Below are 97699 nucleotides of genomic sequence, written 5' to 3'. Positions count from 1 at the left end.
CTGCCGTAATGCGGGTGCAAAAGTACACCAACATTCCGCTTTTCCAAACTTTTTAAAGGGTTATTTTTAGCCTTTTTGCAAAGCCACCCTTAACTATTTGATAACAAAACAAATGGAAACGAAAGTTTTTTCCGGTTATTTGCAAAAAAAATGTTTTTTGCCAGTTATAGCATCTTTCTACTGAAAATTATTCAAATCGTATCGCACGGACAGGAGAAATTTTAGTGATTATGCATAGAAGCCAGCTTAAAACCGGCCCAACCGCAATAAAAGAGGGAAATTCACCTGCTTATCTGATGCCTGCCATACGCTATACAGTTCATCTTTAATGATATCTATCGGATTTTGCCCCTTCTCCTTTATATAATGATGTACTGCCGACCATGTGTTAAGGTAGCCTATGAGCTGTTCAAACGTCCATGTAAAAGAATTCATAAACTTTTTCACCTCGATTTCCTTTAGCGGAAATGGTATGGTTTCATAATTTTCATCTATATAATGCCGTTCCGCATCCCAATAATCACCCAACACTTCCTTATATAAGGAGTGTATTATCTTGTCGGCCTCCCAATTAGTATATAATAGCCCATAACCTAACACAGCGAATACGCCATCAGGCTTAAGTATCCGCCGCACTTCGGTGTAAAAAGCACCAAAGTCAAACCAATGTATTGCCTGGGCAACGGTAACCAGGTCAAAAGTACCAGTTGCAAAACCGGTTACTTCTGCCCTGCCTACACTATAATATATATTAGGAGCGGTTTTAGCGTTTTGAAGCTGGTTTACACTGATGTCAGTCGCATATACTTCCTTAAAAAAAGATGCCATCGCGACCGCTACCTGCCCGTTACCCGTAGCCACATCAAGCGCTTTACTCTTGTCTTTAACAAATGAGGCGATATATTGTATCATTTCGGCCGGATAGTAAGGGCGGTAATTTGCATAATCAGCCGCGTGACCAGAAAAATTGTCTTTAGTAGTATTCATAATAGCAAAGTTAAAAACATTATCGTTAAGAAATGTGATTTAACTGCGTATCAAATAGGATATTTATCGCAAACGCATTTATAATTTAATCAGATTGCTATCTTTGCCGAAATGGAATGCACTACAATGAACAACACACAAACTATTATAGAGCAGGCATGGGAAGACCGCAGCCTGCTGCAAAACGAAACTACAACTGCTGCCATACGCAAAGTTATTGAACTTCTTGATACCGGCAAACTAAGGGTTGCAGAACCTCTTGACGGCGGATGGCAGGTAAACGAGTGGGTTAAGAAAGCCGTGGTTATGTATTTTCCTATACAGAAAATGGAAACGCTTGAAGCAGGGATATTTGAATACCACGACAAAATGCTGCTGAAACGCGATTATGCCCAAAAAGGTATACGGGTAGTGCCAAATGCCGTGGCAAGGTATGGGGCTTTTATAGCTTCGGGTGTTATATTAATGCCGAGTTATGTAAACATAGGCGCTTATGTAGACGAAGGTACCATGGTAGATACGTGGGCAACCGTAGGCAGCTGCGCCCAGATAGGCAAACATGTACACCTGAGTGGTGGTGTAGGCATAGGCGGAGTACTTGAGCCTTTGCAGGCTGCACCCGTAATTATAGAAGACGGCGCTTTTATAGGCTCCCGGTGCATAGTAGTGGAAGGAGTACGCGTAGAAAAAGAGGCTGTACTGGGTGCGAATGTTTGCCTTACCGCATCTACAAAAATTATAGATGTAACAGGAGGGACACCGATAGAAATGAAAGGTATAGTTCCGGCACGAAGTGTGGTAATACCCGGAAGTTATACTAAAAAATTTGCTGCCGGAGAATACCAGGTACCCTGTGCGCTTATAATAGGGAAACGTAAAGAAAGTACCGACCTGAAAACATCGCTTAATAATGCCCTTAGGGAATATGATGTAGCGGTTTAAAACTTGCGAATGAAAAGCAAAGCAGTAAAATTAACGGCTCTCGCGATAGTATATAACGAGGAGCACAATATAAGAGAATACCTCAATAACATTTCGTTTGCAGATGAAATTATTGTAGTAGACTCTTATAGTACCGATGCTACCCCCGAAATAATACAAAAAGAATACCCGCACGTAAAATTTTACCAGCGGGTATTTGACGATTTTTCGTCACAACGCAATTATACTATAGACCTTGCTACTAACGACTGGGTATTATTTTTTGATGCCGATGAACGCATTACTCCAAAAGGCATCCAGGAAATAAAGGCTATTTTTAAGGAAGCACCAAAGGAAACCGCGTTTTGGGTAAAGCGTATTTTTTATTACCAGGACAAACCCTTAGTAAATAACAATTTTAATGAAGACCGCACAGCACGCATATTCCGTAAGTCTAAGTGCAGGTATAGCGATAAATTAGTACACGAACAGCTGAACATTACCGGCAAAAGCCGTGTGCTAAAGAATGCCATTGAACATTACTCGTTTAAAAACCGGGAAGACTTTCTGCAAAAAAGGCTGCAATACAGCCGCCTTAAGGCTAAAGAATTTTACCAGGAAGGCATACAAACTAATATACTACACTTTACTGTACGGCCTGCATTCAGGTTTTTTAAATACTATGTACTAAAGTTAGGTTTTATAAACGGCCAACGAGGATACGAAGTGGCACGTATACTGGGTTACCATGTATATATGCGCTATGTATACCTGCGGGAAATGAACAGGGCGTCTAAAAAAATACTTGTCATTCAGCAAAAGATGATAGGCGATGTATTGGCCAGCAGCATAATATGCGACGCTTTACGCGCTGAGTATCCTGACGCGCAGATAGACTACCTGATATACGACTTTACAAGGCCCGTAGTGCAAAACAATCCTAACATAGACCATCTTATATTGTTTAGCCAGCAGCAGCGCAAAAGCAGGTTTGCTCTTTTAAAATTTGCGCTTACCATACGCAAAAAGCGTTATACTGCCATTATTGATGCTTACAGTAAATGGGAGAGCGGCATTATATCATTAATATCCGGCGCTAATACAACCATTGGATTTAAAAAGTGGTATACCTCATTTTTTTATGATAAAACCGTAGAGCCGGACTGGCGCATAAAAAACTCTGCGCTCGTGCACCGCGTGCAGCTTGCCGAGGCTTTTACCCACACCACACTTCCGGTAAACTTTCCTAAAATATACCTTGAACCGCAGGAAATTCAAAACGCAAAACACCTACTTGGAGAAAAGCTTAATATGGCCCTGCCCGTTATTATGCTAAGTGTAATGGGGAGTGACGATATAAAAAGCCTTCCGGCAATAGAAATGGCTAAAATAGCCGATGCCGCAGCACAGCATACAAACGCGCAGCTGCTGTTTAATTATATGCCGAAACAGGCCGAAAAAGCACTGGAAATATACAACCTATGCAAGCCTGAGACACAAAGTAAGATTATTTTTGATTTTTATACTAACGACCTCAGGCAGATGCTCGCTATACTATCGCAATGCAACGCGCTGATAGGCAATGAAGGCGGTGCAGTAAATATGGCAAAAGCGCTTGATGTACCTACATTTACGGTATTTTCGCCATGGATAAACAAAAGTTCATGGAACATGCTTACCGATACCCACAGGCATAGTGCTGTGCATTTGCAGGATTTTTATCCTGAACTATATGGTAACAGGCACCCAAAAGAGTTTAAAGAAGAAGCGACAGAACTTTACAAAAAACTACGATATGAACTTTTTGAAGACACGCTTCTCGATTTTTTGAAAACAAATATAATTACCCAACCCGTACACCAGGCTATTTAATATATAGTATACCTCTTAAACGTTTATTGTAAAGAATTTAGAAATCTTTTAGGGAACCTGTATCGTTTCTATACCTGTTAGTGTACGAATTACTTTATGTTTACGGGTATATTCCCTTATTTCATTATTATTTTTCCAGGCCTCATCGCTTATATAACCACGTGCATGGTCAAGGTGTATGCAAATAGCGCTGTAGCGAATTTGTTTGCTTTTTAAGCCCTTATTAAAAAGCCTTTCGCCCAGCTCGCGGTCTTCGCCGCCATACTGCATCCTGGTATTAAAACCATTTACAGCAATCAGTTCCTTTTTATAGGCAGATGCGTTATGCCCGTTCCACGATGCCGTTGTAGGGGTTATAAAATTCAAAAATTTCGCCTTAAAACCTTTTGCCGTAAGCTTTCCTGTTTTTTTTGTGTTGAGCCCATGCTTCTTTAACCATATTACATCAAAGCAGCGCTGCAAAAGTATATCATCCCTTCTTATTGCTATTGATGTTTGCATAGGTAGCTTAAAATATCCCCCCGATAAAAAATACCCTTCTCTCCTATTCTCAAGGTGCGTTGCTACAAAATCGGCCCGCGGAATACAATCGCCATCGGTAAAAATAAGGTAATCGCTTCGAGAAGCCATTATGGCCTTGTTAAGTATTTGTGTTTTCTGGAACCCGTTGTCTTCCTGCCACACATGGGTAAGAGGTACAGGCAACTGTTTTACAAGGTTATCTAAAAGTTGTTTTGTAGCAGGGCCACTACCATCATCGGCAATAATTATTTCAAAGTCTTTTTCGGTTTGCACACTAAAGCCCCACAGCACTTTTTCAAGCCATGCCTCAGCATTATAGGTGCTCATTATTACAGATGCCTTCATCAATTATTGTTTACTTTGTGCTTACGCTAATATTCCTGCAATTATTTCTTCCAAAATTTCAGCCTTTTTTTAATCATACGCTTCCTCCAGAATTTTCGCTGGAATTCGCAGGTTTTTTGCCAAAGGCTTTCAAATAACTCGTCTTCGGGCCTGCCATAAAGTTTAGCGTATTCGTTACTCATTACCCTTACCATTTCTTCTTTTGGTGTAAGCCGCTTAAGGTTATCCATCCGTAAATCAAAATCCAGCCGGTCATAAAAATCCATACGGTTAAGGTCAACCAGGTAAAAAGCATAGTGCCCGTTACCTTTATTTACAATAAGCGTGTTGCCGGGTGAGTGATCTTTAAACAGTACACCCTTTTCATGCAGTTCAAAACAAAAGCGTGTAAACTGCCGCAATATATTTTCATGCCCGGGCCAGTCAGGCACCTCAACCAGTTCCCTAAAAGTAAGGTCAGGCACCAGGTGTTCGCTAATATAGTAACTGTCTTTAAGCCCCAGTGTGCCCAGGTTTTCGTAATAACCAAAAGGCTGCGGTGTGCCTATCCCCTTTTGCAATAAGGCGTTAGCATACTCATAAGAACGCCGCGCTTTAGACTTCCTTATAAAGCGGTAAGCCATTGCATTAATAATATTAGGCTTCCTAAACGATTTAATATTAAGGATACTGTTGCCCAGCGGAAATGTTTTAATAGTATTTCGCCTACCTGCCACAAACATAGTACCTGTGGTAGAAAAATTTTTAACCATGCTTTCTATGGCGGCAGAATCCTGTATAAATTGCGGAGCTATAACTTTGTGCATAGTTGAGGCGCTGTGATTGCAGCAAAAATTTATTTCGGCAAAAATAGGCAATTTTATGGCACTTATTAATCAGTTCCGTAATCTACTTTTACGGAGTGCTTTTAACGTAATTATTTAAAGGCCCGGCTACGTTTATGAGTTATAAAAAAATAAAGTTTATATTTGGCTGCCGCAAAGAAAAGCTATGAAGATAAATGTTGGAATATTAGTATCGTATGATTATGAGCTCTTAAAAAATGCTATCCCGCCGATTTATGAGCACGCAGATACTATTACCCTTGCGATTGATGAAGGCCTGCGCACCTGGAAGGGTGGTACCTTTACGATAGACCCGTCTATATTTACATGGATTGAAACTTTTGACACACAAAATAAAATAACCATCTACAGGGACGATTTTTACACTCCGGAACTTAGCCCTTTAGAAAATGAAACAAGGGAACGAAATATGCTCGCTGCCCGTATGGGCGAGGGATGGACTATTCAGCTTGATGCAGATGAGTATTTTATAAATTTTAAAGGTTTAGTAGATTTTTTAAAGAAAAACCGCTCATTTAAAGGGAGACCCACGCAGGTTTCGGCATTATGGATCACACTATTTAAGCAGGTTGAAGACGGTATTTTGTATATAAAAAACCCCGAGCCTTTTCCGCTCGCGACTAACAATCCTGATTATAAAAAGGGCCGTAATACCAGGCAGTACAGGGTGATAGTCCCTTTTTTAGTATTACACCAGTCCTGGGCACGTACCGAAGAAGAAATTGCAAAAAAACTTGCTAACTGGGGACATGCGAACGACTTTAATACCAATGAGTATGTTGCATTTTGGAAAGGCCTTAATAAAGACAATTACGCCGCCGCGCGCAACTTCCATCCGATGAACCCAAAGTGGTGGACAAAACTTGAATTTGCAGAAGGCGGAGGCATTCAGGAGGTCTTAGCTAATCTTAAAAATAATTTGCCAAAAATTAACCATTTCCGGATATTTACAAAAAACCTGGGGCAGAAGTTTAAGTTTAAACGGTTTTTTTAAGCATAAAATTTTCCAATCAAAAACCATATTATGTCCTACCCTACGTGCACTCTTGTAACCCCTACCTATAACTGGCCACAGGCGCTGGAACTACTGTTGCTTAGTGTAACCCGCCAAACCGTGTTGCCTAACGAGGTCATTGTAGCTGATGATGGCTCACGCGACGATACCCGCGCACTTATTGCGGAGCTTCAAAAAACCTTTCCGGTGCCGCTGATACATGTGTGGCACGAAGATATTAAAAACCGTAAGCCCGCCATAATGAATAAGGCCATTGCAAAGGCAAAATACGATTATATTATAGAAGTTGATGGCGACATTATTATGAACCGCTACTTTGTGCAGGACCACCTTACTTATTCCCGGCCGGGGCAGTACCTTTTTGGATCGCGCGTAACGCTGCTCAAGGAGAAATTGAACGAGTTGTATGAGAAGAAGCTTACCCACTTCGGGTTCTTCGATGCGAACATTACTAAACGTATGCGTACACTAAGAATGCCCTTTTTTATGTTGTTTGAAAAGCAGATTAATAAACGGTCGCATAAACTGCGCGGCTGCAACATGAGTTTTTGGCGTAGCGACTTTTTAGCAGTAAACGGTTTTAACGAGAGCCTTACCGGATGGGGGCAGGACGACAGCGAGCTTATAGAGCGCCTGCACAACCTGGGTATTAAAGGACGCAGGCTTAAGCATACAGGTATTGCCTACCACATTTACCACCCCGAACAAAGCAAAACCCATGTGGCCCACAACTTTGCCATTGAAGATGAAACCCGTGCAAAAAAACTCACCTATATAGAAAAAGGCATTGACCAATACCTGTAACCATATGTTTGACGTAGCAGTAATTTTAATAAACTACAATTCATCGGCCCATACGTTGCAGTGTGTACAGTCTGTACTGCAAAAAACCGCGCCAGGATTAAGCTACCAGATTATTGTTACTGATAACAATTCGGGGTATGAAGATTATCTATTGCTAAAAAGCGGGCTTGAAGCCCTGGCACTGCCTAACGTGCAGTTACACCGCAGCCGTATTAATACGGGTTTTGGCGGCGGAAATATGTTTGGGGTGCAGTATGCAAATGCTACCTACCTTGCCTTTTTAAACAACGATACCGTTTTAAAAAACGACTGCTTAAGTATACTAAAAACAGCCCTTGAAGAGAACCCGCACATGGGTATTGCCGGAGCCCAGGCTTTTAAGGAAGATGGCAGCTTTATGGTATCGCTAGATCATTTTGCATCGCCTGCGCGCGAAATTTTTGGCCGCAGCCTGCTCGAAAACATAAACCCCAAGCGGTACCCAAAACGCAAAAAGCAATATACAAATCCTGTAAAGATTAACTTTGTTCCCGGCAGCTTTATGTTTGTGCGCGCCGCTGATTTTTATGCCGTGGGTGGTTTTGACAATAATATATTTTTATATTATGAAGAAACCGATCTTTGCAAGCGCCTTAAAGCCAATGGTAAAGATGCATACCTTGTTCCCGCCGCAGAATTTATACATTACCACGGGGTTAGCACCGGCAAATCAGAAGGCATAAAAAAGGAACTTAAAATATCATTGCTCTATGTATTACGCAAGCATTATGGAAACAGCGGATGGTTTAGCGTATGGCTTTTCCTCCTGCTAAAATATATGGTGAGCGGCCTTATAAAGCCAAAGAACTGGCCTTATCTGGTGCTGTTGCTAAAAGGCGCGCCACTATCGGCATCTTTAAAGCAAAAACAGGCCATTGCTGAAAAATAAATCCTGAAATTTGTACGATGATAAAATTTCTCGACCTAAAAAAGATAAACCTATTGCATCAGGAGGCTATTGAGCAGCGGCTCATAAGCACGTTCCGTAGCGGGTGGTATCTTTTGGGTGAAGAAGTAAAGCAGTTTGAGGGCCACCTTTCTGCCTACATTGGTGCAGGCCACTCCATAGGCGTTGCAAACGGGTTGGACGCGCTGCGGCTTATCTGCAGGGCATATATCGAGTTGGGCATTTTTTCTGAAGGTGATGAAATCATAGTCCCCGCCAATACCTACATAGCGTCTGTTTTAGCAATAACCGACTGTAACCTTGTACCTGTTTTTGTAGAGCCTGATAACGCGACTTTCAATATTGATATTGCCAAAATTGAAGCCGCTATTACTCCCAAAACAACGGCTATAATGATTGTCCACTTGTACGGCAGGGCTGTTTTTAGTAAAGAACTAAAAGCATTGGCACAAAAGCACGACCTTAAGATAATTGAAGATAACGCGCAGGCCATAGGTGCGGAAATTAACAGCATTAAAACCGGTAACCTGGGCGACGCAGCGGGCTTTAGCTTTTATCCCGGTAAAAACCTGGGTGCGCTGGGCGACGGAGGAGCGGTTACCACTAACGACTCTGATTTGGCGAAAGCCATACGGGCGTTGGCAAATTATGGCTCTGAAACTAAATACGTGAACATCTATAAAGGGCTTAACTCCCGCCTTGACGAGATACAGGCTGCTGTGCTGGATGAAAAATTAAAGCACCTCGATGCCGAGAATAGCCGCCGCAGGGAGATTGCGAAATATTATGTACAAAATATTAGTAATCCGCTGATAACATTGCCGGAATATCCAAATGACGAAAAAGAGCACGTGTGGCACTTGTTCGTAATCCGTATTGCAGAGCGCGACAGGCTGCAAAAATATCTTATCAAAAATAGCATCCAGACCCTCATACACTACCCTATCCCGCTGTACAAGCAGGAAGCCTATAAAGAGTTTGCCCACCTAGACTTCCCGGTAACGGAGGCGATACACCATGAGGTGCTGAGCCTGCCTATAAGCCCGGTGCTTATGGATGAGGAAGTAAAAACTATTGTTGAAGTATTGAACGATTTTAAATAGTAGTAGTCTTCAAGGCCATACTATGCGCCTTGTGCTATTTTAAAAATAAGTAATTTTGCTTTAAAATTGTAACGTCATGCATCCATTAGACAGAATGAACATGAGTGAGCAAGAGCTCATAAACATCGAAGTACACAACGCTTTTGAAGCCATAAAGGCGGGCGGTATCATCCTCTACCCAACCGATACCGTTTGGGGCATAGGTTGCGATGCCACTAATCCTGAAGCCGTAAAAAAGATATACGACCTTAAAATGCGGTCTGAGGCCAAAAGTATGATTGTGCTTATGAACAGTGACCGAATGATGTATAATGTGTTTAAAGAAGTACCCGAAACGGCCTGGCAAATACTTGACCTTAGCGAAAAACCTACTACACTGGTACTCGATAACCCGAAGAATGTAGCACCAAACCTCATCGCCGCGGATAATACTTTGGGCGTGCGCCTGGTAAAAGAACCGTTTTGCTACAAGCTGATGGAGCGCATGAAAAAACCTCTTGTATCAACCTCGGCAAACATAAGCGGGCAGCCTACGCCAACATCGTATAAAGAAATTGACCATCATATTTTGGACGGCGTAGACTATATCGTAAATTTGCATCGTGAAAAAACAGCCGCAAAGCCTTCAGCAATAATAAAGCTGGGGAACGACATGACGGTAAAAGTGATACGACCCTAAATGGAACAGACTATATATAAAGAGGCGCTTACCAATAAAATTTTTGATATAACATCTCAGGCAGCCGCAGAGCTTAAAGTAGAAAGCTATGTAATAGGCGGTTTTGTGCGTGATTTTTTATTGCAGCGAGACTTTAAAAAAGATATTGATATTGTAGCCGTGGGCAGCGGCATTGAGTTGGCGAAGAAAGTTTCGTCGCTCATAAAGCACAAGCCCAAGGTACAGGTATTTAAAACCTACGGCACGGCTATGCTGCGCTATGAGGATATCGACGTGGAGTTTGTAGGCGCCCGCAAGGAGAGCTATAACCAAGACAGCCGCAACCCGCTGGTGGAAACTGGTACACTGGAAGACGACCAGAACCGCCGTGATTTTACTATAAATGCCCTGGCGCTTTCATTAGATAAAGACAACTTTGGCGCATTGGTAGACCCATTTAACGGCGTGGAAGACCTTAACAATAAAATAATCCGTACGCCGCTTGACCCGGACATTACTTATAGTGATGACCCACTGCGCATGATGCGTGCCATACGCTTTGCGTCGCAACTTAATTTTACCATTGAAGCTGAATCGCTTAGCGCGATAACCCGCAACAAAGAGCGTATCAGGATAATTACCGGCGAGCGCATTGTAGACGAGCTTAACAAGATACTGGCTTCGGCGGTACCGTCGGTTGGGTTTAAATTATTGCACCAAACCGGCTTACTACACATCATTCTTCCGGAGCTTATTGCCCTGCAAGGTGTTGAGGAAGTGGAAGGGCAAACCCATAAAGATAACTTTTTCCATACGCTCGAAGTGGTAGATAACATCGCACAAAATACTGATGATGTATGGCTACGCTGGGCGGCATTGCTACACGACATTGGCAAAGCGCCTACCAAAAAGTTTGTGAAAAAAATAGGCTGGACGTTCCATGGGCATGAGTTTGTGGGGGGTAAAATGGTTAAGAAACTGTTTGAGCGCCTGCACATGCCACTGAACCACAAGATGAAATTTGTGGCGAAAATGGTAATGTTAAGTTCCCGCCCTATCGTACTGGCAGAAGATATAGTAACGGATAGCGCGGTGCGCCGTCTTATATTTGATGCCGGCGAGGATATTGACAGCCTGATGACGCTTTGTGAAGCCGACATCACTACCAAGAACCCAAACAAGTTCAAGAAATACCATAATAACTTTAAAATTGTACGCCAAAAGATTGTAGAGGTTGAGGAGCGCGACCACGTGCGTAACTTTCAGCCGCCCATTACCGGCGAGGAAATCATGGCAATATTCAACATACCCCCATCTAAAGAAATTGGCATACTGAAAGAAGCTATTAAAGAAGCAATACTGGAAGGCGAAATCCCTAATGAATACCAGGCTGCGCATGATTTTATGATGGAGCAGGCGGGGAAGCTGGGGTTGCAGGCGGTTTAGTTTATTTTTTTGGAATGCGGATGACACGGATGCTCCGCAGGCGCAGATTAAAATCCTCACCCCAGCCCCTCTCCGAAGGAGAGGGGAGCCGAGAACGGGTACAGTATGCAAATATTTTACAAACCTAAGCCGCAAGAGTGAAGCTACTCCCTCCCCTCGGGGAGGGCTGGGGAGGGAAAAAAAATGATTTTAATCATATAACACCTGCAATGCCTTTACAACCTTGCAGCAAAATTTAACCACTATGAAACGATTGTTTCCTAAAATAACAAAAACCGCTTTAATACTGGTTTACTTAGTAATTGTTGCCGGCGCTTTAGTTCGCATGACCGGTAGCGGCATGGGTTGCCCGGACTGGCCACGCTGTTTTGGCTACTACATTCCCCCCACTGATATAAAGGAACTGCAGTTTATCCCCAACCATGAATTTAAGCGCGGGCAGGTAATCATTAAAGATGAAAAACTCTGGGTAGCGCGCGAAACATTTACCACAACTGCCAACTATAACGAAGCTGACTGGGAGCATTATACCAAACACGACTATGCCGAATTTAACCCGCTGCATACCTGGGTAGAATATGTAAACAGACTTGTGGGCGCTCTTGCCGGGCTTGCCGTATTGTTTATGGCAGTGGCTTCGTTTTCCTTTGGCAGGACAAAATCATCCGTAATCCTGCTCTCGTGGTTGAGTGTGTTTTTAATGGGATTCCAGGCGTGGCTGGGTGCTACGGTAGTATATAGCGTGCTGAACCCGGTAAAAATAACGCTGCACATGTTGGTTGCCCTACTTATAGTAGCGCTGATACTATTAATATTAGACAAGGCTAAGGAACTGACCCATAATGAAAAAATATTTAAATACGACGGCTTCTTTAAAAAATTACTTTGGTTTACTTTGCTGTTAACTATTATACAGGTTATTTTAGGTACCGAAGTACGCCAGTTTGTAGACGGCCAAGTTAAACTCTTGGGCCATGAAAACATTCACCTGGTAATGCAGGATCCTATTATTAACTTTTACATTCACCGTTCGTTCTCTATCGTGGTGATGGCTACCAACATCTGGCTGTTTATCATGAACAAGCAAAAAGGCCTTGGCTTTGCCAAAACAAGCTGGGTACTGGTGCTTATCCTTATCGAAATATGCAGTGGCATTGCGATGTATAACTTTGATTTCCCGTTTGCGTCGCAAAGCATACACATAGTAACCGCATCAATATTATTCGGGATACAGTTTTATATGATACTTGAGAGCAGGAGGAATAAGGCTGTAATTTTGTAATAATTGGCAAAACCTTATCATTCCTTTATTATCAATTTGGCAAAACGTGTTGTAGTTTTACAATGTAATCAAAACACAACATACGATGCCAAATTCAACAGAAATTCAAGGAGGATGGGACGAGTTTAAAGGTAAACTCAAACAAAAATATGCCGAACTTACCGACGACGATTTAACATACGAAGAAGGTAAAGACGATGAAATGTGGGGACGCCTTGAGCAGAAACTGGGTAAAGCGAAAAAAGAAATTTTATCTCTTTTTCAATAAGCCCTTTCCCTCAAAGCACATAACCACATCCCGAAACTGTTCTGTAAACACAATGTTGTTTGCCGAACAGTTTTTTTTATATCCCTCAGCGCAGGAAAAGTTGCAGCTTTAATCAGCCTTGAAAACATTACTTAGCTATTTCTCCACGTTTTTGTTAAATATAATACCACAAGCCCAAATCGGCCAAATGATAAGCAGGGGGTGCAAAAAGAGGCGCGCAAGACGCAGCCCGTCGGTATTAAGGCCAAAGGCATCGGTATGGTTTGCCCACTGTGTATAATTACCCGGGAAAATAGCAATAAAAAACGCGGTTACCACCCAGCCTACGGGTATACGGTATTTCTTGAGGAATATAAGTGCCAGGCCCAGCACTATCTCTACTACACCGGATAGTAAAACCACGACGTCAATGTCAAGCAAAACCCAATCCGGAACCTGGGCCTGGAAATCATCCCTTAAAAAAGTAAGGTGCCCTGTGCCTGTAAACAGCAACAGGCATCCCAGCATAATCCTGAATGTATTTTGTGTGACGGTATATTTTTTATTTGTATTCATAATGACCGCTTATTTATTAACATAAATGTAATAAATTTTACCTTACAAAAAAATAAAGTATGATTAAAATTTACTGATATTCAAGCATCTATATACTAATAATATTTGTAAAAAGACATACAATGGCGATTAACACCATATTGTAAAAAAATCTTATAGAATTCTTATTTTTTGATACCTTTGATATGCGCGCACAATAGCGGCTTTTACAGTATATGAGTTTTGAGTTCAGTGAAATAGAACGTGTAGACAAGCTTACCGAAAAAGAGTTTATAGAGAATTACTACAAATCGCAAAAGCCTGTTGTTATAACAAACCAAATTGAAGACTGGCCGGCTTACAGTAAATGGAACTTTACATTTTTAAAACAAGTTGCCGGAAATAAGCAGGTACCACTATATGATAACCGTAAAACAGATTACACCAAAAAAGTAAACGAGCCTGATTTTACCATGAAGATGGCAGAATATATCTCGATACTAGAAAAAGGCCCTACGCAGCTGCGGATATTTTTATTTAACCTGCTTAAGGAGGTGCCCGCGATGAAAGCCGATATAAAATGGCCAAAGCTGGGCCTTCGCCTTATTAAAAGCCTTCCTCTGGTGTTTTTTGGTGGCGAAGGTGCCAAAGTATTTATGCACTACGATATTGATTTGCCTAATATACTTCACATTCATTTCCAGGGGCGTAAAAAGTGTGTGTTAGTATCGCCGGAAGATACTAAATATATGTACCGCCTGCCCTACTCATGGATATGCAACGAGGATATTGATTTTGACAACCCGGACTTTGAGAAATTTCCAGCGCTAAAAAAAGTAAAACCCTATATAACCCACCTGGAGCATGGTGAAATGCTCTATATGCCCGAAGGCTGGTGGCACTATATGCAGTATGAAACGCCAGGGTTTTCAATGAGCCTGCGCTCTCTTTCGGGACGGCCGAAGAACTTATTTAAAGCGCTGGCTAATGTTACTTTTAACCGCCTATACGATAACTGGATGCGCAAGCGTAAAGGACAGGCGTGGCTGGATTATAAAGCCGAGGAATCGATAAGGAGGACGAATGCGTTGTTGAGGAAGTAACTGAGCTTCTGAGGCGCTTAGCGACTTAGCAGCTTCACTCATACCACGAGAGGCTAAGGAGCTTAGAATCTAAGGCTTTTCAATATTCAGCTTGCTGTTCTTCCTGCTAAAGCCAAAATAAATACATAAGCCTATCAACAGCCAGGCAGTAAAATACAGCCAGTTCCATACGCTAAGCTGTGCCATCATATACAGGCATGATATAAGGCCTAGGAGTGGTATGAGTGACAGGTTCTGGCGATACGTCCATACGGCAATAAATATAAGTGCTATAAGAAATATCCACATGGGTATTTTATGTTTAAAGAGGCTAAACCCACTTTCGTATTTTAATGAATCGTCTATTGGCAATTCACTTACAATACGCGGATAATCAGTCTCGTCAAACTGGCTTAAAATCTTTGCGATATCATTATTTGCAGTTTCATTATCAACAGATTCACCTTTAATAAGCGAATTATGCACCGCCGCAGTCTCACTTTTGTTTAATGAAGTTACAATTGTCGTCGGGTCGTTTACAACTCTTTTATTGGTAATAAAAGCTTCAACACCCTCTTTATTATAAGTATATGACAATGCAAGGCCTGCAACAAGCCCTATGCTCATTATATACTTTGCATTAACATAAGGTATCTTAAATTTTCCACGCGGCACTTCGGGTTTGTTTTGCAGCACCAATACACCCGCGCAAACCAGCACAAATGCAAATAGCGTTCCTATACTGCAAAGGTCGGTTACCATAGTAAGGTTAAGGAACAGTGCCGGGACTGCCACCACAAAACCGGTAACTATAGTAGCATAAGACGGGGTCAGAAATTTAGGGTGCACCCTGCTGTAGCGCTTAGGGAGCAGGCCGTCGCGGCTCATGCTCATCCATATACGTGGCTGTCCCATCTGGAATACAAGCAATACGCTCGCCATAGCAATAACGGCGCTCACCGCAATAATACCACTCATCCATTTAAGGTTAAGCTTTTCAAACACAAACGCCAGTGGGTCACCCACATTAAGTTCGCTGTAACTAACCATACCGGTAAGCACGAGTGCGATGATAATGTAGAGCACCGTACATATTATAATAGCCCACATCATGCCACGCGGTAAGTCGCGTTGAGGGTTTTTACATTCCTCGGCCGTGGTAGATATAGCATCAAACCCTATATAAGCAAAGAACACTGCCGACACGCCTTTTAAAACACCAGATGCCCCGTTTGGTGCGAATGGGCTCCAGTTATCTGTATCTACATAAAACACGCCTACGGCAATAACAAGCAGTATAATGCATAGTTTTACCACCACCATAAGGTTACTGGCATTTTTACTCTCTTTCATGCCACGGTATACTAGCGCGGTAATTATAATAATAATAAGCAGCGCGGGAAGGTCCGCCACGAAGTGAAAGCCCCCTAATGTGGGCGCTGTAGTCCAGGCTGTATACGCCGCCTGAAGTCCGGCATCAAGATTGTCAAATGTTTTGCCGCCCTGCATAAGCGCGGTAGCGTCGGTAAACCCATTGCTCGCGGTAAGATAATCCATCTGTACCCATTGAGGCAGGTGCATACCCCCGCTATCAAGCAGCCCGGTAAAATAATCGCTCCAAGATATGGCTACGGTAATATTGCCTATGGCATATTCCATTATCAGGGCCCAGCCTATAATCCAGGCTATAATTTCGCCAAAAGCCACATAACTATAGGTATATGCACTACCCGATACCGGTACCATACTGGCAAACTCGGCATAGGCAAAGGCTGCAAAGCCACACGCAATCGCAGTAAACAGAAACAAGAATATTACTGCAGGGCCACCATCGGCGCTGGCTTTGCCTATAGTACTAAAAATACCCGCGCCTATAATGGCGGCGATACCAAAAGCCGCTAAATCTTTTACTCCTAAATGCCTGCCTAACGAGCTATGTCCGTCTGCGCTGTCCATTTGGTTCAATATGTCTTGTACATTCTTTTTACGGAAAAGATCTTTAAATGCCATATACGTGTGTTCTGCTTTTTTAGTGACAGCTAACAAATATAGAAAAACTTAAAATATTAGTGTCTCATAGCAATATATTTCTTAAAGATTTCACAAAGCCCTCAGGATAAGTTTTCTCTATCAAAACATAGGTAAATGTGATAAATATCATGGGTTGGCATTCCAGTAAAGCTTTACTTTTGCAATATTAAAAACCACTTAGTAATAACTTAAACAAAATAAAATTATGTCATTAGTTGGAAAAAAATTCCCAAGCATTGCAGTAGACGCTATCGACCAGATGGGTGACTATCTTTCAATAAATATTTTTGAAAAAGCTGTAAACGAAAAGAAGAAAGTGCTTTTATTCTGGTACCCTAAAGATTTTACGTTTGTGTGCCCTACAGAGCTTCACGCGTTTCAGGCTGCCCTTGGCGAATTTGAAAAAAGAAATACACTTGTAATAGGCGCTTCATGCGATACTAACGAAGTACACTTTGCATGGCTTAACACTCCAAAAGACAATGGTGGTATAGAAGGCGTTACATACCCAATACTTGCCGACACTAACCGTAACCTGGCGAACATTCTTGGCATCCTGGATATTACAGGTTCTGAATATAATGACGAAACTGATACTGTAATCCTAACAGGTTCTAACGTTACCTACCGTGCTACCTACCTTGTAGACGAGGATGGGAAAATTTTCCACGAAAGCGTAAATGATATGCCATTGGGACGTAATGTAAACGAGTACCTGCGCCTTGTAGACGCTTATACACACGTACAGGAAAAAGGAGAAGTATGCCCCGCAAACTGGGAAGAAGGTAAAGAAGCCATGACTGCAGACCGTAATGGTGTAGCCTCATACCTTGCTTCTAACTAATTTATAAACCTTAAAGTAAAACCGTCATGTTACAGGAATTAGATAAAGACAACCTTGCAGAGATTGTTGCAGCCGAACCGGTTGTTGTTGTACAATACTCGGCAGGATGGTGCGGCAACTGCAAGATAATGAAGCCAAAGTTTAAAAAAATGGCTACGGATAATGAAAATATCACCTTTGTGATAGCAGATGCCGAAAACTACCCTGAGTCGCGCAAGCTGGCTAAGGTAGATAACCTGCCTACGTTTGCCGCCTTTAAAAACGGAGTGCTGGTAAACCAGGTACAAACTAATAAATTAGAAATTTTAACCAATCTTGTAAATGAAGTTACCAGTAATTAAGCACCTTACGGAGTTTATAGAGCAAAACGACCAGGACTATATTATAGAAACCCTGGAAGTGCTCGAAGCGCTTACCGAAGTGCCGTCGCTTAAAGACGAAGAGCTTGATGTGGTGGGAGAACTTATCTCTAACATGTATGGGGCGCTTGAGGTACACAAAATGATAAAAGACGGCATGAGCAAAAAGGAAGCGCTTAATGGTTTTATGATGCGCGTGCTTGGAGCCATAGACAAGAATTAATATTGTTAATCACACGTTTATAGTTAAGCGCTCCGGAAACGGGGCGCTTTTTTTTGTATATGTAAGACCGGAATTACGCGCTATTATTTAAAATAAATCCTAATAACAATATAAAATAACAAGTACTAAAAAACCGCACTTTAGCGTTAAAGGATTATCTTTGAATTAGAAATTCTAATGTAACCGCATTCATTATGAAACTGCTGCTTTCCTTACTATTAATTGCTTCTTTTACAGCCATAAAATGGGAGCCTGATTTTGAAAATGCTAAAAAAATAGCAAAAGAAAACCACAAACTTATATTACTTAATTTTTCTGGTTCAGACTGGTGTGGTCCATGCATACAATTTCGTAAAGAATACCTTGAAAGCGAAGCGTTTGGCAAAATGGCTGATGAGAGCCTTGTATTAGTAAACGCCGATTTTCCGCGCAAGAAGAAAAACCAGCCGGCCGATGATGTTATCAAACGCAATGAAGCGCTGGCGGAAAAGTATAACAAGGAAGGTAATTTTCCCTTCACACTACTTTTAGATGCTAACGGAAAGGTGATAAAGACATGGAAAGGGAAACCTGAAGAATCTGTTGACAAGTATATAGAGGAAGTGCAGGCCATCTGTGCAAACAACAAGTAAGCAGTTGTGAAAAAGTTTTCAGAAACGTTAAAACTCATGGGTAATATGTTTACAATTACCGTGGTTGCCGACGATGAAACTTTTGCCCTTAAAAATATAACTGCTGCAATTGCCGAAATAAGGAGGATAGAGCAACTTTTTACTACCTATAAGCCCGATAGCCAGACGAACCTGATTAATGATAATGCCGGCATACAACCAGTGGTTGTGGATGCCGAAGTATTTGAACTGATAGAACGAAGCATTGGCATTTCTAAAATTACACAGGGAGCGTTTGATATTACCTACGGCAGCCTCGACAAAAGCCTGTGGAACTTTGACCGGCAGATGACATCCCTTCCCAAACCTGAAGTAGCGCTTAAGATGGTACATCTTATTAACTATCGAAACGTTTTACTGGATAAAGAACAAAGTACCGTTTTTTTAAAGGAGAAAGGTATGCGCATTGGCTTTGGCGGTATCGGCAAGGGGTATGCTGCCGAAATGGCAAAGAAAATACTTGTTGCCAATGATGTAAAGAGCGGGATTATAAATGCCAGCGGCGACCTTACCACCTGGGGACTACAGCCAGACGGAAAACCCTGGACGCTGGGCATATCAGACCCTGACCAGCCTGCAAAGGCTTTCTCGTATATGGAGATATCTGATATGGCGGTGGCTACATCGGGCAACTATGAAAAATATGCAATAATTGGTGGCAAAAAATATTCGCACACTATAAACCCTAAAACTGGGTTTCCGGTTACGGGTATTAAGAGTGTTACCATAATAAGCGCCAATGCAGAGTTTGCCGACGCCATGGCAACGCCCGTAAGCATTATGGGCATAGAAGCCGGGCTGTACCTTATTAACCAGATACCGGGCCTGTACTGTATAATAATTGATGACTACAATAAAATTTATACTTCTAATAACATTAACCTTAAATGAAAACATGGCATAATAACAACAGGGCGCCTCTATGCGCAATGTTGCTTGTTTCAGGGTTGTTATTTGCTTCCTGCAAGCCTGTAAAGGAATACCAGAAAAGTAAAATAAACGACTCTGAAATGGTACTTTTTAATAGAAAGATAGAAAAAACAGAACTGAGCTTTCAGTCGTACAGAGAAGGTGCCTCGGGGGCTAACTCTGGTAAAAGTGGCGGTGGCTGCGGTTGTAATTAACCAAATTAGACCCTTACATACATGAAAAAAATGGTTATAACAGGCATGGCCTTAATGGCAATGCTGCAACTTCGTGCCCAGGATACCACAACGGACTCAACCGGATACAAAAGCCAGAAGCTAAGTATTGATGAAATTAACCTCGTTTCGAGCTACTATAAGCAGGACGGCAATAATTCTGCCGTAACAGGCGGTATTGGTACTGAAAAGCTTACGGATGTTTCTAACAATATTGACGTAACACTTATTAAATATGGCAAGTCAGGAAAAAAACATACTTATGATGTAGCCCTTGGGGTTGATTTTTACACCTCAGCCTCATCAGATATGGTAGACCTTGCTGCTAATTCATCAGCTTCAATGTCAGACATCCGCATTTACCCGTCATTAAACTACACTGTAGAAAATGAGCAAAAAGGCAATTCCTTTGGCGTAGGGGTTTCCTCGTCTACCGAGTTTGACTACCAGTCGTTTGGCGGCAACATCAGCTACGGCAAAAAAACCAATGACCGCAACGGAGAATTTACGGCAAAGCTACAGGCCTACCTTGACCAGGTTAAGATTATAAAGCCGGTAGAATTAAGAACCGGGGGCGAAAGCTACCCTACATCGTCACGAAACAGTTTTTCTGCATCGCTAGCGTATTCGCAGATAATAAATAAGGATTTCCAGGTTATATTCCTTGCCGATGTTATCCAGCAGCAGGGCTACCTCAGCCTGCCGTTTCACAGGGTTTATTTTACTGACGGCTCTGTACACCAGGAACTGCTGCCCGATAACCGCTTAAAAATACCTATAGCGGCAAGGGCAAGCTATTTTTTTGGCGATGCGGTTATCCTCCGGGCCTACTACAGGTACTATACCGACAGCTGGGACATCAAGGCACATACTGTAGATTTAGAAACCCCCGTTAAACTCTCACCTTTTGTATCGGTAAGTCCTTTTTACAGGTACTATACACAAACGGCTGCTAAATATTTTAACGGTTACAGAGCCGAGGCGGGTGATGCCGACTATTACACCAGCAACTACGACTTGTCGCGCTTTAACAGCAGTTTCTATGGCGTAGGGGTAAAATTTACCCCGGTAAAGGGCGTGCTGGGCATAAAGCACTTCCACACCCTTGAGCTACGCTACGGGCATTACAGCCGCACTACACAATTATCATCGGATATTGTAAGCATAAATATAAAGTATAAATAGGCATGCATGAAGAAAGACACCTTAAGAATTCTGATTTTATTACCGATATAGTTATAGGCATGAGCGATGGCCTTACAGTACCCTTTGCCCTGGCAGCGGGGCTTAGCGGGGCGGTATCAAGTAATGCCATTATAATTACCGCAGGTATTGCAGAAATTGTTGCCGGATGTATTGCTATGGGCCTGGGCGGGTACCTGGCGGGTAAAACAGAACAGGAGCATTATGAGAGTGAACTTAGGCGTGAGTATGAAGAAGTAGATATAGTACCTGAAAAAGAAAGGCAGGAAGTAAAAGATGTTTTCGCTACCTATGGACTTGACGAAGCAGCACAAAACCTGATAGCTGACCAATTGTGTAACGACAAACATAAGTGGGTAGATTTTATGATGAAATTTGAGATTGGACTTGAAAAACCAGACAGCAACCGTGCCGTTAAAAGCGCTTTTACTATAGGAATATCTTATTGCCTAGGCGGGCTTATACCGCTTTCGGCATATTTTTATACCAGCCACCCTCATGATGGCCTGTTAGTATCGGCAGTGCTTACCACAATATGCCTGTTTATTTTTGGTTATTTTAAAAGTAAGGTTACCGGCCAGCCACCTGTTACTGGTGCACTTAAAGTTACACTAATTGGCGTGCTTGCCGCCACCGCAGCCTTTGGCGTGGCAAAATTACTTGGTTAACATAGGTACAATATGGAACTTTCATTCAGGCAGGCTAATACAGCTGATATATCACAAATATGGGAAATACTACAGGGCGCCATACAGCGCAGGAAGGAAGCGGGCAGCCGGCAGTGGCAGGATGGCTACCCTAACTCTGAAATAGTTGCGGCCGATATAGCGAGGAAAGCAGGTTTTGTATTAACGGTTAACCATAGTGTTGCAGGCTACTGTGCTATCTTTATAAATGATGAACCCGTTTATGCAAGTATAGCAGGGGCATGGCTTACTGACGGTAGTTTTGTTGCCTACCACAGGGTGGCAATTTCAAATGAATACCTGGGTAAAGGGCTGGGCCTTGTATTGCTAAAAAACATTGAAGATTTTGCATTAGCCAATAACATAATCAGCGTGCGTGCAGACACTAATTTTGACAATCCTATTATGCTGAGGCTGTTTGAAAAGCTGGGCTACCAATACTGTGGTGAAGTAATATTTCGTGGAGGAACGAGAAAAGCATTTGAAAAAGTAATAACTGTTTAATTCGGCCAATGTATTTTGTAATATTTCATAACTGTATAATATATAACGCCTAAACTTCACAAATTTACTTTGCACTTCAAAAAATAGTTTTATATTTGCACCCTCAATTAGGTCAACCTCTGGCGAAAATCGTGGTATGTTGGTCTGAAGTAAACATTTAAAACAAATAATCATGTCTGATTTATTAAAATTCGTTCAGGACGAATTCGTTACTAAAAAAGATTTCCCTGAGTTTGGTTCAGGAGACACAATAACTGTGTACTATGAAATTAAAGAGGGTGAAAAAACAAGGACCCAGTTCTTTAAAGGTGTTGTAATCCAGAAAAGGGGCGCAGGCATCACTCAAACCTTCACAATCCGTAAAATGTCAGGCGCTGTAGGTGTAGAGCGTATTTTCCCGCTTAACATGCCTGCACTTCAAAAAATAGAAGTTAACCAGAGAGGTAAAGTTAGAAGGGCACGTATATTCTACTTCCGCGATCTTACAGGTAAAAAAGCCAAGATTAAAGAAAAAAGAAGGCGCTAATCTTCAGCAATCATATAAAAAGATCCCTGCACACTATGCGGGGATTTTTTTTACCCTGATTTTATACAAATCTGTTTACTATTTTTATTTTCTTCAAGAAATAAACCATTGCCCAACTGCTGCACAGGCTTACAATAAATATAATTAAAAACTTTAACACCACGGGCAATGTGGTGTCAAGGAGTGCAAACTGCAGCCAGCTTACCGGTATATAATGCAGCAGGTAAATACCGTATGCATTTTTACACAAGCTATCCATGGCAGGATTACTCTTTTTTAGGTAAGCCCTGAAAAGGGCAAGGCATGCAAATGATATACATATACTGCACAGTACAAATAACAAGCTAAAAACCATCGATTGTATAATGCCATGCCATTTCACGCCTATACCACAATAGGTATACAGCATAAAAAGCACAAAAGCACAAAGGCTTTTTAAAGCCCAGCCGCTCCACGGTAAGCCCAGGAGCATTTTACCTTTAAAAAAATAGTTTCCCCATTTGGTGCAACCAAGCACCACACCAACCATAAAAAAGGTAAAATAGAACAAAAAGCGGTTAACCTGAAAATCAAAAGGCCCAAAGCCTGTCCATGCATAATGGCCCAACACAATGCTTACCGGGGCATAACTAAGCAACACAATAAAAAACAGCACTACAAAAAACTGTATTGGTTTTAGTTTAGCAGCACGGGTAATCTTTTCACCTATGGCTGAATAAATATGCATGGGTATAAGGGCGGCAATGCAATTAAACACAAGCAGTACCCATATAAACCAGGGTGGGCCTACAGGCCACTGCTGTACAAAAAGGTAATCGCTTACAAAATCAAAAAAATTGAATTGATTATGGCTTATGTAATAGGACGGTGTGTAGGCGAAGGGTATAATAAACGTTACCGCCACCATAAAGGGTAGCCCCAAACGCAGCAACCTTTCTTTTGTAAAGGCTGAGGCACCTTTTTTTTGTAACGCAGGAAACACAAAAAGCCCGCTTATAAAAAACATGAGCGCCATAAAGAACGTGTCGTTAAACGCCATAAACACATCCAGGCCTATCCACCTGTTGGCATCAACAACCGGTGAAGTGGACCTTATGTAGACTTCCGTGTCAAAAAAGGCAAAAGTTGTATATGCCATTGCTGCATGGTGCGCCACTACTAAAACTGTTATTACGGTGCGTAAATAATCAATCCAAAGGTTTCTTTCCATACTAATGCTTTAATAATAAAGACTGATAGTATATACTTTACGTTACAGTAAAAATTTTTGTTATTGAAACTGAATGAATATTTATTTCGCTAAACACAATTTTACCAATGTATTCTACAAATAACCTCAACCTGACAACAGTAATTGTGACAATATCATCAATTTATATATCTTTATCCTTATAAAACATCTAATCAAATAAATAAATCCAAAAACATGACAACCAATACAAATTCACGCTGGGAAAGCCTCGATATCCTAAGAGGCTTATCCATCATAGGGATGTTGTTAAACCTTAACCCCGGCGCGTGGGAGCATGAATACAGCTGGCTGGTGCACGCAAAGTGGGAAGGAGGTACGCTGATAGACATGGTAGCCCCTTCGTTCCTATTCTGCATCGGCGCATCCATACCCTTATCTTCTCAAAACCGTATCAAAAAAGGGTTCAGCAAGGCCGCAATCGCAAAGCACATACTGCTGCGTAGTCTTTTACTGGTGGTTATAGGGGTTTTCTTAAATGCCTATCCCGTGTTCGACTGGGCACATGTTCGCGGCCCCGGAGTTTTGCAGCGCATCGGCTTATGTTTTGGTTTGGTGGGCCTGTTCACACTATTTACTTCCCGCCAAAACGGAAACAGCTTAAGCTTTTCGCCAAAATTAATAACGGCAACTGCATTGTTTATCTTAATTTCTTACTGGATACTGCTATACTTTATACCGGTACCTGGCTTTGGTGCACCACGTTTCGATCCGGTAGGGAGTTGGCCATCATATATAGACCGCGCTGTTTTTGGCATCGACCACATGTTCACTTACTGGCCTGTAGATGGCAAGGTGGTCTTTGACCCTGACGGTTTGGTGTCGGTATATCCAGTATGCGCTACTGTGCTACTGGGTGTGCTCACAGGTGTGGCCTATCATCAAAACAGGTTAAAGCGCCCTGCCCTTACTGCTTTTTTAACCGGTGTGGCGTTTATTGTAGCTGCCCTGCTCCTGCATGGTATATGCCCTATTATAAAAAATATATGGACAAGCACTTTTGTATTATTCAGCGGAGGCTTTTCACTGGTAGTACTTTCGGGAATCACGGTGCTGCTAAAACGTGCAAATGCGGGCCCTGTGTTTTTTCCGGCGAAGGTGTATGGTGCTAACCCCATGCTGGCGTACCTGTTGTGCTGGTTACTAATGCCTTTGCTCGACTGGGCCTGGATACCTACCGCTAATGGCTTTACAAACATCCGCTACGGAAGCCACGCATTTTTACGCACGTTTACCAACGATCGGTTTGCATCTTTTTTATTCAGCATCGTATACCTCTCATTGATTTTTGGAATTCTCCTGATATGTTACCGTAAGCGGTGGATACTGAAACTTTGATAATATCTCAATCAATTTAACGCTCACATAATACTGTGCTTAATCGTACATTGGGTTATTGTTTTTATCTTTGGCGAAATACTTCTAAAAATGGACAGGAGAAAATTTTTCAGGAACGGTTCGCTCTTCACATTGGGCGCAACCCTCATCAACCCGTTTAAAAGTATCGCATCGGTATTTGATGCCGGTACACTCAATAAAAATAAGAAGGCCAAAAATATCATTTTTATGGTAAGCGACGGTATGAGCACCGGCACCCTAAACATGGCCGACCTGTACCTGAACCGCAAAACCGGCAAAGGCAGCAACTGGATTCAGCTAATGAAAGACCAGCGTGTGGCCAACGCACTTATGGATACGGCTTCGGCCAGTTCTATAGTAACCGACTCGTCTGCAGGTAGTTCTTCGTGGGGTGGCGGTATGCGCGTAAAAAACGGCGTATTGAACATAGGCCCTAACGGCGAAAAATATATGCCCATCTGGCAAAAATTCAAAAAAACAGGCAAGATGGCCGGCTGTGTTACTACCGTGCCAATTACCCATGCCACGCCCGCAGGCTTTTGCGTGAACAACGACAGCCGCAATGCCATGGAAGATATTGCCGAAGATTATCTTGCACTGGGTTTTGACATTATGATGGGCGGCGGTAACGACTATTTTAGCGCGGACCATCGTAAGGATAAAAAAGATATGTATGCAGCCTATAAGGCTAAAGGCTGGCAGGTAGCCCGCACCCGTCAGGAGATGCTGGCTGCAAAACCGGGAACATCAGTATTGGGCGTATTTGGCGATAATGGCCTGCCTTACACAATAGACCGGCAGAGCAGTAAAGAGCTAACTGCCACTTTACCTACTCTTTCCGAAATGACACAAAAAGCCATAGACCACATGAAAGGCAATAAAAACGGCTTTGTATTACAGGTAGAAGGCGGTAAGGTGGACTGGGGCGCGCATGCCAATGATATTGCCGCGTTACTGCATGACCAGGTCGCTTTTGACGATGCTGTAAAAACCGCCATTGACTTCGCCGAAAAAGACGGCGAAACCCTGGTGATAATTACTACCGACCATGGTAATGCAAATCCCGGTATAACCTACGGTAAAGATGCTAATGCCAACTTTGATAACCTGCAAAAGTTTACTAATACCAATGAGTGGCTTCTAAATGAAATTAAACCCGACTTTACCGCTGCAAAGGTTAGGGAATTAGTAAAATATGCCAACAACCACACCATTAAAGAAGAAGAAGCCAAAACGATACTTAGCTACTATACCGGCATAGAAAAGGAAGATGGCGGGCTGTATAACTACAAAAAGGTTCCGTTTAAAGCGTTTAGTGAAATGCAAAAAGAATATACCAATGTAGGCTGGATAAGCATGGACCATAGTGGAGATTATGTAAACCTTTCTGCCTTTGGGCCCGGAAGCGACCTTATAAAGCCATTTATAAAAAATACCGACTTACACTACCTGATGCTACAGGCCGCGGAAGTAGAAAATAAATTTTGAAGAAAATTTACCCATTAAATGCCATGCCGTACAGCGTGGCATTTTTAGTTGAACCAAATATATTATAATGTGGGCTGAAAAGGATATTCTAAAAGCTTTAAAGTTTATAATGACAAAGCATAAAACTATCTTAAGATAAATATAACCCGAACCGGCAACGATGGGATGCCTTAGCGCCTTGCCGTTACGGTAGGTAAAGAACGCAATGACGGTTTATGACTTTATCACTTCAAAAATCTTCTGCTTTAAGACTATAACGAAAGATTCCCTGCCAGTTCTTTTAAATTCACTTCGGATAACTTAGCATTAAACTGTGCCGTGCTGCTACGCGAAAGCGCATTAACGTAGTTTAATTGCGCTGTGCGTACCTCGAGCGTGGTTATGGTACCAATGCGATATTTCTCCATGGTAATGTCGAGGTTTTGTTCGGCAATTTCTACGTTCTTCTTTTCCAGCTTTACCAGGTCAAGATTGGTAAGGTAAGTTTGGAAAGAGGAAATAAGTTGCGAATTTACCGTTTGCGTTTGCTGTTCAATAAATACTTTGGTATTGGCAATTTGTAGCTTGGCAATGTTCTCATTACGCTTTTGTAAAAATCCGTCAAAAATATTTATTGTTGCCGATATGCCATAATTAAACCCGCGGCTTTGATTACTTCGTGCAAACCCAAGGCTACTCTCACTATCTGTAAAAATATATCCCGTAGTAACCCCTACCTGCGGGTACCGTGCAGACTTTACCTGCTTGAGGTCCAACTCGGCAATACGCTTGCTAATCAGTGCCAGCTGTATCTGTGGGTTTTGCTGCCCGGCAGCATTCAGCAGGTCGGCCAGCTTTAGTTTTTCATCTGTAACAACAGTATCCGCCACGCGAAAGTCAGCAGTTAGCTCACGCGCCATAAGCTGGTTAAGCAGCGTCTTTGTATTCTCATACTCCTGGTGCTGCCGCAAAAAGTTGGTCCGGTCGGTATTAAGGTCTACCTCGGCATTAAGCACTTCCAGCTTTGCGGCCTTCCCTATGGTAAAACGGTTTTGAGCCGTGGTAACACGCTGTGTACTTATTACTACAGCAGTATCCAGTGCTTTTATCATCTGCTGCTGCTGCACCAGGGTAAAATAGGTTTCCATCACATCGCTTACACGGGTAAGCACGGTGTACTTAAGCTCAGCCTCGCCCTGTTTCTGAAGTTCCTTAAGCTGGTCATAACGGGCAAACATGCGGAATCCGTCAAAAATGGTCCAGCCCAGGTTTACTCCATAATTCATGCTGTTATTCTTGGCATTGTTAAGTTCCTGTACTGTGCCGTCTGCACGCACCTGGTTGCTATACTGTATATTATTATTTTGGTTAAAGCTACCGGACAAGTTGGGCAATAAACCGGCGTTAGCCAGGCTTACATTTTGCTCATCCATCTTAAGGTTATTACCAGACAGCAGTATGTCGTAGTTGTTTTTAAGCGCCTGCGCCACGGCATCCTCTACCGAAAGGTAAGGCAATGCCACGGTAGTGGTATCCTGCGCATGAAGCACCACACAAAAAAGGATTGCTAAAATATAAAGGCACTGCCTCATGCTAAATATCTTTAATGTTATCAAATTCCGGCCTGTGCTTTTTCTGGCGCGACCACATAAAATAAATTGCCGGTATTACATACAGTGTAAGCAGCAGCGAAAATACCGTACCTCCCACAATTACCACACCCATCCCTATACGGCTTGTAGCGGCCGCTCCTAATGACAGGGCTATGGGCAGCGCCCCCAGGGCTATGGCGAGGCTGGTCATTAATATGGGACGAAGGCGGCTCTCGGCGCTCTCCATAATGGCTTCATACTTGTTCATGCCTTCCTCACGCAACTGGTTTGCAAATTCTACAATCAAAATGCCGTTTTTGGTTACCAGGCCAATGAGCATTATGGTGCCTATCTGGCTAAAGATGTTCCATGTCTGCCCAAAGAGCCACAACGAAAACAATGCCCCGGCAACTGCCATCGGCACGGTAAGGATGATGATAAACGGGTCAATAAAACTTTCAAACTGCCCGGCGAGTATAAGGTAAATAAGCAATAGCGCAAGGCCAAAGGCAAACAGCGTATTAGAACTACTCTCAACAAAGTCGCGCGATTCTCCGCCTAAGTCAGTACTAAAAGTATCATCAAGTACTTTTACCTTGGCGCGTTCCATAGCCTCAATACCGTCGCTTATACTCATTCCCGGCGCTAAGCCTGCCGAAACGGTTGCACTCATATAGCGGTTGTTGTGGTAAAGTTGGGGCGGACTGCTTTCTTCCTTAATGGTTACAAGGTTGTCCAGCTGGATGAGCTGCCCTGTGTTGCTTTTTACGTAAACAGAAGTAAGGTCCAGCGGGGTTTCGCGGTCTACATCTTCAAACTGGCCTATCACCTGGTATTGCTTGCCGTTCCTCATAAAATATCCAAAACGCTGCCCGCTGAATGACAGTTGCAGGGTTTGCGCCACATCCATAAGCGATACCCCCAGGCTTTCCGCCTTTTCGCGGTTTATGGTTACGTTTATTTCCGGCTTATTAAATTTCAGGTTTACATCGGTGGCCGAAAATACGGGGTCTGCATTTATGGCATCCATAAACTGCGGAATCTTTTCTTGCAGCTTATCAAAATTAGGTGCCTGTATTATATATTGTATAGGGAATCCGCCGCGGCGGTTTACAGCTATGGTAGGCTGCTGTTGCACTGCCACACGGGCTTCGGCATATCGCTTAGTCCATTTTGTAAGGTCATCGGCAATTTCCTTTTGGCTGCGGGTACGGTCTCCTGGTTCACTAAGGGCAATGCGCACCCTGCCGCTATTGACTGATGAAGACCCCCAGCCCGGCGCGGTAATTACAAGGCTCGCCGTTTTCTCCGGAATTGAATCGTTCACAAGCTTTTCAATTTCCTGCATAAAACGATCCATGTAGTCATAACTTGCCCCTTCAGGTCCGGTAATGTTAAGGTTTACATTGCTGCGATCGTCATAAGGCGCGGTTTCTTTCTGCAGCGATGCAAAAAACAATACTATAAGCCCAACACACACCGCGAGTATCGGGAAGCTAAGCCATTTACGCTTCATAAAGTTAGTTAGCGAAGCAGCATAGCCTTTGTTCATTTTTACAAAGTAGGGTTCAGTAAGGTCGTAGAATTTTGATTTTTTATGAACCCCTTTTATAAGGTAGGCATTAAGCATAGGGGTAAGCGTAAGCGACACAAATGCCGATACCAGCACCGCCGCCGCGATTACCACACCAAACTCCCGGAAGAGCCTGCCCACAAAGCCCTCCAAAAATATTACTGGAAGAAATACCGCAGCAAGTGTTACCGAAATTGATATTACGGCAAAGAAAATTTCATTGGCCCCTTTTAGAGCCGCCTCAATCGGGGTCATCCCCTCCTCTACTTTTTTGAAAATATTTTCGGTTACCACGATACCATCATCTACCACGAGGCCGGTTGCCAAAACGATAGCCAGCAGCGTAAGTACATTTATGGAAAACCCAAAAATATACATGATAAAAAACGTGGCGATAAGCGATACGGGGATATCTAATAGAGGCCGTAATGCGATGGCCCAGTCCCTAAAGAACAGATAAATGATAAGGGTAACCAGCACAATGGAAATGGCCAGGGTTTCTACAACCTCGTGCACTGATTTCTTGATAAAAACAGTATTATCCAGGGCGATATTGAGCTTCAGGTCGGACGGAAGCTCTTTTTTCAGCTGGTCGTACTGCTTATAAAAAGCATCGGCAATATCAATATAATTGGTACCCGGCTGTGGGATAATGGCAAGCCCCACAAGTTCCAGCCCGTTATCGGTCATTTTTGTCTCCAGGTTTTCGGGACCCAGTTCTGCGCGGCCCACATCGCTGAATTTTACAATTTTATCGCCTTCCGATTTGATGATGATGTTGTTAAATTCTTCTGCTTTAGCCAGATTGCCCAGTGTTTTTACAGTAAGTTCAGTGTTGGCTCCGGTAAGCTTACCCGTAGGCAGTTCTACATTTTGTGCTTCCAGGGCAGCGCGCACGTCACTCACGGTAACACCGTAAGAGGTAAGTTTCACAGGGTCCACCCAAAGGCGCATAGCATAGCGTTTTTGCCCCCAAATCTGCACGCTGCTCACACCGGGTATGGTTTGCAGGCGTTCGGCAATCACATTCTCTGCATAGTCGCTCAGTTCAAGCGGGTCGCGAGTGGCGCTTTGCACCGTCATGGTTACAATGGCCTCGCTGTCGGCATCGGCCTTGCTTACCACGGGGGGCGCGTCTATATCCTGCGGAAGGCTGCGAACGGCCTGCGACACCTTGTCGCGCACGTCGTTAGCCGCCTCTTCTAAATTTTTCTCAAGTTCAAACTCAATACTTATGTTACTTGAACCCTGGTTGCTACTTGATGATATATTACGGATACCGTCTATTGAGTTGATGGCCTTTTCAAGCGGCTCGGTTATCTGCGATTCAATAATATCGGCGTTGGCACCCGTGTAATTGGTACGCACCGATATTTGCGCCGGGTCAATACTTGGGAACTCACGTACACCTAAAAAGGTGTAACCTATAAACCCGAAAATGATAATGGCCACGTTCATTACTATGGTAAGCACGGGCCGTTTTATACTGAGTGTACTAAGGCTCATGTTACTGTTGTTTAGGAGTTACCGTTACCTTAACCGGGGCATCGGGTTTTAATGTAAGCACACCGGTCGTTATTACGGTATCACCGGGCTTAAGGCCCTCCAGCACCACTATATCGGTATCGGTACGGGTGGTTGTAACCACGCTAACCTCTGTAGCCTTACCATTTTTTGAAACGAATACTTTTTTACCGCCCTGCACCGGCACTATGGCCTCTGTAGGCACCATGAACGCGTTTGCCGTTTTATCCAATGGTAGTAAAACATCGGCAAAAGTACCGGGCAGCAACCTACCATCAGCATTGTCAGCAAGGGCACGAACACGCAGTGTTCGGGTAGCCACCTCAACCGCGGACTCTAAGGCATATACAGTTGCAGTATATTTTTTAGTATCGCCCGCCACGGTAAATTCCAGCTTTGTATCCCGCTTCATTTGCGACGCGTATTTTTCGGGCACACTAAAGGTTATCTTTACCTTACTGCTGTTTACCAGTGTAGTTATAAGTGTTTGCGGGGTTACATAAGTACCCGGAGAAATATTGCGAAGCCCTATTGTACCGCTAAACGGCGCACGTATGGATGTTTTTGCTATCTGCGCGTTTATCAACTGGGTTTGTGCCTGCGCTGTCTTAAAGTCGGCGCTGGCTATGTCATATTCTTCCTGGCTTATGGCTTCTTTTTGTAAAAGCAGCCTGGCGCGCCTTTCATTTTCTGCGGCCAGCTTTTGGCGGGTTTGGTACTGGTTTGCCTGGGCACGCAACTCTATATCGTTTATCTTTACTAATACCTGCCCCTGCGATACCTTACCGCCCTCAGTAAAAAGTATCTTTTCGGCTATACCCGGTACTTCGGTGGTTATCTGTACCTGCTCATTCGCTTCTATAGAGCCTGAAAGCGCCAGTGTATTGCTAAAATCTTCAGGCTGTACTACTATGCCATTTACTGCCATAGAAGGCTTTTTGCCATCGCCTTTGCCGCCACCGGAATTTTCCTGTTTAGCTTTTTTATTTTCTGCCATCCTGTAGTACACAAGGGCTCCAAGGCCCAGTACCAACAGTGCTATTATAAGATGCCTGATTTTCATAGTAAGTGATTTCCGGAAAAGAATACGTTTTCGCAAATCTAATGTAAAACACACACTTATTAGATCTTGAATCCGTAAAAATGACGAATTTAATATGTCATTAATATTTGTTTGACACCATAAATGACTGAAGGTTTAATCGAGTGGGTTAAATAAGTTTATTCCCAACATAGCAATTGCTTAAAATATAACTTGGCTACCCCTTATGTGTTTCCCCGCCGTCGTTAAATAAATAATCATAAATTTTAGTGTACAAACCATCGTCATGCAGGCGGTGGCCCATGCCGTTGGTGGTAATAAATGTGGAGTTAGGATAGGCATCCCCTATCAGTTTACCCTCTTTATAGGCAACGGTCTTATCACCACGGTCGTGTACTATAAGCCCGGGTATTGTAATTTTTTTAGCAAACGCCGCACCCGAAAAATCATTGAGGTCCATACCGTAACAATCAGTACAAAAGGCCAGCAGGCGATTGTATACAGCTTTGCTAAAACCCAGCTTTTTGCTATAGTTTTTAAGTATGCTGTAAAACTCGCTTGGTGCACCCAGCACTACCAGCTTTTTAATAAAAGGGTTTGGGTAATGTGCCTGGAAGTACAGTGCGGTGGCCCCACCCAGGGAGTGCCCTACCAGGTACTGCGGGCGGTATTTAAGCACCGCTACATTAATGTAGGCCGCATAACGGGGAATGGTAAACTCTTTACCGTCTGAAAGGCCGTGTGCCGGGGCATCTACCGCTACAATTGTACAGCCTGATTTGCGCAGGTAGCTAATAAGGAGTTTCCAGCGGGCAGCATTGCTCTCCCAGCCGTGAGCCAGTAATACTGTAGTAGCGTTACCCGGCCATACATATGCCTGAAAGCCTATGCCCTCATGCTGCAGGGTTACCGGTACTGCCTCACGCAGTATTATAGGCAGCTTATTTTTATTTAACCGGCCATACAAGGGCTGGCTAAAATATTTATAGGCAATGGCATTTGCCTTAACCGGGGCAAAAAAGCTAAGCAGGTTAATGTAAAGTCCCAAAAGCCTGGCGGCTATATCTGTTACAAATGGCGGCATGCGTAATAAAAAGGTAGTTAATAAACATACTGATTTTTTTATCAACAAAAAAAGCCAGGCCGGGTTAAAAGAAAAAGCCTCCGTGTGCGGAGGCTTTCAGTATTATATTTTAGCAAATAATTGCTCCATCTTTTCTTTTTCTTCGTCGGCAAGGGCGCTGTCTACCAGTATACGGCCACTGTGCTCATCGGTAATAATTTTTTTGCGGGCGGCTATTTCCATCTGGGTTTGCGGCGGTATAGTGAAGAAAGAACCTGCTGAAGCACCCCTTTCTATACTTACCACAGCAAGGCCGTTGCGAACGCTGCTGCGTATGCGGTTATAAGCCGCAAGTAGCCTTGGCTCTATCTGTGCCTGGTATTCGTCTGACTTTTCTTTAAGGAAATTTTCTTCCTTTTCAGTTTCAGCCATTATCGCGTCAAGTTCTGATTTTTTGTGCTTAAGGTGTGTTTGCTTGCCTTCAAGCCTTTCAGAACTCTGGTCTATAATTTCCTTTTTGTGCTCTATACTGGCTTTCATCTCCTTTATCTGCTTTTCTGAAAGCTGGATTTCAAGCTCCTGAAATTCAATCTCTTTAGTAAGGGAATTGAACTCACGGTTATTGCGCACGTTTTTTTGCTGCTCAGTATATTTTTTTATGGCTGTTTTGTGGTCGTCAATGTTGTTTTTCTTCTGTTTTATCTGATCCTCAATGCTGTCAAGGTCTGATTTAAGTTTCTCAAGCCTTGTGCTAAGCCCCGCAACTTCATCTTCAAGGTCTTCTACCTCCAGCGGAAGTTCACCCCTTACATTCCTGATTTCGTCAATCCTTGTGTCGATTAACTGTAAATCATAAAGAGCCCTTAACTTTTCTTCAACACTTAGTTCCTTGATATTCGCCATATTTATAAGTACTTAAACTGATTTTGTATATTATCCGGTAAAACGAATGCAAAATTATGAATTTTTTTCGTACTATAAAGCACTATTTTTTTATTTTGTTGTGAGTGCGGCCTAAAAGTAATGTACCGGGTTAGTATTTGTTTGAGAAGCAAAAACCTTAATCCCGTTTAAATACTGACCTAAATAGGTGGCCATGTAACCGGCAGTATAGCGTTCGCTTTCATAATGGCCAATATCTGCAAGCAGTAGCTTACCCTCTGCCTCGTAAAACTGGTGGTACTTAAGGTCGGCCGTAAGATAGGCATCGGCATCGGCGGCAATGGCATTTTTTATCGCAAAACTGCCCGCACCACCCAGTACTGCAACCCTATGTATGTTTTTACCTGTGAACGCGCTGTGGCGGATGCCACCCGTTTGCATTTTTGTTTTAACCAAATTTAAAAAATCAGCTTCAGTTACCGGCTCGGGCAGTTCACCTACCATGCCCAGGCCTACATTCTGGTGGCGGTTTTCAAGGCTGTATATTTCGTAAGCCACTTCTTCATATACGTGGTTTGTAAACAGGGCTTTTAGTATGGCGCTTTCCTGTTGCTTTTCAAAAGTAACCTCAATTTTTACTTCATCAGCCTGCGTAAACTCACCCCGCTGCCCTACTTGTGGGTTACTGTTTTCATTGCCCCGGTAGGTTCCGCTTCCTGTACTGTTAAAGCTGCAATTATTGTAATTACCTATGCTTCCTGCCCCGGCTGTAAAGAGCGCGCTGCGCAACGGTATATGGTTTTGTGGTGTGGTATAGGTAACCAATTTACGTATGAAGCCCTCCTTTGGTACCAGTATTTTTGTATTCATCAGGCCCAGCGCATCAGCAAAAATTTTGTTTACGCCCTGCTGGTGATTGTCCAGGGCTGTGTGCACGGCATAGATAGCAATGTCGTTTTTTATAGCCTTAATAATAGCACGCTCAACATAGTTTCTGCCGGTTAACTTTTTAAGGCCACTAAACAATATGGGGTGAAAGCACACTACAAGGTTGCAGTTTTTTAAAATTGCCTCGTCTATAACGGCTTCGAGCGCGTCGTGGCACACCAGTATACCGTTTGCTTCGGCGTAAGGGTTGCCGGTTAGCAGGCCTACGTTGTCAAAATCTTCGGCATAGGCCAATGGTGCCATTTGCTCCAGTAGAGGGAAAATATCTTTAATCTTCATCGCATAAAGGTACAAAACAAAAAAACTGCCCTTAAAGGCAGTTCATAATATTTTAAAGATAAATCTTTTATTATTCGCAGTCTGTTAACACTTCCTTTGCGGCTACATATTGTGCAAAGGGCACACCCTGATCTGCATTGCCTATAAAGGCGTTACCATTACTTCCCTTGCAAATTTCCTGAGCGGGAAACTGCGTATTTGTAGATGGATCCGTAAAAGCGTCACAGGTTACACAGTTTACATCGGGATTGTTCGCGTCAGGGTCATAGGCATTATCACAAAATAAAGTAAAATACTCTACAGCACTAAGATTAGTATCAGCACCGTCTACATATACCGTTTCATAGGTTAGCTGTACAGGGTTGTCTATCGTGTCAGGTAATGGCGTAGTGTCCATCTCAAAGGTATGCAGCGCCGTACATATTTCATAATCTTCCGGAATAAAGTCCGGCCCCATACCTTCAACTTCACATACCTGGCATCCCGTATATGTTACAGATGGAAGCTTATCCTCATCAGAACAGGCCACAACTGTTATTAAGCCTGCAACAGCCAGGAAGTATATTATTTTTTTCATTTTCAGTGCACGTTATTTTGTGAACAGCAAAAAAAGAAAAAAGGCGGTTTATATCCAAATCTTTCCGTTAAAAGTTTGTGATTTTTATTGTTTTAGTACATAGCGTATAAAAAATGGATGTAAAAAATGCTTTTTAACGGCAAGTGGGTTAAAAAAATAGAGGTTTATAAATTTTAATCAGTTGCAAACATAGCCTGCCGATACGGTAAGGCTGATATAATCTGTGTAGGATGTTCCGGTATTGGTATTGTTTACATAAGCATTTCCATCCTGGTTACACACCTGCTGTACATCGCTCTGGCCTGTGTCGCTGTCGGTAAGTGTACAGGTTACGCAGTTTTGTGCGTTGCCACCGTTATCATCGTCGCTACAGGCAATAAGTGTAAGCGCAGCAGTAACAGAAAGACAAAATAATAATTTTTTCATAATCGTATAGTTTTGCTATTCATTTAATGATCGACCTAAGTAAATTTCTCGTTTCTGCCGGGGTTAATTCCAGGGTAAAGCCTTGTGAAAACCTTAATGTTTTTGTGTTTAAATGGCCAAAAAAATTAACTTTGTAAACATAATCAATCGCCTTAGCATAAAAATATGAAGTTTTTGCGCCTGTTGCTTTTCCCTTTTGCAATAATTTATGATTTGGTTACTGCCATCCGCAATTATTTTTATGATAAGAGCATCTATACATCGCATACCTTTCCCCTCCCGGTTATTGCCGTAGGCAACCTGAGTACAGGCGGTACAGGCAAAACCCCACAAACCGAACACCTCATCCGCTTACTGGCGGATAAATACAACCTCGCTACGCTGAGCCGGGGCTATGGCCGAAAAACCAGGGGCTTTATACTGGCCAATGAAACAGCAAGTGCCCAAACTATAGGCGACGAACCATTCCAGTTTTTTACGAAATTTAAAAGCATACGTGTGGCGGTAGATGCCAACCGGGTTGAAGGGATGGAGCATTTATTGTCGCTTTCGCCAAAACCGGAAGTAATACTCCTTGATGATGCTTACCAACACCGCCGTTTAAAAGCTGGTTTTTACATACTACTTACTGCATATGGCGATTTATATGCAGATGATTATATACTACCTGCCGGCAACCTCCGTGAGGGCCGCTATGCTGCTGCACGTGCCAATATAATTATTGTAACAAAATGCCCCCCGGGCCTGGCCGAAACAGAGCAGCAAAAAATAACTGCAAGGCTGCGGCCGAAACAGTGGCAACAGGTATATTTCACCTGCATAGCGTATGATAATTTTGTACATTCGGGTAACGGTAAAAGAGAAGTAGCAGAGGTACGTAATACACAAAAAGTGCTGGTGGCAGGCATAGCAAAGCCGCAGCCTTTTTATGATTACCTGGCCGGTGCAGATGATGTAATAAAAACCTACCCCGACCACCACGAGTTTACCGCTGCCGAAATAAATGAACTGGACACACTTGCCAAAAACAGAATAATTGTTACCACCGAAAAAGACTATATGCGCCTACAGGGCCGCCTGCCGGACAACAGGTTGTATTACCTGCCCATACAAAGCAGGTTTTTAAACCGGGGTAATGATTTTGATAAAACCATTTTAAACTATGTGGGAAAAAGTACAACAAACCGTTAAATACATTCAGGATAAAATAAATGTCGCACCGCAGTATGGGGTGATACTGGGCTCCGGCCTGGGCAGTTTTGCCGATGATATTACCATAGAACACGCTATTCCTTACAGTGAGCTGCCTAACTTCCCTGTTAGTACCGTTGAGGGCCATGCGGGTAAGCTGATATTTGGCACAATAGGCGACAAGAATGTGGTGGCTATGCAGGGGCGCTTTCACTATTACGAAGGCTACAGTATGCAACAGGTTACATTTCCGGTGCGCGTTATGAAATACCTGGGCGTAGAAAAACTTATTGTAAGCAATGCCTCCGGCGGGGTAAATTCGTTTTATAAGGTGGGCGACGTGGTGCTAATTTATGACCACATCAACATGATGCCTGAGCATCCGCTCCGTGGTACGAACGACGGACGCTTTGGCCCCCGTTTCCTTAACATGAGTGAGCCTTACAGCCGCGCCATGATAGCCAAAGCCAAAGAGATAGCCGTAGCAAAGGGTATTGATGTTAAAGATGGTATATACCTGGGCTTGCAGGGACCTACGTTTGAAACATTATCAGAATACCGTATGGTAAAAATACTGGGGGCCGACTGCGTGGGCATGAGCACTGTACCCGAAGTGATTGTGGCGCGCCATATGGATATAGAATGCTTTGGCATATCCGTTATTACTGATATGGGCGATAGCGACGGTGTAGGCAGTGTTAGCCACGATGAGGTGCTGGCTGCCGCTAATGCCGCCGAGCCAAAGGTGCGCCTGCTTATAAAAGAGTTGATTGCGGGGGATTAACGCTAATTGGAACGCGGATGAAACGAATGCTGCGTATAAGAGAAATTGTTGTCCTCTTCAAAGGGGCTAAAGCGAGGGTGATTTTCCGAAAGAACACAACTTTGTAATGCCGCTTCCAGTAGATTTAAAACAAGGTATACGGTAGCCTTTCAACGATTAATCGCCAGCCATCTCTTCCTAACATTCTGCCTAAAAATAAGTATCTTTGCGGTATGGAAACGGAAATGAAACGCCTTAATAAATTTATATCGGAAACCGGCTACTGCTCGCGCCGTGAGGCCGACAAACTCATTGAAGAAGGCCGCGTAACCCTTAACGGCGTAGTGCCGGAGATGGGCACCAAGGTAAGCCCAGAGGATGAAATACGCATAGACGGCAGGCTGATAACCGAAAAGCGTGGCAGCCATGTATACCTGGCATTTCACAAACCGGTGGGCATAGAGTGCACTACAAATCTTGAAGTGCGCGATAATATTGTAGACTACATCAATTACCCTAAGCGCATTTTTCCTATCGGGCGGCTGGACAAGGCCAGTGAGGGGCTTATTTTTATGACGGATGATGGCGATATAGTCAACAAGATTCTGCGCGCCCGCAACAACCATGAAAAGGAATATATTGTTACCGTAGGTAAGCCCATAACCAGCCGTTTTATAGAACGCATGGGCAACGGCGTGCCTATTTTAGAGACCGTTACCCGCAAGTGCAAGGTAGAGCAGGTAAGCAAATATGTGTTCCGCATCATCCTTACCCAGGGGCTTAACCGCCAGATACGCCGCATGTGCGAACACCTCGGTTACGAGGTTACGGCGCTAAAGCGCATACGCATCATAAACATTTCGCTGGATGTGCCTGTGGGCCGTTACCGCGACCTTACCCCTGCCGAAATAAATGAACTGAATACACTTATAGCGCCCTCGAGTAAAACAGAGGAGGCTTCTTTACCTCCTGCCCCCAAAACTGTTAAGCCTCAAAGGGAGAATAACAGGCCGGGAAATAATGGCCGGCCGGCAACCGGCAATGGATTTGCAAAATCATTTAGGCACAATGATAAGCTTACAGGGCAGCCACCTAAAAATGATGATACAAAACAATCAGACCGTGATGGGAAAAGAAGTAATCCTTAACCAAAAATTAGGGCTTTGAGAGGAGATGAATAACAAGGATGCAGTAGGCAGTCACCCATCTTAAGATAATCTATGTACTAATTGTGCATTGCTAACCTAATTTTGAAATTAGTCAATTCACTAAAAATTAGTAGAAAATACAAAACATGAGAATATAAGGCGATACGCCGGAAAAGGAGAACTGCTGACTACTACCGTTTAGAACAAAGAAACGATAAAGGTAACAGCGGCTTTTATTACATGTACTACAACTGTAATCATTGTATGGATGTTTTAAATTTGGTTCAATAAATTGGTTATATCAAAAGTAGTTAAAATATTTTTTAAATCGTCGAATTTTTTAGCAAAACTTTTAGCGGAAAAATTTTATAAACACGACAATCAAATATACTCCCTTTAGAATCATCAACCCGATCTTGCAATAGTAACCAAAAAAAACCTGCCCCGGGTGAGTGGGGCAGGCTTCTTCATTAAAAAACTATCAACTAAGGTTTACCTGGTCATGTTAGAACAAACTCAAATACGCCGAAATTTAGTTAATTTTATATTAAAGACAAAGTTTTTTCGCAAATAAAATCGAGATAAGGAAAAAAAAATTACAACATTCTTCCCATTAAGTATTCTTACAACAATTTTCATAAAAAAAGCAGGAAAATACACCAATTTTACGACAGGTGTTTACATTCTTTTACGCTTGCTGGTAGGGAAAATGTGATAGTGCCTGTTTAAGCTAAAATATATCTCTATTTTTTAAAACACCTTATCTTATAAATTTAGTACCTTTCCACTGTTTTCAGCAATTACCTTATGAGTAACCACAACCCCGGCGGAATATGCGAGGAACTAACATTCTCGGGCTTTTTTGCAACACACGCAAAAACGCTTCGCAACTACCTGTATTATAAATTTGGCGACGCCGCCCAGGCCGAAGACGTTACCCAGGACGCCTTTATAAAACTGTGGGAAAACTGCGCCAGCGTTCCACCCGAAAAGGCAAAGTCGTTTTTATACACAGTAGCAAATAACAGTTCTTTAAATAAGATAGCGCACCAAAAAGTGGTGCTTGAATATAATAAAAACAAAAGCGTACCGAGGGTAAATGACGAATCACCGGATTTTATAATGGAGGAAGAGCAGTTTAAAATAAAGCTGCAAAATGCGATAGCCGGGTTAAGCGAAGCACAGCGCACCGCTTTTTTGCTAAACCGCATTGAAGGGAAAAAATACCATGAAATTGCCGAGATATTAGACATAAGTATAAAAGCGGTAGAAAAGCGTATAAGTGGCGCACTTTCAGAATTACGAAAACAAATTGATAACTTCAGGTAGGGTTTTTTATAAATGGGATGTTCTATAAAAAAATATAACACGCAATGAACAACGATATTAAGTTAGCAAAGTGGCTTAATGATGAGATGGATGAGACAGAACTGAAAGAGTTTGAGTCGTTGCCGGAGTTTGCCACTTATAATAATATAAAAAAATATTCGGCGCAGCTTACCGCCCCGGAAGCTGACCTGGAAGGATTGTATACTAAAATAAGCAAAAACAAATACCGCACTGCCCCCACTAAAGTACGCAGGATAAACGCCTGGGTACCCCGTATAGCCGCCGTACTTTTTATAGCACTTGGCCTTAGCTTTTTTTTCTATGTAATTCATACTACGGAGCAACTCACTGCAAATGGGGATATGGCGATGTTTACATTACCGGACGACTCTGAAGTAACGCTAAACGCAGGATCTGAAATTAGCTATAAGGAATACAACTGGAGCGATAACCGCCGTGTAGAACTAAATGGCGAAGCCTACTTTAAGGCTGCTAAAGGCAAAACTTTTGATGTAGTTACCCCCTTGGGCACAATAAGCGTAGTAGGAACGCAGTTTAATGTAAAAGCGCGGGGTAACAGGCTGGATGTTACCTGTTTTGAAGGCAAGGTAAAAGTAGCTACAGCAAATGATACTATACTGCTCACACCGGGTGAAACCGTGGCTTATGAAGGTGGCGCTAACCTGCACCTACCCGCAGTAACCAGGACCGAGCCGGGATGGATACACCATGAGGCGGTATTTGTAAGCGAAAATTTTAATAACGTAATTACCGAGCTGGAGCGCCAGTTTGATATAAAAATTGTTGTTAACGGAACATTGCCCCAAAAGAGTTATAACGGTACCATACCTACCCGCGAAAAGGACAAAAACACTGCGCTTGATATGGTAATAACCGCCTATAACCTTAAGTATAAGAAACAAGGCGATAAAATCGTACTTACTGCTGAATGACGCGTGATACCGGGTATCTGTTTTTAATACTTTCACTTTTTTTTTTCGCCCCCGGATATGGGCAGGCCGAAAAAAAGCCTGTGCCCCTTAAAGACATACTCACCACTATTGAAAAACAGCACCACGTAAAGTTTAATTACCTTGAAGAAGATGTTTTTCAACACGTTATCATTGCGCCCGAAGCCCGCGTTCCACTTAATGCCAAACTCACCTACATTACAAACTGCACAAAGCTGAGCTTTAAGCAGTCGGGTATTTATATAGTGCTGTATACCGCCAGGGTAAAAGAAGGGTACGAAAGGCAGTGCGCTTATATAACCGATGAAAATGGGAACCCCGTAGAAGACGCCATCATTCAATACGGCACAACAAAGCTAAACACGGGTAACGATGGCTATTTTGAATTCCCCCCTGATGTTACTACCCTTTTTATAGAGCACATGGCGTACCAACCGCTGCAGTGGCAAAAAACCAATACCCATGGTGATTGTGCCGAAATACGCCTTAGCCTTAACGTAAACCAACTACAGGAGGTAGTAACCGAACGTTTCCTTGCTACCGGTATTACTAAGTTAAAAGACGGCAGCTATAATATAAAGCCGGCAAAATTTGGTATCCTTCCCGGCCTTACCGAGGCTGATGTGCTGCAGGCCATGCAGCAGCTGCCGGGCATAAACAGTGTAGACGAAACCGTAAGCAACATTACCGTGCGCGGCGGCACGCACGATCAAAACCTCTTTACATGGAATGGCATACGCCTCTTCCAGACAGGGCATTTCTTTGGGCTTATAAGCGCGCTAAACCCTAACCTTGCGCACGACATTAAAATATCTAAGAATGGTACCTCGGCATTTTATGGCGAAAGTGTATCAAGCGCGGTAGACATCTCCTCCCACCCTGTCGAAATTGGCGATACCCGCGGCAGCATAGGTACTAATATGATAGGCGTTGACGCCTATACCCGTATAAAAACATCCGAAAATGCAAACCTTGAACTTTCAGCACGGCGATCGTTTACTGATGTGCTTGAGTTCCCTACCTATACCGAATATTCTAACCGTATCTTCCAGAACACCGTAGTTTCAGATATTGATACCGGAGACAAGCTGTATAACCAGAGTGACAAGGAGTTTTATTTTTACGACTTTACCGCGCAATACCACCAAAAAATAGGCATAAAACACCATTTATACATCGACGCGATAGGCATATACAACAAGCTCGATTTTATTCAGAGTACTTATATGCCGTATGGGGTAGCCATTCGTAGCAGCGACCTTAAGCAGCAAACCCTGGGCAGTACAGTATCTTGGCATACTAACTGGAACAGCAATCACGCTACAGAGGCCAGCGTTTATATTTCTGACTATTATGTAAACGGGCTAAATTCGGGCTTTGATAACAGCCAGGCATTGTTGCAACGCAATAAAATAAATAATGGCGGATTCAGTTTAAACCACACCTATCGGTTAAATGACAGCTTTTTGCTAAAAGGTGGGTATCAATATAGCGCTATAGAAATAACCAACAGCGACCAGCAAACCCTGCAAACAACTCTAAGCACAACCGATGCCCTGTATACCCATGCCGCAATAGCAGAAGGCGAATATAAACCCGTTGAAAGCAGGTTCTATGTTAAAGCCGGCCTGCGCCTCAATTATATCGAACAGTTTCGGTCGCTCTATTTAGAGCCCAGGGCAGTTGTAGCTTACAAGGTAGCGCCTGGCTGGCAGCTGGATTTTCAGGCAGAGCGCAAAAGCCAGACCGCAACACAAGTAGTAGCCCTGCAGGAAGATTTCCTGGGAATTGAAAACCGCCGCTGGGCGCTTGCCAACAACCGAAGCATACCGGTACAACGCAGCAGCCAGATATCGGGCGGGGTTAGCTTTAAGCAAAACGGCTGGCTCATAACCCTCGATAATTTCTACAAAAAAGTTAACGGCATCACCAGCCTTTCGCAGGCGTTTAACAACCAGTTTGAGTCGGTTGCCGCAATAGGAAGCTATGAAGTATATGGCAGTGAATTTTTGGTACAAAAACAGTTCAGGCATTTTTATGTGTGGCTCAGTTACGCCTATAACCATAACAATTACAGGTTTAATTCGTTTACGCCATCCACTTTCAACAGTAATTTTGAACTGCCCTATACCATAAACAACGCCGTTACTTATGAGTATAACAACCTAAAAATAGCTTTGGGCAGCAAGTTCTTTAGCGGCCGCCCCTATACCCGCCCCCTTACCACTGTACCTGTAGAAGAAAACGGACAACCCCAAATAGCATACGACTACCCTAACGGCAGGCGTATATCAAGCTATTTACAGGTAAATTTTTCGGCAAGCTACAGCATCGCGTTATCTAAAAAGATAAACCTGCAGGCCGGGGTATCGGTTTTAAATTTAATGAACAGGCGCAACATTATCAACCGCTTTTATCGTATTAACGACACAGGCGAGAGCATAGAGGTAGTAAATACTTACGGGCTATACCGCACGCCTAATGCTATGGTTAAGATTAGTTTTTAGTGCTGCGGGCCATTTGTAAGTTCAGGTTTCTAATCGAAATTACCTGCCAAAATACTCATAATGGTCCTGGGCATATTTTTCTACACGCGTAAGCAGGGCTATGTTTTGTTTCTCAAGCGTGGTAAGCTCTTTTTCTACATTATCTGAAATAGGGACGTACCATTCGTTACTATCAAAAAGCCTGCGCAGGTACGACCTTTCAAAGGCATAGCCATGGCGCGCGTAGATTGTATTACGCAAAACTTCAAGGTCCATTTTTCGGAGGTTTTTCAACTGTTCTTCCGTAAGTTTTTGAGTAGAGCCATTAAGTGCAGGTAACGGCCTGGAGGTAGACCTGTTGCCCTCCCTCTTATAAGTATGCTTTTTACCTTCTTCATCCGTGTAAGATTTTGTTACCTGTTTAGATGTATCCCAGTCGATGATAGAATATTCATTTGCTAACATTACCGTAGGGTCATATTTAAAAACCTTGTGTGTAAATGTCACTTTGCTACCCGGCTGACCGGATTTTTCATAATATGTACCTTCGAAATTATCGCCCTCCTGCCAAAGTTCTAAAACATTACTTTCACGCTTACCGTACCCCTTATTGAGCCTTAAATAAAACTTCCCTTCTTTGGTTTGTTGGACTCCGGAGATATTCATTTTTTTATTATCAATTGTAGCATTAGCAAGTACTTTTCCTTTTTCTATACTGATTATTTTAAGACGCGCAGGCATAACCACAGCGGCAGTATCGTCACCTATTTCACCTTCCCAAATGCCATAATACTCTGCATACTCGTCTACAACAACATTGCCAAGTTTATCTAAGTTTACCCCTCCCCGCACTGCCATATCCCTGTTATCTGCCAGTGCAGGCGCTTCCTTAATTGTTTCTTTGCAGCCTACTAACATCAGCAGCGCAGCTACGGTTACAAAAATTGTTTTCATAATCGGTTATTTAATGGTTTTGAATTTCCTGCTGATAATCACTTCGGCCACAATAAGGTTAAGCACCCATCCCAGCCACGCAATTATTACATACCTGTCCATAGGCGGGAGGTCGAAAAAAAAGGCGATAACTACCTTCCAGATGCGCAGCGTTACTGCCGAAAGGCACAATGCATAGCTGCGTATCATCCAGTTGCGGTGAGAAGTAAAGTTGTGCGCCCTGATAGCCTGCATGGCCCTCCAGGTAGTATACCACCACAGCAGGCTGAGCAACACGAATGATACTTTTGCTGGTAGGCCCCCATTAGCATACACACTCATATACAAACCACTGGGGCCGGCAATGGCCAGTAGCCCTACTACATACAGGTAACCCGATAGGCGGTGCAGCCGTTTACCCGCTTTACCAGTAAACGTAAAAAATTGTATGAAGCCAAACAGAAGCACAAAAATGCTGGTATACACATGGGCATAAAATATATAGCGGTATTCGGGCAGTGTGGTAACCTCGGTTTGCTTTATCATGAGGAAAGACACAGCGGTATCATACGGCACATATTCCAGCGTAAGCCGCAACATAAGCCAATAAAAATAAGCGAAGATGCCTATCGGTAAAAGCATCATCCAGGTGTAGCGGCCGGTAACGGTTTTAAAAATTTTGGCTTGCATGGCTGGTTATGCGGTTTATTGTTTTAATAACTACAAAGCTATAAGGTTTATTGCAACCTATACTACTATTACACAAAGTGATATGGCAGTTTTACCAAGTTTAGGCCAGTGAAGTGAAGAAACAGAAGATTAGACGAAATTAAATCTCTTTTGAGTTAAATCCGGGATTTATCCTTCGTCGTTATAGAACACCTGTTCACTACTCTCTATCAAGCCCAGTGAAATACCTATCGGCCAAAATAGTCATAATGGTCTTCGGCATATTGTTCCATGCGGGTTAGCAGGGCAATGTTTGCCTTTTCTACCGCGGTAAGCTGGTTATCTACATTGTTAGAAACCGGCACATACCACGAGTTATATTCAAAAAACCTGCGTATGCTGTTCTTTTTAAACGAATAGCCATGCCTTGCGAATATGGAATTACGTATAATTTCCATATCCAGTTTGGTCAGGTTTTTTAATTGTGCCTCGTTCAGTTTTGTTAGCGAGGCGTTTATCTTATACACCTGGTCAGATGCCATTCGGTATACCTGTGCCACATACTCTTCGGGTTCTTCTTCCGGGTCGGCAGTTACGGTATCGGTTTTAGCAGGTGCCATATTTTCGGCAACGCCTTCTTCCTCAACAAAAGTACTATCTTCATCACTATCACTGGGGCCATCATCATAATAGTCTGCGTCTACTTTTTGCATTTGCGGGTTGTCCCAGTCTACCAGCTCTATTTCGTCTTCTATCATCAGGCTGGGGTTATATATAAACTGCTTTTGCTTTAATGTTAATTTCTTTTCGCGGGTTACATCCGGGTTGCTTTTAAACGCCACGAAGCTACCCTCCATTATAACATCATTAAGCGTTAGGGTATAACGCCCGTCATATTTATTTGTTCCCGGCTCATCGAGCGTAAACATAACGCTGCCGTCTGCCCTTTTAGTCATTTCACCCTTTAGCGGACGTATGTATCCGGAAACAATGCTCTGCCCCTCTACTTCATTGTTTATAATGCGATTAATCTTGATTGTAATCTTTTTATTATCATCTTCCATAGTATCATTTTCAGCAAATACAGGCTTAAAATCGCCCGACCATAACCCGTAATATAAGGTGTAGTCTTCTTTGCCAATGAGGTTGTCGGCAATTTCTTTATGTTCAGATTTACAGGAGATGAGCGTAATGATGCAAAACGCGGTAAGCAGTATGTTTTTCATGATGATAGGAATTGGTTGTTGGTATACTTAAAGCACATTCAAAAATACATAAAGTTTTTTGATAGAAAAAAATCCCGTACCTGAATACAGCACGGGATCTTAAACAATTACTTAAAGCAGTCGTTGTGTTACTACTCTCTTTTATACTGGCAGCAAGAATGGAGGTTGTTATATGCTTCATCTGTGGCCTTTACCTTATCGGTATCATGGCCGCTTTTTGCTACGGCTTCCATTACATTGTTAGCGCTGCATTTGGTCTCATCGATAATAAGGTGCAGCTCCTGGTCGTCTTCATGCCATTGCGCCGACTTTACACCTTTTACAGAATAAGCCGCTTTTTCTATACGTCGTTTGCATTGGTCGCAGTTGCCTTTTACTGCAACATCTACTTTTGCATTTTTGTTCTTTTTTTCCTGCGCCTGGGTAGTGAACCCGGCGAGCATGATGATAAGTGCTAAAATTATTTTTTTCATTTTTGTTTTTTACTAAAGGAGTTTTAAAATAATAATATTATGAGAAGTTTTGCAAATAATGAGATTACTTCGTCAGTTCGGCTATCGCCTCGGGTGCCACGCTCCGTTCCTCCGCTCGCAATGACAAAACGCGCTGCCTTGGGAAGGAGTGTAGCTACTCCCTCTCCTTCGGAGAGGGCTGGGGAGAGGCCCCTACTTCACTTTAAACCGTAACCCCGCATAGTACATCTGCCCAAAAACAGGGCCGTATACCAGCGACGTATCAAAATATGAGCCAAAAGGTTCGTTAGCACCTAATATGGCATTTGTCTGCCTGTAGTTGCCAATGTTCTCACCGCCCACATATATTTCAAACACGCTACTAAAGCTGTGGGTTACCTGGGCATTAAGCGTTGCAAAAGCCGGCGAATAATCGCCCATCTGGTATCCGGCAGGGTTGCTCCCCGTGTACGGAAGCTTCTGTTTGCCCAGCCAGTTGTAGGTAAGGTCAAACTTCCATTGTTTACCGCCTTCGTGCACATGGGTTTCGTAGGCCGCATTGGCAAAAAAGCGGTGCTTTGCCTGTAGCGGCTTTTCTATACTGCCCAGCGATGCATAATCAGTCTTAATGTCATAATATTTGTAGGCAGTGCGGATGTTAAAGTGGCGTGTAAGTTCATAGTTCAGCTCCAGTTGCAGGCTGTTTGCATAACTCTTACCATCCAGGTTGTAAAACGACACTGCCCGTGGCGAATTAAACACATCTACCACCACCTGGTTTTGGAAATCAGTACGGTAAAAGTCTACGGTAAATTCGGCATTTTTATTAAATACCGGGAAGTTTTGCGTAAAGCTAAGCCCGTAGTTCCATGCGATTTCGGGGTCAAGCCCATAAAGCTTCCCTCCTGCTGAGAAGATATTAAACGACCGCGATGAGCCGAAATACTGCTGGTTCTCCGCAAAGATATTAGCAGCCCGCTTGCCCCTTCCGGCAGAAACACGCAGTGTACCGCTTTCCCACGGGTTGTAGCGCAGGTGCAGGCGTGGCGTGGCAAAGGCGCCCAGGCGGTTGCTCACGTCAAAACGGCCACCAAGCACAAGGCTGAAATTATCAGCGTTATCATAGGTATATTCGGCAAATACACCCACTGAGTTATCTATACGGTCATAATCGCTGCCGTTTGCATTGAAACGGATAAAGACACGTTCATCATAATTGTCATATGCGGCGTTAGCTCCTATTGCAAATTTATTAAGCGTATTGTCTATAATCGAATTGAATATCAGGTTGGCATAGCCGCTTTTCTGGGCGATGTTGTATTTATTAAAGCCAAAGTACGATTCCTGGTTGTGGTAGTTAAACGCCGTTTGCAGGCCAATGCTCTGGTAAGGCATATCGGGCCAAACATAGCCCAGCTTGGTCGAAACATCCACTTTATCGGTATTTATCTCGCTGCCCCAGTGATTTGTGGTAAACTTGTCCCTGTCCGGGTCAAAATCTACCTGCCCGGCCTGCTTTTCATCCTTCATGTAACGCAGGTTGATAAAGCTAACCCAGCCTTTTTCGGCATCTATATACTGCCAGCGGTTCATTACATTAATTTGCTTTGCCAATGGATTATCAAGGAAACCATCGTTGTTCATATCGTACTTGCCCACTCGGGTGTTACCGTGTGCAAACAGTGAGGTACTCCATTTATCAGAAACCTTTTTAGTAAAATGGGTGTTGAGCTCGTAGCGCCCACCCATTCCCGCGTAGGCATTCAGGAAAAACGGGTCGCCATTTACGGGCTTTATCAATTCGTAGTTTATTTGCCCTGAGATACTTTCATAACCGTTTATAACCGGCCCGGCACCCTTGGTTACCTGTATGCTTTCTACCCACGTGCCCGGCACAAAGGTAAGCCCGTAGGCCTGGCTGGCACCACGCACCGCAGGTATATTTTCTTCTGCTATCAGAAGGTATGGGCTTGTAAGGCCCAGCATGCGTATCTGGCGTGTACCGGTAAGGGCATCGCTAAAATTAACGTCGATAGACGGATTGGTTTCAAAGCTTTCGGCCACGTTACAGCAGGCCGCTTTAAGTAGCTCACGGCTGCCCATGGTACTGGTGTTAGTGGCGCTTACCATGCTACGGCGGGTACTGGCCAGGGTTTTGTCGAGTATCACTTCGCCCAGTACCCTGTTATCAGGTACTAACTGGTGGTTAATATATTGTGGTGACATGATGTGAAGGGTATCGGTTTTATAGCCAACATAGCTTATAATTAGCATCATGTTTTCTGTAGAATAGGGTATTTCAAATGTTCCATCCTCAACAGTAGAGGTGGTAATGGAAGTATTTTCCCAAACTACTCCGGCTCCGGGCAGGGGCTGCTTATTTTCATCGAGCACCTTGCCTTTTACGGTTTCCTGCGCCTGCATAAAAACAGGCAGCAGCAATAAAATAATGATTATTTTATGCATAAAAGTATTTTAATATTAATGATAAGATAGCTAGCCCAAAGGTTGGGAAGCTTATTTCATAAATATTAAAATCAGGCGTATAAAACGTACTGGCAATAGAGTTTGTAGAGGGGAGGCGCGTTACTATCGGCATAAAAAGACGGGCTGTCTTTTACTGTTACCGGCGCATCGGCATAAAAAATGGTTATCGGATGGTAAACATCTACAGCATAAAACACCCCAAGGTCGAGCTGGAGCGATTTGGTTATCGCGGTATCGGTCTTATCCTGTAACTTAACGATGCTGTTTTTGCAGCAGCTTTTGTGGCTTTCGTTAGGTGCCGCACAGCAGGCGCCTTTTTTGGTTTCGGCTTTTTCTGCGCAGGCATCTTTTTGGCTGTATGCAAGTGTAACCGCCGAAACGCTGCCGTGGCAATAGTGCACATTAAGTGCCAGCCCTATATTGCTAAACAATATGAGCGCGGATAATAGTGCACCTATAAACCTTTTAAACTGCATGTTGCAAAGTTAGGTAAAATTGTACTATTGAGTTACTTTTTATTCCCATTAACAAATGGATAACGTAAATAAAAAAAGCTTTTTAATTTTTCTCCGCCACATACTTCTGGTAGTAAAACGCCGGCAGGAACAACAGTATAAACATGGGCTGTATTAAAAACCTCCGCAGGTAGAATATTGCCTTAAGCGGTGGGGCTTCCATTTGAAGTGTAATATATAGTGCAACCATAAGCACTATAAAAAATACAACATATAAAATTCCTGCAAGCCTTAGCATACCTGTATCTTTAAAAAACAGCCACATGATGCTTAGCGAAATTGATGTATTCAGGGCATAGCGAAAAAAATAATGCAGGAACAGTCTGCCTGTTTCGTAGTCCGGGATGGTTACTGCAACGTTGTGAAATGCCTTTATAAACGGATCGTAAAACAATGCATGCTCAAACAGGCGTACGCTTATAAGCAGCAGCGCTAATACTACTATACCCACCCATTGCACTGCGCTAAGTTGTAACTTTTTTGCCATTTTTGTAGAATTTAAGCACCCACAACACCCACAGTAAAAACACTACGCTATATATAAACACAGGGAATAATATATCGTGCATAAATCGTGTGTACTGTGGATAATAAAAAACGCCCATACTTATAAGGGCAATGCGCAGTATATTAAGTAAATGTATAACTACGATACCAGCCACAATATATAATGCTGTCCGTTTAAACCCGTTAGAAAATGCAACGATAAAAGCAGCAAAAAGTATCATTACGCTCACGGCATTACATCCTTCTACCACGCGGGCTACATATTTTTGGTTTACATAAAACCGATCGGATGCTTCGCGGGGGTGCTGCGTAAGGTGGGCTTCATCGCCAAAAAAGCGTACCAGCGCGGCAGTTTGCTTTGCTACGCTGTGCGTTATAGGGTCGGTTACCGGCACCTGCTCCTCATAACCTGTAAGGTACAGCATATACAGAGCAGACAAAACAATATATGCCAGTGCAAATTTGCCGAGAAACAGGAAGAAACTTTTGTTATTAGAAACAATTCCCAAGGGTAATTTTTTTTAACAAAAATATATAAAACAAAACAGCTTTACTACCTACTTTTGCGTTAAAATTTATTTTAAGCACTATGACATTCCAGGAATTAGAAATAAAAGTTACCGATATACTGCACCACGAAGAAACCATACGCGATGAAAAATTACTGCAAATATGCCACCTGCTAAGGGATAATATTGATTATTATGACTGGGTAGGGTTTTACTTTCGCAACGGCGAAAAGGAAGAGCTCATACTGGGCCCTTATGCCGGCGATGCTACAGACCATACGGTTATACCGTTTGGCAAAGGCATCTGCGGGCAGGTAGCCGTAAGCAACCAGAACTTTGTAGTGCCAGACGTTACGGCACAGGATAACTACATAGCCTGCAGCCTTACCGTAAAAAGCGAAATTGTAGTGCCCTTGTTTGTAGATGGCGTTAACATAGGCCAGATAGACATAGATTCTGAAGTGCTGGATGCCTTTACCGACCTTGACGAACGCTTTTTAGAGTTTGTGAATAAGGAAGTTGCTAAACTATTCTGATTTGTTTCAGGTTTCAGGTTTAAAGTTTCAGGTTGCAACTGTTACGGCTGAGTGAGAACTTGAAACCTTAAACTTTAAACCTGAAACTATTGCGCGCTATAAAAAATTGTTTACCTTTGCAGCCAAATCAGGGAAACCTGAATACATAATAATCATTTTAATAATATTAGCATGTACTTAACTAAAGAAGTAAAAGCGGAAATTTTCGCAAAACACGGTAAATCAGCAAACGACACCGGAACTGCTGAAGGCCAGATTGCCCTGTTCACTTTCAGGATTAACCACCTTACTGAGCACCTTAAAAAAAATCGTCATGATTATAATACTGAGCGCTCTCTTGTAAAACTGGTAGGTAAAAGAAGGAGTCTTCTTGATTACCTTAAGAAAACTGAGATTAACAGATATCGTGAGATTATCAAAGAACTAAACATCAGGAAATAATCGAGATGAGAAGAGGTGCCCGCGCGCCTCTTTTTGTTTTTACATAAAGTTGAATAAAAAGTTTTGGTTTTTCATTGGGTACTAAGCAACTACTACAACAACACAACAAACAACAACCCATTGTTTAATCAAAAGAATAAAAACGTATGATTCCAAACGTTATTAAAGAGACCATCGATTTAGGAGATGGACGTACCATAACTATAGAGACCGGTAAGCTTGCCAAGCAGGCAGACGGTGCTGTAGTGGTACAAATGGGCAATGCCATGCTGCTTGCCACTGTGGTAAGCGCACGCAGCGCCAGCCCGGGCATCGACTTTTTGCCCCTAACCCTTGATTACCGCGAAAAATTTGCCGCTGCCGGACGTTTCCCAGGCGGATTTTTTAAGCGCGAAGCAAGGCCAAGCGACGGAGAAGTATTAACCATGAGGTTAGTAGACCGCGTATTACGCCCACTTTTCCCTAAAGATTACCATGCCGAAACGCAGGTAATGATTCAGTTGATGAGCCACGATGACGAAGTTATGCCGGATGCCCTTGCGGGCCTTGCAGCTTCGGCAGCGCTTTCTATCTCTGACCTGCCTTTTGAAACCCTGATTTCTGAAGTGCGCGTAGCCAGGATAGACGGACAGTTTATCATCAACCCGAGCAAAGCCCAGCTGGAGCAGTCTGACATCGATATGATGATAGGCGCGTCTATGGACTCAATTGCCATGGTTGAGGGCGAAATGAAAGAGATATCTGAACTTGAAATGATTGAGGCCATTAAATTTGCGCACGAGGCCATTAAAGTACAGATTGCCGCACAGGAAAGGCTACAGGCTGCTGTAGGTAAAAAAGAAGTACGCACCTATGAAGAAGAGCGTAACGACGATACCGTACTTGCAAAAGTAAAAGAACTTGCATACGATAAATATTTTGCCATAGCCAGCGAAGGCTCTGCAAAACATGAGCGCAGCGAAAAATTTGCCGCCGTTAAAGAAGAGGTTAAGGCATTATTTACCGAAGAGGAGCTTATTGAAAACGGCGACCTTATAAGTAAATACCTTAGCAAAGTAAACAAAGAGGCCGTGCGTAACGTTATACTTGATAACGGCACACGCCTTGACGGACGTAAGACTAACGAAATACGCCCTATATGGTGTGAGGTAGATTACCTGCCGTCTACACATGGTTCGGCTCTGTTTACAAGGGGCGAAACCCAGGCGCTTGCCACGGTAACCCTTGGTACATCGCGTGAAGCTAACATTATTGACAGGCCTACAGAGCAGGGCGAAGAGAAATTCTACCTGCACTATAACTTCCCTCCTTTCTCTACCGGCGAAGCTAAACCGCTACGTGGTACATCTAGGCGTGAAGTGGGCCACGGTAACCTTGCCCAGCGTGCGCTTAAAAACATGATACCGGACGAGAATCCGTATACAGTACGTGTAGTATCTGAAGTATTAGAATCTAATGGTTCATCTTCAATGGCTACCGTATGTGCGGGCACGCTTGCGCTTATGGATGCGGGTATCCAAATGAAAAAACCGGTATCGGGTATTGCTATGGGCCTTATCTCTGATGACGAAACCGGCCGTTGGGCTGTACTTTCTGACATCCTGGGCGACGAAGACCACCTTGGTGATATGGACTTTAAAGTAACCGGAACGGCTGATGGTATTACCGCCTGCCAGATGGACATCAAAATTAAAGGGCTTAAGTATGAAATAATGGAGAAAGCCCTTGAACAGGCACGCGACGGACGCCTTCATATCCTTGGTAAACTGGTAGAAGTACTGGATGCTCCAAGGCCGGAGGTTAAACGCCACTCTCCTAAAATTATTAAAGTTACCATTCCGGGTGCATTCATCGGGGCACTTATCGGCCCTGGAGGAAAAGTTATCCAGGAACTTCAAAAAGCTACCGGTACTACTATCGTTATCAACGAGGTAGACGAGCAAGGCGAAGTAGAAATCCTTGGTACAAGCCCCGAAGGCATACAAGCCGTACTTAATAAAATTGACTCTATCATCTTCAAGCCTACAGTGGGCGAAAGCTATACTGTAAAAGTTATTAAGCTGCTTGACTTTGGTGCAGTGGTAGAATATATTGATGCACCAGGCAACGAAGTATTGCTTCACGTAAGCGAACTTGACTGGGCGCGTACAGAAAATGTAACCGATGTTGTAAACATGGGCGATGTATTTGATGTAAAATATATAGGCATCGACCCTAAAACCCGTAAGGAAAAAGTATCGCGCAAAGCGCTGATGCCAAAACCTGAAGGTTACAAAGAGCGTCCGCCGCGCGAAGACCGCCCAAGGGATGACCGTAACGACCGTGGCGGTTTCCGCGACAACCGTGGCGGTGGCCGTGACAACCGTGGAAACGGAAGGGATGACCGTAACTCACGTGACCGTGGCCCGCGCGAAGAGCGCAGGAACGATACGCCAAGAAACGAGAACAACGGCGGCGACACTAACCAGGAATCTTAGTTACTGAATAGGTTAATTCGATAAAAAACCTGCTACTGCAAAGTGGCAGGTTTTTTTGTTTAGGAATTGTCTCGTCCTAAATTATAGAGGGTCTGATAAGATTGTGCCTACCCGTTAAACAATTTATTCCGTTTTATGTGCCTCCCCTGCCTAATTTGCCAGGCGTGCCAGGCGCTGGGTACATCGTGTGTCCATTTTGGTAAAAATAAAATGATCAGGTACACATCGATGTGTGAAATGATACCAAAGATAATGGCCAGTGCCAGGAATATACCGCCGTACCCGAAGCCAATTATTGAGGTAAGTGCGGCAAATAGCGTAATGCCCCACCATTTGCTGAGCAGCGCGTGGGTACAGGTTTCTTTACCAAATTTAAGGAAACTGAAAAGATAGGTTAACCCCTCCATTACAAAAATCGTAATGATGGCATACTTATTATCTGTAATAATTTCGGGGTTCAGCAACCATCCGCACCAGCCGGCGCATACCCAAAATACGAGGTCGGTCTGGCTGTCCATACGGCGTAGCGTGGCGGTGCTCATGTTGTGGTTACGGGCAATGATACCATCAAAAATATCTGACAATATGCCCAGAAGCAGCATTAAAAATAACAGCAAACGAACTGTAGCACCATAATTATAAGTTAGGGCTATCATGGCTGGGCCTAAAAGCAGGCGGAAGCCAATAAGGATGTAGGGAAGGTGTTTCATTTTTATTTAATGCCGCTGAGCTGCTAAGTTGCTTAGCTTCTGAGCAGCCCAGCGGCTTAGTGGCTCAGGAGCTAAAGTAACTTTTATCAAAAACTCCAGTTCACGAACGGCATCGACCGTTTTTCGTTAATATTCCATAATCCTATCTGTATACCACGGAGTTTTTTGGTACGGTTAACAAGGCCTATCTGTAATCCGCGGAATTGTTCAGGCTTACTGATAATGCCATTGCATACCCCCAGCATGAGGCCGTCAAAATATTTGTATTCGTTAAACCAAAAAGCCACGTGCAGCCCCCTGCCCCTGTATACTTCTGTTTGGTAGCCGCCTACCATAAGGCCATTACTATATAGCGCACCGGAATTAAAGAGCGATAACTGTATGCCGTTATTTTTAAAAGCGTAATTAGCCATCCCGCCTATAGATATTCCATTGGTATTTTTAAGTGACTGACCTACCGCCGAAATGGTAACACCATTTACATCAGCAAAAGCATTGGTGCCACAGCTCAGGTTGATACCGTTTATCACCTCGTTTGGAATCTTTTTGGCGAAAGCCGCATAGTCTTTTTCGTCATTTGGATAATTAACCCGGTCTACCGGAAAGATGAGGGTAAAGAACAGCAGCGACTGCGATATAGGTTCGATACGGATGCCGTTTGAACGTACGCTAACTGTATCAGAACCTGTATAAGTATCAGATCCGATACCTACAGATAATCCATAAATATCGCTATTCCCTGTAGTGTAGAGGCCTACAGGAAAACGGGTTTTCCTGTCCTGGGCCGCTGCGCTCTGCGCCGCCATGAGTGTGGGTAGTGTGAGTAACATAAGTAAGGTTTTCATTTGTTGGTTATAGTATATAGGGCATTTAATTATTTTGCATTTTGTAATATCAAATCTATTGTGAATAAAACAAATACACTTGCGGCAATCAATTAACTTTATCGTTACATTTGTGAAAATCGCAAAATATGCAAAATCAGGAAAAGCTCATCCGTGAAATACGGAACCGTGTGCGCGAAAGCGTATCGCTTATAGATGAGTTGGCTTCGGTATTGGAAATAAGCTATGATGCCGCACACCGTCGGCTTTCGATGAAAAGTAAATTTACTATTGAAGAAGCAGTGCGGCTTTGCGCCTACTATAAACTGAGTATGGACAGTCTTTTTGTGCAGCCGGGAAAAGTAATTGCGGAAAAAACCGCCGAAATTCGCTCTTTGGCCGATATGGAAACCTACCTGAAGCAATCGCTGGACAACATAAGCCCTTTTGCAGCCCTGCCCGGCGCGCAAATGTATTATTCCTCAAAAGATATACCCCTGTTTTATACCATCGGCGGCACAATGCTGAGCAAGTTTAAGCTGTATGTGTGGCTTACGCTGTTATCGGGCAATAATAATCCCGGCAGTTTTGAAGGTTTTGCGGTAACCACTGCCATGCAGCAGTACGGCCAGGCGCTAAAGGCAGTATATAACGCGCTTGAAGTACATGAAATTTGGAATGATACCACCATAAACAGCACCCTTCAGCAGGTTTATTATTTTTACCGCTCCGGCCTGCTTACCCTTAATAACGTGCTGTTACTGCTGGCTGACCTTGAAAAGCTGCTGCAAACCGTTGAAGATAAATGCAGCGATAACACCGGGCGCTACCATTTATATTATAACGAGTTGCTGATATTAAACAATAATGTACTAATAACCGCGCCACAACAGCATGCACTCTTTGTCCCCTATACAATGCTGGGTTATTTTATTACCGCCGATGGCGAAACCTGTGCCCATGCCGCTACATTTTTTAAGCAGCAGTTAAAAAATTCAATGGCCTTAAATACCAGCGGCACCCGCGACCGTAAGGTATTTTTTAACCGTGCCGCCCAAAAAATATCTCACTATAGGGAGCGTATGAAGGGTGACCCTGATTTTTTTTAAATATTTTTTACGCAGCGGGTAACCTTTATACCTTAAAATTATAGGGGAATAGTTTTAGTTAGGGTGTAAAGGATTTAATATCCTATCTAAAGACTGATTTATGCCCAAGTATGATTTTTTTGAGTACCATTGGACACCTTAACCCATTACTCATTTTTCTTAATAATAGTAATAAAAGTTTCTTCTCCTTTTTTAAGGCTTGATACCACCTCAAAAACGTGTTCATTATCTACAACTTTTAACATCGCAGTGTTAGGCGGTAAAATACCTTCGTTAACTGCTACAATTTTAAATACAGTAGTGCTTTTTATACTTACGGGAATAATTTTTTTCGCTATTGTCACTTTGTAACCTGATAATATCAAAACATTGTCCTGGTAAACATCTATAAGGTCGCCATCTTCTTTTCCATTGTCCCATATCTCTAAATTCACCTGCGCCGATGAAGTAAATACATTCAGGTTTTGCCCTTTAATAATGTTGTTTACCTTAAGGCTGTCTAACAGGGTAATGGGGTTTGCCTTTTGCTTAACTGCCGCATCCACTTTATTGGATTTTTGCAGTTTCTTGTTTACCTTGCCCAGTATTTTATAAAGTGCGGCCGAACCAATAAGTGTAAGCGTACCGTCTATACACTTAGTATTATTTTTATAGAGGCCCTTGAAGCTGCCTTCCATAAGGCTCTTTTCGGTTACCAGCTTTACTTTTCCTGTAAAGTTTATAAAACAAAACATATCATTACTTACAGGAGATTTTGTATATAGTATGTCTTCTTCTCTAAAAGTAATCTCTTTTGTTTTTGCATTATACGTACCAGAAACCTTATTTTTTGTTTCATGCGCACCGCCAAGATCGGTTACAGAGTATCCTGTAAGCTTTCCGCTCTTTTCTGTAAACACCAGCCTGTAAGATATAACTGTTTTAGCATTACCATTTAACTTAACTGCACCAAGATATTCATACTTTTCCTGTGAAAAAAAAGTTAAGGATATCATAAAAAAAGTTAACGTTAGTATGGCTTTCATATTCTAAAATTTCTATATTTGGTGCAAACATAAATTATTTTATATGAAATTAAAATTATTATTTTCATTGATTGCCCTGCTGATGATATCGGTAACGGCTACGTATGCTTCTTTCCCGGTAGAGAAGACGACTACTAACAACGTAACAGTTGTTGAAGAGGCGCACAGTGCTGATGAGTTATCATCTCCTGCGGCGGCTGTAAGCGGTAAAAGCCAGCTTATTGCGCTACTGCTTGTAATTTTTGTGGGTGCACTTGGTATCCACCGTTTTTACCTTGGCTACACCTGGCAGGGTATTGTTCAGCTGCTTACTCTTGGAGGATGCGGTATCTGGGCGCTGATTGACCTTATCAGGATCATCACCGGCGACCTTGGGCCTAAGAATGGAAACTATTCTGAAACACTTTAATTAAGGTGGTTAGAAAGCTTGTTTTTTATACACGGGTTTGGGTCACTCTACTGGCTCCATTTGTATTGCTGATACTCCCCGCAGATTTTTTTGATCATGGCGAAAGCATTTGCCTTTCAAAATTACTTGCCGGAATAGAGTGCCCCGCATGCGGCCTTACAAGGGGCGTTATGCATTTTATACACTTTGAGTTTGAAAAAGCCTGGGACTTTAATAAAATTACTTTTTTAATTGTCCCACTGATGTTCCCTCTCTGGCTTAAAGCCTTTTATGAAGCAACAGGAAAAAAAATGCCCGCTGTAATGAGCAAGCACATGTAAATATAGTTTACCAATCAACAAGAAAGTACTATGAAACCCGGGCAGTAGTCCGGGTTTTATTTTACCGCCAACTATTACAAATCAACACATTGCACGAATAATCGAATTAACTTAAGTGTTAAATATTATTTTTCTGTTACAACTTTGTAACCTTTTTGCTGCTCATTACGTATAACTACTGAATATTTATATTAACTCAGGAATTTTACATGAGACAGTTAAAAATTACAAAGCAGGTTACTAACAGGGAAACTGCTTCATTAGACAAGTACCTCCAGGAAATTGGTAAAGTAGACCTTATTACGGCGGATGAGGAGGTAGAACTGGCACAGCGCATAAAAGCGGGCGACCAGAAAGCACTTGAAAAACTGACTAAAGCTAACCTTCGTTTTGTGGTATCGGTTGCAAAACAGTACCAAAACCAGGGGCTTACACTACCTGACCTTATAAACGAGGGTAACCTTGGCCTTATAAAAGCCGCACAGCGTTTTGACGAAACACGTGGTTTTAAATTCATTTCGTATGCCGTATGGTGGATTCGCCAGAGCATACTACAGGCACTTGCCGAGCAGTCGCGTATTGTAAGGCTTCCGCTTAACAAAATAGGCTCTATCAACAAAATCAACAAGATGTATGCCCTGCTTGAGCAAAGCAACGAGCGTGCACCATCTGCTGAGGAGATTGCCAAAGAGCTTGACATGACCGTTAACGACGTTAAGGAAAGCATGAAAAACAGTGGCCGCCACCTATCAATGGATGCGCCGCTTGTAGAAGGTGAAGATTCTAACCTGTATGACGTACTGCGTTCCGGTGAATCGCCAAACCCTGACAGGGAACTGATACACGAGTCTCTACGTACAGAGATAGAGCGCGCGCTTGAAACCCTTACCCCCCGTGAGGCCGATGTTGTAAGGCTTTACTTTGGTTTAGGCGACCAGCACCCAATGACTCTTGAGGAAATAGGCGAAACATTTGACCTTACCCGTGAGCGTGTGCGACAAATTAAAGAGAAGGCTATCAGGAGGTTAAAACATACTTCCCGTAGCAAAATCCTTAAAACCTATTTAGGTTAATAGCATATAAGTAAAAAAGCAACGCCGGAATTTTATATTTTAAATAAAATTTGTATTTTGGCGGTTCTTAACGCGCTTATAACGATTTAAAAATATATAACGCACCAACAGTTCAATAACTGTTCGTTTTTTGATTGATGATTGAACTCCGGCTGATTACCGGAGTTTTTTTGTTTTAACCAACCCATATTTATGAAGTATTACTATCTTGTGCTATTGGCATTAGCCTGCTTAGCCTGCAAAAGAAAACCTGAAGTTAACACTGCCTTGTTACGCAACGGCGATATCATTTTCCAAACCTCAACATCGGCGCAAAGCCAGGCCATACAGCTGGCTACGCATTCTAAATATTCGCATTGCGGCATTGTGTTTGAAGACAGCGGCAAATGGTTTGTATTTGAAGCCATACAGCCGGTAACCACCACACCGCTTGATAACTGGATAGTGCGGGGCGAAAAAAGCGCTTATGTTATAAAACGCCTTAAAGACACTACCCCACTTACACCTGAAGCGTTTAAAAAAATGAAAGCTTCCGCCCAAAAAATGACAGCTAAAGACTATGACCTGTATTTTGAGTGGAGCAATGACCGCATTTATTGCAGCGAGCTGGTTTGGAAACTGTATAAAGACGGCACCGGGCTTGAGGTAGGAAAACTAAAACATCTAAAGGATTTTGATTTAAGTAATGCAGCGGTACAGCAAAAGATGAAGGAGCGCTACGGCAATACTATCCCATTAGATGAAGCCGTGATTTCACCCGCTGAAATTTATGAAAGTGAGTTGCTAAAAACGGTAATTGGAGTAAATAAAGCACCGTAATTTGACAATGAAAAAGAGCGTTACCGGTACTATAGCCTTAATTGCAGTAATCTATGTATTGATGCAAAACTGTTCGGTTGACTTTATTTCTTCAATAATACCGGGCTGGCACACTACCATAATGCCTCCACTATTTATCACCAGTGTTGGAGGACTTTGGCTTATTGCAGTAGTGTTTATTTACTTTCTTATTCTGAAAAAAGAAACAAGCGATACTACTGCTTATATTTACGTGTTTATGACAGTACCGTTCCTCTTGTGCGATATATTACCGCTGCTGTATGATGTTTTCGGCCCAGTGATTATTGGTATTTACATCACGGTTTTCTGCATCACTATAATACCTTTTATCGTGGCACAAATAGTATTCGTGGTAAAATTGTTCGCTTACACGATTAAAGACCGGCGAACCTGATTTTAGAGCGATGTTACTTCGGTCTTAGCAGCCTCAAACTCCGCCATCATATCCTTTACAACTTGGGCAGCCGGTTTTATATCATTTATTAATCCGGCAATCTGGCCTATTTCAAGCTCGCCTTCGTCAAGGTCGCCCTCAAACATCCCTTTCTTGGCTCGGGCGCGTCCCAGCAAATTTTTAAGGTCGTCCGGTGTGGGTGATGTGGCGTAAAGCGCAACCACATCATTATAAAACTTATTTTTTATCAGCCTTACGGGAGCCAGCTCTTTCAGTGTAAGGTGGGTATCGCCATCCTGCGCTTGTACAACCGCCTGCTTAAACTTCTCATGAGATGATGCTTCGGGCGTAGCTACAAAGCGGCTGCCTACCTGTACGCCATCGGCACCCAGCACCATAGCTGCCAGCATACCCCTTCCCGTTGCTATGCCCCCCGCCGCAATAAGTGGAATTTGCAGTTTTTCTTTTACCATTGGTATAAGTGTAAAGGTGGTGGTTTCTTCCCGGCCGTTATGCCCCCCGGCTTCAAAGCCTTCGGCTACCACGGCATCTACCCCGGCTTCCTGCGCTTTCATGGCAAATTTTACACTGCTTACTACATGCACTACGGTAATGCCTTTCTCTTTTAAAAAAGCAGTCCACGTTTTAGGGTTGCCCGCGCTGGTAAACACAATCTTCACGCCCTCTTCCACAATAATATCCATTATTTCCTGGATACTAGGGTACAGCATGGGCACATTTACGCCAAAAGGCTTATCAGTAGCTGCCTTGCATTTTTGTATGTGTTCACGCAATACCTCCGGGTACATGGAACCCGCGCCTATAAGGCCCAGCCCACCGGCATTGCTCACGGCGCTGGCAAGCCTCCAGCCGCTGGCCCATATCATCCCGGCCTGTATTATAGGATATTGTATATTAAAAAGCTGGGTGATTTTATTCATGATTTTAGTAAGATGCTACTTTTTCACCAACTTCCCTGAAACACTTTTATCGCCGCATTCTATTGCGTAACTGTAAATACCGGTAGGCAATGCTTCAACAGAAACATACGAGTTGTCAAGTGTAATCGCCTTTTGAAATATTAGTTGACCGAGGCTATTATAAAGCATTATAATTCCTGAATCTATATCTTTAGGAAATGCTATCTTCACGACTGCCTCAGCAGGATTTGGGTACACCGAAAATGCATTTTTTGTAACTTCAGCAGTTCCTAAAGCCGACTGGTACGCTGCCCAAAAATCGGGGATGCCGTAGCCGTAAAACTCGTCGGGGTTATTATAACGGTCCGCGCTCTGGCGGATGAGCTGTAGCAATTCTGCATTGGTCAAGCCCGGTAACGCCTGCCACAAGCACGCAACAAGCCCCGCCGTTATGGGGCTACTAAAAGACGTACCGTTACCGGTGCCGATACTACCATCAAGGGTTGCATAGGTACTCCCCTGCCCCTGCGCCATTACATCAGGTTTTACACGTCCGTCGAAACTTGGCCCTATCGAACTAAATAAAGCATATTGTTCTGCACTGTCTACGGCACCCAGTGTAAGGGTGTTAAACGCATCTGCTGGTACGCCTATGTGCGGATTTTCTGTCGCACCACTGTTACCTGCAGAAGTAACCAGGAACATCCCTTTAGTAAACGCAATGTTTGCCCCCCGTGTTATAAATGCCGTCTGGCCGTCAATATCTTCGTATGTGTGGCTGTAAGCAGGGTTATCATATTCAAAATAGCCCAGCGATGTATTAATTATATCGGCACCCAGGCTGTCAGCGGCTTCGGCAGCTTCTACCCAATACGATTCTTCCACCGGGTTTTCGCTGGTTACATCTTCAGTAACAAAAAAGTAGTAAAAAGCGTTAGGCGCGGTTCCTACAAGTTCGCCCTCAACATACCCCGCCATAGTGCTTAATATCAGCGTACCGTGCGAGCCGCCCTGGTACACATTTTCAGATGCCGCAACATAATTATAGCCGCCCAGTACAAGGTTATTGTCATACAGGTTTTGCAGCGCCGGGGAGGTATCAGTATCAGGAAAACCTGCATCAAGCACGGCTATGGTCATGCCGGTACCTGTAAAATCGGCTTCATGCAGCAGGTGCCCGTTAAGCATCTGTATTTGCGATGCGGAGCCCCCATAAGCATATTCTGCCTGTATGTCTAACTGCTTATTGACCATGTTATGTTGTGAAACGTGGGCTGGCTTACCGGTGTCGCTAAGGTTATTACTTGCAAAATCTATAGATTCAACAAAACTAAGTTCAGCAAGCGCATTAATGTCCGATTCGGTACCGCGAATGTGCAGTGCGTTCAGCCACTTGCTTCTTGCCATTACGGTAATGCCGGGAGCATTTGTTACCGTATTTATGTAGCCCTGGTTTACCGGTACATCCGTTTCATCAAGCGCTATATTTTGTGCAGCCCGCCTGTCAAGCGCTTTTTGGGAAAGCATTTCCAGAGGGTTACCCATGTAATATGCGGCATCTGGCTTATCTGTAAAATATACCCAGGCATCTTCCTGGGCGTGTACCTGCACCCCTAAAGTGATAAAAATAATACCTAATAAAAATTGTTTCATACCGTGCAATAGTTTCTCAAATTTAAGCATAAAGCCTAAATGATTGGCTTATTGTATTAAAAAATAAGGCACTGGCATTTAATGATGCAGGAAATAGATTTGTTAACTAAATTTATTACAAAAATAATTACATAATAATTGAAATATCCCCACTTATCTGTATTTTTGGGGACATAGGCCTGACCTCCTATATTGTCTTAATAATCCAATATACAAAAATGTTTTACCTTGTTTTAAGCATATTATGCAGCGTATCCGTAGGCATAATATTTAAAACGGCACGCTGCAACATGATCCGCAACACACAGATTATTTTCTGTAACTATGCGGTCGCACTGCTTTTGTGCTACCTTTTTTTCGCCCCTAAGCCTTCGGTATCTCTCTTCCAGGCTCACTGGCCGGTATATGTGCCGTTGATGATATTACTGCCCTCGGTATTTATATTCCTGGCCGCATCTGTAAGAAAAGTGGGCATAGTGCGTACCGATGCCGCCCAGCGCCTCTCGCTGTTCATCCCCATATTAGCCGCATGGTTTATTTTTAAAGAAAATTTTACCCCTTATAAAGTTGCAGGCCTTATTATCGGCTTCCCTGCACTGGGGCTTATACTGGCAAAAAAATCAACTGCCAGCAATAATGCCGGTACATGGTTATTTCCAATAGTAGTGTTATTAGGCTTTGGAATAGTAGATACACTATTTAAAAAAGTAGTTACTTTTAGCGAACCCAACTATACCACCTCGCTTTTTATGGTATTTATAGGTGCTATAATCATCACCTTTTTTGCAATGCTGTACGAAATTTTCATACTAAAAAAAACAAATTTCAGTATTATGAACATTGCCTATGGGGCACTGGTAGGCATCTTTAATTTCGGTAATATTCTTTTTTACCTACAGGCCCATCAAGAATTTTCAAATAATCCCAGCACCGTTTTCGCAGCCATGAACATGGGCGTTATCGTTACCGGAAGCTTAGCCGGGGTGCTTATTTTTGGCGAAAAGCTAAGCCTTAAAAATTATGTTGGTATCGTGCTGGCACTTTTGGCTATTGTGTTTATAGCGCTTTCGCAGTTGTATGCGTAGAGGTTATAAAAGAGAGGTTTGAAAGACATATTAAATCAAAAGCCCCGCTGTTGCGGGGCTGTAAATGAAGTCAGTTATTAAACGGAGCCTGATTTAGTAAAGGATACCAAGGCAAAATTTTCAGATGTATTATTAGCATAATCTAATTTTACAAACGTTGCCATTTCTCCCGCACTTAAATTTAACTGGGATTTGCCCCCCAGGAACAAACGGCTACTGGCACCAAAATATATAGAATCAGTAGCCCTTACGGTAAGGTATTCGCCGGTATTAAGCCTGGACTCAATAGCTGTATACCCGTTGATACCGGCCAGATTTGTATTAACCAGCCTGTTTGCACCCACGTTTAAAGTAATGCCACTGGTTATTTGCGGAATATTATTCGTTTTATCAAGGCGCTGATCGGAAAAAATATTATTTGCTAAATGAACTCCTCCGGTAGTACTATTGCTCATCGTTACCAGGAATGCTAATCCTGAATCAATATTATTAGGATTTGAAACCGTTATGTAGTTGTTTGTGATAGATACAAAAGACGTAGTTATCGAAAAACAGTGTCCATTTTTGATATTATTAGGTGCAGATAAAGATCCAAACCCAGCGGCATTGGCAAAACGGCTGTTAGTAATGGTTATAGCCTTACAGGTGGGCCTGGTTGTGACAGCTACCCCCAGGTTCTCAAACCAACAATTGTCTATAGTAACATTCTCGGCATATTCCATGTATATCCCGTAATTGCCATCCTGAAACGTACTATTTATAAAAGAAGCCACCGCAGTGGTAATACTTGTACTATTTTGTATATAAACGTTGTGCCCTAATGACCATGTTGCCGTTGTGGTGTTGTAAAAGCCATCAAACTGGCAGTTAAGGAACGTGTGCTGCCCGTTTTGCCCAATCATTTTCAATGCGTGGGTAAAATCACTATTTTTAAATACACGTACGTTTTCAAAAATATTAAACTGGTTTGGTAAAAGGTAGTTTCCGCCGCCTTTTAATACAATGCCATCACCTTTAAATAATTTTACCTGGATGTTCTTAAAAGTAGAATACCAAAGCCCCCCATGAGTTGTATTAGGGTTTTGAGGATCTTCGCCCTTTGCTTCCAGATTAAAGCAGGTTTTACTTGTTCCCTCGCCAAGACAATGCAGGTTTGATACATTTACAAAAACTGGGCCTCTTTCAATCTCAAACATACCCACGGCGCTACCCTGCCCATTACAATGCAAACGGGTTTCTTCCAGCGATTCTCCCATAACATTTACTTTATGTTTCAGGGTCAGTGAAGATATAGTATAATCTCCATTAGGTATAAAAACTGTAGCTCCTTTTACAATACTTTGCAAAGTATAACTTATAGAGTTTAATGCCGCAAAGTCAATTGCCCGCTGGATATGCAACGTATAATCGCCACCAAGTCCAAAAGCCCCGAAAAATTTTACATTAATAAAATCTTCATACTGCCTTACCCACCTTCCGGTATTGTTTCCTGTTGCCTGGATAATAGTACCATTATTATCTATGGCATAAACCCCGGTTGTAAAAGCAGCATCCGTACTCCAGATAAACATTCCCCCACCGCCATCTCCGGCAGTTGTATGCCCTTTTACATAGGCTGTCTGTGCACTAATACCAACAGTAGCACGTAGTGCCGTTAAATTTGACAATTCAGTCATTTTATAAAATAAAAAAACAAATCTTTTGACATTTTGCCTGGCCAGGCTATGACACTGCAAATATAAGACTTATTTCTTATATAAGAAAAAATATTACATCTATTTTAATAACCTCAGAAACAATATCATGAAAACAATCATTATAAAATATTGAAAAACAATAATTTATAACAACAAATCTAAACAGAAAAAAAAATTATCAAAAAAAGTTTGGAAAATAAAAAACTTGTGCGTTACCTTTGCTGCAAGTTCTTCAAACATTATTCTTATCCAGAAAGACCGAGGGAATTGACCCAATGACGTCTTGGCAACCTGTCCTGCATTAGTGTATGATAAGGTGCCACATTCAACCACGCTTAGGTGTGGATAGATAAGTAAGAAAAAGCAAATAAATATTTAGATATTATATGCCTTTCTGACTTGTCGGGAAGGCTTTTTTTATTTAGGCCTTTTTCCGATATACTGGCTTCGAATAGTTTTTGAGAAACAAAAATGTTTAACAAAAATTAAAATCGGAAAAAATGAAAGAACAAACTGCTATCCTGAACAACCTGCCTATCGACCCATTGACCGGAAGTATTTCGGTGCCTATTTACCAAACCTCAACATTTGTACAGGAAGCCCCGGGCGTACACAAAGGTTTTGACTATGCCCGCAGCAACAACCCTACACGTAAGGTGCTTGAAGATACCATTGCACAACTGGAGAACGGTACTAACGGCTGTGCGTTTGCCAGTGGCCTTGCCGCAATTGACGCGGTTATAAAACTGCTGAGCGCCGGCGACGAAGTCATAGCAGTAGATGATATTTACGGTGGCGCCTTCAGGCTGTTTACCCATGTATATGAAAAATTTGGCATCAGTGTAAAATATGTAGATACTACAAACGCACAAAACGTAGCGGATGCCATTACCGATAAAACAAAACTTATCTGGATAGAGTCGCCTACTAACCCTACCCTTAAAATATCAGATATTGAAGCTATTGCAAAAATCGCTAAAGCTAACAATGTACTGCTTTGCGTAGACAATACCTTTGCTTCGCCAATAGCGCAAAAGCCGCTTAACCTGGGTGCAGACATTGTGGTGCACAGTGCCACAAAATACCTATCGGGCCATAGTGACCTTATTGCAGGCCTTGTGGTTACCGCAACAGAAGAGCTGGGAGCCAAAATAAAATTCATACAAAACGCGTCGGGTGCCATACTTGGGCCGTTTGACAGCTGGCTGGTTATCCGCGGTATAGAAACTCTTAGCCTGCGCATTAAAGCCCATGCCGAAAACGCCCAAAAAGTAGCGGAGTACCTGCAAAGCGAAAAACTGGTTAAAAATGTATACTACCCCGGGCTTGCCACACACCACAACCATGATGTGGCTAAAAAGCAGCTTAAATTCTTTGGCGGCGTTGTAACCTTTGACCTTGTTATTGACGATAAAGAACTTGCCTCAAAAATAGTTTCAAGCACTAAACTGTTCAAGCTTGCAGAAAGCCTTGGCGGGGTTAAAAGCCTGTTGTGTTTGCCGTGCGAAATGACCCACAAATCTATCCCCGCAGAAAAACGCTACCAGGCCGGTGTTACCGACAGCCTTATCCGCCTCAGCGTGGGCCTTGAAGATGCAGATGACCTTATAGACGACCTTAAACAGGCATTTGCCCTTGCGGTAAATGTTGCTGTAGAAAATGAAGCCGTAACTGCATAACTATAAAGTCAATGTCAAGAAAACAATTAAATATAGGCCTCTTTGGTTTCGGTTGCGTAGGGCTTGGCCTGTATGAAGTACTGCAAAAAAGTCCGGCACTTAGGGCAAATATCAGGAACATCTGCGTTAGGGACAAAGACAAGCCGCGCACTATAGGTGCTGAAAATTTTACCTTTGACAAGAACGACATCTTAAACGACGAAAGCATTAATGTAGTGGTTGAGCTTATTGATGATGCCGACGCGGCCTTTGAAATAGTGTCGGCAGCATTGAGAAAAGGTAAGGCTGTAGTTAGCGCCAATAAAAAAATGGTGGCCGAGCACTTTACCGAACTGCTGGAGCTGCAACGCGAGTATAATGTGCCGTTGCTGTATGAGGCCGCAGCCTGTGCCAGTATGCCCATCATCCGTAACCTGGAGGAGTATTATGATAACGACCTGCTGGAATCGATAGAAGGTATTGTAAACGGCAGCACCAATTACATATTGACAAAAACATTTAGCGAAAACCTTAGCTATGCTGATGCCCTTAAACAAGCGCAGGATCTTGGCTTTGCAGAAAGCAACCCAATTTTAGATACCGGGGGCTTTGATGCTAAGTATAAATTACTTATATTGCTTGCTCATGCATTTGGCTACATTGCCACGCCTGCCGATTTGTTTAACATAGGTATAGACAATATAGGTGAACTTGAACTGAAGTACGCTAAAGAGAAAGGCTTTAAGATAAAACTTGTGGCACAGGCCTACAAGGCAGCGGATGGTTCACTCTCTGCTTTTGTGATCCCTAAGTTTGTAACACCCGATGACCGCCTCTATAATGTAGACGATGTGTTTAACGGAGTAATTACAAAAACAAGCTTTGCTGATACCCACTTTTTTGTAGGGCGCGGTGCGGGTGCCTACCCTACGGCTTCGGCAGTTTTGTCTGATATATCGGCGTTGAGCTATGAGTATAAATATGAGTATAAAAAAATATACCGGGAAGAAGACGTAAGGCTAACCAATGAGGCCGAACTTAAAGTGCTGTTAAGGCACCGCAGGGAAGATGCAGAATTGTTTAAATTACATTTTAGTACGGTAGAAGAAGCCTATACAAACCACGACTCCGGGTACATAACCGGTAATATAACGCTGCAAAGCCTTAAAGCGTTGCAGGAAAAACACAGCGGCGAAATTTCGTTTATCCTTATTAATGTGGTAACCGAAACTGAAAAAGCGGCTGCGGCGCAGGTAGTCTCTGCATAACAAACAACGGATTTTCTTTCAACTATTTTCCAACTCGGAAGGCCCCAAGCCACAAACAGGGGCCTTCCTTTTTTTTGAATTATGTTAATTAAAAAATCGATATAGCTATTTTTTGCAATGTGATTTTATATAAATTAGTCAAAAATTTTTAATAACCAATAAAAAACCATTTATGTCTAATTTCTTTGATTCAAACACGTATTTTATCGACGAAAAAGTAAACATGTTCAAATTTGAAAACGAATATAAGGTATACGGTGAAAACGGTGAACTTATAGGCGCTATAAAACAAAAGCTTACTACAGGCCAGAAAGTACTGCGCCTGTTCCTAAAGAAACCAATGCTGCCATTCCTGCTTGAGATACGCAATGCAGAGGGAGGCCTTGAAGGCACCATTTCCCGCGGATGGACATTCTGGATGTCTAAGATTGTAATTGCTGATGCTAACAATACCCCAATAGGTATTATTAAGCAGAAATTTAAATTCTTTAAACCCACATTTACAATTTTCACCGATTCTGAAGTGCAGCTTGCGCAAATTACCGGTGACTGGAAAGCCTGGAACTTTGTAATTAAAGATGCTAACCAGGCTCCTATAGGCGCTATCTCTAAAAAATGGGCCGGAGCCGTAAAAGAGCTTTTTACCACTGCAGATAAATATAACGTTACCATTAGCGGAGATGTAACCGACAAAAAAAGTAAAGCGGTTATTATTTCTGCGGCCATTACTATTGATATGGTTTTGAAAGAGAGTAAATAAGGTACTGAGGTGCTAAGACACTCAGAAACTCAAGATAAAGAAGCGGGTCAATTTTGTGTTGAGCCGCTTTTTTATTAAAAATCACCATTAGTGGGTATTGACATTATTTATGGAAAAACATAGATTTATGTCCAAAAAATGGAATCACCACAATATAAATCATGGATAAAACACAGTAGTCTAGTTATAGTAATATTATGTATATGGCAAATTGGCGCATATTTGTTACGTAATTATGCTTTGAATAATGGATATAAAATTTTAGCCACAACAGAAAAGAATATTCAAATACAAGAAAATGGAATTAGCCATTTATCGGTTTTGAAAAAACTAGACAAACTAAAAATTTTAAATTTGTATAGAGAAATAAATAATCAAAAAGAAAAACATAAATTAAGTTTCCTAACCTTCTATCCTTATCATTTTACTTCTTCAGCTCTTCTATTAATAATTTCATCAATATCAGTTATTCTCATTTTTATAACTGCACAAAAAGGCATAAATAATATTAATGAATATGGAAAAACAATATTCTTTACTTTTGCCTCACTGGCATCATTTTATGCACTGTCACCACTTGTATTTAAAGTTGAGGCCAATAGTTCCAGCAATTTAAAAAAATACATTTTGTATGATAATTTACTGAACGAAATTTACAATTATGCTATCACTTATCCGGAAAATACACCAGACGGTGAAACTATAACAGTCAATCAATTTCATAACTCTGTTATACAACAGATAAATACTATAAACAATATAGATGCAGAATTCGATTATAAAATAATACCCACACCAAATTATGGCTTAAGTGGTGAAAAAAAATAAAAAGCGGCTCCAATTGAGCCGCTTTTCAGTATTTATAAAACAATAAATTACTGTATGCCATTTACTATAGCAAGGAAATCAGCAGCTTTAAGCGCCGCGCCACCAATAAGGCCGCCATCTACATCCGGCTTGCCGAATATCTCCGCTGCATTATCCGGTTTTACACTGCCTCCGTATAGGATAGACGTTTCTTCTGCTACAGCCGGGCTAACCGCTTCGCTGATAAGGTTACGGATAAACGCGTGCATTTCCTGTGCCTGCTCAGGGCTTGCAGTTTCGCCTGTACCTATTGCCCAAACCGGCTCATAAGCAAGCACTACACTGTCCCAACCAGATTGTGCGATATGGAAAAGGCCTTCACGAAGCTGGCTTTCAACCACATTAAAGTGGTTACCGCTCTGCCTGTCGGCAAGTTCTTCGCCAAAACAAAATATAACGGTAAGGCCGTGAGCCAGCGACGTATCTACTTTTTTTGCAAGAAGCGCATTGGTTTCGCCAAAGTAGGCACGTCTCTCTGAGTGGCCTAAAATCACAGTGTTTACCTTAGCGCTCTTAAGCATGTTTACCGAAACTTCGCCGGTATAGGCGCCGCTTTCTGCCTGGTGCATGTTTTGCGCAGCCACAATAATATTGGTACCATGTGTTTTTGCTACTGCGGTAGTAAGGCTCACAAAGCTTGGGGCCACCACAATTTTAGCAATTGTCTCGGGCGTGTTAGCAATCAGGTCATCCAGCAAAGCTTCGGTCTGCTGAAGGTCGTTGTTCATCTTCCAGTTTCCTGCAACGATCTTTTTTCTCATTATTGTAGGGTTTTTAGTGTATTGATCAGTTTTTCGTCGTCGGCCTCTATAGCCCTGAACAACGCTATTTTTCCGGTTTTATCTACTACCATATAGCGTGGTATCCAGTCCAGCTTTATGTCTTTAGCAAATTCGCCTTCTTTCATGTTCACGCCCACGTGGTAATTTTCACCACCTTTGGTATTAAACGATTCTATACCCGCTTTCCATTTGTCGTCAAACTTATCATACGACAGGAACAGGTACGAAACATTGGGGAACATCTTTTGCAGGTCGTGCACTTTAGGCATTCCTTTTTTACAGTCCGGGCACCATGATGCCCAAACATCGATAACCACAACCTTGCCTTTATATTTGGCAAGTATGTCTTTAAAGGCTACTTCTTTTCCGTCAACCGAAGTCATTTTCGACTCAAGGGCGGCTTTGCCAAAAGAAGTCTTATCCTGCGCCTGTGTACATGCAACCATAAACAGTAGTATAGGCAGTAAAAATAGTTTTTTCATTTTAATATATAGTTAATTGTAGCAAATTTACAACATCACGCGTAACAAAAATGCTATTATCTGATTTTAATAACATTGCCGTTCTCGTCAACCAGCTTGTCTCCGTAAGGCTTTAATATATATTGCCTGTTCGCTTTTTCAACCAGTTTGTATTGGTTACTAAATGTATAAGCCACCATTTGTGGCGAATGCAGGTTAACCCCGGAATAAAAGGTGTTATCATCATTTTTTTCCAAATCGAAGCTGGTAACATGGCCGGTAAAAAGGCTGTCAGGTACTTTATAAGATACCGATAGCGGTTCTTCTTCAACACGGCAGGCCTTCTTTTTTTCAACATCAAACGAATACAGGTAATTCCTGCTATGCCCATACGTGTGGCCAGTTCTTACATAAATAAATGGCTTCCCAACAACAGTAAGCACCTCAGCACCAATCACATAATTATCTCCCAAACCATCATCTTCAGTTAATGTAAGCAGGGTGTCTTTAACTTTATCCTGCTTAATGTATACAACAAATTTTTCGGTTGCAGACTGGGTTATATTGTAAAAGTCATAAACAATATCCATATCCCCTATCCTGCCTACGCTTTCACCCATTTGCGGTTCAGGCTTTATATGCTCATGTAGTTGTTCAGGCTGCTGCACCTGCACACTAACGGTATCATTCTTTTCAGGTACCGACGCCGCTTCTTTCTTATTGCATGAAATTACTGTAAGCACCGCAATAGCGAATAAGGTACCCTTTATCATGACAACCGAATTTTAGGATCCAACCATGCGTAAATAACATCTACCAGTATATTGATAACCACAAACGTGGCGGCTATGATCAGTACACTGCCCATAATTACGGGCAGGTCGAGTGTGCTGAGCGCCTCTACCACCTGTTTGCCCAGGCCATTCCAACCAAAGATGTATTCTACAAACACAGCCCCGGCAAGCATGCTCGCAAACCAACCCGATATGGCGGTAACCACGGGGTTGAGCGCATTTTTAAGCGCGTGTTTTGTAATAATGCGCCTTTCGCTAAGGCCCTTTGCACGCGCGGTGCGGATGTAGTCCTGCCCCATTACCTCAAGCAATGAGTTGCGCATCAGCTGTATGACCACACCCAGCGGACGTATGCCCAACACTATGGCAGGGAGGATAATATTTTTCCATTGAATGTGGCGGCCTTCGCCAAAATCATCTACCTCATAGAGGCTGCCCGTCATGTCGAGGTGGGTATATTCATGAAGTAAAAAACCAAATACCCAGGCAAATAATATGGCCGCAAAAAATGACGGCAGGCTCATACCCAGCGTACTTACCAGTGCGATGAGCCTGTCTACCCATGTGTCTTTATACATGGCCGAAACGATGCCCAGCACCACCCCTACCGCTATGGCAATGAGTATGGCAAAGCAGGCCAGCACCACGGTATTGGGCAAGGTATCGCCTATTATCTGTGTGACTTTCTTGCCGCTTTTCTGGAAGCTTTCACGCAAATACGGCGCTTTTAGTACGGTTGTGGTACTGCCAATAGTAAACAGCTTGGCAGCGGTATACTTGCCCTCCGCCAGATACGTGTAATCATCCGCATTGGTACTGTGGAATGATACCGGCGAAAGGTCGTTCAGGTAATAAAAATACTGGGTACTTACCGGCTGGTCAAACCCATACTTTTTTTTGATGAGCGCCAGCTGCTCGCTGTTCTCGTTCTGGTCGAGCATCATGCGGGCCGGGTCGCCGGGCAATACGGTAAACAAAAAGAATATAACCGTTACCACCCCAAACAACGTAAGGAGTGCGTAACCGGTTTTATTTAGAAAGTAACGTGTCAATTTTTGTTGCGCTTCTGCTCTTTAAAGTAGTTCCACAGATACACGCCGTTTATAACCATAGAGGCCACCATCAATGCAGACCCCACCCATCTTAGCAGGCTTACATAATCTGTTTTGTCTGACTTTACATAAACAATCATCCCCAAAATAAATAGTACATTACCCAGCAACACTAACGGAAATCGCTTTTGCATTTGCTTATTTTTTTAGTTCTTTCATCAGGGCGGCACCGGTAAACTTGTTACCTTCTATGCCCTCCCATTCTTTAATAATGTTTCCGTTCCACAGGTACAGTACACCGGGGGTATCTTTACTGTTGCCTAACAGCTTCCAGAAGCTTACCACATCAATAACCTTATACGGGTACTGCGCACCGGCTTCGGCAAAGAAATCCGGAATTTTCTCGGCTTCCTCGTCCATAAAAATGATGCTCATTTCCGGGAAGTCTTTATTCTTTTTGCGCAATTCTGTAAGCTGTTTTGCGGCATCGCGGCAATGGTCGCAGCCTGGTACAAACAGGGCTATTATTTTTTTGCCTTTATCCGCATTCGCGAAAAACTGGCTGTAAACCGATTTCTTTTGCGCCGGGCCTTGTGCAGCAGCTGGCGGTGCCGCTTTCGCGGGAGTTGCAGTAGTTGCTGGTGTAGGCGTTGTAGCTGGCGTTGCGGCAACCGGCGTTTGCGGTTGTGCTACATCACTGGTTATTACCGTATCAGTGGTGCTTGGTGCGGTGTCAAGGGCAGCTTCCTCAGGTATTGGGCCTGTAGGTTCAAAAGTCATAGGCGTTTGAGGCTTTATAGGCGCTAGCAGGTACACTAATAGTATTGATGCCACGGCGATACCGATAACCAGCCAATAATTTTTGCGGTCGCTACCGGCGGGCAGTAGTTTGTATAGCCAAAACAATAAGCCCACAGTAACTATATTTTTAAATACAGACTCAAGCGGTGTCATGGGCAGCAATTCGCCAAAGCAGCCGCAGTTGCCCGAGTTGCCTCCGCTAAAAATAGTCAGCAACAGGTGCGCTATAAAAACAACCAAAAGCGCTATGGTAGCGGGGATTACAATTTTCCGAAGGTAATTAGGCTGCAACAGCAAAAGCCCTAAGGCTATCTCCGCCCCTATAAGCGTGCGCGACAGGTATACCGCAAGCCCTTCAGAAAAGCCAAGCGGCACGAGCTGCTTCATCTCAAAAGTAGAGATGGCAAAGTAGGGCGACGGGTATAATTTGGCTACTGCCGAAAACAGGAATAAGAAGGCTACAAGCCCCCTGAGTATGTATGAAATGTTTTGTTTTGTGCTGGTATTTTCCATTTTCAAAAATTAGTTTAGCTCAAAAATAAGGCATAATGCAATGCCTTTTGTTAATAAGTTGTTATTGAACCCCATCCCTGCATTTACTGCGCAAACCCCAGGTGTATCAGGGCGAACACGGCATAATTTAGCATGTCCTGGTAGTTGGCATCAACGCCTTCACTCACCAGGGTTTTCCCCTTGTTGTCTTCAATCTGCTTTACGCGCAGCAGCTTTTGCAGTATCAGGTCGGTTAGCGAACTTACGCGCATGTCCCTCCAGGCCTCGCCGTAATCGTGGTTTTTAGCGAGCATCAGGTTTTTAGTGAGCAGTACCTTTTCGTCATACAGGCGGGTGCCGGTATCGGCGTCAAGGTCGGGCTGTGTGGCAATGCCCAGTTCCATTTGTATGAGCGCCATTAATGAGTAGTTAACAATAGCAATGAATTCGCCCACTTCCCCCTCATCAACCATACGCACCTCATTTTCCTGCAGGCTGCGTATGCGCTGGGCTTTTATAAAGATCTGGTCGGTTAGCGATGGCAACCTCAGTATGCGCCAGGCAGCGCCGTAGTCTTTCATTTTTTTGATGTACAGCTGCCTGCACTCGGCTATTACCTTGTCGTATTCCTGGGAGGTGTTACTCATTTAAGTAGTATCTTTGAATGAAATTTTTCCAAATGTACTAAAAAATCAGCTTATGTACATCAATTGCAAAGGCCGGCTTATCGACCTCAACCGCCCTAAAGTTATGGGTATTTTAAATGTGACGCCCGACTCGTTTTTTGACGGCGGAAAGTATGCCAACGAAAAGGAACTGTTAGCCCAAACCGAGAAAATGCTTACTGACGGTGCCACGTTTATCGACATAGGTGCGTACTCCAGCAAGCCAAATGCCCCTTTTGTAACCGAGGATGAAGAAACAGCACGCATAGTACCCGTAGTGGGACTGGTGCTGAAATATTTCCCTGATACACTTATCTCAATAGATACCTTTAGGGCTAAAGTGGCCGAAGCCTGCATAAACAGCGGGGCAGCGATTATTAATGATATTTCGGCAGGGATGCTGGATGATAAAATGCTCGAAAGTGTTGGTAAACATAAAGTGCCTTATATCATGATGCACATGCGCGGCAACCCGCAAACGATGGTACAGCTGACGGACTATGATGACATCATACACGATATGCTTTTTTACTTTAGCGAAAGGATAGCCGCTGCCAAAACGCACGGCATTGACGATATTATAATTGACCCTGGCTTTGGCTTTGCTAAGACATTAGAGCAAAATTATGAAGTGATGGGAAAGCTGGAACTTTTTAGCCAGATTACAGGCCTGCCCCTGCTGAGTGGTATTTCTCGAAAATCGATGATCTATAAACTGCTGGGTACTTCTGCACAGGTAGCGTTAAACGGTACTACGGTACTTAATACTATTTCGCTAATGAAGGGCGCGAAGATATTGAGGGTGCATGATGTTAAGGAAGCACTTGAAGCGGTGAAAATTTTTGAGCAGTTATAATTTCGAAAAAAGCTGTATCAAAAAATTTCCTGAAGAAGTTGCCACGAAATCGAAAAGCCGCATCAGGAAAAACAGTTTTTGATTTATCTTCCACACCACCCATTGACTTTGCAGGAATTCTCCACTTTATTTCCCACTATAGTGCAATATAGTGGAAGACTTTTGCGCAAAAAGTGTAACAAAAAAAATACCGCCCAGGAGGGGCGGTATCATTTTTTCCGGACGGAAAAAAATTAAAAACACGAAACTAACACTATTTTACGATAAGTTTCTTTACAATGCCTTCGCCTGTTTTTACCAGGTAGATACCAGCCGAAAGGCTGTGGGTATCGATTGTCAGGGCCTGTTGTTTAGAAAATATCAGTTTGCCACTAAGGTCATACACATCAATATCTGCTACGCGGTTAAAGTATACCACATCACCCTGAGACGGGTTAGGGAACATAACAAACGCTTTTTGCTGCGGTGTGAATTCGCCTGTACCAAGGTTTGTAGTATCAACCGCAAAGATGGTAAGCGTACCACTAATTTCGTTAGCTACAATTACATAAGGATATTCTGTAGGGCTATCATCATTATTGATGTAGATGATACCTTCCGGGCCGTTATCGCCACCGTAAGCAGAAACCGTACGGCTGTTTTTGTAATCGGCAAATTTTACATCATTAGGGTTGGTAACATCATATACCATTACACCACCTATACGCTCAAGGCTTATAAAGGCAAATACCTTACTACCTATGTGGGCTACCGTAACTCCTTCCGGTTCCGGGCCTTTTGCACGGCTGCGGCTCTTAAAGCTGTTGCTTTCGCTGTCTGAGTTAAACAGGCTGCCTATTGCGGCATTTGTAGCGGTATACAATTCAAAATCATCGCCACTGTCGTAAACAAGCTCTTTTGTATCAGCATTGAAGATTGAGAATGAACGCGAACCTACTGCAAAGATTTCGTCATAAGCAGTACCGGCCTCATTTTTACCATCAAAAGATGATACCCTGAACCTGCCCGCGTTAAATGTTTCCTTAAGCAGTTCTGCCTGCGGGAATGCTGTAGGGTCAAGCACATAAGTAGAAGCACCTATTGTAGTACGTTCTACAAAACCGTCATATTCCTTTTCGTCACCCTCATTAGCGGTAACAATATAGTTAACACCACCTACAGTATAGGTTGCAGCGCCATCGGGCATATAATAGGTTTTTATGGGCCAGTTGGCAATAAGTACCTCACCGTTATTGTCTGATATATCAAAACCGTTACCCGGCAGGCTCATGTCTTTAGTACCAAGTGCCCATACATCCGTAATAGTACCGGTAGCAAGGTTAATCTCTGCAACGGCGTTGTTTTCCTGAAGCGTTACCCATGCTTTTTGAGAATCGGCAGATGTAGTGATATACTCCGGCTCAAAATCCTGAGACATGGTACTTGTAAGTTTAAGCTTGCGCACTCCTGAAGCTAAAAGTGCAGCTTCAGCTGGGCCATTATAAGCCGTGAATAAAAGCGTATTTACATTAGCCTGCGTAAGCGCAGGGATACCGCCGCTTATGTCGATAATACTTACCGAACCTTCAGGGTCTACCGAGTAGTTTGCACTTGGCTGTCCTTCATTTGCTGTAAGCACTTTAGTACCATCCGGCGTGAAAGAGATATTATCAGGAAGTGCGCCTACAGTAACCTGTTTAAGGAATGTACCATCGGTATCAAAAAATACTACCGAACCGTTTTCCTGCTCATTAGCATTAGGCGAAGCCACAGCTACCACACCGTTTTTAACGGCAACGCTGGTAACACCACCGTAAACGCTCATATCGATAGAGTCGACCGTTTGCGGAGCCTCAGGGTTAGAAAAGTCTACGATATCCAGCCTGCCTTCAACAGCGCTTGTAGCAAAAAGCTTTTGGCTCGCAGGGTCATAGGCCACAATTTCGCAGGTACTGTCGTTATTGCCCGATGGGTCAAAACTTCCTACGTAATCTAAGGTTATAGAAGCATCCGGTTGTGGAACCACTACATCATTATCTTTGATATAAACCGTTGCGAATGTGTCGCCATCAATAGTAAGGCCGGTAGGGTTTTCAAGGCTTAATACAAAATACTCGGCGTGCTGCTCTGCAACCTCATCGTCAATTACAGGAATTGAGATGGTTTGTGTAAGCGTGCTTGTACCGGTAAATGTAAGTGTTTGTGTAGCAGGAAGCGTAAAGTCGGCATTAACAGTCGCTGTGCTAAACGGTGTCGGCTTTACCACAAGATTTACCGAACCTGTAGCAGGGTTAGCAAGATTAATTACAAAGCTTATAGTACCGTCACCTTCAGAAGCTACAACAAATGTTTCGGCAAATGAAATACTGGTGTTGTAGTCAAAGCTAAAGGTATACGGGCACGCCATGGTAAGGCCTGCCTCATCAGTAACGTTGTTTACCGTAAGTTCATATTCTGTACCGGCTGCAAAAGCTGTACCGTAAGTAAGTGTTACGGTGTTACCGGCAAGCGTTGCTGTAGTAAGCCCGTTTACACCTGTGTAATTTGCCAGTGTAGCGGCAGAAGCAGCATTAAGTTCGTTGTTAAATACAACCTGTATTGTAGTACTGTTAACCACAGTTACGTTTTGTACAGCAGGCGAAGATGGGAACGCCCATGAAGGCCAGGTTTGGGCAGCTGTACCTGCATCGGCGCCTACCCAGTTTGCAGGATTGAATATTGCCGCTTTAAGCTGGGCAACGGTACCGGTTTGTATACCGTTATAGTATGCGTTTACCGTATTTGCAGCCACATTGCCCGGAGCCGTGCTAAGGTTAGCCGCCGAAATAAGGTCAACAAGGCCAAGTGGTAGCATAGAAGCGCTGCCACTGCATGAAGTATTTACGGCAAGCCATCCGTTTGAACTTAGGGCTGTAATATAATTTGGGGCAGCAGCCGTTCCTGTATAAACCATAACCTGGTCGCCGCCGGAACTAAGGCCAAAGCCATTACCTGTTAAAGCACCCGTGTTAGCTACAAGCGCACTTGTTTGAATTGTTATAACCGAACCAGCAGGAAGGCATGTTGTAGCCGTCCATACAAAACCACCTGCACATTGCGCCTGTACGTTTGTAGTATATTTGGCATCAGTAAAGTTGATAAATGTACCCTGTGCAATATCTACAAAAGTTACAAGGGCAATCTGGTCTTCCGTATCGGTAGCGTTCATACGGTAAGCTATGAAAGCCATATCTCCGGCGGCAAACTGTGTTTGTACCGCTATAGTAGTAAATGTAGCCGACACCGCTGTTGTAACCGCGTTATCGCTTGTATCTTCAACAACGTTTGGCATCAGCGTTACATAATACTGCTGCCCATTAAGCAGGGCCGCTGCCGGTGTAACTGTAATTACATTAGCAGCAAATGCAGCGGTAAAGGGAACCACGGTTCCGTTAGCATCGTTTAAGTGAAGCGCTACAAGTGCAGCAACGTTAGCATTTGTTATGGCATCATTGTTTATAAGGCGTACGTTTTCGTTAAACGTAATTGTTATAGGTGTATTAACCGCTACGTTTGCAGCGTTGTTAGCAGGCAAAATTACAACTCCGGGAGCAGTAGTGTCTTCTGTGCCTTCTGCCGGTGTAGCTGTAAGGGTAACGTTATCAAAACGGTTGTTGCCTTCAAGCCCGCCAATACCCTGTTCAAAAGCTACTTTAATTTTAAAGTTAGCATTGTTATCCGCACCGGCTATTGATGAAAAATCAAGCGTTATAAGTTCAGGGGTAGTAGCTACCGGGTTAATGGTTTGAAAAGCCACAAATGTAGTACCGTCTATTGAATATGACCAGTTTTGAATACTGGCGCCCTGATTAGAACGGCGTGTAGTAAATTTAACCATTGCATCCTGGTAACCTGTGGTAGGCAGTGCAAAAACAAGTTCGCCGTTTATAGGGTTATTAAACCTAAGGTGTGCACCGGCCACATCTGCACCCTGTGCGTTAAGATTGGCAACGTCAAAATCCTGGCCCGTACCGCTTAAAAATTCGCTGGAAGTGCCAAGGTTTGGGGTAATTGTGGCCCCGCCGACTGTTTGAGTAGGAATAGCGAAATCAGTAGTGTTAAAATTCCAGTAGTGCAATAGTGTTTGCGCGCCTGCTGCATTTACAGTAAGCAAAACACCAACTACGAGGAGTGCTTTTAAATAGTTTTTAATCATGGTTTTGTAGTTATAAGAATAGCCGCAAAATTCTGCTATTAATGTTACACTACCTTTAACTAAAAAACAAAGCTATATTAACATCAGCTTATCAATGTTTACACAACGTAAACGTTTGCTTAAAAACAAAACGACTTATTTAACCGTAAATTTAAATAAAAATAACCCCATCATTAAAATAAAACGATGGGGCTAATCAGCACTTATTTCCGAACCCTGTTGTGTAATACTTTTATTTTGGCATTAATACTGTATCAACCACATGAATTACGCCGTTGCTCTGGTTAACATCAGCAATCGTAACTTTAGCTTTACCGCCTTTTTCGTCTATTACCCAAAGGTCTTTGCCATCCATTTTAAACCAAAGCTTGCCACCCTGCACAGTTGTAGCCTCGTAGCTGCCTTTACCTTTTTTAATGGCGGCCATAATATCGGCACTGCTCCATTTACCAGCTACTACATGGTAGGTTAGCACGGTGGTAAGCATTTTTTTGTTCTCCGGTTTAAGCAGTGTTTCTACGGTACCTTTTGGCAGTTTGTCAAACGCGGCATTTGTAGGGGCAAATACGGTAAAGGGGCCTTTGCCGCTAAGGGTTTCTACAAGGCCTGCTGCTTTTACGGCTGCAACAAGCGTAGTGTGGTCTTTAGAGTTTACGGCGTTCTCTATAATGTTTTTGTTAGGGTACATGGCCGCGCCACCTACCATTTTAGTTTGTGCAGTTACCGCACCACCCATTAGCATTGTAAACACTACTAAAGCTGTAGCTAAAATTTTTGAAGTTGTCATGATCTGTTTGTTAAAGATTATAGTGGCATTTACGCCAATACACAAACCATGGTTTTTTTAGTACGGGAATTTTGGGTAATTTTTAACTTTTAATTTTTTGAGATAACTAATTATCAGTAAATTTATTAAAAATATACAAATGGAAGTAATTGATATTTTAAAGTTAGCAATAGTTCAAAAGCGGCAAATTAGCTACGAATATGAATTGGAAGGGAAAGCAATAGGTATCAGATTTGGAAATCCTCATGCGATTTTCATATCTAAAGCTGAAAATATAAATATAGATATTTATAAAAACGGTGGAGTACGCAGTTGCAAGAAGCCTATTCCGGATTGGAGACAATATAAAGTTAAACACATAAAAAATGTATTTATTCTTGAACAAGAATTTGTTGAAGCAAAAGGATATAATCCTAATTCAATTCAATATTCACGAGTAATAGCTAAAATATAATGAGCGTTCCATTTCACAAAGAAATTTTCTCAAATGATAAAGTGAGGCTTTTTATCAACTACGGAGGAATCGATGATACTAATACCACTAACAAAGAAAATATCTCTTTATCAATATATGCTGTCAATATCAAGACTCTAGAACCTGTATTCTCAGAAAAATTAAATTTTGAACAAATAAAGACTTTATACAACCATTTAAATAGTGTCTCAATTATTAGTGGTGAAAGTTACACCACAAGTGAGTTTACAGAGATAACAGATGATATTGCAGAAATAATGTCGATGATAAAACATATTGATGTTAAATCATTAAAATCATTATTCGAAAAGATAGACCATAATGAAAAAATAGATTTGTTATTAAAAGCATTAACTGAAAATGAAATCCAAAATCTACATGCTACGATTCGACAAAATAATCACCGGAAGGCACTAACAAATTTAGCACAACTACTTGATTTAGAAGAAAAACATAATATTATTGACGAAATAAAATTCCATACAAATCTTATAGAATATAAAGCTGGTCAACCTGAAAAAATTTTTCAAAATTGGATAGAACATAATCTATGGACTCTTGGTATAGATTATGTCAAAAAACACCCAGCAAGATTAATAAGTCTAGAATCCGAAAGTGACCTAATTATGGAAACTACAGATGGTTTTATTGATTTAATTGAATTAAAAAGGCCAAATTTAAAACTATTTAAATATGATCTCAGTCACAAATCATACTTTCCTTCAGTAGATTTATCTAAAGCATTAGGACAATGTTTATTATACCTTAAAGCGCTTGATGAATATAAATTAAATTTAGAGCGAACACATAAATTCAGATTACTAAGGCCAAGGATTAAGATTATCATTGGAAGGTCCAAAAGCTTTAGTGATGAGGAATATGAGGCGTTAAGAATGCTAAACTCAACCCTTAATCACATCCAGATAATTACATACGATTATTTACATATGTGTGGCGAAAATATAATATCTTATTATAGTGAGGAAATAGACAAAGTAATCAAGCACAATGATATTGTAACACTATCTACAATGTCCTAATAGGATTACAATAAGTAACATATCAAAAACCTCCGTATTGCTACGGAGGTTGTTATGATAAAGATTACTATTAAAGCACCACACGCTTGCCTGTTCGGGCGGCTTCATAGATAGCTGTGATGATGTTCATATCCTTAAGGCCCTCCTCACCCGTAATGTGCGCCGGCAGTTTTTTGTTTGCAAGGATAACGCTGCCAATACCGTCAAGCTGCGCCTGCTGGTGGTTTACAATTGGGAGATCCAGTTCACCCTTAGATGTTTTTCCTTTAAGGGGGCCATAGCTCATTGCCGGGCTTAATTCAAATGTACCGCTATCGGCACTGGCATACACCCGGTCTATAAAATACCCGTATGATGTGGTACAGTTAGCTATTGCACCTCCGGGGAATTCCATTTGCCATGAAATTGTTTCCTCAACCTGTTCAAAACGCTTAGGGTTATTAACAGGGCCAAACTGTGCTGTTACCGCTACAGGTTCAAGGCCCTGTACGTAGCGGCTTGCCTGTATACAGTAAATACCCAGGTCCATTAGCGCGCCACCGCCCGCAAGCTCTTTGTTAAGCCGCCATTTTCCGTGGTCGTTAAAGTCTATGGTTTCATTAATTTTTGAGGTATCGTATGTTTTATAGGCAAAGCTGGCCTCTACAAGTCGCACGGGGCCAAAAACTTTATCCTGGCCCAGCCTTTTTATTTCCATATTATGGGGTTCGTAATGCAGGCGGTAGCCCACAGCCAGCTGCACCCCGGCATCGCTACAGGCTTTTATCATTTCCTTACAGTCCTCCACAGAGGTAGCCATTGGTTTTTCGGTAATAACATGTTTGCCCGCCTTAGCCGCACGAATGGTAAACTCTTTGTGCATGCTGTTAGGCAGCGTTACATAAACAAGGTCAATATCTTTATTAGATAGTATCTTATCAAAATTAGTATAGTTGTATATGTTCTTTTCGGCGATATTATATTTGGCTTTCCACTCTTTAGCTTTTGCGGGTGTACCGGTAACTATGCCGGCAAGGGTACAGTATTGCGATGTTTGCAGTGCCTTGGCTACCAAATTGCCATAAATACCCAGGCCGCACACCGCTATATTTAGCTTCTTGCCTTCGTAGGGCAAAGCCTCATCCGGCGGGACAATAAATGAGGGCAACGCATTTAACACGGCTGCCGACCCCAGGCCTACTCCTAACTTGTTTACAAAATTCCGTCTTGATATACTTTTCATGATTTATGTTTTTTTGTTTATGGAGTTCCAAGGTAAGAAAAAAGTGCAAATTTTACATTTAATTATTAATCAAGATGGAAAGTTTTTAAAATCCATAAAAAAACCTCCGCATTGCTGCGGAGGTTCCTGTATTTAAAAATGGGATGGATGATAATTAGTTACCGTCTTTTTCCATTCTTTCTTTAAGTTCTGCAAGTGCATCAATATCACCCAAGGTGGTTTTCTCCGCATTGTTGCTTGAAGAGGCCGTGTTATTGTTGTTATCAGACTGGCTGTTCCTGAAATTCTTCTCTTCCTCATCTTTAAATGTAGCAGTATGAGAAGCTACAACACGCTTGAACTCTTTATTGAATTCAATAACTTTAAATTCAGCAGATTCGCCTTTTTTAAGTTTTTTACCGTCTTGTTTCTCAAGGTGGCGTGAAGGAATAAACGCAACGATATCGTCGCCAAATTCTACAGTAGCACCTTTATCAACTATTTCAGCAATTTCGCCTGTGTGAACCGTACCTACTGCAAAACTGTCCTCATATTTATCCCAAGGGTTAGCCTGAGTTTGTTTGTGGCCAAGAGATAGTTTGCGTCCGTCTACATCAAGCTCAAGCACTACTACATCAAGAGTATCGCCTACGCTTACAAACTCACTTGGGTGTTTTACTTTCTTAGTCCATGAAAGGTCTGAGATATAGATAAGTCCGTCGATACCTTCTTCAAGTTCTACAAACACACCAAAGTTAGTAAAGTTACGTACAATACCTTTGTGTTTAGAACCTACAGGATATTTAGAAGTAATGTCGGTCCAAGGGTCTTGTGAAAGTTGTTTGATACCAAGAGACATTTTACGGTCATCCCTGTCAAGGGTAAGTATCACCGCTTCTACCTCATCACCCACTTTTACAAAATCCTGGGCAGAACGCAGGTGCGTAGACCAAGACATTTCGCTTACGTGGATAAGGCCTTCTACACCTTCTGCAACTTCTATAAATGCACCGTAGTCTGCAATAACCACTACTTTACCTTTTACTTTATCGCCTACTGCAAGGTTAGCGTCAAGCGCATCCCAAGGGTGTGCGTTAAGTTGTTTAAGGCCAAGCTGTATACGTGTTTTCTCGTCGTCAAAGTCAAGTATAACCACGTTAAGTTTCTGGTCAAGCTCCAGTACTTCACTTGGGTGGTTAATACGGCTCCAGGAAAGGTCGGTAATGTGGATAAGCCCGTCAACACCTCCAAGGTCGATGAATACACCGTATGAAGTAATGTTTTTAACAACACCTTCAAGTACCTGGCCTTTTTCAAGCTGGCCGATGATTTCTTTTTTCTGAACCTCGATATCCGCTTCAATAAGCGCTTTGTGAGATACAACAACGTTTTTAAACTCATGGTTGATTTTCACAACTTTGAATTCCATTGTTTTATTTACATACTGGTCGTAATCCCTTATAGGTTTTACATCTATCTGAGAACCCGGAAGGAATGCCTCGATGCCAAAAACATCTACAATCATACCGCCTTTAGTCCTGCATTTAACAAAGCCGTTAACAATTTCGCCGGTTTCATTAGCGCTGATAACCCTGTCCCAAGCCTTAATAGTACGTGCTTTCTTGTGAGAAAGTACAAGCTGGCCTGATTTGTCTTCGCGAACGTCAATAAGTACTTCTACTTTGTCGCCCACTTTAAGGTTAGGGTTGTAGCGAAATTCATTAAGCGAAATAACACCTTCAGATTTTGCGTTGATATCAACAATCGCATCCCTGTCAGTAATCCTCATTACGGTACCTTCTACTACTTCGTCACTGTCTGTTGAAATGAAAGTCCTTTCAACAAGGTCTTCAAATTCTTTCAGGTTGCTTTCATCTACCGGGTCAATACCTTCTTCAAAGTTATGCCAGTTAAACTCCTGTAAAAATTCTTCGTTCGTTTTTGTTTGTTCAGACATGTCTGATCCTTAAAATTTGTATCCTGTGTTTTGCGGGGTCATTAGGTATAAACAAAACAGCAGAAGCGTTTTACATAAAAATTGTTGTATATATCCCTTTACGTAACCCATTATACCGAAAAGGTGTGCAAAAGTACAACTATTTTAATGATTTACAAACAATTATTATTCAAATCACCAGTAAGGGGCTAATAAAACTTTACAATAGTAAATATTTTGTTACAAAAATAACTTTTTGGGAAAAATTAGCAATACAGTGTTTTTCATAATTTATTTTTAATACCTTAGAAACCGGAAAAGAACTTGAAATTAAGTTAGGTAACAACTTAATTTTTATTATGATTATCTCAGTTTTAAAAAGTTTTTATGAGGCTACAGCGCCATTGAAAAAAAGTGCGGCTTTATTGTTTTTGCTTAGCTTTTCAATAGTATGCAGTGCGCAGGATTTTACATTGCAGGTTTCGGTAACTCACGAAAACTGTGCGGGTAACGGCATGCTTAGTTTTAGCGTAACGGGCGCCGCACCGGCACCACCGGTAAACTACAAAGCAGTGCGCCTGCCTGCCACCACGGTGGCCGATGGTACTGCTACAACTGTAAACAACCTGCAGGCAGGCACCTATACCGTAACAGCCACACAAACAGTAAACGGCATTACCAGTACTGACCAGGTGCAGGTAGTTATAGAAAACCAGATAGTACCCCTTACCTATACCGTAAGCGGCCAAAAGCCCATTTGCGGTAATGACGGTATGCTTATGGTAAACGTAGTGACCGGCAATGCCGTAACTTACGAAATAATTTCGGGGCCGGTAATGGCAGGGCCGCAGGCTTCAAACATATTTACAGGTGTACCCGCAGGTTTTTATATGATACGGGCGGCTAACGCCTGCGGTTCGGCGCCGGTGGTATCGTTTACACTGTTTTCAGATGCGGTAGACTTAAACATAAGCAATTCATATTTTCCCGGTGAAACCCTGCCCGCGTGCGACCTCATAAACATAGCAAACGTTATATCGCCAGCTACAAACGTACCGCTACAATATCCTATAACAGCCTATTATACTATATATCCGCCCGATGGCAGCCCCCCCGTGCAGGTACCTGCCGTGATGGAATCGGGAGACGGCACCCAGGCGCTGTTTTCGGCAACCATACCTTTTTATTACCAAACGCCTTATGACTGCCAGATTACAGTAACCGACCGCTGCGGAAATACCTATACCAAAACCACCGAAGCAAATGTGGCCATGCAGGCTGCAATATTGTTTGATAAAGACGGGTGCGGCAAAAAAATGATGATTTCACTCTCAAAATTTGTAGCCCCGTTTACCATTACCTTCACGCAGTTACCATCTCCGCCTGTGCTTGACCCTGTAGCGCTAAATGCAGCCTACCCGGGCCCGTTTTATAGTGCTGTTAACCAGTTTGGCGGTGAAGAAGACGAATTCCCTTTAGGAATCTACGAAGTTTCTATAACCGATGCCTGCGGCCGCACCGCGATAGGCCAAACAGAACTTATACCGCCGCCGCCGCCCATAGCAATTGAAGTAGGTTCAAATAACGACTGCCTTAATAACCTGGGAGAAATAGAAATTATAACACCCCCTAATACCATTGTGGAAATTACCATAGTAGATGGGCCGGATGAATATATCCCTGACCTTCCGCAGGATGTGTTTGCGTATGTAAATGGCGATGAAGGCCTTGCCATGACGGGTATGCCACCGGGCACATATTTTTTTGATATAGTTGATGAATGCGGCTTAATTTATGACAACGTACAGGTTGATGTACCTGAATATTCTGACAGTGGCATAGTAGGCCTTCAACGGCCTGATTGCACACCGGGCCTGGGCAGCGCCATGCTGGGCTCACAACTTACCGAAGCCATACTGCTTGATGCGCCGGTTGCCTATACCCAAAACTTTCCGCAGGACCTTACCGCTAATATTGCCGAAGACGGTAACTTATACCTTGAGGCATTGCCGCCCGGCCCCTACAAATTTAAGCTTACCAGCCCCTGCACGGGAACGGCAGAAAAACTCGTTAACGTTACAGGCAACGAGGTAACCCAAAACGATTTTATTTATACTCCCTATTGTGGCTCGTTTGATCTCGAGATACAGCATGTGGGTACTGCAAATGCCTCAGTTCAGTTTTGGCTGCAAAAAGAATACGGCCCGGGTACCGGCATCTGGGGGCATCCCGATGGCACTACACCCTATGATGGTACCGTTATTAATAACCAAAATTCGCGTGCCGTACAAAACAATGCCGTTAACTATAGCCTTATTTATCCTACTGGCCGCTACCGTGTTTTAAAAACCTTTAAAGCATTTAGCCCATCAGAAGAATCAGGGCTTAAAACCTGTTATTTAGAAATTTTTGACTTTGAATATTCTAACGGGCTACAAGTTGTAGGGGTAGAAAGCCTTACCTGCGGTGGTGGTCCTACTGATGTAGAGATAAATGTTATAGGCGTATCACCCATGACCTTTACAATCGTTAAAAAAGATGGGCTTACTGTAAATATACCCAATGGAAGCAGCAATATATTTACAGGTTTAGACCCGGCGCTCTACACCATAGAAGTTAGCGACCCGTGTTCAAACATTGAAACATTTTCGTTTAACATAGCCGACCTTCCCCCACCGGTAACTGCCTATCCGGCACCTGGATTTGAAGAATGCGACCCCGAAGGAGACGGTATGCAGACCTTTAACCTTTCTACGCAAAACAGCGCCATACTGGGCACCCAGGATGCATCACTCTTAAACCTTACTTACCATGCATCGCTTGCGGATGCTACCCAGGGCATAAACCCACTGCCTGTAACCTTAACTACAGGAACAACAACTGTGTATGCAAGAGTTGAAGTAGCGGCTAACCCTACACTTTGCTACGCCATAAGCAGTTTTGGTATTACAGTATACAGCAAGTTTGAACTTAATATAGATGATGTTGTGCAGGGCTGCGAGGGCGAGCCTAACGAAATAAACGCCGGGGCAGGCTACAGCAGCTACCTGTGGTCTACCGGCGAAACCACACCTGCCATCTATCCTGACCATTACGGCACTTTTGATGTAACGGTAACCGATGCAAATAACTGCACTGCAACAAAAACCATTATGCTCTCTACCACCGCTGCTCCGGTTATTACCGAAATAGACATAAACGACTGGACAGACAATAATAATATAATAACAGTACAGCTTGCGCACTTTGAAGGTTCTATGGAAGATGTGGAGTTTTCTATAGATGGTATAACCTGGCAGGGCAGCAACGTTTTTACCGGGTTACCTCCCGGCAAATACTATATTTATGCACGTGACAGGCGCGGATGCGGCGACGCCGATCCGTTCAGCACCTTCCTGCTTACCTACCCTAAATTTTTTACGCCAAACGGCGACAGCTATAACGAAACCTGGCGTATTAAATTTTCCTCGGCTGCAGAGCCTGATATGATGGTTTATATTTACGACCGATTTGGCAAGCTCATCACAGGTTTTGATGCAGGCAGCCCCGGCTGGGACGGCACCCTAAACGGCACCCTGCTGCCCAGTACAGACTATTGGTTTGTGGTAAAAAGGCAAAACGGTAAAGAATATCGCGGACATTTCTCGCTTATACGTTAAATTAACAAAATATCATATAATAATTAACTAACTTGCGTGTTATTATTATCTGCTATTAAAAAGATTAAGTCATTAAGAGAAAATTTATCATATGGTATACCATTTTGTTGCTGCTATTATGTAGCATAACATGTTATGCCCAAAATTTTACACTTAACATTACTTCTACCGAGGCGACTTGTGCCGCCGGAGGAACCCTGACCTTTTCGGTAGCAAATGAGATACCCGGGACACCCATAACTTATACTGTATATCTCTTGCCCGATATTGCAAACGCGGTTGCACAAACTGCAACTACTACAGTAAGTGATTTACCTCCAGGCAATTATTATGTTACTGCTACCCAAAATTCTGATGGCGGTGTTGTTACGGCAATTGCACAAGAAGAAATTGAGGATAATTCGCAGCTTGCTTTTACGATAATAGATACCACACCTTTATGCGGCGATGGTAACTTAGGTAACGGTGAGTTTACCGTAAATGTAACTTCCGGCATTGCTGCCACCTACCAGATTACTGACTACCCTACCCCCCTGCCCGCGCAAACATCACCGACATTTTCCGGCATCGAACAGGGATATTATGAGATAACCGTAACCGATATATGTGGGAACCAGGTTTTAGAATATGCTATAATCGCCCCGGATATACGTTTTCAGGTTGATGCGTTAAGCTATTCAGCTGTTTACCCCGATTGTAATGAAATAGCGACAAAATTGAAGATAGTAGCTGATCCTATGGAAGGGCGCGCGCCTATAGCTTACCCGTTAACAGTTGTATATACCATACACCCTGAAACCGGTGATGATATTGTTATTGAGCAGGAAGTAGCGTCGGGCGACCCGTGGTTACTTGAGGTGGAGCAAATATTGCCCGAGGCGATACCCGGCGAGATACTTGAAGTAGATGTATTAGTAGTATACCCGTGCGGCACTGCACAGTACGTGGGATGGGGTATGCCGCCCGGCCAGCCCGACATTCCTGTGAGAGAATTAACGATAACTGATGAAACGCTTCCCGCTGTATGCGGACAAAAATTCCTTACCATAGACGTAAGGAACCTTGTGTTGCCTTACACACTTGTATTTACACAATATCCGGAAGGTTTTGACCCCGAAGCTGCTAACCCATCCTACCTTAGCCCCCATACTGAGACCCACCTTGAATTTGGCAATTACAACCTGCCCGTTCCCATAGGCTTTTACAAGGTTACGGTTACAGATGCCTGTGGCAATTCAGAAAATTTACTGCTTACTGTTACACCTTCTGCCCAGGTTGTATATACCGAATATAATTTTGATTGTATAAACAACCTTGGCGGCCTCACTGCCAAACTGGAAGGTTTTGAAGTTGAAATAAACCTGGCCACCGCTACCTTGCTCACCGCCCCCGCCGAATATGAGGCTGAGCTACCGCTTGATGTTACCCCATACATAAATGATGAGCATGTACTGGAATTAGCAGAGCTGCCACCCGGCACCTATAAGCTTAAACTTGCCGACGAATGCGACAATTCATTTGAAAAATCTATTTTAGTACGCTCGTATGTACCCTCAACCATGCTCGGTGAAACCCGGCCCGATTGCGAGCCCGGTTTTGCCACAGTAAAAATAACGACTCCAAACCCGCCCCTTTTAGGAATGACCATTCTTAACGCCCCTGATGGTTTTCCCTATCCGTTGCCCTATGACGCATCGTTTAACATCAATACAGATGGTGTTTTTTATATGGACGGACTGCCCGAAGGCGACTATAGGTTTTTAGGCCGGGATGCATGCTATAACCCTGATAAACCCAGATATTATTCGCCTACGATAACAGGCTACCAAGTAATTACAAATGACCTGCAAATTGTACCGGGATGTGATGAATATGACATTACCCTTAACTATGTAAGCAATGCCACCGATGAAAATTTTTGGCTGCAAAAAGAAATCAGCGTGGGTGTATGGGGACATCCGGTAACCGGCGTAATTTATACTGAAGGCACTGCCCCCACCGTGGATACTGGAGTACAGTTAACTAATGATGAAACCTTTACTGCAGCGGGATGGGAGGGTAGCTATCGCATTTTAAGACACCACCAGCCTTTTACACCGGTAACAGCCTACAAAGATTGTACAGAAGAAATACATCATTTTGACCTGTACCAGGGCTTACAGCTATTAGAAACTAATATATTAAGCTGCCCCGGGGCACCAATAGACCTTGAATTAATTACTAACGGAGCCTCCCCTGTTACGCATACTATTATACGCAAAAATAACGTACCCTACCTTATACAAAACGGCCAAAACAACATCTTTACAGGGCTTGAAGCGGCAACCTATACTATCGAAATTACCGATTTCTGTTCCCGTAGCATCACTGTTGATATTGTTACACAGGATGCCACACCACTTATCGTAGTAAACGATCCGGGCACGTTATATAGCTGCGACGTAAAAAATGACGGCACCGATATATTTACACTGTCATTACAGGACGAGGGGATACTGGGTAGCCAGGATCCCGATGAATATACCGTAACCTATCATGCGACCCAGGATGATGCCAACGCCGGAAGCGCCGCGCTACCAAATGAGTTTATTAGCAGCCCCACAACAGTATATGCCCGTGTTATAAAAAATGACACCCCGGGATGCCATGGCACAATTGCCTTTAACCTGCGGCTGTATGAGGTACCGGAACTTGATATGAAAACACCGGTTGCATTTTGTGCCGGCCAAAGCGTAACTCTTAACCCACCTCCGGGGTTTATAAGCTACAGATGGTCTAACGGCATTACAACCCCGCAAAATACGGTAAGTACCGAAGGGCTTTATATACTAACGGTTACCAATGCTAACGGTTGCGAAACTTCGCAAACCATTACAGTAGTAACATCTCCCGTCCCGGAAATCGCAGCTGTAGATATTACGGATTTTACGGATAATGAAAACAGCATTACCGTTTGGATTAAACCCACGCCGGTGCCTGTATATCCCGAGTATTCGCTTGACGGAATAAATTTTCAGGAAAGCAATGTGTTTCAAAACCTCGAGCCGGGCATATACACCGTTTTTGTACGCGATAGCTTTGGCTGTGGATTGGACTATGAAACCGTGTACCTGCTTACATACCCGAGGTATTTTACCCCAAATGGTGACAGTTATAACGACAAATGGCGCATAAAATACGCTACCGCTGCTGAACCAAATCTGATGGTGTATATTTATGACCGCTTTGGTAAGCTCATTACCGGTTTTGATTCCCGCAATACAGGCTGGGATGGCACACTAAATGGCGCCCCGCTCCCGTCTGACGATTACTGGTTTGTAGTAAAAAGGCAAAATGGCACAGAATTTCGCGGGCATTTTGCGCTGATTAGGTAATTTTGTAGAAAAGCAGCAAAGATGAAAGACCTTTTTGGCAAAGCCATACTGGATTACCAAACCAATAACCATCCTGAAGACCTTATTACCGAAACCTCAATAAGTGAAGCGGACGAGATGAGTGTGGCCTACCTGTTCAGGGATTATAAGGCAATGCCCCCGATAGAACAAAAAGCCATGGAACTGGCTAAAGGCAGCGTGCTCGATGTGGGCTGTGGTGCCGGCAGCCATACCCTTTACCTGCAAGACATCCGAAAACTTGATGTAACGGCCATAGACATTTCAGAAAATGCGATAAAGGCCTGTAAACTACGGGGGGTGCAAAATGCTTTTACCGAAGACATACGCGTTTTAAATACCGGGCAAAAATATGACACCATATTGCTGCTGATGAACGGTACCGGCATTTTTGGCAAACTAAGCAACATATCGGCCTACCTGCAAAAACTGAAGTCACTTTTAAACCCCGGCGGACAGGTACTTATAGATTCGTCTGATATTATTTATATGTTTGATGACGATGAAGATGGGGGCAAGTGGATACCGGCTGGCGGCTACTATGGCGAACTGACCTTTAGCATTAGCTATAAAGGCGAAACGGAAACGGAGTTTGACTGGCTTTACCTTGATTATAACACCTTTCAAAATGCTGCATACGCCAACGGTTTTGAATGCGAACTGGTGCTTGAAGGTGAACACTTTGATTACCTTGCTAAACTTTCGATATAAAAAATAGCCGGAAAAACCGGCTATTTTTTATGTATTATATTATTATACAGGAGATTACTGCATATATTTCATTACAAGGTTATTTATTTCGCCTGCTATTTCCTGAGAGTCCTGCATGCTTGCTTCAGATTGCTTTAACGCCTTTTCAGCCATCTTTTTACCTAACGGAGATTCGTAAAATTTGATAATCTGCTTTACTTCATCATGTGTAAATTCAGCAATGTAAAAGTTAACCTGCTTATCCACCATCGGTTTTAGTACAGCGTCAAACTCTTTCAGGAATGCCTGCTGCTTGGCGGCTGGTATCATGGTTACCACCTGCTTTTTAGCCAGCTCCATTTGCGAATTAGCGCCCGAAAGCTGCAATAATTTCTGAACATCTGCCTTAAAAGCGGTGTCCTGCGCCATTCCTATATTTGCCACAAGAAAAAATACTGTAGCGATAAATATTTTTTTCATCTAAATGCAATTTGGTTATAAATTATATTTTAAGGTATATTAAGATATTTGTGTGTTTGCAGCGATACCCGCCACTTGGGGTTTGCCATTACATAATCTACTATAAGTGGTGTCATCTGCTCCCTCCTGCTCCACTCAGGCTGCAGGAAAAGTATGGCACCTCCGTTAACTTTGGCCGCCTGCTCTTCGGCAAATATAAAGTCATGTTTATTATGTATTATAACTTTAAGCTCGTGCGCATTATCGTATACTTCCTGCGTGGGCAGTTTCATTTTTTTTGGCGAAAGGCATATCCAGTCCCAGGTTCCGCTTAGCTTATACGCCCCTGAAGTTTCAATATGCACACGCATGCCCTGCTGCTTTAGCGCTCCGGTAATAGGGCCCATATCCCAGGTTAGGGGTTCACCTCCGGTTATTACTATTGTCTTTGCATACCTGGCTGCATTCAGGGCTATGGTATCGATATGTGTTGGCGGATGCAGGTCGGCGTTCCAGCTTTCCTTAACGTCGCACCAGTGGCACCCAACGTCGCAGCCTCCCACGCGAATAAAATAAGCCGCCGTACCAGTATGGTAACCTTCGCCCTGTATGGTATAAAATTCTTCCATAAGGGGTAGCATTTCACCCTTTTCAACCGCCAGCTGTAACTCCTTCTTCAACATTGTAATCATCTAAATAGGGTGCAAAGATACATATTATTACCATACCTGTAAAAAAGTAAGGCCCCGCATTGCAGGGCCTTAATCTCTTATATCAAATTACTGTTATTTTAGTTTTGCCAGTTCACCTTTAACATAGGTATCGGCAGGGTCTATGGCAAGCGCCTTTGTAAAGTAATCTTTAGCTTTTGCTTTATCGGTAACGGCATAGTAAGCGCCTGCATTAGAATAGGCCTCTAAAAGGTTTTTACTCTGCTTTGTTACTTCGGCAGCGCCAGCAGTATTAACTATCTCAATATACTTGTCGTAGCTTTTTGCCATTTCGATATATGATTCATTACTGGCTATCGCCTGGTTTATTTTTGCTTTATAAAGGTATGCATCCTGCGATGTAGGCGAAAGCTCTATAACCTTTGCGAGTGCAGTATCTGCTTTTTTAAGCTGATCTACATATGCTTTTTTCGCTTCAGGCGTTTTGTTTACATAATCATAGTATGTAGAATACGCAAAGTAGAAATTATCTTCGAACAGGCTCCTGCTGTTTGGGTTTGTTGTAGCAACATCAAATACAATGGCTGCGGGGCCATACAATTTACCCTTAAAGAGTTTTTTAGCAATGGCATTAAACTCGTTTGTAATGTTAATATCCATCTCCGCTGCTTTCTTTATATTAGCAATAGCCTCATCAAAAACAACCTGGTCTTTTATAATGCTGTTGCCCTTACCATCATCACCTACTGTTGTTGCAAGCTGTGCAAGGCCCAGGTACAGGTAATCCCTTGCTATAACTCGTTTAGGCTCTACTTTAGCAAGAAACTCCTTCATTGCCTTAAGGCTACCTTCAAAATTACCATTTTCATATGCTGAGTACGCAAGGTAACGCAGTATACGCGGGTTAACTTTATCCATCTGCTGCATAGTGTTAGCCTCTGTCTCAAGCGCTTTGTAGTCGCCTGTAAGCAACAGGAAGTCAGCATACCTCATACGTGAGTTAAGTGAGTAGTCTGTAAGGCTCATATATTTTCTATATGACTCAAGTGCTTTTGCATTATACTCTTTTTTCTTAGCATATTCTGCGTTACCCCATTTATAATAGGTTTCGGCAAGCTCACGGTATACAGGACCATAATTAGCATTTTTTGCAACTATCCCCTCAAAAAACTTAACAGCTTCAGGAAAAGCCGCACCGGTGTTTTTAGTGATTACACCAAGCTGTAGCTGCGCCCTAAGCAAAGATGGGTCAAGCTCAGA

The 97699-nt window shown here is 42.8% G+C and carries 91 protein-coding genes and 1 riboswitch (1 of these 92 cut by a window edge); of the genes, 49 read left to right on the top strand and 42 right to left on the bottom strand.

All coding sequences use genetic code 11. The annotated features are described in order from the left end of the window. Positions 1-246: 246 nt before the first annotated feature. Positions 247-987, bottom strand: coding sequence for a class I SAM-dependent methyltransferase (locus tag ACLI09_RS04510; RefSeq protein WP_411418390.1), 741 nt, complete (start codon positions 985-987; stop codon positions 247-249). Between the two features lie 126 nt (positions 988-1113). Between ACLI09_RS04510 and ACLI09_RS04505 the strand changes: the two genes are divergently transcribed. Beyond that, a complete protein-coding gene (locus tag ACLI09_RS04505; protein ID WP_411418389.1) occupies positions 1114-1929 on the top strand; it encodes a 2,3,4,5-tetrahydropyridine-2,6-dicarboxylate N-succinyltransferase in 816 nt (271 codons plus the stop codon). A gap of 9 nt (positions 1930-1938) precedes the next feature. Next, complete coding sequence (locus ACLI09_RS04500) at positions 1939-3780, top strand: glycosyltransferase (protein ID WP_411418388.1); 1842 nt, start codon at positions 1939-1941, stop codon at positions 3778-3780. A 48-nt stretch (positions 3781-3828) separates the two neighbouring features. On the opposite strand, the gene ACLI09_RS04495 is transcribed toward ACLI09_RS04500, so the two are convergent. Next, complete coding sequence (locus ACLI09_RS04495) at positions 3829-4647, bottom strand: glycosyltransferase family 2 protein (protein ID WP_411418387.1); 819 nt, start codon at positions 4645-4647, stop codon at positions 3829-3831. Between the two features lie 41 nt (positions 4648-4688). Further along, entirely contained in the window at positions 4689-5453 is a 765-nt protein-coding gene (locus ACLI09_RS04490; protein WP_411418386.1) for a Kdo domain containing protein, read from the bottom strand. A gap of 184 nt (positions 5454-5637) precedes the next feature. On the opposite strand from ACLI09_RS04490, the gene ACLI09_RS04485 reads away from it, so the two are divergent. The 8 genes from ACLI09_RS04485 to ACLI09_RS04450 all read left to right on the top strand — a co-directional run bounded on the left by ACLI09_RS04485 (position 5638) and on the right by ACLI09_RS04450 (position 13014). After that, positions 5638-6486 carry a hypothetical protein gene (locus ACLI09_RS04485; protein ID WP_411418385.1) on the top strand — a complete coding sequence of 283 codons (849 nt, stop codon included), beginning with the start codon at positions 5638-5640 and terminating at the stop codon, positions 6484-6486. Between the two features lie 30 nt (positions 6487-6516). Continuing rightward, the gene (locus tag ACLI09_RS04480) at positions 6517-7311 is read left to right on the top strand and encodes a glycosyltransferase family 2 protein (protein WP_411418384.1); all 795 of its coding nucleotides are present in this window, start codon (positions 6517-6519) and stop codon (positions 7309-7311) included. Between the two features lie 4 nt (positions 7312-7315). After that, complete coding sequence (locus ACLI09_RS04475; protein WP_411418383.1) at positions 7316-8239, top strand: glycosyltransferase family 2 protein; 924 nt, start codon at positions 7316-7318, stop codon at positions 8237-8239. A 17-nt stretch (positions 8240-8256) separates the two neighbouring features. Beyond that, a complete protein-coding gene (locus ACLI09_RS04470; protein ID WP_411418382.1) occupies positions 8257-9360 on the top strand; it encodes a DegT/DnrJ/EryC1/StrS family aminotransferase in 1104 nt (367 codons plus the stop codon). A gap of 76 nt (positions 9361-9436) precedes the next feature. Further along, complete coding sequence (locus tag ACLI09_RS04465; RefSeq protein ID WP_411418381.1) at positions 9437-10039, top strand: L-threonylcarbamoyladenylate synthase; 603 nt, start codon at positions 9437-9439, stop codon at positions 10037-10039. After that, positions 10040-11464 (top strand): CCA tRNA nucleotidyltransferase, encoded by a 1425-nt coding sequence (locus ACLI09_RS04460; protein WP_411418380.1) that lies wholly within the window; start codon positions 10040-10042, stop codon positions 11462-11464. 244 nt (positions 11465-11708) lie between these two features. Continuing rightward, positions 11709-12746 carry a COX15/CtaA family protein gene (locus ACLI09_RS04455; protein WP_411418379.1) on the top strand — a complete coding sequence of 346 codons (1038 nt, stop codon included), beginning with the start codon at positions 11709-11711 and terminating at the stop codon, positions 12744-12746. 85 nt (positions 12747-12831) lie between these two features. Further along, entirely contained in the window at positions 12832-13014 is a 183-nt protein-coding gene (locus ACLI09_RS04450) for a CsbD family protein (RefSeq protein WP_411418378.1), read from the top strand. A gap of 135 nt (positions 13015-13149) precedes the next feature. Here the strand turns inward: ACLI09_RS04450 and ACLI09_RS04445 are convergent, their stop codons facing one another. After that, entirely contained in the window at positions 13150-13569 is a 420-nt protein-coding gene (locus tag ACLI09_RS04445) for a DoxX family membrane protein (protein ID WP_411418377.1), read from the bottom strand. Between the two features lie 215 nt (positions 13570-13784). Between ACLI09_RS04445 and ACLI09_RS04440 the strand changes: the two genes are divergently transcribed. Beyond that, complete coding sequence (locus ACLI09_RS04440) at positions 13785-14651, top strand: cupin-like domain-containing protein (protein WP_411418376.1); 867 nt, start codon at positions 13785-13787, stop codon at positions 14649-14651. Positions 14652-14720: 69 nt separating this feature from the next. Here the strand turns inward: ACLI09_RS04440 and ACLI09_RS04435 are convergent, their stop codons facing one another. After that, positions 14721-16640 carry an amino acid permease gene (locus ACLI09_RS04435; RefSeq protein ID WP_411418375.1) on the bottom strand — a complete coding sequence of 640 codons (1920 nt, stop codon included), beginning with the start codon at positions 16638-16640 and terminating at the stop codon, positions 14721-14723. Positions 16641-16866: 226 nt separating this feature from the next. On the opposite strand from ACLI09_RS04435, the gene ACLI09_RS04430 reads away from it, so the two are divergent. The 10 genes from ACLI09_RS04430 (at position 16867) to rplS (ending at position 22819) form a co-directional block, all read left to right on the top strand. Next, positions 16867-17505, top strand: a complete 639-nt coding sequence (locus tag ACLI09_RS04430; protein WP_411418374.1) for a peroxiredoxin — start codon at positions 16867-16869, stop codon at positions 17503-17505. 26 nt (positions 17506-17531) lie between these two features. Further along, on the top strand, positions 17532-17846 hold the full coding sequence (locus ACLI09_RS04425; protein WP_411418373.1) for a thioredoxin family protein: 315 nt from the start codon (positions 17532-17534) through the stop codon (positions 17844-17846). Beyond that, a complete protein-coding gene (locus ACLI09_RS04420; protein ID WP_411418372.1) occupies positions 17827-18087 on the top strand; it encodes a DUF6952 family protein in 261 nt (86 codons plus the stop codon). Before ACLI09_RS04425 ends, ACLI09_RS04420 begins: the two co-directional genes overlap by 20 nt. A 194-nt stretch (positions 18088-18281) precedes the next feature. Continuing rightward, positions 18282-18719, top strand: coding sequence for a thioredoxin family protein (locus tag ACLI09_RS04415; RefSeq protein ID WP_411418371.1), 438 nt, complete (start codon positions 18282-18284; stop codon positions 18717-18719). Between the two features lie 45 nt (positions 18720-18764). Continuing rightward, positions 18765-19649 carry an FAD:protein FMN transferase gene (locus tag ACLI09_RS04410; RefSeq protein ID WP_411418370.1) on the top strand — a complete coding sequence of 295 codons (885 nt, stop codon included), beginning with the start codon at positions 18765-18767 and terminating at the stop codon, positions 19647-19649. Positions 19650-19687: 38 nt separating this feature from the next. Continuing rightward, a complete protein-coding gene (locus tag ACLI09_RS04405) occupies positions 19688-19882 on the top strand; it encodes a DUF4266 domain-containing protein (protein WP_411418399.1) in 195 nt (64 codons plus the stop codon). A 21-nt stretch (positions 19883-19903) separates the two neighbouring features. Then, on the top strand, positions 19904-21085 hold the full coding sequence (locus ACLI09_RS04400; RefSeq protein WP_411418369.1) for a DUF3570 domain-containing protein: 1182 nt from the start codon (positions 19904-19906) through the stop codon (positions 21083-21085). Between the two features lie 2 nt (positions 21086-21087). After that, a complete protein-coding gene (locus tag ACLI09_RS04395) occupies positions 21088-21771 on the top strand; it encodes a VIT1/CCC1 transporter family protein (RefSeq protein ID WP_411418368.1) in 684 nt (227 codons plus the stop codon). A 12-nt stretch (positions 21772-21783) separates the two neighbouring features. Continuing rightward, positions 21784-22293: a GNAT family N-acetyltransferase gene (locus ACLI09_RS04390; protein ID WP_411418367.1), complete on the top strand. Its 510-nt coding sequence runs from the start codon at positions 21784-21786 to the stop codon at positions 22291-22293. 172 nt (positions 22294-22465) lie between these two features. Then, entirely contained in the window at positions 22466-22819 is a 354-nt protein-coding gene (gene rplS, locus ACLI09_RS04385; protein ID WP_411418366.1) for a 50S ribosomal protein L19, read from the top strand. Between the two features lie 61 nt (positions 22820-22880). Here rplS and ACLI09_RS04380 read toward each other — a convergent pair whose 3' ends face one another. After that, a complete protein-coding gene (locus ACLI09_RS04380) occupies positions 22881-24029 on the bottom strand; it encodes an acyltransferase family protein (protein WP_411418365.1) in 1149 nt (382 codons plus the stop codon). Between the two features lie 216 nt (positions 24030-24245). Here ACLI09_RS04380 and ACLI09_RS04375 point away from each other — a divergent pair, with 216 nt between their 5' ends. Beyond that, on the top strand, positions 24246-25406 hold the full coding sequence (locus ACLI09_RS04375; RefSeq protein WP_411418364.1) for an acyltransferase family protein: 1161 nt from the start codon (positions 24246-24248) through the stop codon (positions 25404-25406). Positions 25407-25496: 90 nt separating this feature from the next. After that, the gene (locus ACLI09_RS04370) at positions 25497-26915 is read left to right on the top strand and encodes an alkaline phosphatase (RefSeq protein WP_411418363.1); all 1419 of its coding nucleotides are present in this window, start codon (positions 25497-25499) and stop codon (positions 26913-26915) included. A 251-nt stretch (positions 26916-27166) separates the two neighbouring features. On the opposite strand, the gene ACLI09_RS04365 is transcribed toward ACLI09_RS04370, so the two are convergent. From ACLI09_RS04365 to ACLI09_RS04330, 8 genes are all read right to left on the bottom strand, one after another. Further along, entirely contained in the window at positions 27167-28486 is a 1320-nt protein-coding gene (locus ACLI09_RS04365; RefSeq protein WP_411418362.1) for a TolC family protein, read from the bottom strand. Position 28487: 1 nt separating this feature from the next. After that, positions 28488-31565, bottom strand: a complete 3078-nt coding sequence (locus ACLI09_RS04360; protein WP_411418361.1) for an efflux RND transporter permease subunit — start codon at positions 31563-31565, stop codon at positions 28488-28490. Position 31566: 1 nt separating this feature from the next. Next, on the bottom strand, positions 31567-32646 hold the full coding sequence (locus tag ACLI09_RS04355; RefSeq protein ID WP_411418360.1) for an efflux RND transporter periplasmic adaptor subunit: 1080 nt from the start codon (positions 32644-32646) through the stop codon (positions 31567-31569). A gap of 196 nt (positions 32647-32842) precedes the next feature. Continuing rightward, positions 32843-33709: an alpha/beta fold hydrolase gene (locus ACLI09_RS04350; RefSeq protein ID WP_411418359.1), complete on the bottom strand. Its 867-nt coding sequence runs from the start codon at positions 33707-33709 to the stop codon at positions 32843-32845. Positions 33710-33811: 102 nt separating this feature from the next. Further along, positions 33812-34591 carry a zinc ribbon domain-containing protein gene (locus tag ACLI09_RS04345; protein ID WP_411418358.1) on the bottom strand — a complete coding sequence of 260 codons (780 nt, stop codon included), beginning with the start codon at positions 34589-34591 and terminating at the stop codon, positions 33812-33814. A 111-nt stretch (positions 34592-34702) separates the two neighbouring features. Then, positions 34703-35797, bottom strand: a complete 1095-nt coding sequence (locus ACLI09_RS04340; protein WP_411418357.1) for a Nif3-like dinuclear metal center hexameric protein — start codon at positions 35795-35797, stop codon at positions 34703-34705. A gap of 70 nt (positions 35798-35867) precedes the next feature. Next, on the bottom strand, positions 35868-36374 hold the full coding sequence (locus tag ACLI09_RS04335) for a hypothetical protein (RefSeq protein ID WP_411418356.1): 507 nt from the start codon (positions 36372-36374) through the stop codon (positions 35868-35870). A gap of 177 nt (positions 36375-36551) precedes the next feature. Next, a complete protein-coding gene (locus ACLI09_RS04330; RefSeq protein ID WP_411418355.1) occupies positions 36552-36800 on the bottom strand; it encodes a hypothetical protein in 249 nt (82 codons plus the stop codon). Positions 36801-36965: 165 nt separating this feature from the next. On the opposite strand from ACLI09_RS04330, the gene lpxK reads away from it, so the two are divergent. From lpxK to ACLI09_RS04300, 6 genes are all read left to right on the top strand, one after another. After that, positions 36966-37991, top strand: coding sequence for a tetraacyldisaccharide 4'-kinase (gene lpxK / locus ACLI09_RS04325; RefSeq protein WP_411418354.1), 1026 nt, complete (start codon positions 36966-36968; stop codon positions 37989-37991). Continuing rightward, entirely contained in the window at positions 37963-38775 is an 813-nt protein-coding gene (locus ACLI09_RS04320) for a purine-nucleoside phosphorylase (protein ID WP_411418353.1), read from the top strand. The genes lpxK and ACLI09_RS04320 overlap by 29 nt, the downstream gene beginning before the upstream one ends. Before the next feature lie 212 nt (positions 38776-38987). Beyond that, positions 38988-39902, top strand: a complete 915-nt coding sequence (rluF, locus tag ACLI09_RS04315) for a 23S rRNA pseudouridine(2604) synthase RluF (RefSeq protein WP_411418352.1) — start codon at positions 38988-38990, stop codon at positions 39900-39902. A gap of 807 nt (positions 39903-40709) precedes the next feature. Continuing rightward, on the top strand, positions 40710-41231 hold the full coding sequence (locus ACLI09_RS04310) for an RNA polymerase sigma factor (RefSeq protein ID WP_411418351.1): 522 nt from the start codon (positions 40710-40712) through the stop codon (positions 41229-41231). A gap of 44 nt (positions 41232-41275) precedes the next feature. Then, complete coding sequence (locus ACLI09_RS04305) at positions 41276-42184, top strand: FecR family protein (RefSeq protein WP_411418350.1); 909 nt, start codon at positions 41276-41278, stop codon at positions 42182-42184. Beyond that, positions 42181-44709: a TonB-dependent receptor plug domain-containing protein gene (locus ACLI09_RS04300; protein WP_411418349.1), complete on the top strand. Its 2529-nt coding sequence runs from the start codon at positions 42181-42183 to the stop codon at positions 44707-44709. The genes ACLI09_RS04305 and ACLI09_RS04300 overlap by 4 nt, the downstream gene beginning before the upstream one ends. A gap of 39 nt (positions 44710-44748) precedes the next feature. Here the strand turns inward: ACLI09_RS04300 and ACLI09_RS04295 are convergent, their stop codons facing one another. The 8 genes from ACLI09_RS04295 to xrtF form a co-directional block, all read right to left on the bottom strand. Further along, positions 44749-45642 (bottom strand): YARHG domain-containing protein, encoded by an 894-nt coding sequence (locus ACLI09_RS04295; RefSeq protein ID WP_411418348.1) that lies wholly within the window; start codon positions 45640-45642, stop codon positions 44749-44751. Positions 45643-45648: 6 nt separating this feature from the next. Then, positions 45649-46311, bottom strand: a complete 663-nt coding sequence (locus ACLI09_RS04290) for a DUF2306 domain-containing protein (RefSeq protein WP_411418347.1) — start codon at positions 46309-46311, stop codon at positions 45649-45651. A 227-nt stretch (positions 46312-46538) separates the two neighbouring features. Continuing rightward, complete coding sequence (locus ACLI09_RS04285; RefSeq protein WP_411418346.1) at positions 46539-47516, bottom strand: YARHG domain-containing protein; 978 nt, start codon at positions 47514-47516, stop codon at positions 46539-46541. A gap of 131 nt (positions 47517-47647) precedes the next feature. Further along, entirely contained in the window at positions 47648-47989 is a 342-nt protein-coding gene (locus tag ACLI09_RS04280; protein ID WP_411418345.1) for a heavy-metal-associated domain-containing protein, read from the bottom strand. A gap of 192 nt (positions 47990-48181) precedes the next feature. Further along, positions 48182-50434 carry a TonB-dependent receptor domain-containing protein gene (locus ACLI09_RS04275; RefSeq protein WP_411418344.1) on the bottom strand — a complete coding sequence of 751 codons (2253 nt, stop codon included), beginning with the start codon at positions 50432-50434 and terminating at the stop codon, positions 48182-48184. Between the two features lie 71 nt (positions 50435-50505). Next, complete coding sequence (locus ACLI09_RS04270) at positions 50506-50931, bottom strand: HYC_CC_PP family protein (RefSeq protein WP_411418343.1); 426 nt, start codon at positions 50929-50931, stop codon at positions 50506-50508. Positions 50932-51013: 82 nt separating this feature from the next. Next, entirely contained in the window at positions 51014-51457 is a 444-nt protein-coding gene (locus ACLI09_RS04265; RefSeq protein WP_411418342.1) for an exosortase F system-associated membrane protein, read from the bottom strand. Beyond that, a complete protein-coding gene (gene xrtF, locus ACLI09_RS04260) occupies positions 51435-51986 on the bottom strand; it encodes an exosortase family protein XrtF (RefSeq protein WP_411418341.1) in 552 nt (183 codons plus the stop codon). The genes ACLI09_RS04265 and xrtF overlap by 23 nt, the downstream gene beginning before the upstream one ends. Positions 51987-52066: 80 nt before the next feature. On the opposite strand from xrtF, the gene ACLI09_RS04255 reads away from it, so the two are divergent. From ACLI09_RS04255 to ACLI09_RS04245, 3 genes are all read left to right on the top strand, one after another. After that, on the top strand, positions 52067-52522 hold the full coding sequence (locus ACLI09_RS04255) for a GAF domain-containing protein (protein ID WP_411418340.1): 456 nt from the start codon (positions 52067-52069) through the stop codon (positions 52520-52522). A 171-nt stretch (positions 52523-52693) separates the two neighbouring features. Further along, the gene (gene rpsO, locus ACLI09_RS04250) at positions 52694-52963 is read left to right on the top strand and encodes a 30S ribosomal protein S15 (RefSeq protein WP_411418339.1); all 270 of its coding nucleotides are present in this window, start codon (positions 52694-52696) and stop codon (positions 52961-52963) included. Positions 52964-53109: 146 nt separating this feature from the next. After that, a complete protein-coding gene (locus ACLI09_RS04245; RefSeq protein ID WP_411418338.1) occupies positions 53110-55440 on the top strand; it encodes a polyribonucleotide nucleotidyltransferase in 2331 nt (776 codons plus the stop codon). A 107-nt stretch (positions 55441-55547) separates the two neighbouring features. Here ACLI09_RS04245 and ACLI09_RS04240 read toward each other — a convergent pair whose 3' ends face one another. Together ACLI09_RS04240 and ACLI09_RS04235 are read right to left on the bottom strand one after the other, a co-directional pair. Beyond that, the gene (locus ACLI09_RS04240; protein WP_411418337.1) at positions 55548-56150 is read right to left on the bottom strand and encodes a CDP-alcohol phosphatidyltransferase family protein; all 603 of its coding nucleotides are present in this window, start codon (positions 56148-56150) and stop codon (positions 55548-55550) included. A gap of 86 nt (positions 56151-56236) precedes the next feature. After that, a complete protein-coding gene (locus ACLI09_RS04235) occupies positions 56237-56995 on the bottom strand; it encodes an LA_2272 family surface repeat-containing protein (protein WP_411418336.1) in 759 nt (252 codons plus the stop codon). A gap of 128 nt (positions 56996-57123) precedes the next feature. Between ACLI09_RS04235 and ACLI09_RS04230 the strand changes: the two genes are divergently transcribed. After that, the gene (locus tag ACLI09_RS04230; protein ID WP_411418335.1) at positions 57124-58083 is read left to right on the top strand and encodes a hypothetical protein; all 960 of its coding nucleotides are present in this window, start codon (positions 57124-57126) and stop codon (positions 58081-58083) included. Between the two features lie 146 nt (positions 58084-58229). Here the strand turns inward: ACLI09_RS04230 and ACLI09_RS04225 are convergent, their stop codons facing one another. Continuing rightward, positions 58230-59108, bottom strand: coding sequence for a hypothetical protein (locus ACLI09_RS04225; protein WP_411418334.1), 879 nt, complete (start codon positions 59106-59108; stop codon positions 58230-58232). 43 nt (positions 59109-59151) lie between these two features. Between ACLI09_RS04225 and ACLI09_RS04220 the strand changes: the two genes are divergently transcribed. The 5 genes from ACLI09_RS04220 to ACLI09_RS04200 all read left to right on the top strand — a co-directional run bounded on the left by ACLI09_RS04220 (position 59152) and on the right by ACLI09_RS04200 (position 62144). Beyond that, positions 59152-59517, top strand: coding sequence for a TM2 domain-containing protein (locus ACLI09_RS04220; RefSeq protein WP_411418333.1), 366 nt, complete (start codon positions 59152-59154; stop codon positions 59515-59517). A gap of 5 nt (positions 59518-59522) precedes the next feature. Beyond that, positions 59523-59837 (top strand): DUF2752 domain-containing protein, encoded by a 315-nt coding sequence (locus ACLI09_RS04215; RefSeq protein ID WP_411418332.1) that lies wholly within the window; start codon positions 59523-59525, stop codon positions 59835-59837. 209 nt (positions 59838-60046) lie between these two features. After that, positions 60047-60910 carry an RNA polymerase sigma factor RpoD/SigA gene (locus ACLI09_RS04210; protein WP_128388312.1) on the top strand — a complete coding sequence of 288 codons (864 nt, stop codon included), beginning with the start codon at positions 60047-60049 and terminating at the stop codon, positions 60908-60910. Positions 60911-61102: 192 nt separating this feature from the next. Continuing rightward, positions 61103-61729, top strand: a complete 627-nt coding sequence (locus tag ACLI09_RS04205) for a YiiX family permuted papain-like enzyme (RefSeq protein WP_411418331.1) — start codon at positions 61103-61105, stop codon at positions 61727-61729. A gap of 7 nt (positions 61730-61736) precedes the next feature. Next, positions 61737-62144: a hypothetical protein gene (locus tag ACLI09_RS04200; RefSeq protein ID WP_411418330.1), complete on the top strand. Its 408-nt coding sequence runs from the start codon at positions 61737-61739 to the stop codon at positions 62142-62144. A gap of 2 nt (positions 62145-62146) precedes the next feature. On the opposite strand, the gene ACLI09_RS04195 is transcribed toward ACLI09_RS04200, so the two are convergent. Beyond that, a complete protein-coding gene (locus tag ACLI09_RS04195; protein WP_411418329.1) occupies positions 62147-63085 on the bottom strand; it encodes an NAD(P)H-dependent flavin oxidoreductase in 939 nt (312 codons plus the stop codon). A gap of 15 nt (positions 63086-63100) precedes the next feature. Next, a complete protein-coding gene (locus tag ACLI09_RS04190; RefSeq protein ID WP_411418328.1) occupies positions 63101-64717 on the bottom strand; it encodes a S8 family serine peptidase in 1617 nt (538 codons plus the stop codon). Between the two features lie 290 nt (positions 64718-65007). Here ACLI09_RS04190 and ACLI09_RS04185 point away from each other — a divergent pair, with 290 nt between their 5' ends. After that, complete coding sequence (locus tag ACLI09_RS04185; RefSeq protein ID WP_411418327.1) at positions 65008-65802, top strand: EamA family transporter; 795 nt, start codon at positions 65008-65010, stop codon at positions 65800-65802. 77 nt (positions 65803-65879) lie between these two features. On the opposite strand, the gene ACLI09_RS04180 is transcribed toward ACLI09_RS04185, so the two are convergent. After that, complete coding sequence (locus tag ACLI09_RS04180) at positions 65880-67469, bottom strand: hypothetical protein (protein WP_411418326.1); 1590 nt, start codon at positions 67467-67469, stop codon at positions 65880-65882. A 272-nt stretch (positions 67470-67741) separates the two neighbouring features. Then, a riboswitch (SAM riboswitch) is annotated at positions 67742-67855 on the top strand. 144 nt (positions 67856-67999) lie between these two features. Between ACLI09_RS04180 and ACLI09_RS04175 the strand changes: the two genes are divergently transcribed. The 4 genes from ACLI09_RS04175 (at position 68000) to ACLI09_RS04160 (ending at position 72013) form a co-directional block, all read left to right on the top strand. Next, complete coding sequence (locus ACLI09_RS04175; RefSeq protein ID WP_411418325.1) at positions 68000-69178, top strand: trans-sulfuration enzyme family protein; 1179 nt, start codon at positions 68000-68002, stop codon at positions 69176-69178. Positions 69179-69189: 11 nt separating this feature from the next. Then, positions 69190-70425 (top strand): homoserine dehydrogenase, encoded by a 1236-nt coding sequence (locus ACLI09_RS04170; RefSeq protein ID WP_411418324.1) that lies wholly within the window; start codon positions 69190-69192, stop codon positions 70423-70425. 172 nt (positions 70426-70597) lie between these two features. Further along, on the top strand, positions 70598-71185 hold the full coding sequence (locus ACLI09_RS04165) for a phospholipid scramblase-related protein (protein ID WP_411418323.1): 588 nt from the start codon (positions 70598-70600) through the stop codon (positions 71183-71185). A gap of 138 nt (positions 71186-71323) precedes the next feature. Continuing rightward, on the top strand, positions 71324-72013 hold the full coding sequence (locus tag ACLI09_RS04160) for a hypothetical protein (protein WP_411418322.1): 690 nt from the start codon (positions 71324-71326) through the stop codon (positions 72011-72013). Positions 72014-72060: 47 nt separating this feature from the next. Here ACLI09_RS04160 and tpiA read toward each other — a convergent pair whose 3' ends face one another. The 7 genes from tpiA to ACLI09_RS04125 all read right to left on the bottom strand — a co-directional run bounded on the left by tpiA (position 72061) and on the right by ACLI09_RS04125 (position 77081). Next, positions 72061-72813, bottom strand: coding sequence for a triose-phosphate isomerase (tpiA, locus tag ACLI09_RS04155; RefSeq protein WP_411418321.1), 753 nt, complete (start codon positions 72811-72813; stop codon positions 72061-72063). Then, a complete protein-coding gene (locus ACLI09_RS04150; protein ID WP_411418320.1) occupies positions 72813-73316 on the bottom strand; it encodes a TlpA family protein disulfide reductase in 504 nt (167 codons plus the stop codon). Before ACLI09_RS04150 ends, tpiA begins: the two co-directional genes overlap by 1 nt. A 56-nt stretch (positions 73317-73372) precedes the next feature. Beyond that, entirely contained in the window at positions 73373-74068 is a 696-nt protein-coding gene (locus ACLI09_RS04145) for a hypothetical protein (RefSeq protein ID WP_411418319.1), read from the bottom strand. Continuing rightward, complete coding sequence (locus tag ACLI09_RS04140) at positions 74065-75141, bottom strand: ABC transporter permease (RefSeq protein WP_411418318.1); 1077 nt, start codon at positions 75139-75141, stop codon at positions 74065-74067. Before ACLI09_RS04140 ends, ACLI09_RS04145 begins: the two co-directional genes overlap by 4 nt. Next, the gene (locus ACLI09_RS04135) at positions 75138-75335 is read right to left on the bottom strand and encodes a hypothetical protein (RefSeq protein ID WP_411418317.1); all 198 of its coding nucleotides are present in this window, start codon (positions 75333-75335) and stop codon (positions 75138-75140) included. Before ACLI09_RS04135 ends, ACLI09_RS04140 begins: the two co-directional genes overlap by 4 nt. Positions 75336-75339: 4 nt before the next feature. Further along, complete coding sequence (locus ACLI09_RS04130) at positions 75340-76455, bottom strand: DoxX family protein (RefSeq protein WP_411418316.1); 1116 nt, start codon at positions 76453-76455, stop codon at positions 75340-75342. Between the two features lie 83 nt (positions 76456-76538). Then, on the bottom strand, positions 76539-77081 hold the full coding sequence (locus ACLI09_RS04125) for a DUF1599 domain-containing protein (protein ID WP_411418315.1): 543 nt from the start codon (positions 77079-77081) through the stop codon (positions 76539-76541). A 52-nt stretch (positions 77082-77133) separates the two neighbouring features. Here ACLI09_RS04125 and folP point away from each other — a divergent pair, with 52 nt between their 5' ends. Further along, entirely contained in the window at positions 77134-77955 is an 822-nt protein-coding gene (gene folP, locus ACLI09_RS04120) for a dihydropteroate synthase (RefSeq protein WP_411418314.1), read from the top strand. A gap of 253 nt (positions 77956-78208) precedes the next feature. Here folP and ACLI09_RS04115 read toward each other — a convergent pair whose 3' ends face one another. Together ACLI09_RS04115 and ACLI09_RS04110 are read right to left on the bottom strand one after the other, a co-directional pair. Further along, positions 78209-82129, bottom strand: a complete 3921-nt coding sequence (locus ACLI09_RS04115; protein ID WP_411418313.1) for a choice-of-anchor I family protein — start codon at positions 82127-82129, stop codon at positions 78209-78211. 232 nt (positions 82130-82361) lie between these two features. Continuing rightward, positions 82362-82916 carry a fasciclin domain-containing protein gene (locus tag ACLI09_RS04110; RefSeq protein ID WP_411418312.1) on the bottom strand — a complete coding sequence of 185 codons (555 nt, stop codon included), beginning with the start codon at positions 82914-82916 and terminating at the stop codon, positions 82362-82364. Between the two features lie 139 nt (positions 82917-83055). Here ACLI09_RS04110 and ACLI09_RS04105 point away from each other — a divergent pair, with 139 nt between their 5' ends. After that, entirely contained in the window at positions 83056-83370 is a 315-nt protein-coding gene (locus ACLI09_RS04105) for a hypothetical protein (RefSeq protein WP_411418311.1), read from the top strand. Beyond that, positions 83370-84431 (top strand): Shedu anti-phage system protein SduA domain-containing protein, encoded by a 1062-nt coding sequence (locus ACLI09_RS04100; protein ID WP_411418310.1) that lies wholly within the window; start codon positions 83370-83372, stop codon positions 84429-84431. Before ACLI09_RS04105 ends, ACLI09_RS04100 begins: the two co-directional genes overlap by 1 nt. A gap of 70 nt (positions 84432-84501) precedes the next feature. Here the strand turns inward: ACLI09_RS04100 and ACLI09_RS04095 are convergent, their stop codons facing one another. Both ACLI09_RS04095 and rpsA read right to left on the bottom strand, forming a co-directional pair. Beyond that, positions 84502-85653, bottom strand: coding sequence for a Gfo/Idh/MocA family protein (locus tag ACLI09_RS04095; protein ID WP_411418309.1), 1152 nt, complete (start codon positions 85651-85653; stop codon positions 84502-84504). A gap of 154 nt (positions 85654-85807) precedes the next feature. Beyond that, positions 85808-87589: a 30S ribosomal protein S1 gene (gene rpsA / locus ACLI09_RS04090; protein ID WP_411418308.1), complete on the bottom strand. Its 1782-nt coding sequence runs from the start codon at positions 87587-87589 to the stop codon at positions 85808-85810. A 338-nt stretch (positions 87590-87927) separates the two neighbouring features. On the opposite strand from rpsA, the gene ACLI09_RS04085 reads away from it, so the two are divergent. The 3 genes from ACLI09_RS04085 to ACLI09_RS04075 all read left to right on the top strand — a co-directional run bounded on the left by ACLI09_RS04085 (position 87928) and on the right by ACLI09_RS04075 (position 95330). Continuing rightward, the gene (locus tag ACLI09_RS04085) at positions 87928-91227 is read left to right on the top strand and encodes a T9SS type B sorting domain-containing protein (RefSeq protein WP_411418307.1); all 3300 of its coding nucleotides are present in this window, start codon (positions 87928-87930) and stop codon (positions 91225-91227) included. Positions 91228-91334: 107 nt separating this feature from the next. Continuing rightward, the gene (locus tag ACLI09_RS04080; protein WP_411418306.1) at positions 91335-94601 is read left to right on the top strand and encodes a T9SS type B sorting domain-containing protein; all 3267 of its coding nucleotides are present in this window, start codon (positions 91335-91337) and stop codon (positions 94599-94601) included. A gap of 21 nt (positions 94602-94622) precedes the next feature. Continuing rightward, positions 94623-95330, top strand: coding sequence for a class I SAM-dependent methyltransferase (locus tag ACLI09_RS04075; protein WP_411418305.1), 708 nt, complete (start codon positions 94623-94625; stop codon positions 95328-95330). A 54-nt stretch (positions 95331-95384) separates the two neighbouring features. Here ACLI09_RS04075 and ACLI09_RS04070 read toward each other — a convergent pair whose 3' ends face one another. From ACLI09_RS04070 to ACLI09_RS04060, 3 genes are all read right to left on the bottom strand, one after another. Further along, positions 95385-95789 carry a DUF2059 domain-containing protein gene (locus tag ACLI09_RS04070; RefSeq protein WP_411418304.1) on the bottom strand — a complete coding sequence of 135 codons (405 nt, stop codon included), beginning with the start codon at positions 95787-95789 and terminating at the stop codon, positions 95385-95387. 29 nt (positions 95790-95818) lie between these two features. After that, positions 95819-96451, bottom strand: coding sequence for a 7-carboxy-7-deazaguanine synthase QueE (locus tag ACLI09_RS04065; RefSeq protein WP_411418398.1), 633 nt, complete (start codon positions 96449-96451; stop codon positions 95819-95821). A 102-nt stretch (positions 96452-96553) separates the two neighbouring features. After that, a protein-coding gene (locus ACLI09_RS04060) for a tetratricopeptide repeat protein (RefSeq protein WP_411418303.1) crosses the window boundary here: on the bottom strand, positions 96554-97699 show its 3' portion. It continues 558 nt past the right edge of the window; 1146 of the gene's 1704 nt are visible here — the last part of the coding sequence; its start codon lies beyond the right edge, outside the window; it ends in the stop codon at positions 96554-96556.

Source organism: Flavobacterium sp. RHBU_24, from assembly GCF_046613695.1.
In the GTDB taxonomy this organism is placed as follows: domain Bacteria; phylum Bacteroidota; class Bacteroidia; order Flavobacteriales; family Flavobacteriaceae; genus Flavobacterium.
Note: the sequence above shows the minus strand (reverse complement) of the source record. Positions and strands in the feature narration are given on the sequence as shown.

Excerpts from the sequence above, each read along its gene's own strand:
- ACLI09_RS04510 (WP_411418390.1), bottom strand. The coding sequence starts at position 987 with ATGAATACTACTAAAGACAATTTTTCTGGTCACGCGGCTGATTATGCA.
- ACLI09_RS04505 (WP_411418389.1), top strand. The coding sequence starts at position 1,114 with ATGAACAACACACAAACTATTATAGAGCAGGCATGGGAAGACCGCAGC.
- ACLI09_RS04500 (WP_411418388.1), top strand. The coding sequence starts at position 1,939 with ATGAAAAGCAAAGCAGTAAAATTAACGGCTCTCGCGATAGTATATAAC.
- ACLI09_RS04495 (WP_411418387.1), bottom strand. The coding sequence starts at position 4,647 with ATGAAGGCATCTGTAATAATGAGCACCTATAATGCTGAGGCATGGCTT.
- ACLI09_RS04490 (WP_411418386.1), bottom strand. The coding sequence starts at position 5,453 with ATGCACAAAGTTATAGCTCCGCAATTTATACAGGATTCTGCCGCCATA.
- ACLI09_RS04485 (WP_411418385.1), top strand. The coding sequence starts at position 5,638 with ATGAAGATAAATGTTGGAATATTAGTATCGTATGATTATGAGCTCTTA.
- ACLI09_RS04480 (WP_411418384.1), top strand. The coding sequence starts at position 6,517 with ATGTCCTACCCTACGTGCACTCTTGTAACCCCTACCTATAACTGGCCA.
- ACLI09_RS04475 (WP_411418383.1), top strand. The coding sequence starts at position 7,316 with ATGTTTGACGTAGCAGTAATTTTAATAAACTACAATTCATCGGCCCAT.
- ACLI09_RS04470 (WP_411418382.1), top strand. The coding sequence starts at position 8,257 with ATGATAAAATTTCTCGACCTAAAAAAGATAAACCTATTGCATCAGGAG.
- ACLI09_RS04465 (WP_411418381.1), top strand. The coding sequence starts at position 9,437 with ATGCATCCATTAGACAGAATGAACATGAGTGAGCAAGAGCTCATAAAC.
- ACLI09_RS04460 (WP_411418380.1), top strand. The coding sequence starts at position 10,040 with ATGGAACAGACTATATATAAAGAGGCGCTTACCAATAAAATTTTTGAT.
- ACLI09_RS04455 (WP_411418379.1), top strand. The coding sequence starts at position 11,709 with ATGAAACGATTGTTTCCTAAAATAACAAAAACCGCTTTAATACTGGTT.
- ACLI09_RS04450 (WP_411418378.1), top strand. The coding sequence starts at position 12,832 with ATGCCAAATTCAACAGAAATTCAAGGAGGATGGGACGAGTTTAAAGGT.
- ACLI09_RS04445 (WP_411418377.1), bottom strand. The coding sequence starts at position 13,569 with ATGAATACAAATAAAAAATATACCGTCACACAAAATACATTCAGGATT.
- ACLI09_RS04440 (WP_411418376.1), top strand. The coding sequence starts at position 13,785 with ATGAGTTTTGAGTTCAGTGAAATAGAACGTGTAGACAAGCTTACCGAA.
- ACLI09_RS04435 (WP_411418375.1), bottom strand. The coding sequence starts at position 16,640 with ATGGCATTTAAAGATCTTTTCCGTAAAAAGAATGTACAAGACATATTG.
- ACLI09_RS04430 (WP_411418374.1), top strand. The coding sequence starts at position 16,867 with ATGTCATTAGTTGGAAAAAAATTCCCAAGCATTGCAGTAGACGCTATC.
- ACLI09_RS04425 (WP_411418373.1), top strand. The coding sequence starts at position 17,532 with ATGTTACAGGAATTAGATAAAGACAACCTTGCAGAGATTGTTGCAGCC.
- ACLI09_RS04420 (WP_411418372.1), top strand. The coding sequence starts at position 17,827 with ATGAAGTTACCAGTAATTAAGCACCTTACGGAGTTTATAGAGCAAAAC.
- ACLI09_RS04415 (WP_411418371.1), top strand. The coding sequence starts at position 18,282 with ATGAAACTGCTGCTTTCCTTACTATTAATTGCTTCTTTTACAGCCATA.
- ACLI09_RS04410 (WP_411418370.1), top strand. The coding sequence starts at position 18,765 with ATGTTTACAATTACCGTGGTTGCCGACGATGAAACTTTTGCCCTTAAA.
- ACLI09_RS04405 (WP_411418399.1), top strand. The coding sequence starts at position 19,688 with ATGTTGCTTGTTTCAGGGTTGTTATTTGCTTCCTGCAAGCCTGTAAAG.
- ACLI09_RS04400 (WP_411418369.1), top strand. The coding sequence starts at position 19,904 with ATGAAAAAAATGGTTATAACAGGCATGGCCTTAATGGCAATGCTGCAA.
- ACLI09_RS04395 (WP_411418368.1), top strand. The coding sequence starts at position 21,088 with ATGCATGAAGAAAGACACCTTAAGAATTCTGATTTTATTACCGATATA.
- ACLI09_RS04390 (WP_411418367.1), top strand. The coding sequence starts at position 21,784 with ATGGAACTTTCATTCAGGCAGGCTAATACAGCTGATATATCACAAATA.
- rplS (WP_411418366.1), top strand. The coding sequence starts at position 22,466 with ATGTCTGATTTATTAAAATTCGTTCAGGACGAATTCGTTACTAAAAAA.
- ACLI09_RS04380 (WP_411418365.1), bottom strand. The coding sequence starts at position 24,029 with ATGGAAAGAAACCTTTGGATTGATTATTTACGCACCGTAATAACAGTT.
- ACLI09_RS04375 (WP_411418364.1), top strand. The coding sequence starts at position 24,246 with ATGACAACCAATACAAATTCACGCTGGGAAAGCCTCGATATCCTAAGA.
- ACLI09_RS04370 (WP_411418363.1), top strand. The coding sequence starts at position 25,497 with ATGGACAGGAGAAAATTTTTCAGGAACGGTTCGCTCTTCACATTGGGC.
- ACLI09_RS04365 (WP_411418362.1), bottom strand. The coding sequence starts at position 28,486 with ATGAGGCAGTGCCTTTATATTTTAGCAATCCTTTTTTGTGTGGTGCTT.
- ACLI09_RS04360 (WP_411418361.1), bottom strand. The coding sequence starts at position 31,565 with ATGAGCCTTAGTACACTCAGTATAAAACGGCCCGTGCTTACCATAGTA.
- ACLI09_RS04355 (WP_411418360.1), bottom strand. The coding sequence starts at position 32,646 with ATGAAAATCAGGCATCTTATAATAGCACTGTTGGTACTGGGCCTTGGA.
- ACLI09_RS04350 (WP_411418359.1), bottom strand. The coding sequence starts at position 33,709 with ATGCCGCCATTTGTAACAGATATAGCCGCCAGGCTTTTGGGACTTTAC.
- ACLI09_RS04345 (WP_411418358.1), bottom strand. The coding sequence starts at position 34,591 with ATGGCGAATATCAAGGAACTAAGTGTTGAAGAAAAGTTAAGGGCTCTT.
- ACLI09_RS04340 (WP_411418357.1), bottom strand. The coding sequence starts at position 35,797 with ATGAAGATTAAAGATATTTTCCCTCTACTGGAGCAAATGGCACCATTG.
- ACLI09_RS04335 (WP_411418356.1), bottom strand. The coding sequence starts at position 36,374 with ATGAAAAAAATAATATACTTCCTGGCTGTTGCAGGCTTAATAACAGTT.
- ACLI09_RS04330 (WP_411418355.1), bottom strand. The coding sequence starts at position 36,800 with ATGAAAAAATTATTATTTTGTCTTTCTGTTACTGCTGCGCTTACACTT.
- lpxK (WP_411418354.1), top strand. The coding sequence starts at position 36,966 with ATGAAGTTTTTGCGCCTGTTGCTTTTCCCTTTTGCAATAATTTATGAT.
- ACLI09_RS04320 (WP_411418353.1), top strand. The coding sequence starts at position 37,963 with ATGTGGGAAAAAGTACAACAAACCGTTAAATACATTCAGGATAAAATA.
- rluF (WP_411418352.1), top strand. The coding sequence starts at position 38,988 with ATGGAAACGGAAATGAAACGCCTTAATAAATTTATATCGGAAACCGGC.
- ACLI09_RS04310 (WP_411418351.1), top strand. The coding sequence starts at position 40,710 with ATGAGTAACCACAACCCCGGCGGAATATGCGAGGAACTAACATTCTCG.
- ACLI09_RS04305 (WP_411418350.1), top strand. The coding sequence starts at position 41,276 with ATGAACAACGATATTAAGTTAGCAAAGTGGCTTAATGATGAGATGGAT.
- ACLI09_RS04300 (WP_411418349.1), top strand. The coding sequence starts at position 42,181 with ATGACGCGTGATACCGGGTATCTGTTTTTAATACTTTCACTTTTTTTT.
- ACLI09_RS04295 (WP_411418348.1), bottom strand. The coding sequence starts at position 45,642 with ATGAAAACAATTTTTGTAACCGTAGCTGCGCTGCTGATGTTAGTAGGC.
- ACLI09_RS04290 (WP_411418347.1), bottom strand. The coding sequence starts at position 46,311 with ATGCAAGCCAAAATTTTTAAAACCGTTACCGGCCGCTACACCTGGATG.
- ACLI09_RS04285 (WP_411418346.1), bottom strand. The coding sequence starts at position 47,516 with ATGAAAAACATACTGCTTACCGCGTTTTGCATCATTACGCTCATCTCC.
- ACLI09_RS04280 (WP_411418345.1), bottom strand. The coding sequence starts at position 47,989 with ATGAAAAAAATAATTTTAGCACTTATCATCATGCTCGCCGGGTTCACT.
- ACLI09_RS04275 (WP_411418344.1), bottom strand. The coding sequence starts at position 50,434 with ATGCATAAAATAATCATTATTTTATTGCTGCTGCCTGTTTTTATGCAG.
- ACLI09_RS04270 (WP_411418343.1), bottom strand. The coding sequence starts at position 50,931 with ATGCAGTTTAAAAGGTTTATAGGTGCACTATTATCCGCGCTCATATTG.
- ACLI09_RS04265 (WP_411418342.1), bottom strand. The coding sequence starts at position 51,457 with ATGGCAAAAAAGTTACAACTTAGCGCAGTGCAATGGGTGGGTATAGTA.
- ACLI09_RS04255 (WP_411418340.1), top strand. The coding sequence starts at position 52,067 with ATGACATTCCAGGAATTAGAAATAAAAGTTACCGATATACTGCACCAC.
- rpsO (WP_411418339.1), top strand. The coding sequence starts at position 52,694 with ATGTACTTAACTAAAGAAGTAAAAGCGGAAATTTTCGCAAAACACGGT.
- ACLI09_RS04245 (WP_411418338.1), top strand. The coding sequence starts at position 53,110 with ATGATTCCAAACGTTATTAAAGAGACCATCGATTTAGGAGATGGACGT.
- ACLI09_RS04240 (WP_411418337.1), bottom strand. The coding sequence starts at position 56,150 with ATGAAACACCTTCCCTACATCCTTATTGGCTTCCGCCTGCTTTTAGGC.
- ACLI09_RS04235 (WP_411418336.1), bottom strand. The coding sequence starts at position 56,995 with ATGAAAACCTTACTTATGTTACTCACACTACCCACACTCATGGCGGCG.
- ACLI09_RS04230 (WP_411418335.1), top strand. The coding sequence starts at position 57,124 with ATGCAAAATCAGGAAAAGCTCATCCGTGAAATACGGAACCGTGTGCGC.
- ACLI09_RS04225 (WP_411418334.1), bottom strand. The coding sequence starts at position 59,108 with ATGAAAGCCATACTAACGTTAACTTTTTTTATGATATCCTTAACTTTT.
- ACLI09_RS04220 (WP_411418333.1), top strand. The coding sequence starts at position 59,152 with ATGAAATTAAAATTATTATTTTCATTGATTGCCCTGCTGATGATATCG.
- ACLI09_RS04210 (WP_128388312.1), top strand. The coding sequence starts at position 60,047 with ATGAGACAGTTAAAAATTACAAAGCAGGTTACTAACAGGGAAACTGCT.
- ACLI09_RS04205 (WP_411418331.1), top strand. The coding sequence starts at position 61,103 with ATGAAGTATTACTATCTTGTGCTATTGGCATTAGCCTGCTTAGCCTGC.
- ACLI09_RS04200 (WP_411418330.1), top strand. The coding sequence starts at position 61,737 with ATGAAAAAGAGCGTTACCGGTACTATAGCCTTAATTGCAGTAATCTAT.
- ACLI09_RS04195 (WP_411418329.1), bottom strand. The coding sequence starts at position 63,085 with ATGAATAAAATCACCCAGCTTTTTAATATACAATATCCTATAATACAG.
- ACLI09_RS04190 (WP_411418328.1), bottom strand. The coding sequence starts at position 64,717 with ATGAAACAATTTTTATTAGGTATTATTTTTATCACTTTAGGGGTGCAG.
- ACLI09_RS04185 (WP_411418327.1), top strand. The coding sequence starts at position 65,008 with ATGATCCGCAACACACAGATTATTTTCTGTAACTATGCGGTCGCACTG.
- ACLI09_RS04175 (WP_411418325.1), top strand. The coding sequence starts at position 68,000 with ATGAAAGAACAAACTGCTATCCTGAACAACCTGCCTATCGACCCATTG.
- ACLI09_RS04170 (WP_411418324.1), top strand. The coding sequence starts at position 69,190 with ATGTCAAGAAAACAATTAAATATAGGCCTCTTTGGTTTCGGTTGCGTA.
- ACLI09_RS04165 (WP_411418323.1), top strand. The coding sequence starts at position 70,598 with ATGTCTAATTTCTTTGATTCAAACACGTATTTTATCGACGAAAAAGTA.
- ACLI09_RS04160 (WP_411418322.1), top strand. The coding sequence starts at position 71,324 with ATGGAATCACCACAATATAAATCATGGATAAAACACAGTAGTCTAGTT.
- tpiA (WP_411418321.1), bottom strand. The coding sequence starts at position 72,813 with ATGAGAAAAAAGATCGTTGCAGGAAACTGGAAGATGAACAACGACCTT.
- ACLI09_RS04150 (WP_411418320.1), bottom strand. The coding sequence starts at position 73,316 with ATGAAAAAACTATTTTTACTGCCTATACTACTGTTTATGGTTGCATGT.
- ACLI09_RS04145 (WP_411418319.1), bottom strand. The coding sequence starts at position 74,068 with ATGATAAAGGGTACCTTATTCGCTATTGCGGTGCTTACAGTAATTTCA.
- ACLI09_RS04135 (WP_411418317.1), bottom strand. The coding sequence starts at position 75,335 with ATGCAAAAGCGATTTCCGTTAGTGTTGCTGGGTAATGTACTATTTATT.
- ACLI09_RS04130 (WP_411418316.1), bottom strand. The coding sequence starts at position 76,455 with ATGGAAAATACCAGCACAAAACAAAACATTTCATACATACTCAGGGGG.
- ACLI09_RS04125 (WP_411418315.1), bottom strand. The coding sequence starts at position 77,081 with ATGAGTAACACCTCCCAGGAATACGACAAGGTAATAGCCGAGTGCAGG.
- folP (WP_411418314.1), top strand. The coding sequence starts at position 77,134 with ATGTACATCAATTGCAAAGGCCGGCTTATCGACCTCAACCGCCCTAAA.
- ACLI09_RS04115 (WP_411418313.1), bottom strand. The coding sequence starts at position 82,129 with ATGATTAAAAACTATTTAAAAGCACTCCTCGTAGTTGGTGTTTTGCTT.
- ACLI09_RS04110 (WP_411418312.1), bottom strand. The coding sequence starts at position 82,916 with ATGACAACTTCAAAAATTTTAGCTACAGCTTTAGTAGTGTTTACAATG.
- ACLI09_RS04105 (WP_411418311.1), top strand. The coding sequence starts at position 83,056 with ATGGAAGTAATTGATATTTTAAAGTTAGCAATAGTTCAAAAGCGGCAA.
- ACLI09_RS04100 (WP_411418310.1), top strand. The coding sequence starts at position 83,370 with ATGAGCGTTCCATTTCACAAAGAAATTTTCTCAAATGATAAAGTGAGG.
- ACLI09_RS04095 (WP_411418309.1), bottom strand. The coding sequence starts at position 85,653 with ATGAAAAGTATATCAAGACGGAATTTTGTAAACAAGTTAGGAGTAGGC.
- rpsA (WP_411418308.1), bottom strand. The coding sequence starts at position 87,589 with ATGTCTGAACAAACAAAAACGAACGAAGAATTTTTACAGGAGTTTAAC.
- ACLI09_RS04085 (WP_411418307.1), top strand. The coding sequence starts at position 87,928 with ATGATTATCTCAGTTTTAAAAAGTTTTTATGAGGCTACAGCGCCATTG.
- ACLI09_RS04075 (WP_411418305.1), top strand. The coding sequence starts at position 94,623 with ATGAAAGACCTTTTTGGCAAAGCCATACTGGATTACCAAACCAATAAC.
- ACLI09_RS04070 (WP_411418304.1), bottom strand. The coding sequence starts at position 95,789 with ATGAAAAAAATATTTATCGCTACAGTATTTTTTCTTGTGGCAAATATA.
- ACLI09_RS04065 (WP_411418398.1), bottom strand. The coding sequence starts at position 96,451 with ATGTTGAAGAAGGAGTTACAGCTGGCGGTTGAAAAGGGTGAAATGCTA.